At 63.1% G+C, this 115,343-nt stretch carries 55 protein-coding genes and 1 pseudogene (2 of these 56 cut by a window edge); 32 read left to right on the top strand and 24 right to left on the bottom strand.

Going from position 1 to position 115,343, the window contains the following annotated elements; genetic code table 11:
• The 5 genes from ACMTA2_RS31560 to ACMTA2_RS19995 all read left to right on the top strand — a co-directional run.
• Positions 1 to 5,559, top strand: the 3' end of a protein-coding gene (locus ACMTA2_RS31560; RefSeq protein WP_490166889.1) for an amino acid adenylation domain-containing protein. It extends 12,363 nt beyond the left edge of the window; only the last 5,559 of its 17,922 coding nucleotides appear in the window; its start codon lies beyond the left edge, outside the window; it ends in the stop codon at positions 5,557 to 5,559.
• Positions 5,556 to 18,647 carry an amino acid adenylation domain-containing protein gene (locus tag ACMTA2_RS20025; RefSeq protein WP_413791425.1) on the top strand — a complete coding sequence of 4,364 codons (13,092 nt, stop codon included), beginning with the start codon at positions 5,556 to 5,558 and terminating at the stop codon, positions 18,645 to 18,647. Before ACMTA2_RS31560 ends, ACMTA2_RS20025 begins: the two co-directional genes overlap by 4 nt.
• A 314-nt stretch (positions 18,648 to 18,961) precedes the next feature.
• Entirely contained in the window at positions 18,962 to 49,858 is a 30,897-nt protein-coding gene (locus ACMTA2_RS31555; RefSeq protein ID WP_490166885.1) for a non-ribosomal peptide synthase/polyketide synthase, read from the top strand.
• Positions 49,859 to 49,936: 78 nt separating this feature from the next.
• Positions 49,937 to 51,088, top strand: coding sequence for a macrolide transporter subunit MacA (gene macA / locus ACMTA2_RS20000; protein ID WP_413791424.1), 1,152 nt, complete (start codon positions 49,937 to 49,939; stop codon positions 51,086 to 51,088).
• Positions 51,089 to 51,090: 2 nt separating this feature from the next.
• Complete coding sequence (locus ACMTA2_RS19995) at positions 51,091 to 53,052, top strand: MacB family efflux pump subunit (protein ID WP_413791423.1); 1,962 nt, start codon at positions 51,091 to 51,093, stop codon at positions 53,050 to 53,052.
• A 76-nt stretch (positions 53,053 to 53,128) separates the two neighbouring features.
• Here the strand turns inward: ACMTA2_RS19995 and ACMTA2_RS19990 are convergent, their stop codons facing one another.
• On the bottom strand, positions 53,129 to 54,469 hold the full coding sequence (locus ACMTA2_RS19990) for a diaminobutyrate--2-oxoglutarate transaminase family protein (protein WP_413791422.1): 1,341 nt from the start codon (positions 54,467 to 54,469) through the stop codon (positions 53,129 to 53,131).
• 293 nt (positions 54,470 to 54,762) lie between these two features.
• Here ACMTA2_RS19990 and ACMTA2_RS19985 point away from each other — a divergent pair, with 293 nt between their 5' ends.
• From ACMTA2_RS19985 to ACMTA2_RS19975, 3 genes are read left to right on the top strand one after another with little or no spacing between them, the layout of a single operon-like run.
• A complete protein-coding gene (locus ACMTA2_RS19985; protein ID WP_413791421.1) occupies positions 54,763 to 56,193 on the top strand; it encodes an efflux transporter outer membrane subunit in 1,431 nt (476 codons plus the stop codon).
• Positions 56,190 to 57,293 carry an efflux RND transporter periplasmic adaptor subunit gene (locus ACMTA2_RS19980; protein WP_413791420.1) on the top strand — a complete coding sequence of 368 codons (1,104 nt, stop codon included), beginning with the start codon at positions 56,190 to 56,192 and terminating at the stop codon, positions 57,291 to 57,293. Before ACMTA2_RS19985 ends, ACMTA2_RS19980 begins: the two co-directional genes overlap by 4 nt.
• A complete protein-coding gene (locus ACMTA2_RS19975; protein WP_413791419.1) occupies positions 57,290 to 60,364 on the top strand; it encodes an efflux RND transporter permease subunit in 3,075 nt (1,024 codons plus the stop codon). The genes ACMTA2_RS19980 and ACMTA2_RS19975 overlap by 4 nt, the downstream gene beginning before the upstream one ends.
• A gap of 66 nt (positions 60,365 to 60,430) precedes the next feature.
• On the opposite strand, the gene ACMTA2_RS19970 is transcribed toward ACMTA2_RS19975, so the two are convergent.
• Together ACMTA2_RS19970 and ACMTA2_RS19965 are read right to left on the bottom strand one after the other, a co-directional pair.
• On the bottom strand, positions 60,431 to 61,297 hold the full coding sequence (locus ACMTA2_RS19970; protein ID WP_413791418.1) for a helix-turn-helix domain-containing protein: 867 nt from the start codon (positions 61,295 to 61,297) through the stop codon (positions 60,431 to 60,433).
• A 29-nt stretch (positions 61,298 to 61,326) separates the two neighbouring features.
• A complete protein-coding gene (locus tag ACMTA2_RS19965) occupies positions 61,327 to 62,100 on the bottom strand; it encodes an acyl-homoserine-lactone synthase (RefSeq protein WP_413791417.1) in 774 nt (257 codons plus the stop codon).
• 638 nt (positions 62,101 to 62,738) lie between these two features.
• On the opposite strand from ACMTA2_RS19965, the gene ACMTA2_RS19960 reads away from it, so the two are divergent.
• A complete protein-coding gene (locus ACMTA2_RS19960) occupies positions 62,739 to 63,338 on the top strand; it encodes a LysE family translocator (protein ID WP_413791416.1) in 600 nt (199 codons plus the stop codon).
• Between the two features lie 97 nt (positions 63,339 to 63,435).
• On the opposite strand, the gene ACMTA2_RS19955 is transcribed toward ACMTA2_RS19960, so the two are convergent.
• Both ACMTA2_RS19955 and ACMTA2_RS19950 read right to left on the bottom strand, forming a co-directional pair.
• On the bottom strand, positions 63,436 to 64,164 hold the full coding sequence (locus ACMTA2_RS19955; RefSeq protein WP_413791415.1) for a helix-turn-helix transcriptional regulator: 729 nt from the start codon (positions 64,162 to 64,164) through the stop codon (positions 63,436 to 63,438).
• 382 nt (positions 64,165 to 64,546) lie between these two features.
• Complete coding sequence (locus ACMTA2_RS19950) at positions 64,547 to 67,204, bottom strand: excinuclease ABC subunit UvrA (protein ID WP_413791414.1); 2,658 nt, start codon at positions 67,202 to 67,204, stop codon at positions 64,547 to 64,549.
• A 450-nt stretch (positions 67,205 to 67,654) separates the two neighbouring features.
• Between ACMTA2_RS19950 and nosP the strand changes: the two genes are divergently transcribed.
• Together nosP and nahK are read left to right on the top strand one after the other, a co-directional pair.
• Positions 67,655 to 68,818, top strand: a complete 1,164-nt coding sequence (nosP, locus tag ACMTA2_RS19945) for a nitric oxide-sensing protein NosP (RefSeq protein WP_413791413.1) — start codon at positions 67,655 to 67,657, stop codon at positions 68,816 to 68,818.
• A complete protein-coding gene (gene nahK / locus ACMTA2_RS19940; RefSeq protein ID WP_413791412.1) occupies positions 68,748 to 71,390 on the top strand; it encodes a hybrid sensor histidine kinase/response regulator NahK/ErcS' in 2,643 nt (880 codons plus the stop codon). The genes nosP and nahK overlap by 71 nt, the downstream gene beginning before the upstream one ends.
• A 176-nt stretch (positions 71,391 to 71,566) precedes the next feature.
• Here the strand turns inward: nahK and ACMTA2_RS19935 are convergent, their stop codons facing one another.
• From ACMTA2_RS19935 to ACMTA2_RS19910, 6 genes are all read right to left on the bottom strand, one after another.
• Positions 71,567 to 72,232 carry a response regulator gene (locus ACMTA2_RS19935; protein WP_413791411.1) on the bottom strand — a complete coding sequence of 222 codons (666 nt, stop codon included), beginning with the start codon at positions 72,230 to 72,232 and terminating at the stop codon, positions 71,567 to 71,569.
• Positions 72,233 to 72,291: 59 nt separating this feature from the next.
• On the bottom strand, positions 72,292 to 72,825 hold the full coding sequence (locus tag ACMTA2_RS19930) for a PQQ-dependent catabolism-associated CXXCW motif protein (protein ID WP_413791410.1): 534 nt from the start codon (positions 72,823 to 72,825) through the stop codon (positions 72,292 to 72,294).
• 266 nt (positions 72,826 to 73,091) lie between these two features.
• Complete coding sequence (locus ACMTA2_RS19925) at positions 73,092 to 73,883, bottom strand: ABC transporter permease (protein WP_413791409.1); 792 nt, start codon at positions 73,881 to 73,883, stop codon at positions 73,092 to 73,094.
• Positions 73,880 to 74,611: an ABC transporter ATP-binding protein gene (locus ACMTA2_RS19920; protein ID WP_413791408.1), complete on the bottom strand. Its 732-nt coding sequence runs from the start codon at positions 74,609 to 74,611 to the stop codon at positions 73,880 to 73,882. Before ACMTA2_RS19920 ends, ACMTA2_RS19925 begins: the two co-directional genes overlap by 4 nt.
• On the bottom strand, positions 74,608 to 75,597 hold the full coding sequence (locus ACMTA2_RS19915; protein ID WP_413791407.1) for a YVTN family beta-propeller repeat protein: 990 nt from the start codon (positions 75,595 to 75,597) through the stop codon (positions 74,608 to 74,610). The genes ACMTA2_RS19920 and ACMTA2_RS19915 overlap by 4 nt, the downstream gene beginning before the upstream one ends.
• Positions 75,598 to 75,624: 27 nt before the next feature.
• A complete protein-coding gene (locus ACMTA2_RS19910; RefSeq protein ID WP_413791406.1) occupies positions 75,625 to 76,791 on the bottom strand; it encodes an ABC transporter substrate-binding protein in 1,167 nt (388 codons plus the stop codon).
• A gap of 377 nt (positions 76,792 to 77,168) precedes the next feature.
• On the opposite strand from ACMTA2_RS19910, the gene ACMTA2_RS19905 reads away from it, so the two are divergent.
• On the top strand, positions 77,169 to 78,425 hold the full coding sequence (locus ACMTA2_RS19905) for a HAMP domain-containing sensor histidine kinase (protein ID WP_413791405.1): 1,257 nt from the start codon (positions 77,169 to 77,171) through the stop codon (positions 78,423 to 78,425).
• Positions 78,422 to 79,060 carry a response regulator gene (locus tag ACMTA2_RS19900; protein WP_413791404.1) on the top strand — a complete coding sequence of 213 codons (639 nt, stop codon included), beginning with the start codon at positions 78,422 to 78,424 and terminating at the stop codon, positions 79,058 to 79,060. The genes ACMTA2_RS19905 and ACMTA2_RS19900 overlap by 4 nt, the downstream gene beginning before the upstream one ends.
• Positions 79,061 to 79,239: 179 nt before the next feature.
• Here ACMTA2_RS19900 and ACMTA2_RS19895 read toward each other — a convergent pair whose 3' ends face one another.
• Positions 79,240 to 79,884: a pentapeptide repeat-containing protein gene (locus ACMTA2_RS19895; protein ID WP_413791403.1), complete on the bottom strand. Its 645-nt coding sequence runs from the start codon at positions 79,882 to 79,884 to the stop codon at positions 79,240 to 79,242.
• A 147-nt stretch (positions 79,885 to 80,031) separates the two neighbouring features.
• Positions 80,032 to 81,897, bottom strand: a complete 1,866-nt coding sequence (gene exaA / locus ACMTA2_RS19890; RefSeq protein ID WP_413791402.1) for a quinoprotein ethanol dehydrogenase — start codon at positions 81,895 to 81,897, stop codon at positions 80,032 to 80,034.
• A 253-nt stretch (positions 81,898 to 82,150) separates the two neighbouring features.
• On the opposite strand from exaA, the gene pedF reads away from it, so the two are divergent.
• The 10 genes and pseudogenes from pedF (at position 82,151) to mqo (ending at position 94,141) form a co-directional block, all read left to right on the top strand.
• Positions 82,151 to 82,612 carry a cytochrome c-550 PedF gene (gene pedF, locus ACMTA2_RS19885; protein WP_413791401.1) on the top strand — a complete coding sequence of 154 codons (462 nt, stop codon included), beginning with the start codon at positions 82,151 to 82,153 and terminating at the stop codon, positions 82,610 to 82,612.
• Between the two features lie 5 nt (positions 82,613 to 82,617).
• Positions 82,618 to 83,493, top strand: coding sequence for a substrate-binding periplasmic protein (locus tag ACMTA2_RS19880; RefSeq protein WP_413791400.1), 876 nt, complete (start codon positions 82,618 to 82,620; stop codon positions 83,491 to 83,493).
• Positions 83,494 to 83,503: 10 nt separating this feature from the next.
• Positions 83,504 to 84,262 (top strand): quinoprotein dehydrogenase-associated SoxYZ-like carrier, encoded by a 759-nt coding sequence (locus tag ACMTA2_RS19875; RefSeq protein ID WP_413791399.1) that lies wholly within the window; start codon positions 83,504 to 83,506, stop codon positions 84,260 to 84,262.
• Positions 84,263 to 84,278: 16 nt separating this feature from the next.
• A complete protein-coding gene (locus ACMTA2_RS19870; protein WP_413791398.1) occupies positions 84,279 to 85,217 on the top strand; it encodes a quinoprotein relay system zinc metallohydrolase 1 in 939 nt (312 codons plus the stop codon).
• A gap of 304 nt (positions 85,218 to 85,521) precedes the next feature.
• Positions 85,522 to 87,297: a PQQ-dependent methanol/ethanol family dehydrogenase gene (locus tag ACMTA2_RS19865; protein WP_413791397.1), complete on the top strand. Its 1,776-nt coding sequence runs from the start codon at positions 85,522 to 85,524 to the stop codon at positions 87,295 to 87,297.
• 286 nt (positions 87,298 to 87,583) lie between these two features.
• Positions 87,584 to 89,104, top strand: coding sequence for an acetaldehyde dehydrogenase ExaC (exaC, locus tag ACMTA2_RS19860; protein WP_413791396.1), 1,521 nt, complete (start codon positions 87,584 to 87,586; stop codon positions 89,102 to 89,104).
• Between the two features lie 250 nt (positions 89,105 to 89,354).
• Entirely contained in the window at positions 89,355 to 89,426 is a 72-nt protein-coding gene (gene pqqA, locus ACMTA2_RS19855; RefSeq protein ID WP_003243383.1) for a pyrroloquinoline quinone precursor peptide PqqA, read from the top strand.
• A gap of 132 nt (positions 89,427 to 89,558) precedes the next feature.
• Complete coding sequence (gene ercA, locus ACMTA2_RS19850) at positions 89,559 to 90,716, top strand: alcohol dehydrogenase-like regulatory protein ErcA (protein ID WP_413795693.1); 1,158 nt, start codon at positions 89,559 to 89,561, stop codon at positions 90,714 to 90,716.
• A complete protein-coding gene (locus ACMTA2_RS19845; RefSeq protein ID WP_413791395.1) occupies positions 90,700 to 92,070 on the top strand; it encodes a NahK/ErcS family hybrid sensor histidine kinase/response regulator in 1,371 nt (456 codons plus the stop codon). The genes ercA and ACMTA2_RS19845 overlap by 17 nt, the downstream gene beginning before the upstream one ends.
• Positions 92,071 to 92,496: 426 nt before the next feature.
• Positions 92,497 to 94,141: pseudogene (gene mqo, locus ACMTA2_RS19840) on the top strand (malate dehydrogenase (quinone)).
• Between the two features lie 198 nt (positions 94,142 to 94,339).
• Here mqo and ACMTA2_RS19835 read toward each other — a convergent pair.
• From ACMTA2_RS19835 to ACMTA2_RS19825, 3 genes are read right to left on the bottom strand one after another with little or no spacing between them, the layout of a single operon-like run.
• Entirely contained in the window at positions 94,340 to 95,647 is a 1,308-nt protein-coding gene (locus tag ACMTA2_RS19835; protein WP_413791394.1) for a CitMHS family transporter, read from the bottom strand.
• 50 nt (positions 95,648 to 95,697) lie between these two features.
• The gene (locus ACMTA2_RS19830; protein ID WP_413791393.1) at positions 95,698 to 96,021 is read right to left on the bottom strand and encodes an AtuA-related protein; all 324 of its coding nucleotides are present in this window, start codon (positions 96,019 to 96,021) and stop codon (positions 95,698 to 95,700) included.
• Positions 96,021 to 97,370: an acyclic terpene utilization AtuA family protein gene (locus ACMTA2_RS19825; RefSeq protein WP_413791392.1), complete on the bottom strand. Its 1,350-nt coding sequence runs from the start codon at positions 97,368 to 97,370 to the stop codon at positions 96,021 to 96,023. Before ACMTA2_RS19825 ends, ACMTA2_RS19830 begins: the two co-directional genes overlap by 1 nt.
• A gap of 101 nt (positions 97,371 to 97,471) precedes the next feature.
• Here ACMTA2_RS19825 and ACMTA2_RS19820 point away from each other — a divergent pair, with 101 nt between their 5' ends.
• A complete protein-coding gene (locus ACMTA2_RS19820) occupies positions 97,472 to 98,368 on the top strand; it encodes a LysR family transcriptional regulator (RefSeq protein ID WP_413791391.1) in 897 nt (298 codons plus the stop codon).
• Between the two features lie 61 nt (positions 98,369 to 98,429).
• On the opposite strand, the gene ACMTA2_RS19815 is transcribed toward ACMTA2_RS19820, so the two are convergent.
• The 3 genes from ACMTA2_RS19815 to ACMTA2_RS19805 form a co-directional block, all read right to left on the bottom strand.
• Entirely contained in the window at positions 98,430 to 99,281 is an 852-nt protein-coding gene (locus ACMTA2_RS19815; RefSeq protein ID WP_413791390.1) for a CAP domain-containing protein, read from the bottom strand.
• 278 nt (positions 99,282 to 99,559) lie between these two features.
• Positions 99,560 to 100,870, bottom strand: a complete 1,311-nt coding sequence (locus ACMTA2_RS19810; protein WP_413791389.1) for an ATP-binding protein — start codon at positions 100,868 to 100,870, stop codon at positions 99,560 to 99,562.
• Positions 100,867 to 101,607 carry a response regulator gene (locus tag ACMTA2_RS19805; protein WP_003202589.1) on the bottom strand — a complete coding sequence of 247 codons (741 nt, stop codon included), beginning with the start codon at positions 101,605 to 101,607 and terminating at the stop codon, positions 100,867 to 100,869. Before ACMTA2_RS19805 ends, ACMTA2_RS19810 begins: the two co-directional genes overlap by 4 nt.
• A gap of 224 nt (positions 101,608 to 101,831) precedes the next feature.
• On the opposite strand from ACMTA2_RS19805, the gene ACMTA2_RS19800 reads away from it, so the two are divergent.
• The 3 genes from ACMTA2_RS19800 (at position 101,832) to ACMTA2_RS19790 (ending at position 104,024) form a co-directional block, all read left to right on the top strand.
• Complete coding sequence (locus tag ACMTA2_RS19800) at positions 101,832 to 102,095, top strand: DUF2790 domain-containing protein (protein WP_413791388.1); 264 nt, start codon at positions 101,832 to 101,834, stop codon at positions 102,093 to 102,095.
• Between the two features lie 109 nt (positions 102,096 to 102,204).
• Positions 102,205 to 103,416 carry a cytochrome c biogenesis protein DipZ gene (locus ACMTA2_RS19795; RefSeq protein ID WP_413791387.1) on the top strand — a complete coding sequence of 404 codons (1,212 nt, stop codon included), beginning with the start codon at positions 102,205 to 102,207 and terminating at the stop codon, positions 103,414 to 103,416.
• Positions 103,417 to 103,694: 278 nt separating this feature from the next.
• The gene (locus ACMTA2_RS19790) at positions 103,695 to 104,024 is read left to right on the top strand and encodes a hypothetical protein (protein ID WP_413791386.1); all 330 of its coding nucleotides are present in this window, start codon (positions 103,695 to 103,697) and stop codon (positions 104,022 to 104,024) included.
• Between the two features lie 4 nt (positions 104,025 to 104,028).
• Here ACMTA2_RS19790 and ACMTA2_RS19785 read toward each other — a convergent pair whose 3' ends face one another.
• Positions 104,029 to 105,894, bottom strand: a complete 1,866-nt coding sequence (locus tag ACMTA2_RS19785) for a sigma-54-dependent Fis family transcriptional regulator (protein WP_413791385.1) — start codon at positions 105,892 to 105,894, stop codon at positions 104,029 to 104,031.
• A gap of 357 nt (positions 105,895 to 106,251) precedes the next feature.
• Between ACMTA2_RS19785 and ACMTA2_RS19780 the strand changes: the two genes are divergently transcribed.
• From ACMTA2_RS19780 to ACMTA2_RS19760, 5 genes are all read left to right on the top strand, one after another.
• Complete coding sequence (locus tag ACMTA2_RS19780) at positions 106,252 to 107,325, top strand: ATP-NAD kinase family protein (protein ID WP_413791384.1); 1,074 nt, start codon at positions 106,252 to 106,254, stop codon at positions 107,323 to 107,325.
• A gap of 2 nt (positions 107,326 to 107,327) precedes the next feature.
• Entirely contained in the window at positions 107,328 to 108,305 is a 978-nt protein-coding gene (locus ACMTA2_RS19775) for a thiamine pyrophosphate-dependent dehydrogenase E1 component subunit alpha (protein ID WP_063320801.1), read from the top strand.
• 36 nt (positions 108,306 to 108,341) lie between these two features.
• Positions 108,342 to 109,358 (top strand): alpha-ketoacid dehydrogenase subunit beta, encoded by a 1,017-nt coding sequence (locus ACMTA2_RS19770; protein ID WP_413791383.1) that lies wholly within the window; start codon positions 108,342 to 108,344, stop codon positions 109,356 to 109,358.
• Positions 109,358 to 110,470 (top strand): acetoin dehydrogenase dihydrolipoyllysine-residue acetyltransferase subunit, encoded by a 1,113-nt coding sequence (locus ACMTA2_RS19765; RefSeq protein ID WP_413791382.1) that lies wholly within the window; start codon positions 109,358 to 109,360, stop codon positions 110,468 to 110,470. The genes ACMTA2_RS19770 and ACMTA2_RS19765 overlap by 1 nt, the downstream gene beginning before the upstream one ends.
• 83 nt (positions 110,471 to 110,553) lie before the next feature.
• Entirely contained in the window at positions 110,554 to 111,618 is a 1,065-nt protein-coding gene (locus ACMTA2_RS19760; protein ID WP_413795692.1) for a 2,3-butanediol dehydrogenase, read from the top strand.
• Positions 111,619 to 111,689: 71 nt separating this feature from the next.
• Here ACMTA2_RS19760 and ACMTA2_RS19755 read toward each other — a convergent pair whose 3' ends face one another.
• From ACMTA2_RS19755 to ACMTA2_RS19740, 4 genes are all read right to left on the bottom strand, one after another.
• A complete protein-coding gene (locus ACMTA2_RS19755; protein WP_413791381.1) occupies positions 111,690 to 112,244 on the bottom strand; it encodes a DinB family protein in 555 nt (184 codons plus the stop codon).
• Between the two features lie 290 nt (positions 112,245 to 112,534).
• Positions 112,535 to 113,452: a dihydrodipicolinate synthase family protein gene (locus ACMTA2_RS19750; RefSeq protein ID WP_003202565.1), complete on the bottom strand. Its 918-nt coding sequence runs from the start codon at positions 113,450 to 113,452 to the stop codon at positions 112,535 to 112,537.
• A 183-nt stretch (positions 113,453 to 113,635) separates the two neighbouring features.
• The gene (locus tag ACMTA2_RS19745; RefSeq protein ID WP_413791380.1) at positions 113,636 to 114,664 is read right to left on the bottom strand and encodes a trans-3-hydroxy-L-proline dehydratase; all 1,029 of its coding nucleotides are present in this window, start codon (positions 114,662 to 114,664) and stop codon (positions 113,636 to 113,638) included.
• A gap of 107 nt (positions 114,665 to 114,771) precedes the next feature.
• On the bottom strand, positions 114,772 to 115,343 hold the 3' portion of the coding sequence (locus tag ACMTA2_RS19740; protein WP_413791379.1) for an amino acid ABC transporter ATP-binding protein. It continues 151 nt past the right edge of the window; the window shows 572 of its 723 coding nt (coding positions 152-723); the start codon falls outside the window, past its right edge — the gene reads right to left on this strand; it ends in the stop codon at positions 114,772 to 114,774.

Here is a 115,343-nt window from a genome sequence, read left to right as displayed (position 1 = left end):
ATGCAGGGTGGCGACGGCGCTGATCGGGCGCTGGGGATGTTCATCAACACCTTGCCGATATGCGTTTCGGTGGGCGAGCAAAGTGTGCGTGATGCAGTGAAGATGACCCACGCACGGCTGACCGCAATGCTGGCCCATGAGCATGCCTCCCTGGCCCTGGCCCAACGCTGCAGCAGCGTGGCGTCGCCGACACCACTGTTCAGTGCGTTGCTCAATTACCGGCACAGCTCGATCGAGATGACAGATGCGTTGTTGTCGGCCTGGAACGGCATGCAAATGCTGTCCAGCGAAGAACGTACCAACTACCCGCTGACAATGAACGTCGATGACCTCGGCGACGGTTTCAGCCTGACGGCACTGGTCGAAGCGCGGATCGGGGCGCAACGCATCTGTGACTACATGCACATGGCGCTGCGCAGTCTCTTCGATGCACTGGAACATGCACCGCACCAGCCGGTGCAAAGCCTGGCGGTGTTACCGCCGACGGAGCGTTGCCAGTTGCTGGAAACCTGGAATGCCTCGCCGCAGACGTACGCCCATGACACGCTGATCCACGGGCAATTCGAAGCCCGCGCCGTGGCTCAGCCCGACGCAGTGGCGGTGGTATTTGAGGACCGCGCACTGTCCTACGGTGAACTCAACGCCCGGGCCAACCAGCTTGCTCATCGCCTGTTGTCACTGGGCATTCGCCCGGATGACCGGGTGGCGATCTGTGTCGAGCGCGGCCTGGACATGATTGTCGGTCTGTTGGGTATTCTCAAGGCCGGTGCCGGTTATGTACCGCTGGACCCGGCCTATCCCCTGGAGCGTCTGGCCTTCATGATCGAGGACAGCGCCCCGGTGGCAATCGTCGTGCACACCGCGACCCAAACGCTGCTGGTCGACGAATCGGTGCGGCTGATTGACCTCGACCATTGCGGATTGGCCAGTCAATCCGTGGAGAATCCGACGGTGTCGGGATTGACGTCGCAGCACTTGGCGTACGTGATCTACACCTCCGGCTCCACCGGTTTGCCCAAGGGTGTAATGGTCGAGCACCGCAACGTGGCCCGGCTGTTCTCGGCCACCCAGCCGTGGTTCGATTTCGGCCCGCAGGACGTCTGGGCGCTGTTCCATTCCTTCGCCTTCGACTTCTCGGTCTGGGAAATCTGGGGCGCGCTGACCCATGGCGGCCGCTTGTTGGTGGTGCCGCAGTTGGTCAGCCGTTCGCCGCAGGACTGCTACGCACTGCTGTGCAAGGCGGGCGTCACGGTGCTGAACCAGACCCCAAGCGCATTCCGCCAGTTGATCGCGGCCCAGGGCGAAAGCGACCTGGGCCACAGCCTGCGCCAGGTGATCTTCGGCGGCGAAGCGCTGGAAACCGGCATTCTCAAGCCGTGGTACGCCCGTGAGATCAATGCCCAGACGCAGTTGGTCAACATGTACGGCATCACCGAAACCACCGTGCACGTGACCTACCGTGCACTGTGTGCGACGGACGCCCAACTGACCGGTGTCAGCCCCATCGGCAAACGCATCCCCGACTTGCAGTTGTATGTGCTTGACGCACAACACGAACCCGTACCGGTCGGTGTGGTCGGTGAAATGTACGTCGGTGGTGCAGGTGTGAGTCGCGGTTACCTGAACCGCGCCGAGCTGACCGCCGAGCGTTTCCTGGATAACCCGTTCAGCCATGAGCCGAACGCCCGCATGTACAAGACCGGCGACCTGGGTCGCTGGCTGGCGGACGGCAGCATCGAATACCTGGGGCGTAACGACGACCAGGTGAAGATCCGTGGTTTCCGTATCGAACTGGGCGAGATCGAGGCCGCGCTGGCGGCTTGCGAAGGGGTCAGAGAGGCGGTGGTCATCGCCCGTGAGGACGCGCCGGGCGACAAGCGCCTGGTGGCTTATGTCATTGCCAGGGAAGACGCGCAGCCAGCGGCTGCCGAGCTGCGCACGCAGTTGCTGGGCTCGCTGGCGGACTACATGGTGCCGAGTGCCTTCGTGGTGCTCGAAGCCTTCCCGCTGACCACCAATGGCAAGCTGGATCGCAAGGCGTTGCCGGCACCGGATCAATCGGCGGTCGCAACGCGTGAATATGAGGCGCCACAAGGCGAGATCGAAGCCATCCTCGCCACGCTCTGGCGAGATTTGTTGGACCTTGAGCAGGTCGGACGCCACGACCACTTCTTCGAGCTGGGCGGTCATTCGCTGCTGGCGGTCAAGTTGATCGAGCGCATGCGCAACGCCGGGCTGAGTGCCGATGTGCGGGTGCTGTTCGGCCAACCGACCCTGGCGGCCCTGGCGGCGGCAGTGGGGGACGATTTGGAAGTCGTGGTGCCGGCCAATGGTATTGCGGACGGTTGCGCGCGCATTACCCCGGACATGCTGCCCCTGGTCGACCTGGACCAGGACGCCATCGACCATATCGTGGCAACAGTGCCGGGCGGTGTGGCCAATGTGCAGGACATCTACCCGTTGGCGCCATTGCAGGAGGGGATCGTTTACCACCACCTCGCCGCAGAGCAGGGTGACCCCTACCTTCAATACATGATGTTCGCGTTCGACAGCGCCACGCGCCTGGACGGGTTTGTCCAGGCGTTCCAGGCGGTCATTGCCCGGCATGACATCCTGCGTACGGGTGTGCTCTGGGAAGGTCTGGCCGAGCCTGTCCAGGTGGTCTGGCGTGAGGCACGGCTGGATGTGGAGTCGGTGCAGCTGGACCCGGCAGCCGGGGATATTGCCGGACAATTGCATCAACGTTTCGACCCGCGGCACTACCGCCTGGACATTCGCCAGGCACCGCTGATGCGGCTGGCCTATGCGCGGGATCCGGACAATCAGCGCTGGGTCGGTATCCTGCTGTTCCATCACTTGGTGGACGATGCCACGTCCCTGGCGGTACTGGCGGCCGAAATCGAGGCGTACATGCTCGGCCAGGCGCAGCGCCTGCCCGCGTCGGTGCCGTACCGCAACTACGTGGCGCAAGCCCGGTTGGGTGTCAATCGCGAAGCCCACGAAGGGTTCTTCCGCGAGATGCTCGGCGATGTCGACGAGCCAACGCTGCCCTTCGGCTTGCTGGATGTGCAAGGTGACGGCAGTGCAATCGAGGAAGTGCGCCAGGACGTCGCGCTCGACCTGAGCCGCCGCGTGCGTAGCCAGGCCCGTCAGCTCGGGGTGAGCGCGGCGAGCTTGTATCACCTGGCCTGGGCGCAGGTGCTGGGCGTGGTGTCGGGCAAGGAGGACGTGGTATTCGGCACGGTGCTGGTGGGCCGGATGCAGGGCGGCGAGGGTGCCGACCGGGCGTTGGGCATGTTCATCAATACCCTGCCGTTGCGGGTCCGACTGGGGCAGACCAGCGTTCGTGACGGCGTGAAGGCGACCCATGGAAGCCTGACGGCCTTGCTGGCCCACGAGCATGCCGCGCTTGCGCTGGCGCAACGTTGCAGCGGCGTGGAAGCGCCAATGCCGCTGTTCAGTGCCTTGCTCAACTACCGTCACACCGCGACGACCGCTTCGGCGCAGACATTGGCAGCCTGGGACGGTATCGAGCTGCTGGGCGGCGAGGAACGGACCAACTACCCGCTGACCTTGTCGGTGGACGACCAGGGCGATGCCTTCAGCTTCAGCATCATGACTGCGGCGCGGATCGGCGCGCAGCGCCTGTGCGGTTATGTCCACCAGGCGTTGCATCACCTGGTGGGGATGCTCGAACAGACACCCGAGGCACTCCTGCACCAGTTGTCGATCCTGCCAGCAAGCGAGCATGAGCAGTTGCTCGAAGGGTTCAACGCCACGCAGGTCGACTATCCGCTGGAGCAGACCATTCACAGCCTGTTCGAAGCCCAGGCGTGGCGTACGCCGGATGCGCTGGCCGTGCTGCACGGCGAGCAGGGCCTGAGCTACCGTGAATTGAACGAGCGGGCCAACCGGTTGGCGCATTATCTGCGCGGACGGGGTGTGACGCCGGATTCGCGGGTGGCGATCTGTGTCGAGCGGAGCCTGGACATGGTGGTGGGGCTGCTGGCGATACTCAAGGCGGGCGGTGCCTATGTGCCGCTGGATCCCGCCTATCCGCTGGACCGCATTGCCTACATGCTCGAAGACAGCGCACCGCTGGCAATCATCGCGCAGACCGGTACGTGCGGGTTGCTGGCTGGCTCTTCGGTGCCGGTCATCGATCTGGACAGCGACGCCTGGCGGCACCTGTCCAGCGCCAACCCACCTGCGCAAGGCCTGACGTCGGCACATCTGGCCTACGTCCTCTACACCTCGGGGTCGACCGGAAAGCCCAAAGGTGTGATGGTCGAGCACCGCAGTGTGGTCAACCTGTTGTGTGCCATGGGCGATACCCTGGGCATGACGTCGTCCGATCGGATGCTGGCGCTGACGACTCTGGGTTTCGACATTGCCGGCCTGGAGTTGTACCTGCCGCTGCTGCGTGGCGCGAGCATGGTTGTGGCCACTCGCGACCAAGGGCGCGACGGTCAATCACTGGCGCACTTGATCGCGGCCAGTGGTGTCACCGTTGCCCAGGCCACCCCGGCGAGCTGGCGCATGCTGCTTGAATCCGGCTGGCAGGGCGCGTCGGGGCTGACCGCGTTGTGCGGGGGCGAAGCGCTGCCCGCCGACCTTGCGGCGCGCGTGGCGGCCCGGGTCAAGACGCTGTTCAACGTCTATGGGCCGACCGAAACGACGATCTGGTCCTCGTCGACGCGGGTCAGTGGCCAGGAAGCGAGCGACAGTTCGGTCAGTATCGGCCGGCCGATCGCCAACACCCGGTTCTACCTGCTCGACAGCCATCGCCATCCCGTTCCGGTCGGGGTGGCCGGGGAACTCTACATTGGCGGTACCGGTGTGGCTCGGGGCTACCTGAATCGCGATGACCTGACGGCCGAACGCTTCCTCAGTGATCCGTTCAATGCTGCGCCCGACGCCCGGATGTACAAGACCGGAGACCTGGGCCGCTACCTCCCGGACGGCAACATCGAATATCTGGGGCGCAATGACGATCAGGTGAAGCTGCGTGGCTTCCGGATCGAATTGGGCGAGATCGAAGCCAGGCTCGCCCAGCACGCGGCCGTGAAGGAAGCCGTGGCGCTGGTGCGCGAAGACGCACCGGGGGAAAAACGCCTGGTCGCCTATTTCACTGGTTATTGGCCAGATGAAACGGTCGACATCGAGGACCTGCGGATACACCTGCAAACCCTGCTGCCGGCCTACATGGTGCCTACGGCCTATGTGTATCTCGACGCCTTGCCGCTGACCCCTAACGGCAAGCTCGACCGCAAGGTCCTGCCGGTGCCGGATCTGGCCTGCGTCATTACCCGTGGTTACGAAGCGCCCGTGGGCGAGACCGAAATCACCCTGGCGCAACTGTGGGCCGAGGTGCTGAACGTGGAGCGCGTCGGTCGTCACGATCACTTCTTTGAACTGGGCGGGCATTCCCTGCTGGCCGTCAGCCTGATGGAGCGGATGCGCCAGGAAGGTATGGAAGCGGATGTGCGCGCGCTGTTCGAGCAACCCACGCTCGCGGCGTACGCGGCAATGACAGAAAAAATGGAGATTGTCCTGTGAGTGTGATCGAACTGTTGGCGACCCTGAAAGAAAAAGACGTTCAGCTTTCCATCAAGGGCGATCAGCTCGTGGTCCGAGGCCGCAAGCAGTCATTGAGCGAGCCTGCGGTCCTGGCGTTGTTGCGCGAGCACAAAGCCACATTGATCGATCTGATCAAGACCGGGCAGTACGATGCGGCCAATGCCGGCGAGCCGGAGGTACCCGCCAACCTTATCCCCGAGGGTTGCGCATGCATCACACCGCAGATGTTGCCGTTGGTGACGCTGGACCAGCCGGCCATTGATCGTATCGTCGCCACCGTGCCGGGCGGGGCGGCCAACGTCCAGGATATTTACCCCTTGGCACCGTTGCAGGAAGGCATCCTGTATCACCACCTGAGCGCCGCCCAAGGCGACACCTATGTCCTGCAGGCGCGATTCGCCTTTAGCCATCGTGAGCGCCTGACGGATTTTATCGATGCCCTGCAGAGCGTGATCGATCGGCACGATATCCTGCGCACGGCCATCGTCCTCGAAGGCCTGGCGGAGCCGGTCCAGGTGGTCTGGCGGCGGGCCCGGCTGGGTGTGGAGGATGTCAGTGCCGAGCTCGCCGTGGGCGACGTCATGACGCAACTGCAGGCGCGATTCGATCCCAGGCACCATCGACTGGACATCAGCCAGGCGCCGCTATTGCTGATGGTCTGCGCCCACGACCCGGTCAATCAGCGCTGGGTCGCCATGCTGCTGTTCCATCACATGGTCCTGGACCATGCGGGACTGGCAGTGGTGCAGCACGAAATGCAGGCCTGGCTGACAGGGCAGGGCGATCAGTTGGGCCCCGCCGGCCGTTACCGCAACTATGTAGCACGCACACGACAGGCCAGTCAGCGTCAGGCCGATGAGGCGTTTTTCAGCAAGATGCTGGGCGATGTCGACGAACCGACCTTGCCTTTCGGGCAGCAGGATGTGCTGGGCGACGGCAGTGACGTCGAAGAGCATCACCTGGCGGTGATGCCGGCGCTCGGCCTTCGCCTGCGTGGACAAGCCCGTCAGTTGGGCGTCGGCGCGGCGAGCATCATCCACCTTGCCTGGGCCCAGGTACTGGGCGCCGTATCCGGTCGTGAAGACGTGGTATTCGGTACTGTGATGCTGGGGCGCATGCAGGCTGGTGAAAGCATGAGCCGCTCCCTGGGCATGTTCATCAATACCTTGCCGCTGCGGGTGGATGTGGGCGCCCAGGACGTTCTCGACGGGGTGAAAAACACCCACCGCTGGCTGAGCGCGTTGCTCGGTCACGAATACGCGTCCTTGGCCCTGGCGCAGCGTTGCAGCGGCGTGGCCGCACCGGCGCCGCTTTTCAGCGCATTGCTCAATTACCGCCACAGCGCTGGCGCGGCGACCCAGGTGCTGCCGGCGCAAGCCCTTCTCGCCTGGGAGGGGATCGAGAACTTGAGTGCGCAAGAGCGCACCAATTATCCGCTGGTGCTGTCGGTGGATGATTTTTCCGACGCGTTTGCCCTGACAGTGCAAGCCACCCCCGGAATCGATGCGCAACGTATCTGCGAGTACATGCACGCCGCCATCGAGGGCTTGGTCACGGCATTGGAGAATGCCCCCCAAACGCGGATCAACAGTCTGTCGATCTTGCCGCCGACCGAGCGCCAACGCGTGTTGCAAGCGTTCAACGACACAGACCGCGACTATCCGCGGGAACAGTTGATCCATGCCTTGTTCGAGGCCCGGGTCGAGGCCAGCCCGGATGCACTGGCGGCGGTGCAACCAGGGCAGACCCTGACGTATCGGGAGCTGAACACAAAGGCCGACGCCCTGGCGGGGCATCTGCTCGGCCTTGGCGTCCAGCCGGGGGACACCGTGGCGATCCTGCTGCCACGCTCCCTTGACCTGCTGATCAGCCAGTTGGCGATTCTCAAGTGCGCGGCGCTCTACCTGCCGCTGGACATCAACGCCCCTGCCGAGCGTCAGCAGTACATGCTCCAGGACAGCGGCGCGGTGTGGGTGTTGACCCACGCCGCCGAAGCCCTGGACGCAGGCGTGCGGCGGGTGGACCTGGACACCCTCGACCTGCCTGGACAGCCAGCCTTTGACAGGCCGCCGGCGTTCTCGAGCGAAGCCGTGGCCTACATCATGTACACCTCAGGCTCCACCGGCACGCCAAAGGGGGTGCTGGTGCCGCACCGGGCCATCAGCCGGCTGGTGCTCAACAACGGCTATGCCAATTTCAACGGGCAGGACCGCGTGGCCTTCGCCTCGAACCCGGCATTCGATGCCAGCACCCTCGAAGTCTGGGCACCATTGCTCAATGGCGGTTGCGTGGTGGTGGTCGAACAGGATGTCCTGCTGTCCCAGGCACGACTTGCCGGATGGTTGGCTGAACAATCGGTGAGCGTGTTGTGGCTCACCGCGGGCCTGTTCCATCAGTACGCGGCGGGCCTGATGCCGGTATTCAGGCAACTGCGCTACCTGATTGTCGGCGGCGACGTGCTCGATCCGGCCGTTATCGCTCGGGTCTTGAAGGAAGGCGCGCCGCAACACCTGCTCAACGGCTACGGCCCGACGGAGGCGACAACCTTTTCCACCACGTACCGGATCGAGGCCGCCGGCGAGGGTAGCATTCCCATTGGTCGCCCCTTGGGCAATACGCGGGTCTACCTGCTGGATTCGCAGCGTCGACCCGTGCCCCATGGCGTGGCCGGTGAGCTGTACATCGGCGGCACCGGGGTCGCCAAAGGTTATCTGAACCGACCGGACCTGACCGCGGAAAAATTCCTGCCCGATCCGTTCAGCCAGCAGTCACAGGCCCTGATGTACCGCACCGGTGACCTGGGGCGGTTCCTGCCGGACGGCAATATCGAATACCTGGGGCGCAACGATGGCCAGGTGAAGATCCGTGGTTTCCGCATCGAGCCGGGAGAGATCGAGGCCTGGTTGACCCAACAGGGTACCGTGAAAGAAGCGGCGGTGCTGGTTCGCGAAGAGATGCCGGGAGAAAAGCGTCTGGTTGCCTATTTCACCCTGCACCGGCCCGATGACACAGTGGATATCAAGACACTGCGCGCTCACCTGCAAAGCCACCTGCCGGACTACATGGTGCCCGCCGCCTATGTACGGCTGGATACCTTGCCGTTGACGCCCAACGGCAAGCTCGACCGCAAGGCAATGCCGGTACCGGACCAGGCGTCGTTCCTGGCACGCGGTTATGAGGCACCCGTGGGTGAGACCGAAATCGTCCTCGCCAGGTTATGGACCCAGGTGCTCAATGTCGAACGCGTCGGGCGTCATGATCATTTCTTTGAGCTGGGCGGTCACTCGCTGCTGGCTGTCAAGCTGATCGAGCAGATGCGCCAGGTTGGCCTGAGCGCCGACGTGCGTGTGCTGTTTGGCCAACCGACCCTGGCGGCTCTGGCCGCGGCGGTGGGCGGCGGCAAGGAAATCCGTGTGCCGGCTAACGCCATCACCGCCGGCTGCGAGCGGATCACCCCGGACCTGCTGCCGCTGGCCACGCTGGACCAGGCGGCCATCGACCGCATTGTCGCCACGGTGCCGGGCGGCGTGACCAACGTGCAGGACATCTACCCGCTGGCGCCGCTGCAGGAGGGTATTCTCTACCACCACATCTCGGCGCAGCAGGGTGACCCCTACGTGCTCCAGGCGCTGTTCGCCTTCCACAGCAAGGCGCGTCTCGAGGCGTTCGCACAAGCCTTGCAGGGGGTCGTCGATCGCCACGATATCCTGCGCACCGCGGTGTTGTGGGAAGGGCTGGAGCAGCCGATGCAGGTGGTCTGGCGCCAGGCGCCGCTGAGCGTCGAAGCGCTGACCCTGGAAGACGCCACCGATGACGCGGTGACCCGGCTGCACACACGTTTCGATTCCCGCCATCACCGTCTCGATATCCGCCAGGCCCCGCTGATGTGCCTGCGGTTCGCCCATGAGCCGGCCAATCAACGCTGGGTAGCGATGCTGCTGTTCCATCACATTGCCCTGGACCATACGGCGCTGGAAGTGGTGCAGCAGGAAATGCAGATGCACCTGCTCGGCCAACAGGACCAACTGGCCGCGGCCATGCCGTACCGCAACTATGTGGCGCAGGCACGCCTGGGTGTCAGCCAGGAAGAGCACGAAGCATTCTTCCGCGAAATGCTTGGCGATGTCGACGAACCGACGTTACCGCTGGGTTTGCAACAGGTCCAGGGTGACGGCAGTGGTATCGAAGAAGCCAGGCTCGATCTTGACGCCGACCTGAGTCGACGCTTGCGGGCCCACGCGCGTCAGCTGGGCGTAAGTGCCGCCAGCCTGCATCACTTGGCGTGGGCGCAGGTGCTCGGGCGGTTGTCAGGGCGCGAGGACGTGGTCTTCGGCACCGTGCTGATGGGCCGGATGCAGGGCGGCGAGGGCTCCGACCGCGCCCTGGGGATGTTCATCAATACCTTGCCGTTGCGAGTGAAACTCGATGAGCAAAGCGTGCAGGCCGGGATCACCGCTACCCATGAGCGACTGAGTGCGTTGCTCGTCCACGAACATGCCTCGCTGGCCCTGGCGCAACGTTGCAGCCGGGTGACGGCCCCGGCCCCGTTGTTCAGTGCGCTGCTGAACTACCGGCACAGCGCCAGTGCTGGCGTCTCGGCCGAGGCCACGACGGCCTGGCAGGGTATCCAGACCCTGAGCAGTGAAGAGCGTTCGAACTATCCGCTGACCCTGTCGGTGGACGACCTGGGGGAGGGTTTCACACTTAGCGTCCTGGTGTTGCAAGGCGTGGGGGCGGCACGCATCTGCGGGTACATGCACACCGCGCTCGAAAGCCTGGTGCAGGCACTGGAGCAGTCCGCGCATACGCCGCTCAGCCGCGTGGAGGTCCTGCCACAGAGCGAACGCCAGCGGTTGTTGGTCGATTTCAACGCCACCCGACGCGCCTACCCCGAGGAGCAAACCGTGCTGGCGCTGTTCGAAGCCCGGGTCACCCAAGCCCCGGACGCGATTGCTGTCGCCCACGGGGCCCGGCAAATCAGCTACCAGACACTGAACGAGCAGGCGAACCGCCTGGCCCATTATCTGATCGAACTCGGCGTGCAGCCGGACGACTGTGTCGCGATCCTGCTGCCGCGCTCGATCGACTTGCTGGTCAGTCAGTTGGCAATCCTCAAGTGCGCGGCGGCCTATGTGCCACTGGACCGCAATGCGTCCCAGGAGCGCCAGCGCTTCATGCTCCAGGATTGCCGTGCGTCTTGCCTGCTGACCCTCAGCAGCGAGCCGGTGCCTGCGGGCGCGTGTCGCGTCGACCTGGACCGGCTGCAGGCACAGGGACCGGTTCACAACCCGGGGTTTGCGCAGTCCAGCGAGGCGATTGCCTACATCATGTACACCTCGGGCTCGACAGGGCAGCCCAAGGGCGTGCTGGTACCGCACCGGGCAATCAACCGGCTGGTCATCAACAACGGTTATGCCGATTTCAACGAGCACGACCGGATCGCCTTCGCCTCCAATCCGGCGTTCGATGCCAGCACCATGGACGTGTGGGGTGCGCTGCTCAACGGCGGGCAGGTGGTGGTGATCGACCATGAAACCCTGCTTGAGCCTGCATGTTTTGCCCAGGTATTGAAAACCTCGGGGGCCACCGTGCTGTTCGTGACCACGGCGATCTTCAACCAGTACGTGCAACTGATTCCGGAGGCCATCGGCGGTCTGCGCATCCTGTTGTGCGGTGGCGAACGCGCCGATGTGGCGTCTTTCCAGCGTTTGTTGCAGTTGGCGCCGACGCTGCGGCTGGTGCACTGCTATGGTCCGACCGAGACCACCACCTATGCCACGACCCTGGAGGTCAAGGCCGTGGCCGAGGATGCGCAGAGCGTGCCCATCGGCGGACCGATCTCCAACACCCAGGTGTACGTGCTCGATGCCCATCGACGACTGGTGCCCCAGGGGGTGGCCGGTGAAATCCATATCGGTGGCAAGGGCGTGGCGAAGGGATACCTGAACCGCCCGGAGCTGACCGCGGAAAAATTCATCGTCGATCCGTTCAGCCAGGAGCCCGGCGCGCTGCTGTACCGCACCGGCGACTTGGGTCGCTGGTTGCCGGAGGGCAGCCTGGAATGCCTGGGTCGCAATGATGACCAGGTGAAGATCCGCGGTTTCCGCATCGAACTGGGCGAGATCGAGGCGAAACTGGTCACCTGCGACGGTGTGCAGGATGCGGTGGTCATGGTGCGGGCCGATGAACCGGGCGAGAAGCGCCTGGTGGCCTACGTCGTAGCGCAGCCGCAGGTTACGCTGAGCGTGGCCGGGTTGCGCGAGCAACTGTCCGCGACCCTGGCCGAATACATGATCCCTGGGGCCTTTGTGATACTGCCGGCCTTGCCCCTGACGCTCAACGGCAAGGTAGACCGTAAGGCATTGCCCGCGCCGCAGGCCGAAGCCTACGCGAGCCAAGCCTATGAGGCGCCGCAGGGAGAAGTCGAGCGGACCCTGGCGGACCTGTGGGCCGAGTTGCTGAAGGTGGAGCGGGTCGGTCGCCACGATCATTTCTTCGAACTGGGCGGTCACTCGCTGCTGGCGATGAGGCTGATCGAGCGGATGCGTCAGGTCGGTCTGGCGGTGGATGTGCGGGTCTTGTTCGCCCAGCCGACGTTGCAGGCATTGGCCGCCGCGGTGGGCGGGCATCATGACGTCGTGGTGCCGGCCAATCTGATCGGCGACAGTTGCCAGCGGATCACGCCGGACCTGTTGCCCCTGGTTGTCCTGGATCAGGACGCCATCGACCGGATCGTGGCGAGCGTGCCGGGGGGCGCTGCCAATGTCCAGGACATCTACCCGCTGGCGCCCTTGCAGCAGGGCATTCTTTATCACCATCTAGCGGCCGAAGAGGGTGACCCGTACCTGCTCCAGTCGCAATTTTCCTTTGATCGTCGCGACCGTCTCGATGCATTCGCACAGGCGCTGCAGCAGGTCATTGACCGTCACGACATCCTGCGCACTTCAATCGCGTGGGAGGGGCTCGACGAGCCCGTGCAAATTGTCTGGCGCCAGGCACCTCTGGTGCTGGAGACGATCGAAGCGGATCCGCTGGCAGGGGATGTCGCCGGGCAACTGCATGAGCGCTTCGACGCCCGGCATTACCGGCTGGACCTGCACCATGCGCCCATGCTGCGCCTGGTTTGCGCCGAGGATGCGGTGAACCGGCGCTGGGTGGCCACGCTGCTGTTCCACCACACGATCCTGGACCACACCGCGCTGGAGACGCTGGTACACGAGATGCAGGCCTTCCTGCTGGACCGTGGCGGCGAGTTGGGCGGCGCGATGCAGTACCGCAACTACGTGGCGCTGGCCCGTCTGGGCATCAGCCAGCAAGCCCATGAGGCTTTCTTCCGTGACATGCTCGGCGACATCCTGGAGCCGACGCTGCCGTTCGGGCGACAGGATGTGCAGGGCGACGGCAACGGCGTGGAAGAGGTGAAGCGGGTGCTGGCGCCGGAGTTCTGCCGTCGCCTTCGAGGGCAGGCACGCCAATCGGGTGTGAGCGCGGCGAGTCTGATGCATCTGGCATGGGCGCAGGTACTGGGCCGCATCAGCGGTCGCGACGATGTGGTCTTCGGTACCGTTCTGTTGGGACGGATGCAAGGCGCGGAAGGGGCCGACCGTGCCTTGGGCATGTTCATCAATACGCTGCCCTTGCGAATAAGCCTGGGCGGGCAAACTGCACGCGAGGGCGTCAAGGCCGCGCACAAGCAGCTCACCGGGCTGCTGGGGCATGAGCACGCTCCGTTGGCGTTGGCCCAGCGCTGCAGCGGTGTGGCGCCCCCCACGCCGCTGTTCAGTGCCTTGCTCAACTATCGCCATAACGCCGTGACGGCAGCGGCCGGCGCAGAGTTGGCGTGGCAGGGCATCGATACCCTTGGTGGCGAGGAGCGTACCAATTACCCGCTCTCGCTGGCCGTGGACGACGAGGGTGAAGGTTTCAACCTGGTGGTGCAAGCGGCTTGCGGGATCGACGCGCAACGCGTCGTTGAGTACATGCACGTCTCGATCGAAAGCCTGGTCGACGCCCTGGAGCAGGCCGCGGATACACCGCTGTCCGCGCTGCCGGGCCTGCCTGCCGCCGAGCTTCGGCAGTTGCTGGAAACCTGGAATGACACCCGCGTGGCCTACCCGCTGGAACAGACCATTCATCAACTGTTCCAGGCCCGGGTCCAGGCCTTCCCCGACGCCGTGGCCGTGGTTTCCGGCGACCGGCAACTGAGTTACGTCGAACTGAACGGGCAGGCCAATCGGCTGGCTCATCACCTGCGGGTGCTGGGCGTTCGCCCGGATGATCGGGTGGCGATCTGTATGGAGCGCGGTCCGGACCTGCTGGTGGGGCTGCTAGGCATCCTGAAGGCAGGAGCGGCGTATGTGCCGTTGGACCCGGCTTATCCGAGCGATCGCCTGGCCTACATGCTGCAAGACAGCAAGCCGCTGGCGTTGCTGGTGCACACCGCGACCCGTGACCTGTTGACCCATGACGGGTTGACGACCCTTGACCTCGACGGTACTGCCTGGCGTGACCAGCCGACCTTCGATCTGACCGTTCCGGGGCTGACCTCGGCGCACCTGGCCTATGTGATCTACACCTCGGGATCGACCGGCAAGCCGAAGGGGGTCATGGTCGAGCACCACAGCGTGATCAACCTGCTGTGCGCGATGCGCGACACGCTGGGCATGACCGCTGCCGACCGGATGTTGGCGCTGACGACTTTGGGGTTCGACATCGCCGGCCTTGAGCTGTACCTGCCGCTCATCTGTGGTGCCCGGGTGGTATTGGCTTCCCGTGACCAAGGGCGCGACGGTCAGGCGCTTGCCGGGATGATTGCCTCCAATGGCATCACCTTCGCTCAGGCCACGCCGGCCAGTTGGCGCATGTTGCTCGAGTCGGGCTGGCAGGGGGCCCAGGGGCTGATCGCGCTGTGTGGTGGCGAAGCCTTGCCCGCTGAGCTTGCCCAGCGTGTGGCGCAGCGGGTCAAAACGTTGTTCAACGTTTACGGACCGACCGAAACCACGATCTGGTCATCGTTCATCCAGGTCGAGGCACGCGCGACGGATGGCAGCCAGGTCAGTATCGGCCGTCCTATTGCCAACACCCGGTTCTACCTGCTCGACGCTCATGGCAGGCCCGTGCCCGTCGGCGTCGCGGGTGAGATTCACATCGCGGGCGCCGGCGTCGCCCGGGGCTACATGAACCGCGACGACCTCACCTGCGAGCGTTTCCTGGCGGATCCATTCCGCCTCGAGGCCAATGCACGGATGTATCGCACCGGCGATATCGGCCGTTACTTGCCGGACGGTCGGATCGACTATCTGGGCCGCAACGACGGGCAGGTCAAGATCCGTGGCCTGCGCATCGAACTGGGCGAGATCGAAGCGGTGCTGGGTGCTTGCCCACAGGTGAGCGAGGCGGTGGTGATCGTGCGCGAAGACTCACCCGGCGAGAAGCGTCTGGTGGCGTACTACAGGGCCCAGGCCGATCAGGGTATAACGGCCGAAGCGCTGCGGGCCCTTATGCTGGAACAATTGCCTGACTACATGGTGCCCGTGGCGTACGTCCCGCTGGAGACAATGCCGCAGACCCCCAATGGCAAGCTGGATCGCAAGGCCCTGCCTGCGCCTGGCTCGGCTGCGATGGCGGTGAATCGCTATGAAGCACCGCGAGGGGATATCGAACCGGTGCTGGCGCAGATATGGCAGGCACTATTGGGTCTGGATCGGGTGGGTCGTCATGATCGGTTCTTTGAATTGGGTGGGCATTCGCTGCTGGCGATGCGGCTGATCGCCCAGGTACGTCAACGTTTGGGCGTGGAGTTGGCACTGGGCGAACTCTTTGATCATGGGCAATTGAGCGAGCTGGCGCAGGCCGTGGCCGGTTCGGGGCGCAGCACGCTGCAGCCCGTTGTGCCGGTGTCCCGCGATGAGCCGTTGCCGCTGTCCTTCGCACAGCAGCGCTTGCTGTTCCTGACACGGGTCGAGGGAGCCAGTTCGGCCTACCACCTTCCTGTGGGGCTGCGCCTGACGGGGGATCTGGACCGCAATGCGCTGCAGCGTGCGCTGGACCGGATCGTGGCGCGTCACGAAGCGTTGCGCACCACCTTCGTATTGCAAGCGGAACAACCGGCCCGGCAATGTATCGCGGCCGCGGACAGTGGCTTTGCCTTGCGCACCGTGGATCTGTCCGCCCACGCCGAGGCGCAGGCGCAATTGCATGCGCTGGTCGAGCAGGAGGGCGGCGAGCCTTTCGATCTCGAACACGGTCCGTTGATCCGTGGGCAACTGATTCGCCTGGCGGAGCGCGAGCATGTATTGCTGGTGACGATGCATCACATTGTCTCGGATGGCTGGTCGATGGGCGTCCTGACCCGGGAACTGGTCACCCTCTATGAAGCGTTCCGCCAGGGCCAGGACGACCCGCTGCCGGACCTGCCGGTGCAGTATGCGGACTATGCCGTCTGGCAACGCCGCTGGCTCAGTGGCGAGGTGCTCAAGCAGCAGGGCGCCTGGTGGCAAGCCGCGTTGGCCGATGCGCCGGCGCTGTTGACGCTGCCGGCCGACCGTCCTCGTCCGGCGCAGCAGAGTTATGCCGGTGCGAGCCTTCCGGTCGTCTTCGATGAAGCGCTGACAGCCGATCTCAAGGCGCTGAGCCAGCGCCACGGTACGACCTTGTACATGACGGTGCTGGCCGGTTGGGCGGCAGTGCTTGGCCGCCTCTCGGGGCAGGATACGATCGTCATCGGCTCGCCGACGGCCAACCGTCGGCGCGTGGAGGTCGAGGAACTGATCGGGTTCTTCGTCAACACCCTGGCCGTGCCCATCGATGTGTCGGGCCGACCGAGCGTGGAGACGTTGCTGCAACGGGTAAAAGCCCAGGCGTTGGGGGCCCAGGCCCATCAGGACCTGCCATTCGAACAGGTGGTCGAGCTGGTCAAGCCGGTGCGTAGCCTGTCCCATAGCGCGGTGTTCCAGGCCATGTTGTCCTGGCAGAACACCGAGAGCGTCGAACTGACACTGCGTGACCTGGTACTGGAAGGCCTGGCTTCCAGGAGACGCACGGCGAAATTCGATGTGTCCCTCGACCTTGGGGAGGCCGATGGGCGTATCCAGGGGGCATTGGAATATGCCACGGCGCTGTTCGACCAGACGACCATGGAGCGTTACCTCGGTTATCTGGAACGCATGTTGCGGGCGATGGTGGTGGATGCCCGCGTCGCCATCAGCGACATCGTGCTGCCGGACGATGCCGAACGTCGTCAGTTGGAATGCTTCAATGCCACTGACGCCGAGTATCCGTTGGAACAGACCATTCACGGGCTGTTCGAGGTCCAGGTGCAGCGCACGCCGGATGCGCTGGCGGTGCTGCATGGTGTTCAGCGCCTGAGCTATCGCGAGCTCAATGAACAAGCCAACCGATTGGCCCATTACCTGCATGGGCAAGGTGTGCGGCCGGATTCGCGGGTGGCGATCTGCGTCGAGCGTGGCCTCGACATGGTCGTGGGCTTGCTGGCGATCCTCAAGGCGGGCGGTGGTTACGTGCCGCTGGATCCGGCGTATCCGGCGGATCGGATTGCCTACATGCTGGAGGACAGTGCGCCGGCGGTGGTGCTGGCTCAGACGGCGACCCTTGGGTTGTTGGCCGATGCAATGATGCCGGTGATCGACCTCGGTAGCGGGCTCTGGCAGGACGAGTCCGTCTCGAATCCGCAGGTTGCCGAGCTAACCTCGTCGCACCTGGCCTACGTGATCTACACCTCCGGTTCCACCGGTTTGCCCAAGGGCGTGATGATCGAACACCGCAACACGGTGAATTTCCTGACCTGGGCCCATCGTTCGTTCGATGCCCAGACCCTGTCGAAAACCTTGTTCTCGACGTCGCTGAACTTCGACCTGGCCGTGTATGAATGCTTTGCGCCGTTGACGTCGGGCGGCAGCATCGAGGTGGTCACTAATGTGCTGGAACTGCAGCAGGGCGAGCACGACATCACCCTGATCAACACCGTGCCGTCGGCGCTCAAGGCGCTATTGGAATCCGGTGGTTTGAGCGATGGCGTCGATACTGTCAACGTGGCCGGTGAAGCCCTCAAGCGCAGCCTGGTGGAGGCGCTGTTCGAACAGACTTCGGTCAAGCGCCTGTGCAACCTCTATGGGCCTTCGGAAACCACGACCTATTCCAGTTGGGTGTCGATGGCTCGTGAAGACGGGTTTAGCGCCCACATCGGCAAGCCGGTCGCGAATACCCAGTTCTATCTGCTGGATGAACACAAGCAACCGATACCGCTGGGCGTGCCGGGTGAAATCTACATCGGCGGCGCAGGTGTCGCCCGTGGTTATCTCAATCGTGATGACCTGACGGCTGAACGTTTCCTCAAGGATCCGTTCAGCAGCGCCGCAAACGCCCGGATGTACAAGACCGGCGACCTCGGCCGTTATCTCCCGGATGGCAACATCGAATACCTGGGCCGTAACGACGACCAGGTGAAGATCCGTGGTTTCCGCATCGAACTGGGCGAGATCGAAGCCCGGCTTGCCCGACATGAATCGGTAAAAGAAGCCGTGGTGCTGGCCCGTGAAGACGTGCCTGGCGACAAGCGTCTGGTCGCGTATTTCACCCTGCATTCGCCAGGCCAGTCAGTGGGCGTAGGCCATCTGCGTGGGCATCTGCAAGCGCAGTTGCCGGAGTATATGGTGCCGGCGGCCTATGTGCGCCTCGACACCTTGCCGTTGACCCCCAACGGCAAGCTCGATCGCAACGCCTTGCCACTTCCCGACAGCGAGGCGTTCGCCGCTCATCTTTACGAAGCCCCCGTGGGTGACGTGGAAACGAAGCTTGCTTCGTTGTGGGCCGAGCTGCTGAAGGTCGAGCGCGTCGGCCGCCACGACCATTTCTTTGAACTGGGCGGGCACTCGTTGTTGGCTGTGGCGTTGATCGAACGCATGCGCAAGGAAGGCATGGAAGCCGATGTCCGTGTGCTATTCGGTCAACCGACGCTGGCGTCGGTGGCCGCGGCGGTGGGGCAGGTACAACGCATCGAAGTGCCCGAGACAAAGATACCGGCGCTCACGCGTCAACGACGCATCTGAGTCCGATGGGAGAGCGCCTGTCTGCCGGCATGACGCCATCGCGGGCAGGCTCGCTCCCACAGGATTGGCATCCGCCCGCTCGTTGCCGGGACTTGTCCCTGCTTCCCATGACAGACATGCCCTACCGAATGCTCTAATTTTTTTTGGCCTGTAAGGAGACGGATCTCCTTCGGTTGAACATGACGATATTCATTGCATTGGCCCGCACGCGGTGATCGGCCCGTCCACCGCCAATCCTCGCGTCCAGGCGACACGCCGTATTTGAAAACCACATTGATCGTCAACCACTCCGAACCAGAAAAGCAGGTCCTTCGATGCAATTCAGCGAACTGATGGCAGCGCTTTCCAAGCACCCGATTCGTCTCCAGCAGGATGGCGAAAACCTTGTGATCGAGGGCGATGACGAAGGGCTGGAGAGCACGGTTTGGGACAGTCTGGCCGTCCATAAGCATGAACTGCTGGCCCTGGTGGAGAGAAACGGTGGCGACTGGTTGAGCCCGGCGTTTCGCATCACACCGGACATGTTGCCGCTGGCGAGCCTGACTCAGGAGCAGATCGACCGGATCGTCGACGGCGTGCCCGGTGGTGCCGGCAATGTCCAGGACATCTATCCGCTGGCGCCATTGCAGGAAGGTATTTTCTACCATCACCTTGCCGCAGAACAGGGTGATCCCTATGTGTTGCAGACCTTGTTCGGAGCAGGCCAGCGGGCTCGCCTGGACGATTTTCTCCAGGCCTTGCAAGGCGTGATCGATCGCCATGACATCTTGCGCACCTCGGTGGTGTGGGAAGGGTTGGAGGAACCGATGCAAGTGGTCTGGCGCGAGGCCACTCTGGCGCTGGAAGAGCTGGTGCTTGATCCGGCCGAGGGCGATATCGAGTGGCAACTGCATCAGCGTTTCGATACCCGACACCACCGTCTGGACGTGGGTCGAGCGCCGTTGATGCGCCTGGTCTGTGCTGAAGACCGGGCTAACAACCGCTGGGTGGCGATTCTGTTGTTCCACCACATGGCGCTGGACCATGCAGCCCTGGAGCTGGTGCAGCACGAGATGCAGGCATTCCTGCTCGGCCGGGCCGATGACTTGCCTGAGCCGGTACCTTTTCGCAACTACGTGGCACAGGTGCGCCTGGGCATCAGCGCTGAAGCCCATGAAGGGTTCTTCCGCGATATGCTGGGCGATGTCGATGAGCCGACCCTGCCATTCGGCCTGCAAGAGGTGCAGGGCGCAGGGCCGGGCATCGAGGAAGCCACACTGACACTTGCCAGCAGCCTGAGTCTGGGCTTGAGGACCCAGGCGCGTCTGCTCGGCGTGAGTGCAGCGAGTCTGGTTCACCTGGCCTGGGCGCAGGTGCTGGGCCGTGTGTCGGGCCGGGACGATGTGGTGTTTGGCACCGTGCTGATGGGGCGGATGCAGGGCGGCGAAGGCGGCGACCGCGCCTTGGGCATGTTCATCAACACCTTGCCGCTGCGGGTGAGCATTGGCGGGCAGGATGTACGCGCCGGGGTCAAGGCGACCCATGCACGGTTGACCGCATTGCTCGGCCACGAGCATGCCTCCTTGGCCTTGGCCCAGCGTTGCAGCGGCGTGGCTGCACCCGCGCCGCTGTTCAGCGCCTTGCTCAACTACCGCCACACCGGCACCGCGACGTCGACCGAAGCGGTGTCTGCCTGGAACGGTATCCAGGTGCTCGGTGGCGAAGAGCGGACCAACTACCCGCTGATGCTCTCGGTGGACGATCTGGGCGAAGGCTTCAGCCTGACCGTCCAGGCGGTGAGCGGGATCGACGCGTCGCGGATCTGTGCCTATATGGAAACGGCGCTAGCAACTTTGGCCCAGGCGCTGGAGTGTGCGCCTGCGTCGTTGTTGGCCGATTTGCCGATTCTGCCCGCAGCGGAGCGCGAGCAACTGCTGGTGACGTTCAATGCCACTGACGCCGAGTGTCCGCTGGAACAGACCATTCACGGGCTGTTCGAGGAACAGGTGCAGCGCACGCCTGAGGCTGCTGCGGTGCTGCATGGCGGGCAGCGCCTGACTTATGCTGAATTGAACGAGCAGGCCAACCGTCTGGCGCATTACCTGCGTGGGCAGGGCGTGCGGCCGGATTCGCGGGTGGCGATCTGCGTCGAGCGTGGCCTCGACATGGTGATCGGCCTGCTGGCGATCCTCAAGGCGGGTGGCGGTTACGTGCCGCTGGATCCGGCGTATCCGGCGGATCGGATTGGCTACATGCTGGAGGACAGTGCGCCGGCGGTGGTGCTGGCTCAGACGGCGACCCTTGGGCTGTTGGCCGATGCAACGATGCCGGTAATCGATCTCGGTAGCGGGCTCTGGCAGGACGAGTCCGTCTCGAATCCGCAGGTGCCTGAGCTGACCTCGTCCCATCTGGCCTACGTGATCTACACCTCCGGTTCCACCGGTTTGCCCAAAGGCGTGATGATCGAACACCGCAACACAGTGAATTTCCTGACCTGGGCCCATCGTGCGTTCGATGCCCAGACCCTGTCGAAAACCTTGTTCTCGACCTCGCTGAACTTTGACCTGGCCGTGTACGAGTGCTTTGCACCGTTGACCAGCGGCGGCAGCATCGAGGTGGTCACTAATGTGCTGGAACTGCAGCAGGGCGAGCACGACATCACCCTGGTCAACACCGTGCCGTCGGCGCTCAAGGCGTTGCTGGAATCCGGTGGGCTGAGCGACGGCGTCGATACGGTCAATGTGGCCGGTGAAGCGCTCAAGCGCAGTCTCGTGGAAACACTGTTCGAACAGACTTCGGTCAAGCGCCTGTGCAACCTCTATGGTCCTTCGGAAACCACGACCTATTCCAGTTGGGTGTCCATGGCTCGTGAAGACGGATTTGCCGCGCACATCGGCAAGCCTGTGGCGAACACCCAGTTCTATCTGCTCGATGAGCACAAGCAACCGGTGCCGCTGGGCGTGCCGGGTGAAATCTACATCGGCGGTGCCGGGGTCGCTCGCGGTTATCTCAATCGTGATGATCTGACGGCTGAACGCTTCCTGGAAGATCCATTCAGGGCTGTTCCAAATGCCCGGATGTACAAAACCGGCGACCTGGGCCGCTACCTGCCCGATGGCAACATCGAATACCTGGGGCGCAACGACGACCAGGTGAAGATTCGTGGTTTCCGCATCGAACTGGGGGAAATCGAAGCCCGGCTTGCCCGGCATGAATCGGTAAAAGAAGCCGTGGTGCTGGCCCGCGAAGACGTACCCGGCGACAAGCGTCTGGTCGCCTATTTCACCCAGTCAGAAGCGGTGGACCTCGAAACCCTGCGCCGCCACCTGCAAGGGCAATTGCCGGAATACATGGTGCCCGTGGCCTACGTTCGCCTTGATGCCATGCCGTTGACCCCCAACGGCAAGCTCGACCGCAAGGCCCTGCCGGCCCCCGACCTGGATTCGGTCATCTCCCGCGGCTACGAAGCCCCCCGAGGTGAAGTTGAAACCACCCTGGCGCAGATCTGGCAGGACCTGCTCAAGGTCGAGCGCGTCGGCCGTCACGATCACTTCTTCGAACTCGGTGGCCACTCGCTGCTGGCCGTCAGCCTGATCGGGCGGATGCGCCAGGTCGGTCTGAACGCCGACGTGCGCGTGCTGTTCGGCCAGCCGACCTTGATGGCGCTGGCGGCAGCGGTGGGTAGCGGCAGCGAAATCCAGGTACCGGACAACGGCATCCTGCCGGGCTGCACGCGGATCACGCCGCCGATGCTGCCCCTGGTCCAGCTGGATCAGCAAACCATCGACCGCATCGTGGACACGGTGCCGGGCGGCGCGGGCAACGTGCAGGATATCTATCCGCTGGCGCCGCTGCAGGAAGGCATCTTCTTCCATCATCTTTCGGCCGAACAGGGCGATCTGTATGTCTTGCAGTCGCAGTTTGCCTTCGATCACCGCGAGCGGCTCGATGCGTTCGTCGAGGCGTTGCAGGGGGTGATCGATCGTCACGACATCCTGCGGACCAGTGTGGTCTGGGAAGGCTTGGAGTCGCCGGTGCAAGTGGTCTGGCGCGAGGCGAAGCTGCACGTTCAAGCGGTCGACCTCGATCCGGCCGCCGGGGATGCCGTGGCACAGTTGCAGCAGCGCTTCGACCCGCGACACCATCGCCTGGATGTCAGCCAGGCCCCCCTGATGCGCTTGGCCTATGGACAGGATGCCGCCAATCATCGATGGGTTGCGACGTTGTTGTTCCATCACATGGTACTCGACCACACGGCGCTGGAAGTGGTGCAGCACGAGATGCAGGCGCATCTGATGGGCGACGTCGGGCAACTGGCTGACGCGGTGCCCTATCGCAATTATGTGGCCCAGGCACGCCTGGGCATGAGTCGTGAAGAACATGAGGTGTTTTTCCGCGAGATGCTCGGCGATATCGACGAACCGACATTGCCGTTCGGCTTGCAGGATGTGCAGGGCAATGGCCATGGCATCGAAGAAGCCCAGCAATCGGTGGAGGCTTCCCTGGACTTGCGTTTGCGGGCCCAGGCCCGTCAGTTGGGGGTAAGCGTCGCCAGCCTGGCGCACCTGGCCTGGGCCCAGGTGCTGGGCAAGGTATCCGGCAAGCAGGATGTGGTATTCGGTACGGTGCTGATGGGTCGGATGCAGGGCGGTGCCGACACCGATCGTGCCCTGGGGATGTTCATCAACACCTTGCCGTTGCGGATTCAGGTCGGACACCAGGGCGTGCGTGCGGGCGTCAAGGCCACCCATGCCCGGTTGACTTCGCTGTTGGGCCACGAACATGCCTCCCTGGCACTGGCCCAGCGCTGCAGCGGCGTGGCGGCGCCGTTGCCGCTGTTCAGCGCCTTGCTCAACTACCGACACAGCGCCGCGGGTGCGGCTTCGGCCCAGGCGACGAATGCTTGGCAAGGTATCCATGCCCTGGATGGCGCAGAACGCACCAACTATCCGCTGACCTTGAACGTCGACGACCTGGGCAGCGGTTTGCGCTTGACGGTACTGGCAGCAGCGCAGGTTGGCGCGCAGCGGGTCTGCGGCTACATGCATACGTCCCTGGAAAAACTTGTGGAGGCGCTGGAGCAGACGCCGCAGGCTGCGTTGTATCGCCTGCCGGTTCTGCCGGAAACGGAGCGCGAGCAATTGCTGGTGGCGTTCAACGCCACCGATGCCGAGTATCCGCTGGAGCAGACGATTCACGGGCTGTTCGAGGAGCAGGTGCAGCGTACGCCGGATGCACTGGCGGTGCTGCATGGCGGGCAGCGCCTGAGCTATCGCGAGCTTAATGAACAAACCAACCGATTGGCGCATTACCTGCGTGGGCAGGGCGTGCGGCCGGATTCGCGGGTGGCGATCTGCGTCGAGCGTGGCCTCGACATGGTGATCGGCCTGCTGGCGATCCTCAAGGCGGGTGGCGGTTATGTGCCGCTGGATCCGGCGTATCCGGCGGATCGGATTGCCTACATGCTGGAGGACAGTGCGCCGGCGGTGGTGCTGGTGCAGGCGGCGACAGTGGGGTTGTTGGCCGGTGCTTCGATGCCGGTGATTGATTTGGGCAGTGGTCTCTGGCAGGACGAGTCCGTCTCGAATCCGCAGGTGCCTGAGCTGACCTCGTCCCATCTGGCCTATGTGATCTACACCTCGGGTTCCACCGGTTTGCCCAAAGGCGTGATGATCGAACACCGCAACACGGTGAATTTCCTGACCTGGGCCCATCGTTCGTTCGATGCCCAGACCCTGTCGAAAACCTTGTTCTCGACCTCGCTGAACTTCGACCTGGCCGTGTACGAGTGCTTTGCACCGTTGACGTCGGGCGGCAGCATTGAGGTGGTCACTAATGTGCTGGAACTGCAGCAGGGCGAGCACGACATCACCCTGATCAACACCGTGCCGTCGGCGCTCAAGGCGTTGCTGGAATCCGGTGGGCTGGGTGAGGGCGTGGACACGGTGAACGTGGCCGGTGAAGCCCTCAAGCGCAGCCTGGTGGAGGCGCTGTTCGAACAGACTTCGGTCAAGCGCCTGTGCAACCTCTATGGTCCTTCGGAAACCACGACCTATTCCAGTTGGGTGTCCATGGCTCGTGAAGACGGGTTTAGCGCCCACATCGGCAAGCCGGTCGCGAATACCCAGTTCTATCTGCTGGATGAACACAAGCAACCGGTACCGCTGGGCGTTCCGGGTGAAATCTATATCGGTGGCGCGGGTGTGGCTCGGGGTTATCTGAACCGCGATGACCTCACCGAAGAACGCTTCCTCAAGGATCCGTTCAGCAGTGCCTTAAACGCCCGGATGTACAAGACCGGCGACCTGGGCCGCTACCTGCCGGACGGCAACATCGAATACCTGGGTCGCAACGACGACCAGGTGAAGATCCGTGGTTTCCGTATCGAACTGGGCGAAATCGAAGCCAAGCTCGCCCGGCACGATGCTGTGAAAGAATCGGTGGTGCTGGCCCGCGAAGACGTGCCGGGCGATAAGCGTCTGGTCGCCTATTTCACCCAGTCAGAAACGGTGGACATCGAAACCCTGCGCCGCCACCTGCAAGCGCAACTGCCGGCTTATATGGTCCCGGTGGCCTACGTGCAGCTTGACGCACTGCCCCTGACCCCCAATGGCAAGCTCGACCGCAAGGCCTTGCCAGCGCCGGAACACGATGCACTCATCACTCGCGGCTACGAAGCTCCACAAGGTGAGACCGAAATCGCCCTGGCGCAGATCTGGCAAGACCTGTTGGGCCTGCAACAAGTGGGTCGTCACGACCACTTCTTCGAGCTGGGCGGCCATTCGCTGCTGGCTGTCAGCCTGATCGGGCGCATGCGCCAGCTCGGCTGGTCGGCGGACATCCGTGTGCTGTTTGGTCAGCCGACCTTGATGGCGCTGGCCGCGGCGGTCGGTAGCGGTCGCGATGTCGAGGTGCCGGACAACGGGATTCTGCTGGGGAGCACTCGAATCACGCCGTCGATGCTGCCGCTGGTCGCTCTGGACCAGCGGGCCATCGACCGCATCGTCGCGACGGTGCCGGGTGGTGCGCGCAATGTGCAAGACATCTACCCCCTGGCACCGTTGCAGGAAGGCATTCTCTACCACCACATTGCAGCGGCCACCGGTGACCCCTATGTGTTGCAGGCGACGTTCACCGTCACCGACCATGGGCGCCTGGACGCATTTGCCCATGCGCTGCAGGCGGTGATCGATCGCCATGACATCCTGCGTACGTCGGTGGTCTGGGAAGGCCTGGACGAGCCGGTGCAAGTGGTCTGGCGCAAAGCGCAGCTGGCGGTCGAGGAGGTGGTACTGGCCGCCGAGGCGGGGGATATCGCCAGACAGCTGCGCGAGCGTTTCGACACACTGCATTACCGTCTCGACATGCAACAGGCACCGCTGATGCGCATTGCCTTTGCCCATGACCCGGCCAACCAGCGCTGGGTTGCGCTGTTGCTGTTCCATCACATGGCACTGGATCACACGGCACTGGAAGTGGTGCGCCATGAAATGCAGGCGCATCTGCTGGGCCAGGGCGATCAATTGGGTGAAGCGGCACCTTTCCGTAACTACGTGGCCCAGGCTCGCCTGGGTGTCAGCCGCGAGGAACATGAAGCATTCTTCCGCGACATGCTCGGCGACATCGACGAACCGACGCTGCCCTTCGGTGTGCAGGATGTGCGCGGCGACGGCAGCGATATCGAGGAGGCCGGGTTGCACCTTTGCGCAGACCTGAGTCGCCGTCTGCAGGCTCAGGCCCGGACGTTGGGCGTGAGTGCGGCGAGCCTGCATCACCTGGCCTGGGCGCGGGTATTGAGCCAGGTGTCCGGCAAACAGGACGTAGTATTCGGCACTGTATTGATGGGCCGGATGCAGGGGGGGGACGGTGCCGAACATGCATTGGGCATGTTCATCAACACCTTGCCGCTTCGGCTGGACGTGGGCGACCAGGATGTGCGCGGCAGTACCAAGGCCGCACATGCCCGGTTGACCGGCCTGCTGGGTCATGAGCATGCGTCCCTGGCCCTGGCCCAGCGTTGCAGCGGCGTGGTCGCGCCGATGCCGCTGTTCAGTGCCTTGCTCAACTATCGGCACAGCAGCGCGGATGTGACTTCGGCCGATGCATTGGCGGCCTGGAACGGCATCGAGATCCTGAGCAACGAAGAGCGCACCAACTACCCGCTGACCCTGTCGGTGGACGACCTGGGCGAAGATTTCCACCTGACCGCGCTGGCGCTGCCGCAGATCGGCGCGCAGCGGATCTGCGCTTACATGAATGTGGTGCTGGAGAACCTGGTGTCTGCGTTGGAGCAGGCGCCACAGACGCCATTGAACAGCGTATCGGTCCTGCCGTCGGCCGAGCGCCGCCAACTGCTGGTGGAATTCAATGCCACGACCCGCAGCTATCCGCAGGACAGGACCGTCCATGGTCTGTTCGAGGCACGGGTACAGGCCAATCCCGAGGCGCTGGCGGTAGTGCATGACGAGCACAGCCTGACCTACGCCGAACTGAATGAGCGGGCCAATCGCCTGGCCCGTCATCTGGTCGGCCTGGGCGTACAGGCGGGGGAGCGCGTGGCGATTTTGCTGGAGCGCTCTCTTGAACTGTTGGTCAGCCAACTGGCAGTGCTCAAATGTGCCGCCGCCTTTGTGCCGCTGGATATCCACGCGCCCCTGGATCGCCAGCAGTTCATGATCGAAGACAGCGGGGCGCGGGTACTGCTGACCCTGAGTGCTACGACCGCGACGCGAGGTCCTGTGCGTGTCGACCTGGATTGCGTGGCGCTGGAGGACGCGTGCACGAACCTTGACCTGACCCAGAGCGCCGAAGCGGTTGCCTACATCATGTACACCTCGGGCTCTACCGGCACACCGAAGGGCGTGCTGGTGCCGCATCGGGCGATCAACCGCTTGGTGATCAACAACGGTTATGCGGATTTCAACGCCCGGGATCGGGTGGCGTTTGCCTCCAACCCGGCCTTCGATGCCAGCACCCTGGACGTCTGGGCGCCACTGCTCAACGGCGGTTGCGTGGTGGTGGTCGATCAGGACGTGCTGCTGTCCCGGGAACATTTTGCCGCGCTGTTGACCGAGCAGTCGGTCAGTGTGCTGTGGATGACTGCCGGGCTGTTCCACCAGTACGCCGACGGCATGCTGCCGGTGTTCAAACAACTGCGCTACCTGATCGTGGGGGGCGACGTGCTGGATCCGGCGGTGATCGCTCGGGTCTTGAAAGACGGTGCGCCGCAGCATCTGCTCAACGGCTATGGCCCGACCGAAGCCACGACATTCACGACCACCTATGAAATTCAAACCGTGGGCGAGGGCGGAATCCCGATTGGTCATCCGATTGGCAACACCCGCGTCTACGTGCTGGATGCGAATCAGCAACCCGTGCCGGTGGGTGTGGCGGGCGAGTTGTACATCGGTGGTGACGGTGTAGCCCTTGGTTACCTGAACCGCCCCGAGCTGACCGCCGAGAAGTTCGTCGCCGACCCGTTCAGCGCCGATCCGGCGGCCTTGCTCTACCGCACCGGCGACCTGGCGCGCTGGCGTGCCGACGGCGCCGTGGATTACCTGGGGCGTAACGACGACCAGGTGAAGATCCGTGGTTTCCGCATCGAACTGGGCGAGATCGAAGCCCGGTTGGGCCAATGTGCCGGGGTGAAAGACGCCGTGGTACTGGCGCGCCAGGACGACAACGGACCCAAACGCCTGGTGGGTTATGTGATCTCTGAAGAGGGGGCCACGTTGTCGGTGCACGACCTGCGCAGCCAACTGGCGAGCACGCTGGCCGAGTACATGGTCCCCAGCGCCTTCGTCGTGTTGCCATCCTTCCCATTGACCGCCAACGGCAAGCTGGACCGCCGTGCCTTGCCGGCGCCGGACGCGGACGCCTACGCCAGCCGCGAATACGAAGCCCCGCAGGGCGAAGTGGAACAGACCCTGGCCCGGCTCTGGGCCGAGGTGCTCAAGGTCGAACAGGTGGGTCGTCACGACCACTTCTTCGAACTGGGCGGCCACTCGCTGCTGGCGGTGACCCTGATCGAGCGCATGCGCCAGGTTGGTTTGAGCGCCGACGTGCGGGTGCTGTTCAGCCAGCCGACCCTGGCGGCGCTGGCGGCCGCCATCGGCAGCGGCAAGGAAATCAGCGTGCCGGAAAACCGCATCCCGGCCGAGTGCGAGCACATCACGCCCGAGCTGCTGCCGCTGGTCGATCTGACCCAGGACACGATCGATCGCTTGGTGTCGACGGTGCCGGGCGGTGCGCGCAACGTACAGGACATCTACCCGCTGGCGCCGTTGCAGGAAGGCATTCTCTATCACCACCTGGCCGCCGAACAGGGCGACCCCTACGTGCTCCAGTCGCAGTTCGCCTTCGACAGCCTCGAACGCTTCGAGGCATTCGTCGGGGCGTTGCAGGTGGTGATCGACCGTCACGACATCCTGCGCACCAGCGTGGCCTGGGAAGGCCTGGACGAACCGCTGCAGTTGGTCTGGCGCCACGCGAAGCTGGAGCCGCAGTGCTTCGAAGCCGACGCCACGGCCGGTGACGTCGCCACGCAACTGGCGAGCCGCTTCGATGCGCGCCACTACCGCCTGGACCTGCGCCGTGCACCGATGTTGCAACTGGTCTACAGCCGCGACGAAGCCCAGGACCGCTGGGTGGCGATCCTGCTGTTCCACCACATGGCGCTGGACCATACCGCGCTGGATGTGATGCAGCATGAAATGCAGCTGCACCTGTTGGGGCAAGGCGAGCGATTGGGCGAAGCGATGCCTTATCGCAACTATGTGGCCCAGGCACGACTGGGGGCGAGCGAGGCGGAACACGAGGCGTTCTTCCGCGACATGCTCGGCGATATCGACGAGCCAACACTGCCCTTCGGCTTGCAGGATGTGCAGGGGGACGGCCATGGCATCGATGAGATCCGCGAGCCGGTGGATCTCATGCTGTCCAGGCGTCTGCGGGCCCAGGCCAGGCAATTGGGCGTCAGTGCCGCCAGCCTGGTGCACCTGGCCTGGGCACAAGTGCTGGGCAAAGTGTCCGGCAAACCGGATGTGGTGTTCGGCACGGTATTGCTGGGCCGGATGCAGGGCGGTGAAGGGGCCGACCGGGCGCTGGGGATGTTCATCAACACCTTGCCGTTGCGCGTGGACGTGGGCACCCAGGATGTTCGTACCGGGGTCAAGGCGACCCACGCCCGACTGACAGACCTGCTGGGCCATGAACATGCTTCCCTGGCGCTGGCCCAGCGTTGCAGTGGCGTGGCGGCACCGACGCCGCTGTTCAGCGCCTTGCTCAACTACCGCCATAGCGCCGCCGAGGTGACCCAGGATGGCCTCTCGGCCTGGAACGGGATCGAGGCACTCAGTGGTGACGAGCGCACCAACTACCCGCTGACCCTCAACGTCGACGACCTGGGGGAAGGTTTCTCCCTCACGGCCCTGGTCGAAACCTCGATCGGTGCCGCACGCATCTGTGGCTACATGCAGATGGCGCTGGACAGCCTGGTCACCGCCCTGGAGCAAGCGCCACACACTGCGCTGCACGCCTTGACGGTCCTGCCGCCAGCCGAACGCCGGCAGTTGCTGGAAACCTGGAACACCCAGGATGCCGAATATGCCGCAGACGCCCTGATCCATCGTCAGTTCGAAGCCTGGGCAATGGCCCAGCCGGACGCCATGGCGGTGGTCCATGAAGAACAGACGCTGACTTATGGCCAGCTCAATGCCCGCGCCAACCAGTTGGCCCATAGCCTGTTGGCCGTGGGTATTCGTCCGGATGACCGGGTGGCGATCTGTGTCGAGCGCGGCCTGGACATGATTGTCGGCCTGTTGGGCATCCTCAAGGCGGGGGCGGGCTACGTGCCGCTGGACCCGGCCTATCCGGCCGAACGCATTGCCTACATGCTGCACGACAGCAGCCCGGTAGCGCTGGTGACCCAACGGGAATGGCGTGAAACCCTGCCGCCATTGAGCGTGCCGACCGTACTGCTCGATCCGCTCGAAGACTGCGAAATGGAGCAGCAGCCACGGCATAACCCGGATGTGCCGGGCCTTGGGGCCAGTCACCTGGCCTATGTGATCTATACCTCCGGTTCCACTGGCTTGCCCAAGGGCGTGATGGTCGAGCACCGTAACGTCGCGCGGTTGTTCTCGGCCACCCAGCCATGGTTCGACTTCGGCCCGCAGGACGTCTGGGCGCTCTTCCATTCCTTCGCCTTCGATTTCTCGGTCTGGGAGATCTGGGGCGCGCTGACCCAGGGCGGCCGCCTGCTGGTGGTGCCGCAATTGGTCAGCCGCTCCCCGCAATACTGCTATGCGCTGCTGTGCGAAGCCGGGGTGACCATCCTCAACCAGACGCCGAGCGCGTTCCGCCAGTTGATCGCGGCCCAGGGCGAGAGCGACCTGGACCACAGCCTGCGGCAAGTGATCTTCGGCGGCGAAGCGCTGGAAACCGGGATCCTCAAGCCTTGGTACGCTCGTCAAGCCAACGCCCGCACGCAACTGGTGAACATGTACGGCATCACCGAAACCACCGTGCACGTGACCTACCGTGCACTGTGTGCGGCCGACGCCCAACTGACCGGTGTCAGCCCCATCGGCAAACGCATCCCAGACTTGCAGTTGTACGTGCTCGACGCACAACACGAACCCGTACCGGTCGGTGTGGTCGGCGAAATGTACGTCGGCGGCGCGGGTGTGAGCCGCGGTTATCTGAATCGCGATGAACTGACGGCCGAGCGCTTCCTTGACAACCCGTTCAGCAAAGAACCGAACGCCCGCCTGTACAAGACCGGCGACCTGGGTCGCTGGCTGGCGGACGGCAGTATCGAATACCTGGGGCGTAACGATGACCAGGTGAAGATCCGCGGCTTCCGTATCGAACTGGGTGAGATCGAGGCCAAGCTGGCCGCCTGCAACGGCGTGCGTGAAGCCGTGGTCCTGGCGCGCCAGGACACCCCGGGTGACCAGCGCCTGGTGGCCTATGTGATTGCCGAAGAGGGCGAGCCACCGTCGGCCGCCGAACTGCGCGCCGAGCTGTTGGGTTCCCTGGCGGAATACATGGTGCCCAGCGCGTTCGTGATGTTGACGGTATTCCCGCTGACCACCAACGGCAAGCTGGACCGCAAGGCGTTGCCGGTGCCCGACCAGTCCTCGGTGGTGACCCGTGAATACGAGGCGCCCCAAGGCGAGGTCGAGACAGCGATTGCGCGGATCTGGCAAGACCTGCTGCAGGTGGAGCAGGTCGGCCGTCATGACCATTTCTTTGAAATGGGCGGCCATTCGCTGCTGGCAGTGAAGCTGGTCGAGCGCATGCGCCAGATCGACCTGGCTGCCGATGTCCGCGTGCTGTTCGGCCAGCCAACGCTGGCGGCATTGGCGGCGGCCGTAGGCGGCGTGCGCGAAATCGTGGTGCCGGCCAACCTCATTCCCGCCGACTGCACACGGATCACACCGGACATGTTGCCCCTGGTCGACCTGGACCAGGACGGTATCGACCGCGTCGTCGCGTCGGTGCCGGGCGGTGTACGCAACGTGCAGGATATCTATGCCCTTGCTCCATTGCAGGAGGGGATCCTGTATCACCACCTTGCGGCAGCCCAGGGCGACCCCTATCTGCAATATGTACAGTTCACCTACGACAGCCGCGCCCGCTTGGACGACTTCGCCAGGGCGTTGCAAGACGTGGTGTCTCGCCACGATATCCTGCGCACGGGCGTGGTCTGGGAAGGGCTGGACGAACCTGTGCAAGTGGTCTGGCGCGAGGCCCGACTGGGGCTCGATGAGATCGTGCTGGACCCGGCGGCGGGAGATATCGCGCAACAACTGCGTGAGCACCTGCACCCTCGCCATCATCGCCTGGACATCCGTCAGGCGCCGATGATGCGCATCGGCTATGCCGAAGACGTGGCGAACAATCGCTGGGTCGGCATGCTGCTGTTCCACCACATGGTCGACGACGCGACGTCCCTGGCCATGCTCACGGCGGAAATCGAAGCCCATGTGATGGGGCGCGAGCATCTGCTGGCAGCCTCGGTGCCGTATCGCAACTATGTCGCCCAGGCCCGTCTGGGCATCAGTCGAGAAGAACACGAAGGGTTCTTCCGCGAGATGCTGGGCGATGTGACCGAGCCGACGTTGCCGTTCGGCCTGCTGGATGTGCAGGGCGACGGACGTGGGATCGAAGAAGTCCGCCAGCCGGTCGATGGCGCGCTCAGCCAGCGCTTGCGGGCGCAGGCCCGTCAACTCGGGGTGAGCGCGGCGAGCTTGTATCACTTGGCCTGGGCGCAGGTGCTGGGCTGTGTCTCGGGCAAGGACGACGTCGTGTTCGGCACCGTGTTGCTGGGCCGGATGCAGGGCGGCGAGGGCGCCGACCGGGCACTGGGGATGTTCATCAACACCTTGCCGTTGCGGGTGGAGCTGGGCACGCAGGGCGTACGTGCCGGGGTCAAGGCGACCCATGCACGCTTGACCGCTTTGCTCGGCCATGAGCATGCCTCTTTGGTGCTGGCCCAGCGTTGCAGTGGCGTGACCGCGCCGGCACCGTTGTTCAGCGCGCTGCTGAACTATCGTCACCTCGGTGCGCAGACGGCTTCCAGCGAAGCCATCGCGGCCTGGGAAGGTATCCAGGTACTGGGCGGCGAAGAGCGGACCAACTATCCGCTGACGTTGTCGGTGGATGACCTGGGCGAAGGCTTCAACCTGACCGTCATGGCTGAAGCGTCGATCGGCGCCGGGCGTGTCTGCGGCTATGTGCAATGCGTGCTGGAGCATCTGCTGGAGGCGCTGGAGCAGTCGCCCCTGGCGCCATTGAACGAGTTGCAGATCCTGCCGCCGGCCGAGCGCCGGCAACTGCTGGAGACCTGGAATGCTTCGGATGTGGCCTACGCCGACAATGCGCTGGTCCATGGGCAGTTCGAGGCACGCGCGGCGACACAACCTGATGCCGTGGCCGTGGTGTTCGAGAGCCGGACGCTGACCTACGGTGAACTCAATGCCCGGGCCAACCGGCTCGCGCATCATTTGCTGGTCCTGGGCATTCGCCCGGATGACCGTGTGGCGATCTGTGTCGAGCGTGGCCTGGACATGATCGTCGGCCTGTTGGGCATCCTCAAGGCGGGCGCCGGTTATGTGCCGCTGGATCCGGCCTATCCGGCCGAACGCCTCGCCTACCTGTTGCAGGACAGTGCGCCTGTGGCCGTGTTGGCACAGACCGCGACACGTCGCTTGTTGGCCGACAGTCCGGTCGCTGTGGTCGATCTCGATGGTCGCGACTGGCAGGACCAATCCGTCCGCAATCCGCAGGTGGCGGGGTTGAATTCCAGTCATCTGGCTTATGTGATCTACACCTCCGGCTCCACCGGTTTGCCCAAGGGCGTAATGGTCGAGCACCGCAACGTGGCCCGGCTGTTCTCGGCCACCCAGCCGTGGTTCGATTTCGGCCCGCAGGACGTCTGGGCGCTGTTCCATTCCTTCGCCTTCGACTTCTCGGTCTGGGAAATCTGGGGCGCGCTGACCCATGGCGGCCGCCTGTTGGTGGTGCCGCAACTGGTCAGCCGTTCGCCGCAGGACTGCTACGCGCTGTTGTGCAAGGCGGGCGTCACGGTGCTGAACCAGACCCCAAGCGCATTCCGCCAGTTGATCGCGGCCCAGGGCGAAAGCGACCTGGGCCACAGCCTGCGCCAGGTGATCTTCGGCGGCGAAGCGTTGGAAACCGGCATTCTCAAGCCGTGGTACGCCCGTGAGATCAATGCCCAGACGCAGTTGGTCAACATGTACGGCATCACCGAAACCACCGTGCACGTGACCTATCGTGCGCTGTATGCGGCGGATGCGCAGTTGGTCGGCGTCAGCCCGATTGGCGGGCGCATTCCCGACCTGCAACTGTACGTGCTCGACGCCCGGCGCGAGCCGGTGCCGGTGGGCGTGGTGGGTGAGATGTACGTCGGTGGCGCAGGTGTGAGTCGCGGTTATCTGAATCGCGCCGAGCTGACCGCCGAGCGTTTCCTGGATAACCCGTTCAGCCATGAGCCGAACGCCCGCATGTACAAGACCGGCGACCTGGGTCGCTGGCTGGCGGACGGCAGCATCGAATACCTGGGGCGTAACGACGACCAGGTGAAGATCCGTGGTTTCCGTATCGAACTGGGCGAGATCGAGGCCGCGCTGGCGGCTTGCGAAGGGGTCAGAGAGGCGGTGGTCATCGCCCGTGAGGACGCGCCGGGCGACAAGCGCCTGGTGGCTTATGTCATCGCCAAGGAAGACGCGCAGCCAGCGGCTGCCGAGCTGCGCACGCAGTTGCTGGGCTCGCTGGCGGACTACATGGTGCCGAGTGCCTTCGTGGTGCTCGAAGCCTTCCCGCTGACCACCAATGGCAAGCTGGATCGCAAGGCGTTGCCGGCACCGGATCAATCGGCGGTGATCAGCCGCGAATACGAAGCTCCCCAAGGGGAAGTGGAAAGCGCCATTGCCCGGATCTGGCAGGATTTGCTCAAGCTCGAACGAGTAGGTCGCCACGACAATTTCTTCGAACTGGGCGGTCATTCGCTGCTGGCGGTGAAGCTGATCGAGCGCATGCGCCAGGTGGATCTGAGCGCCGACGTGCGGGTGCTGTTCGGCCAGCCGACATTGGCTGCGCTGGCTGCTGCGGTCGGCGGACACGCAGACGTCGTGGTGCCGGCCAACCTCATTCCCGCTGGTTGTACGCGAATCACCCCGGACATGTTGCCCCTGGCCGATCTGGACCAGGAGGCCATCGACCGGATCGTGGCCGCCGTGCCTGGCGGCGTCGCCAACGTGCAGGACATCTATGCCCTGGCGCCGTTGCAGGAAGGCATTCTCTACCATCACCTGGCCGCGGAGCAGGGCGACCCCTATGTGTTGCAGGTGATGTTCGGCTTTGACAGTCGCGAGCGCCTGCAAGCCTTTGCCCAGGCCTTGCAGAGCGTGGTGTCGCGTAACGATATCCTGCGCACCAGCATGGCCTGGCAGGGCGTGGAGTCACCGGTGCAGGTGGTCTGGCGTCACGCGACGCTGGCTCTTGAAGAAGTCGGGCTGGATCCGGCGGCGGGCGATGCAGTGCAGCAGTTGCACGAACGCTTCGACCCGCGTCACTACCGCCTCGACATTGCCCAGGCACCGTTGATGCGGCTGGCCTACGCCCAGGATCTGGCGAACCAGCGTTGGGTCGGCATGCTGCTGTTCCATCACGTGGCGCTGGACCACACCGCCCTTGAGGTGGTGGTGCATGAAATGCAGGCCAGCCTGCTGGACCAGGCAGAGCTGCTCGCACCGGCTGTGCCGTACCGCAATCATGTCGCCCAGGCCCGGTTGGGCGTGAGTCGCGAACAGCACGAAGCGTTCTTCCGCGACATGCTGGGTGACATCGACGAACCGACGTTGCCGTTCGGTCTGCTGAATGTGCAGGGCGACGGCAGCGGCATCGAAGAAGTGCAACAAGGCGTGGATGGGGCATTGGCCCAGCGCTTGCGGGCGCAGGCCCGTCAGCTGGGGGTGAGTGCGGCGAGCCTGGTCCACCTGGCCTGGGGCCAGGTGGTCGGGCGCGTCTCAGGGCGTGAAGAAGTGGTGTTCGGCACCGTACTGATGGGCCGGATGCAGGGCGGCGAGGGTGCCGACCGGGCGCTGGGGATGTTCATCAATACCTTGCCGCTGCGGGTGAGTGTGGGGCATACCGACGTCCGTACAGGCGTGAAGGCCACCCACGCCCGGTTGAGCGGATTGTTGGGGCATGAACATGCTTCCCTGGCGTTGGCCCAGCGCTGCAGCGGCGTACCGGCCTCGCTTCCATTGTTCAGCACCCTGTTGAACTATCGACACAGCGCCGGTGAAGCCGCGTCCGAGCAGGCCATCTCGGCCTGGCACGGGATTCACACCCTGGGCATGGAAGAGCGGACCAACTACCCGTTGTGCCTGAACGTCGACGACCTCGGCGAAGGTTTCCTGCTGACGGCCCAGGCGGTGGTCGAAGTGGGTGCGCGACGTGTCTGCGGCTACATGCATAGGGCGCTGGAGAGCCTGGTGCAGGCGCTGGAGCATGCACCTGACGCCCCGTTGCGCGAGTTGACGATTGTACCGGCCGACGACCGCGAGCAATTGCTGGTGGCGTTCAACGCCACTGACGCCGAGTATCCACTGGAACAGACCATTCACGGCTTGTTCGAGGACCAGGTGCGGCGCACGCCGGATGCGCTGGCGGTGCGCCATGGCCGGCACCAGCTCAACTATCGCGAGCTCAATGGGCTCGCCAACCGCTTGGCCCATTACCTGCGCAAACAGGGTGTGCAGCCCGACTCGCGGGTGGCGATCTGTGTCGAGCGTGGCCTCGACATGGTCGTGGGCTTGCTGGCGATCCTCAAGGCGGGTGGCGGTTATGTGCCGCTGGATCCGGCGTATCCGGCGGATCGGATTGCCTACATGCTCGAGGACAGCGCCCCGGCGGCGATCCTGGTGCAGACGGCCACACGTGGCTTGCTGGGCGAGACGGTGGTCCCGTTGATCGATCTCGACAAAGGCATCTGGCAGGACGAGGCAGCGCCCAATCCGCAGGTCGACGGCCTGACGTCGGCGCATCTGGCCTACGTGATCTACACCTCCGGTTCCACTGGTTTGCCCAAAGGCGTGATGATCGAGCACCGCAATACGGTGAACTTCCTGACCTGGGCCCATCGTTCGTTCGATGCCCAAACCCTGTCGAAAACCTTGTTCTCGACCTCGCTGAACTTTGACCTGGCCGTGTACGAGTGCTTTGCACCGTTGACGTCGGGCGGCAGCATCGAGGTGGTCACTAATGTGCTGGAACTGCAACAGGGCGAGCACGACATCACCCTGGTCAACACCGTGCCGTCGGCGCTCAAGGCGTTGCTGGAATCCGGTGGTTTGAGTGAAGGTGTCGATACAGTCAACGTGGCCGGCGAAGCCCTCAAGCGCAGCCTCGTGGAAACACTGTTTGAACAGACTTCGGTCAAGCGTCTGTGCAACCTCTACGGCCCTTCGGAAACCACGACCTATTCGAGTTGGGTCTCGATGGCTCGTGAAGACGGGTTTGCCGCGCACATCGGCAAGCCTGTGGCGAACACCCAGTTCTATCTGCTCGATGAGCACAAGCAACCGGTGCCGCTGGGCGTGCCGGGAGAGATCTACATCGGCGGTGCCGGGGTCGCTCGCGGATATCTCAATCGTGACGATCTGACGGCTGAACGCTTCCTGAAAGATCCATTCAGCGCGGTTCCAAACGCCCGGATGTACAAGACCGGCGACCTCGGCCGCTACCTGCCGGATGGCAACATCGAATACCTGGGCCGCAACGACGACCAGGTGAAGATCCGTGGTTTCCGTATCGAACTGGGTGAAATCGAAGCCAAGCTCGCCCGGCACGATGCCGTGACGGAAGCCGTGGTGCTGGCCCGTGAAGACGTGCCCGGCGATAAGCGTCTGGTCGCCTATTTCACCCAGTCAGAAACGGTGGACATCGAAACCCTGCGTCGCCACCTGCAAGGGCAATTGCCGGAATACATGGTGCCCGTGGCCTACGTTCGCCTCGATGCCATGCCGTTGACCCCCAACGGCAAGCTCGACCGCAAGGCCCTGCCGGCCCCCGACCTGGATTCGGTCATCACCCGCGACTACGAAGCCCCCCGAGGCGAAGTCGAAACCGCCCTGGCGCAGATCTGGCAGGACCTGCTGGGCCTGCAACAGGTCGGCCGTCACGACCAATTCTTCGAATTGGGCGGCCATTCATTGCTGGCGATGCAACTGATCTCCCAGGTCCGTTTGCGCCTGGGCGTGGAGCTGAGCCTCACCGCTCTATTTGCTCATCCCGGACTCATGGAACTGGCACAGGCCGTGTCCCAGGCCGGGCGCAGCACATTGCCGGAGATCGTCAGGGCCTCCCGCGACGAACCCCTGCCGCTATCGTTCGCCCAACAGCGCCTGTGGTTCCTGGCGCAGATGGAAGGGGCCAGCTCGGCCTACCACATGCCGGCCGGCCTGCGTCTGTGCGGCACGCTGGACTGCGTCGCCCTGCAACGGGCACTGGATCGCATCGTTGCCCGTCATGAGGCGTTGCGGACGACTTTCGTCCAGGCCCAGGGCGAGGAGCCCCGGCAGTGTATCGCCGCGGCCGATAGCGGTTTTGCCTTGCTGCAGCATGACTTTTCCGAGCGGATCGATGCCGAAACCGAAGTACACGCCTTGGCGGTGCGGGAAGCCGTCGACGCCTTCGACCTGGAGCACGGCCCGCTGATCCGCGGTCGGTTGATCCGCCTGGGTGACGAGGAGCATGTGCTGCTGGTGACCATGCACCACATCGTTTCGGATGCCTGGTCCATGGGTGTGTTGGTCAAGGAACTGGCAGCGCTCTACGAAGCGTTCCGGCATGACCTGGACGATCCGCTGCCGGCGCTGGCCGTGCAATACGGCGACTACGCCCTGTGGCAACGCCGCTGGCTGAGCGGCGACGTGTTGCAGGCCCAGAGTCGCTACTGGCGGCAAACCCTGGCCGATGCGCCAGCGTTGTTGATGCTGCCGACGGACCGGGCGCGCCCGGCGCAGCAGGACTACAGCGGGGCGGCGCTGCCCCTGGCGTTCGACGCCGAGCTGACGGCCAATCTCAAAACCTTGAGCCAGCGTCACGGCGTCACCCTGTACATGACGTTGATGGCGGCTTGGGCGGCGTTGTTGAGTCGCCTTTGCGGGCAGGACGACGTGGTGATCGGTTCGCCGGTAGCCAACCGCACACGGTCGGAAGTCGAAGGGCTGATCGGCTTCTTCGTCAACACCCTGGCCGTGCGTATCGATGTTTCGGGCGCACCGACGGTCGAGGCTTTGCTGGCGCGGGTCAGGCACCAGACCCTTGGCGCCCAGGCGCATCAGGACTTGCCGTTCGAGCAGGTGGTGGAGGTGCTCAATCCGGTACGCAGCCTGTCCCACAGCCCGCTGTTCCAGGCCATGTTGTCCTGGCAGACCCTGGATAACCGCGAGCTGGTGTTGGGCGACCTGAAGCTCGAAAGCCTTGGTGTGGCGAGCAATATCGCCAAGTTCGACCTGTCCCTGGAACTCGGCGAGGCTCAGGGGCAGATCTTCGGCGCCCTGGAATACGCCACGGCCTTGTTCGACGAGGCCACGGTGCAGCGTTACCTCGGTTATTTCGAGCGGGTGGTGCGTGCCATGGTGGCAAGTGACCAGACGCTGATCGAGCAGATCGCGCTGGTGGACGACGCCGAACGCCAGCGTCTGCTGGTCGGGCTCAACGCGAACCAGGCACCGTACCCCCGTGAACGGACAATCCATCAACTCTTCGAGGCCCAGGTCGCGACTCGGCCGCAGGCCATTGCCGTGGTATTTGAAGGCGAGCGCCTGAGCTACGCCGAACTGAATCGCCAGGCCAACCAATTGGCCCATCACCTGATCGGGCTGGGCATCCGTCCCGACGACCGCGTGGCGATCTGTGTCGAGCGCAGCGCAGAAATGCTGGTGGGCCTGTTGGCGGTACTCAAGGCCGGTGGCGGTTACGTGCCGCTGGACCCGGCGTACCCCGCCGAACGATTGGCCTATATGATCGCCGACAGCGCTCCGGTAGCGCTGTTGACCCAGCGCGCAGTGCAAGACTGCCTGCCGCCACTGGCCGCGCCGGTGGTGCTGCTCGACTACGTCGAGCGGGTACGCAGCGGCATTGCCGCGGGCCGCGAAGACAACCCGGTGGTGGCGACCCTCGGCGTGCGCCATCTGGCCTACGTGATCTACACCTCGGGTTCGACCGGCGCGCCCAAGGGCGTGATGATCGAACACCGGGGCCTGGTCAACTACTGCGTAGATGCCGCGCGCCTGTTCGAACTGACGCCGGCCGATACGGTGCTGCAGCAGAACACGTTGAACTTCGACCTGTCGGTGGAAGAGATTTTCCCGGCGCTGGTCACCGGGGCCACCCTGGCGCCGACCCGCGCGCTGTTCGGCAGCATCGAGCTGCAGCAGGACGCCGGGCTCCGGCCAACCTTCGTGCATTTGACCGCTGCGCATTGGCATTCCCTGGCCGCTGAATGGCACGGCACGCCGGCGCAGGCCCGCGATCATCTGTGCGACGTGCGCCTGGTCAACGTCACCGGTGACGCTCTGTCGATGCAAAAACTGCAGATGTGGGACGCGGTGCGCCCGACCCATACCCGGCTGATCAACACCTATGGCCCGACCGAGGCGACCGTATCGTGCACCGCCGCCTACATGCACTACGACGCCGACGGCGCGGCCGGCAACGCCACCATCGGCACGCCGATGGCCAACACCCGTATCTACCTGCTCGACGGCCACCGCCAGCCGGTGCCGTTCGGAGTGGCGGGAGAGATCTACATCGGTGGCGACGGCGTGGCCCGGGGTTACCTGAACCTCGATGCGATCAATGCCGAACGCTTCCTCGTCGATCCATTCAGTGACCAGCCCGACGCCCGTATGTACAAGACCGGCGACCTGGCCCGCTATCGTCCGGACGGACGCATCGAGTACCTGGGGCGCAATGACTTCCAGGTCAAGGTGCGGGGATTCCGTATCGAGCTGGGTGAAATCGAAACCAGGCTCAGCCACTGCGCCGGGGTCAAGGAAGCGGCGGTGATCGTGCGCGAGGACACGCCGGGGGACAAGCGCCTGGTGGCCTATGTCGTGCCGCACGGCGGTATCACCCTGAGCGCAGCTGCCTTGCGCTCGGAGTTGTCGACCCTGCTGGCCGAGTACATGGTGCCGAGTGCGTTCGTCAGCCTGGCTGCGCTGCCGCTGACGCCGAACCGCAAGCTTGACCGGCAGGCACTGCCGGCGCCGGATGCCGAGGCCTTCGCCAGTCGTACGCATGTGGCGCCGCAAGGTGCCATGGAAGTCGCCCTGGCGCAGATCTGGCAGGGCATGCTCAGCGTCGAAGCGGTGGGGCGTCACGACCACTTCTTCGAGCTGGGTGGGCATTCGTTGCTGGTGATGCGCTTGATTGCCCAGGTGCGCGAGCAGTTGGGGGTGGAACTGAGCCTGAACGAGGTTTTTGCCCAACCCGAGCTGAGTGCGTTGGCCCAGGTCCTGGCCCGAGCGGCACGCAGCACCCGGCCGGACATCCTGCCGGTGTCCCGCGAGCAGGCATTGCCGTTGTCGTTTGCCCAGCAACGCCTGTGGTTCCTCGCGCAGCTGGACAACGCCAGCGCGGCGTATCACATCCCCACCGGCTTGCGTCTGCGCGGTGCGCTGGACACCGCCGCCCTGGGCCATGCCCTGGATCGCATCGTCGCCCGTCACGAAGCCTTGCGCACGACCTTTGTCCAGGGCCAGGACGTGGAGCAACGCATTGCGCCGGCCGATATCGGCTTCGCCTTGCAACGGCATGACCTGTCCGCTCACCCGGATGCCGAGGCCGAGCTGTCGCGCATGGCCGGGGAGGAAGCACGGCAGGCGTTTGACCTGAGCCGTGGCCCACTGGCCCGTGGTCGCCTGGTGCGCATGGGCGAGGCTGACCATGTGTTGCTGGTGACCTTGCACCACATCGTCTCGGACGGCTGGTCCGCCGATGTCCTGACCCGTGAGCTGGGCGTGCTGTACGCGGCATTCAGCCAAGGCCAGGACGACCCGCTGCCGGCCTTGCCGGTGCAATACGCCGACTACGCCGTCTGGCAGCGGCGCTGGCTCACCGGCGAGGTGTTGAGCCGCCAGGAACGCTACTGGCAGGACACCCTGGCCGGTGCACCGGCATTGCTGACCTTGCCGACGGACCGACCACGGCCGGCCCAGCAGGATCATTCCGGTCATGCGGTAGGGATCGCCTTCGATGAAGCGCTGACCGAAGGCCTCAAGGCCTTGAGCCAGCGCCATGGCGCCACGTTGTTCATGACGGTGATGGCCGCTTGGGCCGCGTTGCTGAGCCGGATGTCCGGGCAGGATGATGTTGTCATCGGCACACCGACGGCGAACCGCATGCAGGCGCAGGTCGAAGACTTGATCGGCTTGTTCGTCAACACCCTGGCGGTGCGCGTCGAGGTTTCGCCCGAGCTGACCGTCGAGACCTTGCTGCAACGGGTCAAGGCCCAGACCCTGGGCGCCCAGGCGCATCAGGATCTGCCGTTCGAACAGGTGGTGGAAGTGGTCCGGCCATTGCGCAGCCTGTCCCACAGCCCAGTGTTCCAGGCCATGCTGTCGTGGCAGAACAGCGAAGCCGGCGGGATGGAACTGTCCGACCTGTCCTTGCAAGGGCTGGGGGTGACCAGCCGTACCGCCAAGTTCGATGTGTTGCTGGACATGGCCCTGATCGATGGTCGCCTGTTCGGTTCGCTGGAGTACGCCACGGCACTGTTCGACCAGGCCACGATGGAGCGCTACCTCGGTTACCTCGAATGTATCTTGCGCGCCATGGTTGCCGATGAGCAGGCTTTGGTGGCGCAGATCCCGCTGTTGGAGGACGCAGAGCGCCAGCATCTGCTGGAAGCGTTCAATGCTACGACCGTCGACTATCCGCAAGGCCTGACCCTGCATGGCCTGTTCGAGGCACAGGTGGCAGCGTCCGCGGAGGCCGTCGCCGTGGTGTTCGAAGAGCAGCAACTGAGCTACGCCCAACTGAATGGCCGCGCCAACCAGATCGCTCACCGGTTGCTTGCCCTGGGCATTCGTCCGGATGACCGCGTGGCGATCTGCGTGGACCGCAGCACGGACATGGTCGCGGCGCTGCTGGGCATTCTCAAGTCCGGCGCCGCCTACGTGCCGCTCGATCCGGATTACCCGGCTGACCGACTGGCCTACATGCTGGAGAACAGCGCACCGACGGTGGTGCTCACCCAGCGTGCCTTGCAGGCGAGCCTGCCCGCGACCGCCGCCAGGGTGATGGTGCTCGAAGAGGAAGCCTTCGCCACGCAGCCAACCGGGAATCCGCGGCTCTCGGGCTTGCATGCCAACCATTTGGCCTACGTCATCTACACCTCGGGTTCGACCGGCCTGCCCAAGGGCGTGATGAACGAGCATGGCGCGGTGGTCAATCGCCTGCTGTGGATGCAGGACGCCTACCCGCTGAGCGCCGCGGACGCGGTGCTGCAGAAGACCCCGTTCAGCTTCGACGTGTCGGTGTGGGAGTTCTTCTGGCCGCTGTTCACCGGTGCCCGGCTGGTGATGGCGCGTCCGGGTGGGCATCGCGACCCGACGTACCTGCGTGAAGCCATCCAGCGGCACGGCATCACCACGATGCACTTCGTGCCGTCGATGCTGGACGTGTTCCTGGCCCATGGCGAAGCTGGCGAGTGCGAGGGGTTGCGCCAGGTGATGTGCAGCGGCGAAGCGTTGCCGGGGCATCTGGTGCGGCGCTTCAAGGGGCAACTGCCACGGACTGCCTTGCACAACCTGTACGGCCCTACCGAAGCCGCCGTGGACGTCACCGCATGGGACTGTTCCGGTGCCGACACGCCAGACAGCACACCGATCGGCAAGCCGATCGCCAATACCCGGATCTACTTGCTCGACGCCCATGGTCAACCGGTGCCCATGGGCGTGGCCGGGGAGATCTACATTGGTGGCGTCCAGGTGGCGCGGGGTTATCTGCACCGTCCGGAACTGACGGCCGAGCGTTTCCTCGATGACCCGTTCAGTCCCCGGCCGAATGCACGAATGTACCGCACCGGCGACCTGGGTCGTTACCTGGCGGACGGCAACATCGATTACCTGGGGCGTAACGACGATCAGGTGAAGATCCGTGGGTTCCGTATCGAGCTCGGCGAGATCGAAGCCAAGCTTGCCCGGCACGAGGCGATCAAGGAAAGCGTGGTGCTGGCTCGCGAAGACGTGCCGGGGTCCAAGCGGTTGGTGGCGTATTTCACCGTGCACGGTGACGAGCACCGCGTCGAGATCGAAACCCTGCGTGCTCAGTTGCTAGCGCAACTGCCGGAATACATGGTGCCGGCAGCCTACGTGCAGCTTGAGGCATTGCCGTTGACCCCCAACGGCAAGCTGGATCGCAAGGCATTGCCGGCGCCGGACCTGGCGTCGGTGATTACCCGTGAGTACGAAGCGCCGCAGGGCGCTGTGGAAACGACACTGGCACAACTGTGGGCCGAGCTGCTCAAGGTCGAAAAGGTGGGGCGTCATGACCACTTCTTCGAATTGGGTGGGCACTCGTTGTTGGCGGTCACGTTGATCGAGCGCATGCGCCAGGCCGGCTTGAGCGCCGATGTGCGCGTGCTGTTCGGCCAGCCGACCCTGGCCGCGTTGGCGGCAGCCGTGGGCGGCGCGACGGAAATCGTGGTGCCGGACAACGGCATCGTGCCGGGTTGTGAGCGGATCACCCCGCAGATGTTGCCGCTTGCCGACCTGACCCAGCAGGAAGTCGACGCCATCGTCGCCTGGGTGCCCGGTGGCGTGAGCAATGTCCAGGACATCTACGCCCTGGCGCCATTGCAGGAAGGGATTCTGTATCACCACATGGTTTCGCCGCAGGGCGATCTCTATGTGCAGCAGGCCATGTTCAACGTAGAGGACCGTGCCCGGTTGGATGCGTTCGTGAGCGCGCTGCAAGGCGTGATCGACCGCCACGATATCCTGCGCACGGCTGTGCTTTGGGAGGGCTTGCGCGAGCCGGTACAGGTGGTGCTGCGAGAAGCGCCACTGGCGGTGCAGACTTGCACGGTCGAGCCGGGCGAGGACGTGGTGACGCAGCTTCGTGAGCGTTTCGACCCTCGGCACTCTCGGCTCGATGTGCGCCAGGCGCCCATGATGCGGCTTGCCTGTGCCTATGACGACGAGCACCAGCGCTGGGTCGCGCTGCTGCTGTTTCATCACATTGCACTCGATCACACCGCGCTGGAGGTGATCCAGCACGATATGCAAGCGTACTTGCTCGGGCAGCAGGCACAGTTGGGCAATGCCGTGCCGTATCGCAACTACGTGGCCCAGGCGCGGCTTGGCGTGACGCAAAGCGCCCACGAGGCATTCTTCAGGGACATGCTCCAGGATATCCAGGAGCCGACCCTGCCATTCGGTCTGCAGGACGTGCAGGGCGACAGCCATGTCATCGAACAGGCCCGGTTGGGCGTGGACGACAGTTTGAATCGTCGTCTGCGGACACAATCGCGACTGCTTGGCGTCAGTGCAGCGAGCCTGCATCACCTGGCCTGGGCGCGGGTGGTGGGCGCTGTGTCCGGGCGCGAAGACGTGGTGTTCGGTACCGTACTGATGGGCCGGATGCAGGGCGGTGAGGGGGCCGATCGGGCGCTAGGGTTGTTCATCAACACCTTGCCGCTGCGGGTTGACGTCGGCGTCGACGGGGCCCGGGCAGGCGTCAAGGCAACGCATGCGCGTCTCACCGCGCTGCTGGGACACGAACATGCGTCGCTGGCATTGGCACAGCGTTGCAGCGGTGTCGCTACGTCGACGCCGTTGTTCAGTGCACTGCTGAACTACCGGCACACTGCAACGCAGGTCACCGAGGAGGCCCAGTCGGCCTGGAACGGGATCGAGGGGCTCGGCGGTGAGGAGTGGAGCAACTATCCACTGTCGCTGAACATCGACGACCTCGGCGAGGCCTTCGTGTTGACCGCCCTGGCGGAGTCGCGCATCGGGGCAGAACGCATCTGCGGCTACATGCACACGGCGCTGGAAAGCCTGGTCGATGCGCTTGAACGCACGCCCGAAGTACCTTTGCGTGAGCTGGCGATATTGCCGGCGGCGGAACGCCGGCAACTGCTGGTCGACTTCAATGCGACCGACACGGTCTATCCCCGCGAAGAGACGGTCCACGGCCTGTTCGAAGCCCAGGTCAGGGCCCGGCCTGACGGGATTGCACTCCAGCATGGGGCGCAGCAACTCACCTACCGGGAGCTGCACGAGCGAGCCAATCACCTGGCGCATTGTTTGCTTGAACGGGGCGTCCAGCCAGGGTCGCGGGTCGCGATCATGCTGAACCGTTCGTTCGAGCTCATCATCAGCGAACTGGCGATCCTCAAGTGCGCCGCCGTCTATGTACCGCTGGACCACCATGCGCCCGAGGAGCGGCAGCGGTTCATGTTGCAAGACAGTGCCGCGGTGCTGGTGTTGACGACCCGTGACAGGGCCTTGCCGGAAGACATGCCGCGATTGGACCTGGACACACTGCAATTGATCCAGGCTGCACGGCCGGCGGTATTCCCCGGTCAAACCAGCGATACACCGGCGTACATCATGTACACCTCGGGCTCCACAGGCCACCCGAAAGGGGTGATCGTGCCGCACCTGGCCATAGGCCGATTGGCGATCAATAACGGCTACGCGGATTTCGGTGTACAGGATCGCGTGGCGTTCGCCTCGAACCCGGCGTTCGACGCCAGCACGATGGAAGTGTGGGGGGCATTGCTCAACGGCGGGCGCGTTGTGATCATTGATCACGAAACGTTGCTCAGCCCGACGCAATTCGCCCAGGCGCTGACAGAGGCCGAGGTGTCGGTGCTGTTCGTCACCACCGCCATGTTCAATCAATACCTGGTCTTGATCCCGGATGCCCTGGCAGGCTTGCGGATCCTGCTGTGCGGAGGCGAGCGCGGTGATCCGGCTTCCTTCCGGCGGCTGTTGGCCCATGCTCCTTCGCTGCGGCTGGTGCATTGCTATGGTCCCACCGAGACCACCACCTTTGCGACGACCCATGTGGTCTCTGCCGTGCCACACGGCGCAACGAGTGTTCCGATCGGCCGTCCTATTGCCAACACCCGGGTGTATATCCTCGATGCCGCGCGCCAACCGGTACCTGTGGGTGTCGCGGGGGAGATCCATATCGGGGGTGTCGGGGTGGCCCTCGGTTACCTGAACCGGCCGGACCTGACCGAGGAACGCTTCATTGCCGATCCGTTCAGCGATTCGGGCAGCGCGCGCCTGTACCGCAGTGGCGATCTTGGCCGCTGGCTGCCCGACGGCACCATCGAATACCTGGATCGCAATGACGGTCAGGTCAAAATACGTGGCTTCCGTATTGAGCTCGGTGAGATCGAGGCCCGTTTGCACGAGTGCCATGGGGTGCGCGAGGCCCTGGTGGTCGCGCGTGAAGACAGTCCGGGCGACAAGTGCCTGATCGCGTATTACACCGAGCATGAGAACGGTGGGGGGCTCGATGCGGACGTCCTGCGTGCCCAACTGCGCTCCGTGCTGCCGGAATACATGATCCCGGCGGCCTATGTGAGATTGACGTCGTTGCCGCTGACACTGAACGGCAAGGTCAACACCGGAGCGTTGCCGGTACCGGAAATGCACGCTTATGGGAGCCAGGGCTACGAGGCGCCGCAAGGCGACCTGGAAGTCACGCTGGCAGGCTTGTGGGCTGACGTCCTGAAGCTGGAGCAGATCGGTCGTCACGACAACTTCTTTGAGCTGGGCGGTCATTCATTGCTGGCGATCCGGCTGGTCGGATTGTTGGCACAGGCCAACCTGACCGTCTCGCTGGCCGAGCTGTTCCAGCACGAAAGCGTCGCGTCGATGGCATCAATGCTGCAGGCCCGCACCGAGGATGCCCAGGTCAAGGAGGCCATCGTACCGGTGCGCACCACCGGCCAGCAGAATCCGCTGTTCCTGGTGCACGAGTTCAGCGGCCTGGACCTGTACTTTCCGATGCTGGGCAAGCACATCGATCCGGATATCCCGGTGTATGGCCTGCCTGCCGTCGAATGGGGTGAGCCGCAGTTGCAAACGATGGAGTGCATGGCCTCGCGGCTGGTGGGGATCATTCGTTCGGTACAACCCAAAGGGCCTTATCGCCTGGCCGGCTGGTCGTTCGGTGGCGTGCTGGCCTACGAGACTGCGATCCAGTTGATCGGCCTGGACGAGGAGGTCGAGTTCGTCGGTCTCATCGACAGCTATCTGCCTCGGCTGGTGGATCAGGGCCGGTCGCGCTGGGCATTGGACGAGGCCCACAAGCTGCATCTGCTGGACCGCTGCGATGTTTTCTGGAGGGCTGCGTTGCCTGGGGAAGACGTACTTGCAGCGATCCTGGAGAAACTGGCCGATCTGCAAGGGCAATTGGATCGATTCGATTTCACAGGCCTGGTGCAGCATTGCCGCGACGAGGCGGTGCTGCCTGCCGAGCTGGCCGTCTACAGCGCGGAGCAGCTCTGGCAGTACCTCGATCGCGAAGTGGCCCACGGTCATGCGTTGGCCCATTACACGGTGTATCCGATTTCCGTGCCGGTGCATCTGCTGGTGGCCGAAGAACGCAAGGACGACGCGCCCGAGCACTCCGGCTACCTGGGCTGGGACGCTGTCCTGCCCACGTCCAAGTTGCATTGTGTCAAGGTTCCGGGTAACCACCAGAGCATGATGCAGGCGCCCCATGTCAAGGCATTGGGCCAGGCCATCACTGCTGCACTCCACACCGCCGCGTCGCGTCCGGCCCCCTCACCGAAGAGCGGCTACCAGCCGCTGTTGACGATCCAGGGCGGGCGCGCCGACCGGGCACCGATCTTCTGCGTGCCAGGTGCCGGCGACAGCGTCACCGGTTTTATCGGGATGACCGATGCCTTCGGTCCGGAATGGCCTATCCATGGGCTGCAACACCGAGGGCTGGACGGCAGCACAGAGCCTTTCAGCCTCGTGGAGACCGCCGCCCAGGCGTACCTCGACGCGATCGACAAGGTGCAGCCGGAAGGGCCGGTGCATCTGCTCGGTCATTCCTTCGGCGGCTGGATCGTGTTCGAGATGGCGGCCCGCCTGCATGCCCGCGGTCGCAAGGTGGCCTCGTTGACGCTGATCGACAGTGAGTCGCCGGGCGGCAACGGGGTGGTGGGCAAGCCCTATACCGCGACGGGGGTACTGAATCGATTGATCGAGGCGATGCAGCTGGCCTCCGGCAAGTCCCTGGGGATCGATGCAACGGTCTTCGGCGCCCAGGACGATACCGCGCAGATGCGCTTGCTGCATGCCGGTATGGTCCGCGCTGGCATGTTGCCGCAGCGTTCGGCGGTGGATTCGATGCGGGGTCCGGCGCGCGCCTTCGGTACGGCCCTGCGCACGGTTTATCAACCGCAACATCGCTACACCGGACCGGTGCGGTTGGTGTTGGCCAATGATCCGACCCTGGACACGGCCGGCAACAAACGCGAACAGGCACAAATGATCGAAGGATGGCGCAAGCATATCCCTGACCTCAGCGTCTGGTACGGTCCGGGCAATCACTTCACGATCCTCAAGGCCCCTCACGTACACAACCTGGCAGCCTGGTGGCAGGACGGCCTTCCCATGCTCGACGAGGAGGCTGCCAGTGATTACGTATGACGGTGCTTCCTTGACACGCATCCATGGAACCCGGCGCCACGTTGGCCGGGTCTGAAATCAACGCACTCATGGTTATTTATGGAAAAGTCGAAGTTTCGCAAAATCGCTATCGTGCTCGTACTGGTCGTGGTGGCCGGTCTGATTTTCTACAGCGCGCAATCGCCGGGCAAACCGCCGGAGTACCTGACTGCCATGGTCGAGCGCACGGACATCGAGAACGCGGTGCTGGCGTCCGGTACGCTCCAGGGTGTCAAACAGGTCGACGTCGGTGCCCAGGTGTCGGGCCAGTTGAAATCGCTCAAGGTCAAATTGGGCGACAAGGTCAAGAAGGGCCAGTGGCTCGCGGAAATCGACCCGATGCTGGCGCAGAACTCCTTGCGCCAGGCCCTGGTCAACGAGGAGAACCTGGTGGCCAAGCGGCAGGCCACGGCGGCGCAACTCAAGGACGCCAAGGCCACCTATGATCGCTACAGAAAACTGCAACCGGACGACGCGATCTCCAAACAGGAGTATGAAACCGCCGAGTCCAACTACAGGGTGGAGGAGGCGAACCTGCTCTCCCTCAATGCACAGATCAAGGACGCCCGCATCCAAGTGGAAACCGCGCGGGTGAACCTGGCCTACACCCACATCGTCGCGCCGATCGACGGCTATGTGGTGGGGATCGTCACGCAGGAAGGCCAGACCGTGATCGCCGAGCAACTGGCGCCGGTCCTGCTCAAGCTCGCCGACCTCGATACCATGACGGTCAAGGCGCAGGTCTCGGAAGCCGACGTGATTCACATCGTGCCTGGCCAGGAGGTGTATTTCACCATCCTGGGCGAGTCGGAAAAGCGTTACTACGCCACGCTGCGCGGCACTGAACCGGCGCCACAGAACTTCCTTGAAACCCAGAGCGCCGGGACGCCGAAGCAAAACACCGCGGTGTTCTACAACAGCCTTTTCGACGTACCGAATCCCGACCATCGCTTGCGCATTTCCATGACGGCCCAGGTCCGTATTGTCCTGGACAAGGCCAAGGACGTGTTGACCGTTCCCGTCGCTGCCCTGGGTGCGAAAAACCAGGATGGCAGCTACGTGGTCCGGGTGCTGGATGCCGAAGGCAAGGCCCAGCCGCGTAACGTGCGCATGGGCATCAACAACAACGTCAGGGCCGAGATCAAGGATGGCCTGGCCGAAGGTGACAAGGTTGTCATCGGCGAGCCGACCCCGGCCGTGGCGGGAGCCTGACCATGACCCGACCATTGCTGGAACTCAAGGGCATTACCCGCAGCTTCATGGCTGGCGAAAAGGCCTTCATCGCCCTCAAGGACATCAACCTCACGATCAATGCCGGTGAGGTGGTCGCGATCACCGGGGCGTCCGGCTCCGGCAAGTCGACCTTGATGAACGTGCTCGGCTGCCTGGACCATCCGAGCGCCGGAAGCTACAAGGTGGACGGGTGCGAAACCGGTTCGATGAACGATCAGGAACTGGCGGTCCTGCGTCGTGACCACTTCGGTTTCATTTTCCAGCGCTACCATTTGCTGCCGCACCTGAGCGCTTTGCACAACGTCGAAATGCCGGCGATTTATGCCGGCGCCGCCGAGTCCCAACGGCACAGTCGTGCCGGGGAGTTGTTGAAGCGTCTGGGATTGGTGGGGCACTTGAGCAATCGACCCAGCCAACTCTCGGGTGGTCAGCAACAACGGGTGAGTATCGCCAGGGCCCTCATGAACGGCGGCGACATCATTCTGGCGGACGAACCCACCGGGGCGTTGGACACCACCAGCGGCAAGGAAGTGATGAAGATCCTGCTGGAGCTCAACCGGGCGGGGCACACGGTTATCATCGTGACCCACGATGAGAAAGTGGCGGCCCACGCCCAGCGCATCATCGAGATCCGTGACGGCGAGATCGTCAGCGATCGGCCCAATCCGCAGCAACCGCTGGAGGATCAGGCGCCGCAGGGCACACGTCCGGCCAAGGTCAAGCCGGCCAATGGCCTGCTCGCCAGCTTTGGCCTGTTCAGCGAAGCGTTCAACATGGCCTGGGTGGCGCTGGTGTCCCATCGCATGCGCACCCTGCTGACCATGTTGGGCATCATTATCGGCATCACCTCGGTGGTCTCGATCGTGGCCATCGGCGAAGGGGTCAAGGAGTATGTCCTGAAGGACATCCAGGCGATTGGCAGCAATACGATCGAGATCATGCCCGGGGCCGACTGGGGGGACAGTCGCTCGACGGCGATCGAAACCCTGGTGTTGTCCGACGTGACGGCCCTGAGCGATCAGTATTACATCGACAGCGCGACCCCCAACGTAGGCCGCAATCTGCTATTGCGCTTTGAAAACATCGACGTCAACGCGACCGTCAACGGTGTCAGCGAGAGCTATTTCCAGGTTCGCGGGATCAAGATCGGCTCCGGCGTCGCGTTCAGCAAGGACGACGCCCGGCGGCAGTCACAAGTGGTGGTGATCGACCACAATACCCGCCAACGGCTGTTCGGCCCGAACACCGACCCGTTGGGCAAGGTGATCCTCATCGACAACCTGCCGTGCACGGTCATTGGCGTCACTGAAGACCGCAAGAGCGTGTTCAATACCAACAAGAACCTGAACGTCTGGATGCCCTATGAGACGGCGGCAGGCCGACTGCTGGGCCAGCGATTCCTGGACAGCATCACGGTGCGGATAAAGGACGGGCAACCGAGCAAGGTCGTGGAAGACAACGTCGTCAAGCTCCTGACCCAACGCCATGGCATCAAGGACTTCTTCACCTACAACCTCGACAGCGTGCTGCAGACGGTGCAGAAAACCAGCCAGTCCCTGGCGCTGTTGCTCTCGTTGATTGCGATCATCTCGCTGGTGGTGGGTGGCATCGGTGTGATGAACATCATGCTCGTTTCGGTGACCGAACGTACCCGTGAGATCGGTATTCGCATGGCCGTCGGTGCTCGCCAGTCGGATATCCGCCAGCAGTTCCTGGTGGAAGCGGTGATGGTGTGCCTGATGGGTGGCACGATTGGCATCGCCTTGTCGTTTGGTATCGGCTACGTCTTTTCGATCTTCGTCAAAGAGTGGCAGATGGTGTTCTCGATGGGATCGATCATCACGGCTGTCGTCTGTTCGACCCTGATCGGGATCGTGTTCGGCTTCGTGCCCGCGCGCAATGCCGCGCGGCTCGATCCGATCAATGCATTGGCACGCGACTGACCAAGGCTGCCAACACAGGACCCTGTGGCGAGGGAGCAAGCTCAAGCTCCCCGCCACATGAGGGTGCCTGGCCGTTCTATACCGCTTCGCGTGCGGCAAGCGGGCGCGTCTCGCCGACCTTCCCGAGCGCCTGTTCGAAGCGGTCCAGCACCATGCCGACTTCGGTCTCGGTGATGGTCAGGGGCGGCAGGAACCTGAGCACCGCGCCATGGCGCCCGCCGGTTTCCATCATCAAGCCATTGTCGAAGCAGTTGAGCTTGATGGCGTGTGCACGGGCGCCGTCAGCCTGGCCGGCGCGCTGGTTGTCGGCCGGCTTGGTGATTTCCACACCGATCATCAATCCGCGACCGCGGATGTCGCCAATGAATGGAAAACGCTGCGCAATCTCCTGCAGGCCGCTGTGCAGTCGCTCACCCATCCGCGCGGCATGGGCGACGAGCTGGTCTTTCCTGATTTGCTGCATGGTGGCCGCGCCGGCAACCATCGCGACCTGATTGCCGCGGAAGGTCCCCGCATGCATGCCAGGCCCCCAGGTATCCAGATGTTCGGCGTACACGATCACCGCCAGTGGGTAGCCACCGCCGATGGCTTTGGACAGCACCAGGATGTCGGGGACGATGCCGGCATGCTCGATGGCGAATGTGCTACCAGTGCGGCCCAGGCCGGTCTGGACTTCGTCGACGATCAGCAGGATGTCCTGCTCCAGGGTGATTTCCCGCAGGGCCCGCAGCCAGTTGGCCGAGGCCGGGATGCAGCCGCCTTCGCCTTGCACCACCTCGACGATGACCGCCGCCGGTTTGGCGACGCCGCCCTCGGGGTCCGAGAGGACGGTACGGATGTAGTCGATGGACAATTGATCGGTGTGCTCGCCATTCGTGCCGAACGGGCATCGAAATCGATAGGGGAAGGGAAGAAAGTGCGTGCCTTGGGCAATCAAGCCATCGCCGGTCTTGGGCGACAGTTTGCCCATCGCCGACAGTGCGCCGGCCGTCATCCCGTGGTAACCGCCGTGGAACGCCATCAATGGCGAGCGTTTGGTGTAGTGGCGGGCCAACTTGATGGCGGCCTCGACGGCATCCGACCCGCTGGGCCCGCAGAAGAGAATCTTGCTGGTGTCCCGCATTTTCGCCGGCAGCAGCGAGAACAGCTCCTGCACGAACGCATGCTTGGCCGGCGTGGCCAGGTCCAGTGCCTGCTGCAGGTGATCGCTGTCGAGGAAGCGCATCACCGCATCCCTGACTTCGGGCGGGTTATGCCCGAGGGCCAGTGTCCCGGCGTTCGACAGGCAATCGAGGAACTCCTGGCCGCTGGCGTCCTTGATACGCATGCCCTTGCCGCTGACGAACAGGCGCTGGAAAGTCTGCGCATAGGTACGTGCGTTCGACTCGATGTTCTCGAGGTAAGTGAGTGCTTCCATATTCGATCATCCATTGGCGAAGGAGCGTGAACCGAGTGGGGCCATTCATGCTCGTCAGCACGTGCAGCCATTACTGGGCAGGTCGAGCTCATTTCAACAGGCCCCCGTCGTTATCGCGAGTTTTCCAGCCGGCAGCTGTCCCCAATTTCCACGCCAGACATCGGAACGGGTGCGGGGTTAAATAACTGCCACACGAGCCTCGTCGAGCCATCGTTAATAATCTGCCACCTCCCTGAGCTGTGCCGGTGCCGGGTGCCTTGCTGTCTCCACCTTTGACACCCTTAGAGAACGCTATGCATGTCTTCAAGCCTCCAGAGAGCCTATTGCTGGTGACACTGTGTGCGGTGGCCTTGAGTGGCTGCGTATTGGGTCCTGACTATCGGGTGCCGGACGTTCCGATCGCCGCCAAATGGCAGGCACCACTGCCCCATGGTGCGTCGGTGGCGGCGTTGGCCGACTGGTGGCGGCAATTCGATGACCCGGCGCTGGCCGAGCTTTTGCGCCTGGCCGAAGCCGATAGCCCGTCCATGGACCAGGCCTGGGCCAATATCTCGCTGGCCCGTGCGACCGCCAACAGTGACGCCGCCGATGCCTTGCCCACGTTCGACGGCAGGCTGTCAGGTGGCCGAGGCGGGCAGCAGACCGGTTCTGAACGCCTGGGGGGCTCAGGTTCTTCGGCGACGATGGATGCCGCCTGGGAGCTGGATCTGTTTGGCAAGTTGAGTCGCAACAATGAAGCGGCCAGCGCTCGCGTCGAGGCGCGGGTGGATGACTGGCATGACGCGAGGGTGTCGCTGGCGGCCCAGGTCGGTGATGACTACGTGCAATACCGGGGATGCCAGAAGTTGGTACTGGCCTACCGCGACCAGGCCCAGTCACAACAAGATACCGCGCGCATCACGCGTCAGTCGTACGGGGCGGGTTTCACGTCCTCCGCCGACGCCGCGCTGGCCGATGCCAGTGCCGCCAGCAGCGCCGCAACCCTCGTCCAGCAGCAGAGTGAGTGCCAGGTGCTGCTCAAGAGCCTGGTGGCGCTGACAGGCAGTGATGAAGGGCGACTGCTGGAGGTGCTCGGTCACACGCCGGCGCAACTGCCGCAGCCGGCCGAACTCGATGTGCAACAGATTCCGGCCGACTTGCTGCGCCAGCGCCCGGATGTCGCCTCCCGCGAGCGCGAGCTGGCGGCGGCGAATGCCGAGATCGGCGTGGCCCAGGCCGATCGCCTGCCGAGCCTGAGTCTTTCCGGAACGATTTCCGTGGGCTCCATGGTGGGCCAGCGCAACCGCTCCTGGTCCCTGGGCCCGGTGCTGTCGATTCCATTGTTCGACGGTGGCAAGCGACGCGCGGCGGCGGAGAGCGCCAAGGCCTCCTATGACGCGACCCTGGCGGTCTATCGCCAAACGTTGCGCACCAGTGTGATGGAAGTGGAACAGGCCCTGGTGCGTCTCGATGCGGCACGGCGCCGGGAGTCGGATGTGGAGCGGTCCACCGCCGGGTTCCGGGAATCCTTCGAGGCCATCAATCGCAGTTGGCAGGCCGGCAACGTCAGCCTGCTCGACCGCGAAACCGCACGCCGCCAGGCGCTGACAGCCGAGATCGAATTGATCACCTTGCAACAGAATCAAGTGCGCTACTGGATCGCCCTGTACAAGGCATTGGGAGGGGGTTGGCAGGCCGGTCAACCCCTGGCGCAGAGTCGGGCATTGGGCGGAGACGGCGCGTGAGGTCCAGACCAGGCAACGTCGCGTTGACAATCATGGTGTGCGCGATCGTGGTGGCGTTGATCTATTTTCGCCGAGGCGCTGAACCGGTCGAGGCCGCCCCCCGGGTCAGCAGCTTGAGCGTGGAAGTCGTTCAGGCGCAACGCCAGATCTGGCCGCAATTGCTGTTTGCCAATGGCGCGCTCGCACCCTGGCAGGAGGCAGTCATCAATGCCGAGACCAGCAACTTGCGCATCGCCAGCATCGAAGCCGATGTGGGCAGCCGCGTGAAGAAGGGCCAATTACTCGCCACGCTGGCCAGCGAAACGGTGATTGCCGAGGAAAACAAGCAGAAGGCGCTCCTCGCCCAGGCCAACGCCAACCTGGAACAGGCCCGCTCCAATGACCGGCGGGCCCGGGTCGTGGGACAGGGCGGGGCGTTGTCGGAGCAACAGCGCGAAGACTATCGGATCAAGGTCGCGCTCGCCGAAGCGGACCTCGCCAGCGCCCGCGCCGAATTGCAGAGTACGCGCATCAGGCTCGGACAGACCCGTATCGTCGCTGTGGACGATGGCATTATTTCGGCCCGCACCGCATTGCTCGGCAAGGTGCTGACCGCCGGCGACGAGCTGTTTCGCATGGTGCGCGACGGCCGCATCGAATGGCAGGCCGAGTTGGATGCCCGCCAACTGGCCCAAGTGCGGGCTGGCCAGGTCGCCCGCATGACATTACCCGATGGCCAGCGCCTGGAAGGCCGTGTACGGCTGGTATCGCCCACGTTGAATACCAAGACCAGCCGGGCACTGGTCTACGTTTCCCTGCCGACCGACAGCGCCGCCCAGGCCGGCATGTATGCCAGTGGCCAAATCGAACTGGCACCGCGCGAGGCTGTCACGGTACCGGATACGGCCGTCATCCTGCGGGACGGGCGTTCCTATGTGTTCACGCTCAATGACGACATGCGTGTGGTCCAGCGGCCGGTGGTGGTCGGCCGGCGCATGCATCAGGCCGTGGAGATCCTCAGCGGCCTCGACGAGCCCGCGCGCATCGTGCGGGCCGGCGGTGCGTTCCTCAACGATGGCGCGAGCGTGACCCTCGTTCAATCCCAGGTCGCCCAGCCATGAACATTTCCGCCTTGTCGATCCGCCATCCGGTCCCGGCCGTCATGCTGTTCATCTTGCTGACGCTCTTTGGCCTGTCGGGTTTCGAGAAGCTCGCCATCCAGGATTTCCCCGACATGGACCTGCCAGTGGTGGTGATCAGCGCCTCGCTGGAAGGCGCGGCTCCGGAGCAACTGGAAACGGAAGTGGCACGCAAGATCGAGGACAAGCTGACGTCCCTGCGCCTGCTCAAGCACGTGACGACGAGCATCACCGACGGCGCCGTCAACATCAACGTCAGCTTTGACATCGACAAGGATGGCAACGAGGCGCTCAACGAGGTGCGCAACGCGGTCGACAGTGCCATGGCACAACTGCCGGCGAGCCTTGATACACCCTCGGTCTCCCGGCTGACCACCAGTGCCTCGGCGTTGCTCACCTATGTCATCGACTCCGACAACCTGGATGAAGAAGCCTTGTCCTGGTTCGTCGACAATGAGTTGAGCAAACAGTTGCTGGCGGTGCCTGGGGTGGCCATGATCGGGCGCATGGGCGGGGTCGACCGGGAAGTCCAGGTCAATCTCGACCCGGCACTGATGGCAGGCCTGGGCATTCGTGTCTCGGACGTTGCCAACCAGTTGCGGGCCATGCAGAAGGACAACTCCGGCGGCCAGGGCAACCTGGGCAGCGGCCAGCAAGCCATGCGTACCTTGGGTGCGATTGACGATCCGGCAGCCCTCGGCGCTATCGACATTCCCAGCGGCGACGGGCGCCTGCTCGCCCTGGGGCAGTTGGCCGACATTCGTGACACCCACGCCGAACGCAGCACCCGGGCGTTTCGCGACGGCAGGCCGGTGATCGGTTTCCAGATCACCCGTTCCCTGGGGTTCTCCGATGTCGGCGTCGCCAATGATGTGCGCAAGGCCATGGCCGCGTTTGAGAAACAGCATCCCAACGTGCAGATCGCTGAGGTCAGCGACACGGTTGGCGCTGTGCTCGCCAATTATCACGACTCGATGAATTTGCTGTACGAAGGCATGCTGTTGGCGGTGCTGGTGGTCTGGTGGTTCCTGCGGGACTGGCGCGCCACGCTTATCGTCGCCACGGCACTGCCGTTGTCGATTATCCCTACCTTTGGGGTGATGTACCTGGCCGGGTTTACCCTCAACTCCGTTTCCCTGCTGGCCCTGGCCCTGGTCATCGGTGTGCTGGTGGACGATGCCATCGTCGAGATCGAGAACATTGCGCGGCACTTGCGCATGGGCAAGACCCCGCGTCAGGCCGCCATCGAGGCTGCGGATGAAATCGGCCTGGCGGTGCTCGCCACGACGGTCACCCTGGTCGCGGTGTTCCTGCCCACGGCGTTCATGGGGGGGATCGCCGGGAAACTGTTCCGCCAGTTCGGCGTGACGGCGTCGGTTGCGCTGTTGTTTTCATTGCTGGTGGCGCGGCTGCTGACGCCGATGATGGCAGCTTATTTCCTCAAGGCAAGGAACGAAACCGACCGGGACAGCCCGTTGATGACCCGCTACCTGGGCTGGATCCACGCCAGCCTGACTCGGCGCAAGACGACGATATGCCTGGCAGGCCTGTGCTTCGTCGCCGCCCTGGCATTGGTCCCCTTGTTACCCACCAGCTTTCTGCCAGCGCAGGACACCGGTCGCAGCAAAATCACCTTGGAGTTGCCGCCGGGAACGACGTTGGAACACACCACCGCGATGGTGTTGCAGGCCAGCGAGCGGCTGCTCGAGCTGCCCGATGTCGTGCATGTGTTCAGCTCGGTGGGAACCGTCAGCCATTCGGGCGCAGGGCCCGCCGACATCACCGGCGCCGGCGATGCAGTCCTGACGGTGGAGTTGGCGTCCCGGGAGACGCGCGATCGCAAGCAGGTGGAGGTCGAAGCGCAGATGCGCCAGCTATTGCACACCCTCCCGGGTGTACGCATCAACGTTGGCGGCGATGGCAGCGGAGAGAAGCTCGATATTGTGCTTGCCAGCGATGACGGCGATCTGCTGGAGCGTACGGCAAGCGCCCTTGAGCCCCAACTGCGTGAGCTGCGCGGGATCGGCAATGTCTCGTCCAGCAGCGCCTTGCAACGGCCGGAAATCCAGATGCGACCGGATTTTGCCCGGGCCGCGGAGCTGGGGATCACCAGCCAGGACATCGCCGATACCTTGCGCATGGCGACTTACGGCGAATATTCCTCGCAACTGGGCAAGATCAATTTATCCCAGCGTCAAGTGGACGTGCGGGTGCGCATGGACTCGCTGTTGCGCGACGATTTGCAGGCGATCAGCCAACTGCGGGTGACCGGTCGAGACGGCCAGGTTGCCCTGGCCTCGTTGGGGGAGATCGGCATGGGCAGCGGGCCGGCGCAAATCAGCCGGCTGGATCGCCTGCGTAATGTCACCCTGTCGGTCGAACTCAATGGTCGCAATCTGGGCGAGGTCATGGCCGAGGCTCGCCAACTGCCGGTAATGCGCAACTTGCCAGCCGAAGTGAAACGGGTGGAGCAGGGCGAGTTGCAACTGATGACGGAGCTGTTCGCCAGCTTCAGCCTGGCCATGGCCATCGGCGTGTTTTGTATCTATTCGGTCCTGGTGTTGCTGTTTCACGATTTCTTGCAACCGGCCACGATTCTTTCGGCGCTGCCGCTCTCGCTGGGTGGCGCGTTGTTGGCCTTGCTGGTGTGCAATTTCAGTTTTTCCCTGCCATCGGTCATCGGCTTGTTGATGCTGATGGGCATCGTGACCAAGAACTCCATCCTGTTGGTGGAGTACGCCATCATGGCCCGCCGCGATTATGGCCTGGGTCGATACGAGGCATTGATGGATGCTTGCCACAAGCGTGCCCGTCCGATCCTGATGACCACCATTGCGATGGGCGCAGGCATGTTGCCGACAGCAATGGGCATGGGCGAGGACCCGAGTTTCAGGCAACCGATGGCCGTGGTGGTGATGGGAGGATTGTTGACGTCAACGCTGTTGAGTCTATTGGTGGTACCGGTGATTTTTACTTACGTGGACGATGCGTTGCAATGGCTGAAGCGTCGTACTCAAGCACCGATGGAAGAAAGGGCGGTGGAAAAGGCATGAGGGGAGTCCATATTCCCCCAACAGATACTCATTCGGTCAACGAACGAGCAATCGTTGGGGGTAGGTTCATACGGCCTGTTGAATCGCGTTATTGCCATTCCATTCCAAGTGAGCCGGAGTGGCATCCATTGAATGCATCCAGCGGATCAGCGAACGACGCCCGCCAATACCCATCTTTATGGCTGCGCGCTTCAGGTAACTTTCGACGGTGTTGACTTTCAGGTTCAGTTGTTCGGCAAGTTCGGGAGCGGTGCGTCCGGCCAACAGACCCACGCACACTTCCGTTTCGCGAGAAGACAAACTCAAACCCGATAAAAGCAGCCGATCGGCGAACCGTTGGCGCAGGGCTTCCATGCCGCCGTTTTCCGAGGCGTCCAAGGCCAGGAAGGGGTCCTGACGAGTGGACTCCGGTGGAACAAGGGCAGCCACATGCTCTTCGACCATGGGCAATAGCAGGCAAGAGAAATCTTTTAGCAACGCATGTTCCTGCGCAGAAAATCCCTTTGAAAGTGGCGAGCGGTATATGGACAGTACATAACGACGACCATTCTTTCTGGTCGCCAGGTGTAACTGTGTAGTGGTGTTATAGCCAGGCATTTTTTCCGAGCGCTCGCTTTTTAGCAGGCATCGGGAAAAGTTGGGCATTTTTTGCGGAGGTGCGTCTTCAAAGAGAATATCGTCGGCGAGGAAAAAAGGCTTGGTACTATGAGCGTCCATGAGCGCGTCGACGCAGGCGCTGTCCATGCCGACGCAGCCCAGGCTGGAAGTGCTGGGTTCAGACATGTTACTGGTGCCGATTCGTTGTTCGGTAATATGCGTGGCGTCCACGGGTATTTCCGTGAGTATCAGGTCATGCAACAGGCGAGGGAAGTTGCGGCTACCTGTGCTGGCAATCACTTTGCCAACGTGCGGGAATAATCGTTGTAGGTTCATCCTTTCTCCAAAATCATCCAAGTGTTTGATTATAACTGCAGCTCAGTGTGCACGAGTCTCGTTGCTGGAATGTTTCGACCTGGGAGTGCGTGGGCAATGACCAGGGAGGTAGGGAGTGTATCTGACGAGCGGTATTTCATGGCGTCTTTATTAAAGATGATGGCTTTGTTGATCGCGTTCTTGCTGAGAACTTCTTCATACGCGTTGAGGGTGCAAGGCAATGTGCCGTAGATGATGCTTTCTCCTTTCGAGCCTAATGCCGTATTGAGTCTTTCAACTGCCCATCCTGAACGTTTCAGGATTTTTTCCATCAGGGTGTCTACAACAATTTCATACGTGTGAATTTTTTGTTGTTGGGCGAACTTAATCATTGACAGGAAAAGTGCCGCTGTGCGAATGTCTACACTAGCTCGAGTGAGTTTTCCTGTAACGAAATTGTCGTCCGAAAGTGCAAATCTTGTGGCTTCCCAACATTTGTCCAGGCACGGTCTGGTTTCTTCGGCCGGAAGGATAAAACTCAAGGGGCCGCTCATCAGTGTGGGTTTGCTGGAAGGGCGTAGTCGAACACAGCCGGTGACTCGGTCGTTTTGATGGGCGTAGATATAGATGGCGTCGGAGTCGTCGTATTCATCCCACTCATAGTCACTGCCTTGATAGCTTTCAATATCCCACTTCTTTCGGTCAATAAAAGCAAGTTTGCGAATGGACAGAATTTGTTCGAGGATTTTGAGTGGGACTTTTGAGTAGCTTGCGATGCTGGTGGTTACGCCGGAAAAATCATAGGTGCATGAGGAGTAGTTCATGAATGCGACTTCTTGGCTGCAGGTGGAGCTACTGTTAACTTTGCACTAAGGTATTTCAACTGTCCTAAAGTACAGTCTTTGATTTGTAGAGTGCACAGCCTAATTAGTGGGTCTGCTTCTGTCGCAGGATTATAATTGTGAGGAGACTCGTTAGTTGTGGAGTTTTGTATCGCTGCGAATCCAAAAAAGTACAGATTTTGCATGGTGGCGAGCTGGTATTATTTGAGTAAATTGAAATGGCGTTTGTTGTGCTTTTTTTTGACGTTTCGAAAGCTGCGAACATAACTGATTGATATTTTTCGATTCAAAAAATTGACGCATTAAGAGGTAGCTTGAAGCCCTTTCTCAAGCGGTCGTTGAGTGCGGGTTGTCTAGTCTCTCCTTCCTCGGCTGATGGGGTTCTCGTGAGTCCGAGAAATATCCATTGGCGGGGCGGAAATTAGTGTGTGGCACATTGATGTTGGTCTAGTGTTTCTGCTCTATTAAGTTGGTTGTATGACTTCGTATGACTTGGAGAGGTGATCCCCTGTGATTCGAATTTGACTTCACTTGGCTCGTGCTTGAAGTCATGTGGAAAGATGATGGAACGATCGGGCCCTGAAAGTTGGCCTGCAGGCTTCTGAATATGGATGGATGCTATGAATTATATTGCGCTTTCGTTGTTGACCGTACTGTTGGTGCCGGGGCCGACGAACTCATTGTTGCTGCAAATCGGTATAACCAGAGGCCTCAACACGCTCTCGATGCGCTTTGTCGCAGCGGAATGGTCGGCTTATGTGATACAGATGACGCTGTGGGGGGTATTCATTGACTTGCTGATGGCCGATCACTCGTGGGTGGTGATCGCGACCAAGGTGTTTGCCGTGTGCTTTTTGTTTTATATTTCCTTGAAGCTTTGGTTCTCGGTAAAAGATCATGCACCTGGCGCAACGATGGGTATTAGCGTTGCGGATCTGTTTGTCGCAACGCTGACAAATCCCAAGGGGCTGTTCTTTGTTTCCTTCGTTGCACCAACGGGCACATTCTTGTCGTTGGATAACTGGCTGTCATTCATGTTGTTATTTTCAGCCATTATTTTCCCGGTAGGGCTGGTGTGGATCGCAGGGGGGGCTTTTTGTGGTCGAAAGTTTCACGCGATTGTATCGGGACGATTGTTGAATCGAGCCATTTCCCTGGTCATTGGGTTGTTCGCGTGTGGCATGCTTTTCAATATCGCATCGCAGGTGACCTTTACGTGACGGCGCTTGCATGTTTGACGCCGAAGGGCGTCGGACTCGAGCAACAGGATCAACACCAGAACAGGGCAGGTAAGTAAGGTCTAACGGAGATCGTTATTTAGATGAGACTTAATTGCGCTGCTTTGAACATGGCTTGCTTGACGTTGGTGCATTCCATTTTTTCAGTCATCTGCCTGGCATGAAATTTTACCGTGCGTTCAGTGATGTTCATGATCAGGCCGATTTCCTTATAGTTTTTTCCCAGTGCAAGCCAACGCAAGAATTCAGTTTCCCGGGGTGATAGCTTGAGCGTGCTCTCTACGCCGGTCTCAACCGGGCGGTGCTGGTTGGCGATGATACTGAGTGTTTGGATGATGACCATGTTCTCCCGAACAATGATTGGGAAGTCGGGATCGTTTTCTTCCGATGACAGATGAATAGAGCCGAACGATCTGCCGGGTTCGTGGATCGGAATGGTGAACCCTTGCTTGATGCCATAAGAGGCGGACTGATCGAATATTTCCGGATTGTTGTCTATTTCCTGTGGGATTTCATCCCAGAAGAAAGGCGTGGCGGTAATGGCTGTGTTGGCCATGACGGGATCTGATTTGTGAAGAGAGTTCTTACGGTAGGTGTCTACCCATTCGGCGGGATAATTGCTGTGGATGGATACTTTTGAATTATCGAAGGGCATTGAATCCAGATGAACATAAGCAAATTTTTCAAGCCCTAGTTTCGAGAACATCCAACCCAATATCTCGGTGTACTCGTCGTGGCTCTTTCCTTGGATGTTATTTTCCACCTCTTGAATTAAATTGAACAGGTGGCTTGAAATGGGCTTGAGCATAATGGTTGCGCTCGAAAATATTAATGTGAATACCTTTGTGCAGTCAGGTACGTCACCTTGATATTCGCCAAGCGGAGGAGGAAAGTTTTACAACGCCCGCATCAACTTCACGCCGTTTTGTGGTCGCTAGCGGGGCTGTAAGGGGGAGTGGAATATAAGGTGGAATTGTCCAGTTCATCGGGGTTCGCTTCAAATCACGATAATAACCCCTCATCCCACGATGTAATGCCTGCTCTCTCAACTGGGGTGATGTCATTTTACGTCCTTGCCTGTGCAACCTCAGCCATTGCCCTGAGGCCGTAGTTAATTTCGACTACTGAAACGATTAACTGGGGGACAGTATAGACAGCTTTTTTGCAAGAGTGAGAAACATTAAAAAACCTTATTCTTCAAGCTGCAATGCCCTCTTCAGAAACCCGGCTGTTCGACTCTCCCGGCATTTCGCCACGGTCTGCGGAGTCCCGCAAGCCACTACGTTTCCGCCCTCGGCTCCAGCCCCCGGGCCGATATCGATGACCCAGTCACTCTGCGCCACCACGCGCATGTCATGCTCCACCACAACCACCGTATGACCTTCTTCCACCAGGCGATTCAACTGCACCAGCAAACGATCCACATCCTGGGGATGCAGCCCATTGGTCGGCTCGTCCAGTACGTACAAGGTCGCCCCCCGGGCCTTGCGTTGCAGTTCAGTCGCCAGCTTGATCCGCTGGGCTTCGCCGCCGGACAGCTCGGTGGCTGGTTGGCCCAGTCGCAGGTAGCCCAGTCCGATATCTTGCAGCACTTGTAACGAGCGCCTGGCCGCCGCCTGCTCGGCAAACACCTCGAGTGCCTGGTTCACGGTCAGTTGCAACACCTGGGAAATGTCCAGGCCCTGCCAGCGTACCTCCAGGGTCTGCGGGTTGTAGCGCGCGCCGTGACAGGTGGGGCAGGGGGCGTACACGCTGGGCATGAACAACAACTCCACGCTGACGAAGCCTTCACCTTCACAGGTCTCGCAGCGACCCTTGGCAACGTTGAAGGAAAACCGCCCGGCATCGAATCCCATTGCCTGCGCCTGTTCTGTCGCGGCGAACAATTTGCGCACGTGATCGAACAAGCCGGTGTAAGTGGCCAGGTTTGAGCGCGGGGTGCGGCCGATGGGTTTTTGGTCCACCTGGACCAGTCGCTTGACCGCGTCGAGCCCGGCGGTAACCCGCCCGGCGCTGGTTTGCAGGGGTTCGTCTTCCAGGCTTTGCTCATCGGGTTCGGCGTTGGGGCTGGCCTGGCCCAGGTGGGCGCCGACCAGATCCAGCAGAGCCTGGCTGACGAGGCTGGATTTGCCTGAGCCTGAGATACCGGTCACGGCGGTGAAGCAGCCCAAGGGGAAGGCCGCGCTCAAATTGTCGAGGTTGTTGCGGGTGATGCCTTCCAGGCACAGCCAGGCCTTGGGCGTTCGGGGACTATGAGCAGCGGCTTTTTCTTCGCCAAACAGGTAGGCGCGGGTGCGTGATTCCGGCACCTGGCCAAGGCCTGCCGGCGGACCGCTGTAGAGGACTTTGCCGCCTTGTTCGCCGGCGTCCGGGCCGACGTCGATGAGCCAGTCGGCGCGGCGCATGGTATCGAGGTCATGTTCGACCACAAACACCGAGTTGCCCGCTGCCTTGAGGCGTTGCAGGGCGCCAAACAGCGCTTCGCTATCGGCCGGATGCAGGCCGGCGGAAGGTTCGTCCAGCACGTAGATCACCCCGAATAACTGGGAGTTGAGCTGGGTCGCCAGGCGCAGGCGTTGCAACTCGCCGGAGGACAGTGTCGGTGTGCTGCGCTCCAGGGCGAGATAGCCCAGACCCAGGTCGATCAGGGTGGTGATCCGTTCCAGCAGTTCGGCGGCGATGCGCTGGGCGGTCAGGCGTTTCTCCAGGGATAGGTTGGGTGTATGGCGGGCGTCGGGGCCGCCTGCATGGGGGTTGTCGCCCCTGGCAGCACGTTGCTCACGGGCCTCTCGTGTTTGCCGGTGGCTGAGGACGTCCCCCGTCTCTTCGGCGTGTGCAAGGTAGTCGGGTGCCAGGACCCGCTTGAGTACCTCGGCCAGTTCGAGCAGCGGCAGGTGTGACAGCTCGGCGATGTCCAGGCCGGCAAAGGTCACGGTCAGCGCCTGGCGTTTGAGGCGCTTGCCTTCGCACAGGGGGCAGGGGCTGGCGCGCATGTATTGCGCCACGCGTTTGCGCATCTGGGCGCTTTGGGAATGCATGAAAGTGTGCAGCAGGTAGCGCCGGGCGCCGCTGAACGTGCCCTGGTAACTGGGTTCGAGTTTGCGCTTGAGGGCGGCGCGGGTCTGGGCCGGCGTCAGTCCTGCGTACACCGGAACGGTCGGGGTTTCTTCGGTGAAAAGGATCCAGTCCCTTTGCTTTTTCGGCAGGTCGCGCCAGGGGATGTCGACGTCATAACCCAGGGTCACGAGGATGTCCCGCAGGTTCTGGCCTTGCCAGGCCATGGGCCAGGCGGCCACGGCACGCTCGCGGATGGTCAGCGACGGGTCTGGCACCATGGAGGCTTCAGTCACTTCGTAGACCCGACCCAGGCCGTGGCATTCCTGGCAGGCGCCCTGTGGCGTGTTGGGCGAGAAGTCCTCGGCGTAGAGCATCGGTTGGTCGGCCGGGTAGCTGCCGGCGCGGGAGTAGAGCATGCGAATCAGGCTCGACAAGGTGGTGACGCTGCCCACCGACGAGCGTGCGCTGGGGCTGCCCCGTTGTTGCTGCAAGGCGACTGCCGGGGGCAGGCCCTCGATGCTGTCCACGTCCGGCACACCCACCTGGTCGATCAGGCGTCGCGCGTAGGGTGCGACGGACTCGAAGTAGCGACGTTGGGCTTCGGCATAGAGCGTGGAGAAGGCCAGCGACGACTTGCCGGAGCCCGACACACCGGTGAATACCACCAGGGCATCGCGGGGGATGTCCACGTCGACGTTCTTGAGGTTGTGTTCGCGGGCGCCACGTACCCGGACGAAGCCGGTGGCTTGCGGCAATGAAGAGGCGCTGGCGGGGCCGGAGCTTGCGGGCATGGAACGTTCCTTGTGGGCGTCTGCTTGACGCGTTGGGGCGATCAGGTGAAGCGGCATCACGGGAATAATGGAACCTGGGTCACCGTGTTGACAATTATGCATGCGACCGGGTTCGTCCATTCTCGTGCGATAAAAATCGACTCCGGACAAAAGAGCTGAGAACAGCTTCGCAGTTTTTCCCGGGGATACGGACCTCCCCATGCCTCGTTCAGAACTGCGCTCTCTGGATTATGGGGCAGCTCTGCTGGCCGGTGCGGCGCTGTGTGGTGGGTGTTTTGGCACCGATGGGCACTGGTTGCCTGTGCACCGAACCGTTCCTTTTGTGGCGAGGGAGCTTGTGGGGGCAATCTCATCCCATGGAAGCGCCCACCCGCTACCCAAGTAGCATTCGTCGAGCCGGCGCGGCTTCGTACACTCAGGGCTCCTATCACGCACCCGTCGGAGGCGAAGATGCAGCAGGCCCAGAGCGAAGGTGTGGTGAGCGCCATGTCCCAGGCGACGGACGTCCAGCAGGTGGCCCAAGAGTTGGCGCGGCAGTTGTTGCACCCGCACCTGGGGTTCGTGCTGTTTTTCTGTTCCGCCGAATACGACTTGCCGGCCCTGGGCCAGGCGCTGTCCCAGAGTTTCGGCGGGATTCGCCTGGTGGGCTGCACCAGCGCCGGTGAAATCACCGCGCAAGGTTATGGTCGCAACTGCGTGACGGCGGTGGGTTTCGATCACCGGCACTTTTCCATCGCCGCCGAACTGATCGGCGAAATGGAACGCTTCAGCCTGATCGATGCCCAGCAAATGGTCGAGCGCCTGGCCAGCGGCTGTCGCAGCAACGCCTTGGCGCCGATCAAGGGCCACAGTTTCGCCTTGACCCTGCTCGATGGCCTGTCCAGTCGCGAGGAAATGGTGCTGGCGGCCTTGAGCGCCGCCCTGGGGGACATCCCGCATTTCGGCGGGTCGGCCGGCGATGACAACTACCTGACCCACACCCACGTTTATTTCGAAGGCCAGTTTCACAGTGGCGCGGCGGTGGTGGTGCTGATCAACACCTGGCTGGAATTCGAAGTCTTCACCACCCATCACATCCTGCCCCGGGAGGAGAAATTGGTGGTGACCGGCGCCGACAGCGCCTCGCGACGGGTCTACGAGCTCAACGCCGAACCCGCCGCCGAAGAATACGCCCGGCACATCGGCGTGCCGGTGAGCGCCCTCGACTACCGGGTCTTCGCCGCCCATCCACTGGCGGTGCGCATCAACGACCAGTACTACGTGCGCGCCATCCAGCAGGTGCATCCGGACCTGAGCCTGAGTTTCTACTGTGCGGTGGAGAACGGCATCGTTCTCACCGCCATGACTCCCGGGCCCTTGCTGCACAACCTGCAAGCGCTGTTCGACGGTTTGCAGGCGCGCCTCGGTGACCTGTTGCTGACCATCGGCTGCGATTGCTTCCTCCGGCGCCTGGAATTGGAAGATCGCGGCGGCCTGGAGCAGATCGGCCAGTTCCTGCGGGAACAACGGGTGATGGGGTTCAACACCTATGGAGAACAGTTCAATGGCATGCACATCAACCAGACGTTCACCGGAGTTGCCATTGCCCGACATCGCGTCCCCGGCCATCGCTGACCTGCAGGCCCAGCTCGCCAGCCTGCAACACGAAAACCGCAAGTTGCGGCGCATCAACGAGGCGCTGATCGAGCGGGTGGAGTCTGGTGTCACGCGGGGCAACGACCCCTACGCGGCGTTCCAGCACTCGGTGGTGCTGGCCGAACAGGTGCGTGAGCGCACCGATGCCCTGAACCAGGCCATGGCCGAACTCAAGGCCGGCAATCACTTGCTGGGTGAGGCGCGGCTGCGGGCGGAAACCGCCCACCGGCACTTGATCGATGCCATCGAAAGCATCTCCGACGCATTTGTGCTGTTCGACGAGCAGCAACGCATTGTCCTGTTCAACAGCCGCTTCAAGGCCTTCTGGGCCAACAGCCGGGTGCGCATCATCGCCGGCATGCGCCTTTCCGAGGTCAAGCGCTTGATGACTGCCAACGGGCTATTCAACGAAGAGCCCCGGGGCCAGGCCGACGAGCATGTGCTGTATCGCTTGCAGAACGGGCGTTGGCTGCAAGTCAGCGAGCGGCCGACCCAGGAAGGCGGGCGGGTGATCCTGTTTACCGACATCACCGACGTCAAGCTCAGTGAAACCGTGCGCCGGGAGCAGGCCATCGCGCAGAAGTCCCACCTGTTGCAGCGGGCGGTGGACAACCTGTCCCAGGGTGTGGCGATGGTCAATGCCCAAGGCGTGCTGGAGCTGTGGAACCGGCGCTTCCTTGAGCTCAGCGGCCTGGCACCGGTGGCGGCGCACCGGCCGTTCAATGAAGTGATTGCCGACAGTGAGTTGCAACTGCTGACCCCGGCCAGCCGCGACAGCAACGGCCGGCTGATCCACGAGTCCGAGCAGCGCCTGTCCGATGGCCGGGTCCTGGAGATCCGTACGCATCCCTTACCCACTGGCGGCTACGTCAACACCTTCACCGACATCACCGAACGCTACCAGCACGCCGAGGCGCTGAGCGAAAGCGAACGCTGGATTCGCCTGATTACCGACCATGTGCCGGCGCTGATCGCCTACCTCAACGCCGACCTGGTCTACGAATTCACCAACAAGGTCTACGAGCAATGGTATTGCTGGCCCCGGGGCGTGATGCTCGGCCAGAGCCTGCGCGAAGCCCACAGCGAGCAGCATTACCAGCGCCTGGAGGCCTACGTGGCGCGGGCGTTGGCGGGTGAGAGCGTGACGTTTGAGTTCGCCGAGACCAACATCAACAACCAGGAACGCTACATGCTGCGCTCCTACGTGCCCAACCGCCTGGCCAACGGCGAAGTGGTGGGGATTTTCGTGCTGATCCGCGACATCACCGAACGCCGCCGCACGGCCGAGGCCTTGCACCAGGCTTACCAGAACCTGGAGCAGCGGGTCCAGGAGCGCACCGCCGAACTGACCACCCTCAACGACCAGTTGCTGCGCGAAATCGACGAGCGCAGCCGGGTGGAGTTGCGCCTGCGGGAGGCCAAGCGCGAGGCCGAGCAGGCCAATCTGTCGAAGACCAAGTTTCTCGCGGCGGTCAGTCATGACCTGCTGCAACCGCTCAACGCCGCCCGGTTGTTCACCAGTGCCTTGCTCGAGCGTCGCGAGCCGGTCGCCAATGCGCAACTGGTGCGCAACGTCAGCAATTCGCTGCAGGACGTGGAGAACCTGTTGGGCACCCTGGTGGACATCTCCAAGCTGGACGCCGGGGTGATCAAGGCCGATGTCGCGCCGTTCGGCCTCAGCGAGTTGCTGGACAACCTGGCCGCCGAATACGCCCAGATCGCCCGCAGCGAAGGGCTGGAACTGCACTTTGTCGGTTGTTCGGTGTTGGTGCGCAGCGACATGCAATTACTTGCGCGGATCCTGCGCAACCTGCTGAGCAATGCCATTCGCTACACCCCCAGCGGGCGGGTGGTACTGGGCTGCCGACGGCATCGCCAGCGCGTGACCATCCAGGTCTGGGACAGCGGCATCGGCATTGCCGAAAACCGTCTGGAGGAAATATTCCAGGAGTTCAAGCGTGGCGATGTGCAGCGCCCGAACCAGGACCGTGGGTTGGGCCTGGGCCTGGCGATTGTCGAGAAAATCGCCGGGATTCTCGGGCACCGGATCCAGGTGCGCTCCTGGCCGGGCAAGGGCTCGATGTTCGCCATCGACGTGCCGCTGAGTGCCACGGCGCCCAAGCCGCTGCCGTGCCTGGACATGAGCGAGCCGATGCTCGAGCGACTGCGTGGGGCTCGGGTCTGGGTGCTGGATAACGATGCGGCGATCTGTGCCGGCATGCGCACCTTGCTGGAAGGCTGGGGGTGCCGGGTGGTGACGGCCCTGTCGGAACAGGACCTGGCCTGCCAGGTGGACAACTACCACGCCGAAGCCGACCTGTTGATCGCCGATTATCACCTGGACCACGATCAGAACGGCGTGGACGCCGTGGCCCGGATCAACGCCCGGCGCACTTCACCGATCCCGGCCATGATGATCACCGCCAACTACAGCAATGAGCTCAAGCAGCAGATTCGCGAGCGCGGCCACACGCTGATGCACAAGCCGGTGCGGCCGATGAAGCTCAAGATTGCGATGAGTCATTTGTTGGGCCAACCCCAGGGCCATTAAGCCGAACGCTGTTGTGGCGAGGGGATTTATCCCCGCTGGGCTGCGAAGCAGCCCCAGGGTCTGTCAGACGTACTAAGTTGCCGGGTTTTAGGGCCGCTTCGCGCCCCAACGGGGATAAATCCCCTCGCCACAGGAACGTGTCAACCATGTCCCCCGGTCCAAACAGGGGGACCGGTTCAACGCCGCAGGTAAGCCCCGAAATCGATATCCCCGGCACTGAGGATCGCCTGCACCCGGTTGTGCACATTGAGTTTGCGCAGGATCGCCGAGACGTGGGCCTTGACGGTGGTTTCGGCGATATCCAGGGTGTAGGCGATCTGCTTGTTCGACTCGCCCTTGGTCATGCGTTCGAGTACCAGCAGTTGCTTGCGGGTCAAGGCCTGGAGCAGTTCCGGCGGGAACGCCGGGGTTTCGTTCAGGCGGCGGCCCATCGGGCTTTTTTGCGTGCGAATGATGTCGGGCGGCAGGTACACGTTGCCGTTGAGGATCTGCTCGATGGCGTCGGTCATCTGCGAGCGGGGCGAGGATTTGGTGATAAAGCCCACCGCGCCGTAGGTGATGGCTTGCAACACCACTTGCTTGTCCTGCTCGGCGGAGACGATCACCACGGGAATGGTCGGTGCCTCGTTGCGCAGGTTGATCAGACCATTGAGCCCGTGCATGCCAGGCATGTTCAGGTCCAGCAGGATCAGGTCCAGGTCGTCGTGCTCGGTGGTCAATGCCAGGGCACTGTCCAGGTCGGCGGTCTCCATGACCTCGCTGCCAGGAAAGCCGTCGCTGATGACGTTGTGGATGGCTTCGCGAAACAGTGGGTGATCGTCGGCTATCAGGATTTTATACATGGCCATTCACCTCGTTATTGTCGTGTGGGGCAGGGCAGTTGCAGGCATTTCTTGCACGTTCAGGGAAAGGGTTCGGGCCGGGCCGCTTGCAGGGGCAGGTTCGCCGCCTCCCAGGCGTCCAGGCCGTCTCGGTACCAATACAAATGCTTATAGCCCATGGCAGCGGCGCGTTTTACCGCGTTCCAGCTCAACCAGCAATCCGAACGGCAATAAAAGACCAGCGGTAGATCCAGCCTCCCGCCGGTGGCCGTGCGCAGGTGATGGCTGAAGTAATCCTGCCAGCTCTGATCGAGATCACCGTCACCGGTATTGGCCAGCCACAGGCTGCCGGGGAGGTTGGCATGGGGTTCGTTGTCGATGAAGCGTCCCTGGACCCACGGACGACGGTAAACGTCGATCAGCAGCGGAGGCTGGGCTTGGTCGAGCAAGCGTTGCAGGGTCTGGGTGTCGAGGGTCTGGGCGCCGTCGGCGGTGGCGGGCGTGGGGCTGCGGTATTGGGCGATGCGGTAGCCCTGGGCTGAAAACAGCGCGGTATCGGCCTGGGCGACATTCAACGCCAGGCCCAGCAGGAGTATCGCCAGCAAACGGGGCATAGGATTTATCCTTTTTGTTATGCGCCCATTACATGCCAGGGTTGAGGTCTTGTGAATGCGACCATAGACAGGAAAACCGGTACTAAAGTAGTAATTTTGGCCAAGGCCCTGCACAGAACTCTTGTGGAGAACCTTGTGGGAGCGAGCTTGCTCGCGATAGCGGCGGATCATTCAGCAATGATGTTGACTGACACACCGCTATCGCGAGCAAGCTCGCTCCCACAGGTCTCTACCCACAGGGTTCCACTCACCGGATATGGGCATGATCAATTGGCCTTGCGCAACGCCGCATGCTGCGGGTTGAACGTCCACACCGCCAACAGCGCGAACACCAGGGTCAACCCCACGCATACCGCCATCGCCAGCAGATTGAACTGCTCATACAGCGCAAAGCGCACCAATTCCACGCCGTGGGTGAACGGGCTGAGCGCGCAGAGCCAGTACAGCCAGGGGCTGGCTTCCTGCATTTTCCACAGCGGGTACAGTGCCGAAGACAGGAAGAACATCGGGAAAATCACGAAATTCATCACCCCGGCGAAATTCTCCAGTTGCCGGATGGCATTGGACAGCAACAGGCCCAGGGCGCTGAGCATCAGGGCCACCAGCAGCAAGGCCGGCAAGGCCAGCAGCAGGCCCAGGGGTGGGGGCTGGATGCCGTACAGCCAGGCGATGGCGAGAAAGGCATAGACCTGCAGCAGCGAGATCAGCGACGTCGCCAGCAACTTGCTCGCCAGCAGGAACGCCCGGGGCAGGGGGCTGGTGAGCAACACGCGCATGCTGCCCATTTCTCGGTCGTAGACCATCGACAGCGAGCCCTGCATGCCGTTGAACAACAGGATCATGCAGGCCAGCCCCGGCACGATGTACACCTCGTAGGGAATGTAGGTGTCATAGGGCGCGATGATGGCGATGCCCAGTGCCGCGCGAAAGCCGGCGGCGAACACCAGCAGCCACAGCAGCGGCCGGACCAGGGCGCTGAGCAGCCGGGTGCGTTGCAACACGAAACGCAGCCACTCGCGCACTACGATCCCACTGAAACAATGCCAATACGCGTTCATGGCTGGACTCCCAGGGCGGTCAAACGGGTGAAGGCCGAGCCGAGGGTGCCGCCATGTTCCTGGCTCACCGCAGCGGCCTGCCCGCTGGCGACCAGGCGGCCCTGGTGCACGATCAACAGGTCGTCGCTGGGCTGCACTTCGTCCAGCAGGTGAGTGGTCCAGAGCACGCTGATGCCTTGTTCGCTGCACAGTTGTCGAATGTGCAGGCCGAGGGCGAGGCGGCTGGCCGGATCGAGGCCGACGCTGGGTTCGTCGAGCAGCAACAGGTGCGGTTCGTGGAGCAGGGCGCGGGCAATCTCAACCCGGCGTCGATGGCCACCGTTGAGGTCGCGTACCCGCTCGTGGCGGCGCTCCGTCAGGTGCTGGCGGATCAGTTCGGCGTCGATGCGGGCGCTGCCCTGGCGCCGCGAAAAACCGTGCAGCGCCAGGTGATAGCGCAAGTTCTGTTCAATGCTCAGGTCTAGGTCCAGGGTGCTTTGTTGGAACACCACGCCCAACTGGCGCAGGGCTGGTCTTGGTGATTTCCGCAGGGAATGACCGCCGATGTGGATCTCGCCACGTTGCAGGTCGTACAGGCGTGTGAGCAGGGCGATCAGCGTCGACTTACCGGCCCCGTTGGGACCCAGCAGCGCGGCGAAACGTCCGGCGGACAGGCTGAAGTTCATCTGCTTGAGGGCTTCGCGCGCGCCATAGGCAAAGCTCAGGTCGCTGACCTCCAGGGCGTTCATGGCGTGACCACCACGCCCCAAGGGTAGCGCCCGACTTTCACCGACTTCAGGACTTTGCGGCTCTCTACATCGATCACCGAGACATCGCCACTGACGCCATTGGTCGCCAGCAGTTGCTTCTGGTCCGGGGTGAACGCCAGTTGCCAGACCCGTCGGCCCACCAGCAGGTAATCCAGCACTTCGAAGGTCTTGGCGTCGATCACCGCCACATGGTTGGCCGGGCCCAGGGCGACGAACGCCAGCGTGCCGTCGGCGCTGAGCTTGATGCCCACCGGCTGCACTTTATCCGGGTGCACGCCCTTGATCTGGAAGGTCAGGGTCTTGAGCACCTGGCGCGAGGCGACGTCGAGAATGGTCAAGGTGCCGCCGATCTCCGCCGAGGCCCAGAGCTGCGTACCGTCGCGATTGAACTCGACGAAACGTGGCCGCTGGTCCACCAGGGTGTTGTCGGCCAGGGTCTGCGTGCTGGTGTCGATCCAGTGCAGCATGTTCGTGGTTTCACTGGTGTTGACCGCCCACTTGCCGTCGGGGCTGACCGCCATGCCTTCGGGCTCGACCCCTACGCCGATCTGGCCCAGCACTTCGGACGTTTGGGTGTCGATCACCGTGACCAGGGCGTCGTCTTCGTTGGAGACATACAGCCAGCGGTCGTTGGGGTGCAGGGCGAACTGCTCCGGGTCCTTGCCGGAAGGCAGTTCCTTGATGATCTTGCGGGTAGCGACGTCCATCACCTGGACCCGGTCCGAGTCGCTGGCGCAGATGTACAGCAGGCGATTGTCATGGGACAGCAGCAGGCCCCGGGGGCGCTGGCCCACCGGCAGGGTCTCGATGACTTCCAGGCGCTGCATGTCGATCAGGCTCAGGCTGTTGTCTTTTTCGTTGGAGACCCAGGCGATGCTGGCGGCGGCAGGGCCGGCGGCGAGCAACGCAGCGGCCAGGGCGAGGGCATTACGTAACAGGGCCGGGTGAATCAGGGAGCGACGCATGGCGGTTTTCCTTATTGTTGTTATCGATCAGGGGTAACGGCAGCTCACTTCGGGCTGGTCGTAGCCCAGGCTGTCCATTTCATTGGAGGGGTGCAGGAAACCGTCCTGGGGCGAGGTGCTGACCAGTGCCCGGGGTTGGACCAGGGGAATCGGTTGGCGCAGTTGACCGTTCCACGGTCGGTAGCTGAGCTTGCGGCCCTTGAAACCGTCCAGGGGCAACTGGTCGCTGAGGGCCAGTTGGCGGATGGCGAACGGGTCGTCCTGGCGCAGTTTGCCCACGGCGGCGGCGATGCTGCGCACGGCGATCCAGGCTGCGAAGTCGCGGTCGTCCATCCAGCGTCCGGCCAGGGCTTCGAAGCGTTTTTGCAACTGCGCCGCGCCATAGGTTTCCACGGTCTTGTGCCAACCCGTGGGCGTCAGCCCCTGGGTGCCGGCCACCGGGCGTGGGTACCAGGTCTGGTAGGGCAAGTATTCGCCGAAGTCGCCGCGCTCGTCGGCCACCAGCACCACGTCGTACTCGGCGGTCTGGGTGAACAGCGGCATGTCGGCCTGGGCGCTGCGGCGCTGGTCGTTGTCGAACTGCCAGGCCTTCTCGGCGACGGTCTTCATGCCAAAGCGTTTCATGGCCCGGCGCAATGCGGCGGCGTAGGCCTGGTCCTCGGGTGTCTGGCCGACGATCAGCAAGGCCCGCTGCCATTTGCGCACCACGCTGAACTGCACCAGGGCGTCGGCGAGCATGGCGCGGTCGGGCAGGCTGTGCAGCACGTTGCCCAGGCAGTCGGTGGTGCGCAGGCTGTCGTCGGGGCTACCGGCATTGAACAGCAGGCTGTCGGGCAGGGCGGCGCTGAGATCGCGCAGGCTGGCGGCCGGTGCGTTGACCACGAACAGTCGCAGGCCTTCGGCGTGTTGGGTGCGGGCGGCTTGGAGCAGGGCTTCGGGTGTGTCGACGCTGGCGCTTTCCAGGCGGTAGTCGTGCTTGAGAAAACGCCCGGTGCTGTTGCTGTCGACGATCGCCAGTTCCGCGCCGCGCAACCCGGCATCGGCCGGTTCGGCAATGACGTTGGACAGCAACGGGCCCGGATCGGGACGGTAACCCAGGTAGCCGATGCGCACTTGCAGCGGCGTGGCATCGCCCGCGTGAGCGGTTGCCGCTGCCAGCAGAGTAACCAGGGCGTAACTGACGAGCCGGCGCATGACATCCTCCATTGCGGGTAGCGCCAGCATAGGAAGGCCACGGCCATGGGGAAATATGCAGAAAGTACCGCCGGGGCAGTACCAAGGTAGTAACTCACCTTGGATGCAGGGGTTTTAGGATGCGAGGCATCGTCATTGACCAGGAGGGGACAGACCATGCGGGTTCTCAAAGCGCTGCTGTTGCCGTTTCTGCTGATCCTGAGTTTGATCGGGGTTGATCGTCCCAAGGCCTGGAACTCTCCAACCCCTCCGGTGGGAGCGAGCTTGCTCGCGATGGCGGTGGTTCAGTCGGCCTCAGTATCGGTTGTGCCGCCGTCATCGCGAGCAAGCTCGCTCCCACAGGGTGGGGGTATCAATTCAGGGTTGGAGCACTAGCCATGTCAGCCCTCTGGCGCATCAACCTCTGGGTGTCAGCTTTCTTCGCCCTGGTCACCCTGGCCTGTGCCGGTCTGCTGCTGCACCAGGCCATGGCCGATGTGAAACGAGAATTGCAATCGGCGGAATCGGTGGTGCACTACCTGCGTGAAACCGCCGAGCGCGACCCGGCCAGCCTCCAGCCGCGGTTGACCGGCAGCCTGCGTCATGTGCGGGTCCGTTGGCTGGCCCCCGGAGAACGGTTCCCGGCGGACGAAGACGGGATCAAGGCCTGGCTCGGTCGCCGGTTACTGGACGATGGCCCGGCGGCTCAGGTGATGGATTTGCCTGACGGTCGGCGGGCCTGGATTGCCGTCGATCCACGGGACGAAATCGACGAGATTCTCGATTCGCTGGTGCAACTGTTGTACGTCTGCGCGTTGGCCCTGGCGCTCAGCCTGTTGGTGATCCGCTGGGCGGTACGCCGTGGCATGGGTCTGCTCGATGAGTTGCTGCATGCCTTGCGCCAGGTGTCGGCCGGCAATCTGCAGGTGCGCCTGAACACTGAAGGTGTGCCGGAGGCGCAGCAACTGGCGGGTCATTTCAACCGCATGACCGCCGCCCTGGCGGAGTCCCAGGCTGACAACGCCCGGCTCACCCAGGCCCTGCTGGCCGTGCAGGAGCAGGAGCGCACCCGGCTGGCCCAGACCCTGCACGACGACCTGGGCCAATACGTGGCCGGCATCCGCGCCCGCGCCTGCCTGCTGCGGTTGCTGATGGATCAGCCGCCGGCGCTGGAGCAGACCGTCAGCCAGCTCGAAGACCATTGCGAGCATTTGCAGGCGGGTTTCCGGGCTCTGGTGCATGACTTGTACCCGGTGGTGTTGCAGCACCTGCCATTGTGCGAGGCCATCGGGTTGTTGGCCGGGCAATGGCAGGCCAGCCAGGGCATCGCCTGTCAATTGCAGATCGACGACGCCTTGCCCCCGCTGTCTGGAGCGGACAAGACCCACCTGTATCGCTTGTTGCAGGAAGCACTCACCAACGTCGCCCGGCATGCCGGTGCCACGCAGGTGCGGATTCGCTTGCAACACCGCGCCGGGCGCCTGCGGTTGCTGGTGCGCGACAACGGCCGCGGGGCGCTGCAACCGCCGCGCGCCGGTGTGGGCCTGCATTCGATGTCCGAACGGGCGCGCAGCCTCGGTGGGGAGTTGCGCATCATCAGCCAGCCTGGCGCCGGTTGGGCGCTGGCCTTGAATATTGCCCTGGAGGCGCGATGAACATTCTGTTGGTGGATGACCATGCAGTGGTGCGGCAGGGCTATGCCAGCCTGTTGCGCGTGCTGATGCCGGACCTGCAGGTTCGCGAAGCAGCCACCGGTGAAGAAGCGTTGAGCCAGGTGCAGGAGCAGGTGCCGCACCTGGTGATCATGGACTTTGGCCTGCCCGGCATCAGTGGCTTGGAAACCACCCGCCGGCTACGCCAGCGCCTGCCGCAATTGCGGGTGTTGTTCTTCAGCATGCACGACGAACTGCCGCTGGTGCGCCAGGCATTGGAGGCCGGCGCCGCGGGCTACCTGACCAAGAACTCAGCGCCCCAGGTGCTGGTGGACGCGGTACGCCGGGTGCTGGCCGGCCATGTCTACATCGAACAGTCCCTGGCCACGCAACTGGCCTGCGCCAGCTCGCGACAGGATGTCGACCCGCGCCTGCAATGCATGACCCAGCGGGAGTTGGAGATCTTCGTCATGCTCGCCAAAGGCACCCCCGCCCGTACCATCGCCGAACAGTTGTGCATCAGCGCCAAGACCGTGTCCAACCACCTGACGTTGCTCAAGAGCAAGTTGCAGGTCAGCTCCCATGCCGAGCTGGTGCACTTGGGGATTGATATGGGGGTGGTGCGGGTGGCGGGGTGAATCCCAGGGTTCCACTGCGATGGTCAACTGTGGTGAGGGGATTTATCCCCGCTGGGCTGCGAAGCAGCCCCAAAACCTGATAACTCGGTGTGTCAGATTCACTGAGTGAGCTGCTCCAAGGGGCTGCTTCGCAGCCCAACGGGGATAAATCCCCTCGCCACCGGGTTTGGTGGCAATCCTTACTTATCCCAGGATGTCGGGCAGCCGGTGCAGCCTTCCATGTTCGCATCCTGGAAATTTCCATAGTGCTGGCGGGAGCCGCTCAGGTTGGCCTGTTCCAGGTTGCTTTCGCCGAGCTTGGCTTCCTGCAGGTTGGCGTCGCGCAGGTCGGCGCCCTTGAGGTCGGCCTTGCTCAGCCAGGCCATTTCCAGGTCTGCGGCCTGGAGATTGGTCTCGTGCAGGCGGGCCCCGGACAAGCGAGCGAACTGCAGGTAGGCCGCCGTCAAGTCGGCACGCTGGAATTGCGCGCCTTGGGCAAACAGGCCCCAACCCTGGATTGCCTTGAGCGTGGCGCCGCTGAAGTCCGCCAGGCGCAGGTTGCTTTGTTGCAGGCTGGCACGGGTCAGGTTGGCGCCTTGTAGCTGGGCTTTCTCAAGGTTGGCCAGGTCCAGCCGCGCGTGCCGCAGGTCGGCGTCGCGCAGATCGGCACCGCTGAGGTTCATTTTGCGCAAGTCCTGGTTTGCCAGTTTTGCGCCCCGCAGGTTGGCGCCGGGGCATTGGCTGGATTCGGCGATGGTGCAGCCGTTGATCGTCAGAGGGGTGTCTGAGTCGTCGGCATGGACAAAGGCACCGATGAGCAGAAGCAGCAATGGCAAGAATTTCATGGCACGAACTCGGGCAATTGTGGGAGCGAGCTTGCTCGCGATGGCGGTGGTTCAGCCGGCATTCATGTTGACTGACACTGCGCTATCGCGAGCAAGCTCGCTCCCACAGAGGGTTGTGGTGTGGGTCGGGACCCGGTTGGGCTCAGGTTATTTTTGCGCCGTGGCCTTATCCCAGGCTGGAATCTTGAACACCCAGAACGACCCACCCTGGGCCACGGGCTTGGTCAGTTCGGCCATATCGCCGCCCCACAACGGCACGGCACCGCCGTAGCCGACGGTCACGCCGATGTACTGCTCGCCGTCCTGCTCCCAGGTGATGGGCGGGGAGACGATGCCGCTGCCGGTCTGGAATTTCCACAGCTCCTTGCCGGTCTTCGCATCGAAGGCCTTGAAGAAGCCGTCGCCGGTGCCGGTGAACACCAGGTTGCCCTTGGTCGCCAGCACGCCGGCCCACAGCGGCAGCGACTCCTTGTGCTCCCACACCACCTTGCCCGTGGTGGGGTTCATTGCCCGCAGGCTGCCGACGTGATCGTCGTACATGCGCTTGATGCGGAACCCCATGCCCAGGTAGGCCGAGCCTTTTTTGTAGTTCACCTCTTCGGTCCAGTATTCCTCTTTCCACTGGTTGCCGGGCACGTAGAAAAGACCGGTGTCCTGGCTGTAGGCCATGGGGTTCCAGTTCTTGCCACCGAGGAAGGGTGGCGAGACTTCCACCGGCTTGCCCTTGGTTTCTCCCGGCAATGGCTTGGCCGGACGCTGGCCGGGGTTTTCCACGGGACGGCCGGTCTTCAGGTCGATGTGGCTGGCCCAGGTGATGTTGTCGACGAAGGGGAAGGCGTTCTGCAACTTGCCGTTGTTGCGGTCCACCACGTAGAAGAAACCGTTGCGGTCGGCGTGGGCGGTGGCCTTGACCACCTTGCCGTCCTTGTCCTTGTAGTCGAACAGCACCAGCTCGTTGTTGCCGGAGAAATCCCAGGCGTCGTTGGGCGTGTGCTGATAGAACCACTTCACCTCACCGGTGCTCGGGTCGACTCCGACCTGGCCTGAGGTGTAGAGGCTGTCGTAGTCGTGGGGGTTGCCGTCCTTGGCCGTGCGCGCCCAGGTGTTCCAGGGGCCGGGGTTGCCCGCGCCGACGATGATGGTGTTGGTCTCGGCGTCGAAACTGGCGCTCTGCCAAGGTGCGCCGCCGCCATGGCTCCAGGCTTCGACCTTGCCGGTCTCGGTGGTCTTGTCGTCGGGCCAGGAGGGCGCCTTGACGTCGCCGGTCGGGGTGCTGTCCTTGCCGTTGAGGCGGCCCATGTGGCCTTCGACGAACGGGCGCATCCAGACTTCTTCGCCGGTGTCCGGGTCGCGGGCGAACAACTGCCCGACCACACCGAATTCGTCGCCGGAACTGCCGTGGATCAGCAGGACCTTGCCACTGGTCTTGTCCTTGATCAGCACCGGCGCGCCGGTCATGGTGTAGCCGGCGGAGTGGTCGCCGAACTTCTTGTTCCACACCACCTTGCCGGTGTTTTTATCCAGGGCGACCACTCGCGCATCCAGGGTGCCGAAGTAGATCTTGTCGCCATAGATGGCTGCGCCGCGGTTGACCACGTCGCAGCATGGGCGAATGTTGTCCGGCAGCCGGTGGTTGTAGGTCCACAGGCGCTTGCCGGTCTTGGCGTCGAGGGCGAATACCCGCGAGTACGAGCCGGTGACGTACACCACACCGTCGCTGACGATGGCCTGGGATTCCTGGCCGCGCTGCTTCTCGTCTCCGAATGAGTAGGACCAGGCCGGGGTCAGCTTGAACACGTTCTTGTCGTTGACCTGGGCCAGTGGGCTCCAGCGCTGGGCATTGGTGCCCATGCCGTATTGCAGCACGTCCTTGGTGGTCAGGTGGTCGTTGGCAATGTCTTCCCAACTGACCCCCGGCGTCGCGGCACTGGCCAATGGGCTCAGCGACAGACTGCCGGCCAGCAGCAAGGCAACCGTCAGGGAGGAGAGGGCGGGTAGCGTTTTTATTCTCATGGTGGCAGTTCCCAGTGAAAGGTTTTGGCCTGACTAGGTTGGGTTGCACAAGGGCCCGCCGATACGGAAAAAGTCCCGCCTTTGCCGGGAAGACTTCCCGAACCGCCTGTCTTTGCGACTTGCGTCGGATGGCCTGCTACCAAGGAACTAGACCCCGACCACCAAAGCAGCATTCGGCTGGTGCCGCAGGGTTCCTAAGATGACGGCACGGCCTCTGCCAAGAGGTCTTGCGTGCAATCCAGAGGGCATAACAATGACAACAAAACGCAACGCCATCATCGCTACCGCATTACTGATAGGGCTGACCGGCGCAGGCTCCGTATGGGCCCATGGCAACGTAGTGCCCCAAGCAGTGGAAACCAAGGGACTGACCCCGATCAAGGACACCCAATTGCCCTTGGACGCCGATGGGTGGGCTGCCCAGAACCCGTATCGCAATTCCCCCGAGCGTGAAAAGGCCGTGGAAATCGGTGCCTCGGCCTACAACCAGAACTGCGCCGCCTGCCATGGCCTGGAAGCCAAGTCGGGCGGCATCGCCCCGGACCTGCGCATGCTCGACGCCGCCGAGGCCGGCGATGAGTGGTTTGTCGAGCGTGTGCGCCACGGTGCGGTGCGCGACGGCCGGGTCTACATGCCGAAAATGGCCGACTACCTGAGCCAGGAAGCCTTGTGGGCGGTGCGCACCTATCTCGACAGCGTGCACGTCGAGGAGTGAGTGCCATGCGCCTGTTCGCGTGGGTGATGTGCAGCCTGCTGCTGTGTGGCCAGGGGGTGCAGGCGCAGGTGCGCAGCTACGATCAGATGATCGCCGCCGGGGAATTGAAGGTGGCGGTCTACAAGGATTTCGCTCCCTACAGTTTTGAAGACCAGGGCCAGCCCCGGGGTGTCGACGTTGAATTGGCGCAGGCCCTGGCCAAGGCCATGGGTGTGCGGCTGAAACTGATGTGGGCACCGCCCGGCGAGAAGCTCGATGACGATCTGCGTGACTACATCTGGCGCAGCAGCCCGCTGCACGATCGGCAACTGGCCGACTTGATGATGCGGGTGCCGTACGATCACGACTACGTGCAAAGGCGCAACGACATCGGTGAGCTGGAAAATGCCCAGGTGGTGATGTTCGGGCCCTATCAGCAGGAGTGCTGGCAGGTGGCGTATGACCGCCGCCGCCTGGATTCGGTGGGCAGCGTCGCGGTGTTCCAGCAACACCCGATCGGGGTGGAAGTCGACAGCGTGCCGTCGTTCTACCTGACCTCGGTGTTCAACGGCATGCTCAGCGGCAAGACCCGCCATTACCCCGGTGTCGGCCAGGCTTTCAAGGCCATGCAGGCTGGCGAGGTCGACGCGGTCATGGCCATGCGCGGGGAGGTCGACTGGCAAGTGCACGAGGCGGCTGATCCGCAACTGGCGCTGGCGGAAAACGCCTACCCGAACATGGGCAAGCAACGTTGGGAAATCGGCATGGCGGTGCATGAAAGCAACCGTCAGTTGGCCTATGCGGTTGAGGAGGCGCTGGAAGGCTTGATCCGCGACGGCAGCGTCAAGACCGTCTATGCCCATTACGGCCTGCGTTACGAAGTGCCGGAGATGTATCAATAGGAGCGCAGGGATGAAATGGGCCATGTGGTGCCTGCTGTGGTGCGGCCTGCCAACGATTGTGCTGGCGGCGGTCGAACCGGGGAAGGACCCGGTGCCGTCGGTGATGTGGGCCTTTTATCACAAGCAATTGCTGGGGGATGCGCCGTTCGTGTTCGATGACCGGGTGCGCCTGCTGGCGCCACCCTTTGCCGAAGACGCGCGCCAGGTACCCCTGGAAATCGATGCCCGGGCCTTTGCTGGCGATGTCGTACGGGTGTTGGCCTGGGCCGAGCTGAACCCGTTGCCGAAAATCGTCGACTTTCAACCCGCAGAGAGGGTGCTGCCCTGGCTGTCGATCCGCATTCGCATCGAGCAAGCCACGCCGTTGCGCGCCGCCGTGCAGACCCGCGATGGCCTGTGGCACGTCGGCTCGACCCTGATCGACGCGGCCGGTGGTGGTTGCACCGCACCCAGCGTGGTGCGCACCCAGCCGGGTTGGGAGGAGCACCTGGGCGAGGTGTTGGGCGCCCGCTATCCCCGGGGCGACTCGAGCCGCCTGCGCCTGCAGGTGGCTCATCCCATGGATAACGGCCTGGTGAGCGGTATCCCGGAGTTTTTCCTCAACCAGGCGCAACTGCTGGACGCCGACGGCCAGGTATTGGCACGCCTGGAATTGTTCCCGGCGGTCAGTGAGAACCCCAACCTGGGCTTCGACATCCAAGGCCCGGGACAGACCCGCCTGGTGCTGCGCGACAACAGCGGCAACGTGTTCGAGGCGGCCATTCCCTGACCAGAAGGAACGCACCATGCGCTGGCTGTTACTGATCTGTCTTGGCCTGTGCCCGCCGGCATGGTCCGCCACCGATTATGCCCTCGTGCCCCGGCAGATCGCCGAAGGCACCTGGTTGCTGGAAGGCAGCACCGAGAACTTTGCCAAGGCCAACGGCGGCAACATCGTCAATACGGCGTTCATCGTCACCGATGCCGGCGTGGTGGTGATCGACACCGGGCCGTCGAAACGCTACGGCGAGGCGCTGCGCCAGGCCATCGCCGCGACCACCGATAAGCCGGTCATCCAGGTGTTGCTGACTCACCATCATCCCGATCATGTCTTGGGCAACCAGGCTTTCAGCGACGTGCCGATCGGTGCCTTGGCGGGGACCACGGACTTGCTGCGTCAGCAGGGCGATGCCATGGCGGAGAACATGTACCGGCTGGTGGGCGACTGGATGCGTGGCACCGAGGTGGTGCTGCCCACGCAGGTGCTGGAGCCCGGCGTGTCGAAGGTGGGCAATCATGCCTTGCGATTGCTGCAACTGGCTGGCCACACCGGCGCCGACCTGGCGATTCTCGACGAAACCACGGGCGTACTGTTCGCCGGCGACCTGGTGTTCTACGAACGGGCGCTGACCACCCCCAACAGCCCCGGTCTGGAGGTCTGGCTCAAAGACCTGGACACCTTGCAGGCCTTGCCCTGGAAACACATCGTGCCCGGCCACGGCCCGGTGGCGACCGACGCCCGGCCATTTGCGCAGATGCGCGACTACCTGGGCTGGCTCGACCAACTGATGCGCGACGGCGCGGCCCGGGGCGACGACATGGCCGAGATGATCCGCAGCCCTATTCCCGAGCGCTTTGCCGGGATCAGTTTGAGTCGGTATGAGTTGATCCGTAGCGTCAGTCATCTCTATCCACGCTACGAGCGAGCGGGGATGAAGCGGGTGGATGCCCACGATCCTGACTGAACGCATGCCCCTGTGGCGAGGGGATTTATCCCCGATGGGGCGCGAAGCGGCCCTCTATCTTCTGCTGACTATCAGGGTGACTGGACTGGTTCATGGGGCTGCTGAGCAACCCAGCGGGGATAAATCCCCTCGCCACAAATGGGCTCGTCGCAGGCGTTGTGGACACAGGCAACGGCCCCACATGTACCAAGGAACTAGAAAACTCAACACAGCGGGCAATTGTTGGCAGGGGCTGCGGGCCCAAGAATCTGTGGCAGACCGGGAAAATTTCCCGGGTATAACAATAACCGCAGAGGTAGCCGTCATGACTCAACCCGCACGTCGCCAACCCTTCGCCGTGAGCCTGCTGCTCAGTGCCATGCTGCTGTCTGGTTCGGCCTTGGCCGCCGTGACCGATCAGGAAATTCTCCAGGACCCGAAAAACCCGCAGCAGGTCGTGACCAACGGCCTGGGCGTCCAGGGCCAGCGCTACAGCCCGCTCGATAGCCTCAATGTCAATAACATCAAGGACCTGCGGCCGGTCTGGGCGTTCTCCTTCGGCGGCGAAAAGCAGCGCGGTCAGCAGGCCCAGCCGATGATCAAGGACGGGGTGATGTACCTCACCGGTTCCTATTCGCGGGTGTTCGCCGTGGATGCGCGTACCGGCAAGAAACTGTGGCAGTACGATGCGCGCCTGCCCGATGACATCCGTCCTTGCTGCGACGTGATCAACCGCGGCGTGGCGTTGTATGGTGACCTGGTGTTCTTCGGCACCCTCGACGCCAAGCTGGTGGCCCTGAACAAGGACACCGGCAAAGTGGTGTGGAGCAAGAAGGTGGCCGACCACAAGGAAGGTTATTCCATCAGCGCCGCCCCCATGGTAGTGAACGGCAAGCTCATTACCGGGGTGGCCGGGGGCGAGTTCGGCGTGGTCGGCCAGATCAGCGCCTACGACCCGAAAAATGGCGAACTGCTGTGGACCCGCCCGACGGTGGAAGGCCACATGGGCTACGTCTACAAGGATGGCAAGGCGGTCGAGAACGGTATTTCCGGCGGTGAGGCCGGCAAGACCTGGCCGGGCGATCTCTGGAAAACCGGCGGTGCCGCGCCTTGGCTGGGCGGCTACTACGACCCGGAAACCAACCTGCTGCTGTTCGGCACGGGCAACCCGGCGCCATGGAACTCCCACCTGCGTCCTGGCGACAACCTTTATTCGTCGTCGCGCCTGGCCCTGAACCCGGACGATGGCAGCATCAAGTGGCATTTCCAGAGCACGCCCCACGACGGTTGGGATTATGACGGCGTCAACGAACTGATCTCGTTCAACTACAAGGAAGGCGGCAAGGACATCAAGGCGGCGGCGACTGCCGACCGCAACGGCTTTTTCTACGTGCTCGACCGCACCAACGGCAAGTTCATCCGCGGCTTCCCGTTTGTCGACAAGATCACCTGGGCCACTGGCCTGGACAAGGACGGGCGGCCGATCTACAACGAGGCCAGCCGTCCGGGGGCGCCGGGCAGCGAAGCGAAGGGCAGTTCGGTGTTCGTGGCACCGGCCTTCCTCGGCGCGAAAAACTGGATGCCCATGGCCTACAACCAGGACACTGGCCTGTTCTACGTGCCGTCCAACGAATGGGGCATGGACATCTGGAACGAAGGCATCGCCTACAAGAAAGGCGCGGCATTCCTCGGGGCGGGTTTCACCATCAAGCCGCTGAACGAGGATTACATTGGCGTGCTGCGGGCCATCGACCCCAAGACCGGCAAGGAAGTCTGGCGGCACAAGAACTTCGCGCCGCTGTGGGGCGGGGTCCTGACCACCAAGGGCAACCTGGTGTTCACCGGCACGCCTGAAGGGTTCCTGCAGGCGTTCAACGCCAAGACCGGGGAAAAAGTCTGGGAATTCCAGACCGGTTCCGGCGTGCTCGGTTCGCCCATCACTTGGGAAATGGAAGGCGAGCAATACGTCTCCGTGGTGTCCGGTTGGGGCGGCGCGGTGCCGCTGTGGGGCGGCGAGGTGGCCAAGCGCGTGAAGGACTTCAACCAGGGCGGCATGCTCTGGACCTTCAAGTTGCCGAAGGACTTGGTGGCCAAGCACTGAGCCAACTCTGGCAAGTGCAGAACCTGTGGAAAATGTAGAACCTGTGGGAGCGAGCTTGCTCGCGATTGGGCCAGAACATCTTGCATTGATGTTGACTGATCCGCCGCCATCGCGAGCAAGCTCGCTCCCACAAAAAAGCCCGGGTCATCCTCAGATCGCGGCAAAACCTACGACCAAATAACGAGAGTCCCCCCTGCCAACGACGCATTCGTCCGGCAGGCGGGGCTCTCTACCATCGGCCTATCGCCTGTCCCGTGACAGGCATCGACCAGGCAGAGGCCCCATCATGATCTACGCACAACCCGGAACCCCAGGCGCCGTCGTTTCCTTCAAGCCGCGCTATGGCAATTTCATCGGCGGCGAATTCGTCGCGCCCGCCCACGGCGAATATTTCACCAACACCTCGCCGGTCAATGGCGAGATCATCGCCGAATTCCCACGCTCCAGTGCCGCCGACATCGACAAGGCCCTGGATGCCGCCCACGCTGCAGCCGACGCCTGGGGCAAGACCTCGGTGCAGGACCGTTCCCTGGTGCTGCTGAAAATTGCCGACCGTATCGAGCAGCACCTGGAAGTCCTCGCCGTCAGCGAGACCTGGGACAACGGCAAAGCCGTACGCGAAACCCTCAATGCCGATGTGCCGCTGTCGGCCGACCATTTCCGTTACTTCGCTGGCTGCATTCGCGCCCAAGAGGGTGGGGCCGCCGAAATCAACGAGCTGACCACGGCCTATCATTTCCATGAGCCGCTGGGCGTGGTCGGGCAGATCATTCCGTGGAATTTCCCGCTGCTGATGGCTGCCTGGAAACTCGCGCCGGCCTTGGCCGCCGGTAATTGCATCGTGCTCAAGCCAGCGGAGCAGACGCCGCTGTCGATCACGGTCTTTATCGAACTGATCGCCGACCTGCTGCCACCTGGCGTGTTGAACATCGTCCATGGTTTTGGCCGCGAAGCCGGTGAAGCCCTCGCCACCAGCAAGCGCATCGCCAAGATCGCGTTCACCGGTTCCACCCCGGTCGGCTCGCACATCATGAAGTGCGCCGCCGAGAACATCATCCCGTCCACTGTGGAACTGGGCGGCAAATCGCCGAACATCTTCTTCGAAGACATCATGCAAGCCGAGCCGGCCTTCATCGAAAAGGCCGCCGAAGGGTTGGTGCTGGCGTTCTTCAACCAGGGCGAAGTCTGCACCTGCCCATCTCGCGCCTTGGTGCAAGAGTCGATCTACGCGCCGTTCATGGCCGAGGTGATGAAGAAAATCGCCAAGATCAAACGGGGCAATCCGTTGGATACCGAGACCATGGTCGGTGCCCAGGCTTCGCAGCAGCAATACGACAAGATCCTCTCCTACCTGGAAATCGCCCGGGAAGAGGGCGCTGAACTGCTGACTGGTGGTGCGGCCGAGCGCCTGGAGGGTGATTTGTCGAGCGGCTACTACATTCAACCGACCCTGCTCAAGGGCCACAACAAAATGCGCGTGTTCCAGGAGGAAATCTTCGGCCCGGTAGTGGGTGTGACCACCTTCAAGGACGAAGCCGAAGCCCTGGCGATCGCCAACGACACCGAGTTCGGCCTCGGCGCCGGCCTGTGGACCCGCGACATCAACCGCGCCTACCGCATGGGTCGGGCGATCAAGGCCGGTCGCGTGTGGACCAACTGCTACCACCTGTACCCGGCGCACGCCGCGTTCGGTGGCTACAAGAAGTCCGGCGTGGGGCGTGAAACCCACAAGATGATGCTCGACCACTATCAGCAGACCAAGAACCTGCTGGTGAGCTACGACGTCAATCCGCTGGGGTTCTTCTGATCCGATAACACAGCACGATACCCTGTGGGAGCGAGCTTGCTCGCGATGAGGTCAGGGCATTCAACATTGATGTTGACTGATCGGCCGCTATCGCGAGCAAGCTCGCTCCCGCATGGGTTATGCAATTGCACGCCATCCACCCGATACCAACGCACCCCACCCACCGCTTCGAAAGTAGCATTCGAGCCCCAGGCGTGGCGTGCATTAATGACCTTGCCGGAATCGCCCGGTACAAGAAGAGGAAAGACCCATGTGGACTAAACCCGCGTACACCGACCTGCGTATTGGCTTTGAAGTGACGATGTACTTCGCCAACCGATGAGTGCCGGCCCGGCCTGACGCGTTCAGGCCGGGCTACCCATTGGTCTGATTGCAATCACGGTGGGATGCTTTAGGCTCAAGGTATCCCAAGACAATAACAACAGGCTTACCGATGAGCCACGTACCTGAAAAGATGAGCCTCAGCCCGCTGCGCAAGTTCGTTTCCCCTGAAATCATGTTCGGTGCCGGTTGTCGGCACAATGTCGGCAATTACGCCAAGACCTTCGGTGCACGCAAGGTGCTGATCGTCACCGATCCCGGGGTCATCGCCGCCGGTTGGGTGGCTGACGTCGAAGCCAGTCTCCAGGCCCAAGGCATCGATTACTGCGTCTACAGCTCAGTCTCGCCCAATCCGCGGGTCGAGGAAGTGATGCTCGGTGCCGACCTGTACCGGGAAAACCATTGCGATGTCATCGTCGCGGTGGGCGGTGGCAGCCCCATGGATTGCGGCAAAGGCATCGGCATTGTCGTCGCCCACGGCCGCAACATCCTCGAATTCGAAGGCGTCGATACCCTGCACGTGCCCAGCCCGCCACTGATCCTGATTCCCACCACGGCGGGGACCTCGGCGGACGTGTCGCAGTTCGTGATCATCTCCAACCAGCAAGAACGCATGAAGTTCTCCATCGTCAGCAAGGCGGCGGTGCCGGACGTATCGTTGATCGACCCGGAAACCACCCTGAGCATGGACCCGTTCTTGTCCGCCTGTACCGGCATCGACGCCCTGGTGCATGCCATCGAGGCGTTCGTGTCCACCGGCCACGGTCCGTTGACCGACCCCCATGCGCTGGAAGCCATGCGCCTGATCAACAGCAACCTGGTGCAGATGATCGCCAACCCGGCAGACGTCGCCCTGCGGGAAAAAATCATGCTGGGCAGCATGCAGGCCGGGCTGGCGTTCTCCAATGCGATCCTCGGGGCGGTGCATGCGATGTCCCACAGCCTGGGCGGTTTCCTCGATTTGCCCCATGGCTTGTGCAACGCGGTCCTGGTGGAGCATGTGGTGGCGTTCAACTACAACTCGGCACCGGAGCGTTTCAAGGTGATTGCCGAGACCCTGGGTATCGATTGCCGGGGGCTGAACCACCGGCAGATCCGCGCCCGGCTGGTGGAGCACCTGATTGCCCTCAAGCGCACCATCGGTTTCCATGAGACCTTGGGGCTGCACGGCGTCAGCACCTCGGACATTCCGTTCCTGTCGCAACACGCGATGCACGATCCGTGCATCCTCACCAATCCTCGGGAGTCGAGCCAGCGGGATGTCGAGGTCGTCTATGGCGAAGCCCTCTGACGAGCAGCAAAAGGCCCTGGCCGGGCTGCTGGGGCTGGGCAATCACTCGACGCGCAAGAGTCACTACCCGGAACTGGCGGCGCGCCTCGATGAGCTGGAGCAGGCCCGGCAACACCTGCAACAGCTCAATGACCAACTGGAGCAGCGGGTGGCCGAGCGCACCGATGCGTTGTTGGAGGCCAACCATAACCTGCAGCAGCAGATTGCCCAGCGCGAGCAGGTCGAACAGCAATTGCGCGACGCCCGGGATGTCGCCCAGGCTGCCAACCGCAGCAAGGACAAATACCTGGCCGCCGCCAGCCATGATCTGTTGCAGCCCCTCAACGCGGCCCGCCTGCTGATCGCCACGTTGCGAGAGCGTCAACTGCCCGCCGCCGAACATGTGCTGGTCGAACGCACCCATCAGGCGCTCGAAGGGGCCGAGGACCTGCTCACCGACCTGCTGGACATTTCCCGGCTCGATCAGGCCGCCGTCAGGCCTGACGTGGCGCCGTATCGGCTGGATGAGTTGCTGGGACCGCTGGTTTCAGAGTTTCAATCGGTGGCCGGTGCCGCCGGGTTGGAGTTGCGGGTGCGGTTTGGCGACGAAGCGGTGCTGACCGACCTGCGATTGATCAGCCGCATCCTGCGCAACCTGCTGAGCAATGCCTGCCGCTACACCGACCAGGGCGGCATTCTCCTGGCGGCCCGACGCCGGGGAGGGCGCTTGAGCCTGGAGGTCTGGGACACGGGGCGAGGGATCGCCGCCGATTGCCTGGAGTCGATTTTTCTCGAATTCAACCAACTGGATGTCGGCCGGGCGGCGGATCGCAAGGGCGTGGGGCTGGGGTTGGCAATTGTCGAACGCATCGCCCATATCCTCGGCTACCGGGTGCAGGTGCGTTCGCGGCCGGGGCGGGGCTCGGTGTTCAGTATCGATGTGCCGCTGTCCAGTGAAAAACCACTGCCCGTGTCGCTGGCCCCGGTACAGGCCGTCGCCGGCAACCCGTTGCCGGGGCGACGCTTGTTGGTGATCGACAATGAACTGAGCATCCTGCAAAGCATGGCCGCGCTGTTGGGGCAATGGGGGTGCGACGTGTTGACCGCCACCGACGAGGCGGGCGCCCTTGACGTGCTGCAAGGCCGCGCGCCGGAGTTGATCCTGGCGGATTTCCACCTGGATCATGGGGTCGTGGGCTGCGAAGTGGTCAAGCACCTGCGCGAGCATTTCCACCAGGCGATCCCGGCCGTGATCATCACCGCCGACCGCACCGACCAGTGCCGCCGCGCCCTGCGCAAGCTGGATGCACCGCTGCTCAACAAACCGGTCAAGCCCGGCAAGTTGCGAGCGGTGTTGAGTCAGATGCTGGGATAACATTCAGCGCAAGACCTGTGGGAGCGGTGCCCTGGGAGCGCCGCCTGCAGCCCGGGCAGCGCCTGCCGGGCGGGCGGACAGCGCCATCAAAACGCCGTCATTTGGTCGGCGTTTTGGCCAGGAATGTAAAAATGCGCTTCGGTCTGTTTATTTCCTTATGTAAACTCCTCCCGCTGCGACAATCGGGCACGGCCATGTCAGGCCCGATGAACACCGTTGCAGCGTCCCTCACCCCAGCTGAAGCCAAGACCTACAAGAAGTCAGCGCCGGAGAGACATAAACGAGAGGCCGACGTATTGCTCGGCCCTGTAGGTCCATCCTCCAGTCCTTCTCGATAGCCGCCCTGCTGGCGTTGCCGGCCATGGACGTGGGCTATCCTTGATCAGGACCGGTGGACGGAATGGCGTTCATCCTAGGGATACACACATGTTGAAGAAAACACACACGGCGCTACTGGGCCTGGCGATGGCGATGGGTCTTGCGACCACGCACGCCGCCGAGCCAAAAAAAGTGGATGTCTTGCTCATTGGTGGGGGCATCATGAGTTCGACACTCGGCGTATGGCTCAATGAGCTGGAGCCGGGCTGGACCATGGAAATGGTCGAGCGCCTGGACGGTGTTGCCGAAGAGAGCTCCAACGGCTGGAACAATGCCGGTACCGGTCACTCTGCGCTGGCCGAGCTGAACTACACGCCGGAAGACAAGAACGGCAAGGTCGAGATCGTCAAGGCTATCGAGATCAACGAAGCTTTCCAGATTTCCCGTCAGTTCTGGTCCTGGCAGGTCAAGAACGGTGTGCTGAAGAACCCGCGCTCGTTCATCAATTCCACGCCGCACATGAGCTTCGTGTGGGGTGATGACAACATCGCATTCCTGAAGAAGCGCTACGAAGCCCTCCAGGCCAGCCCGTTGTTCGCCGGCATGGAGTATTCCGAAGATCGCGAGCAGATCAGCAAGTGGGTTCCGCTGATGATGCAAGGGCGTGACCCGAGCCAGAAAATCGCAGCCACCTGGAGTCCTTTGGGGACTGACGTGAACTTCGGCGAAATCACCCGTCAATTCGCGGCTTACTTGCAAACTAAACCGAACTTCTCCCTCAAGCTGTCCAGCGAAGTGGAAGAGATCACCCGCAACGAAGACGGCACCTGGCGCGTTTCGTACAAAAACCTGAAAGACGGTACCGAAACCGAGACCGACGCCAAGTTCGTGTTCATCGGCGCCGGCGGTGGTGCGTTGCACCTGCTGCAGAAGTCCGACATCCCGGAAGCGCGTGAATACGCAGGTTTCCCGGTGGGTGGTTCCTTCCTCGTCACCGAAAACCCGACCGTCGCCCAGTTGCACCTGGCGAAGGCCTATGGCAAGGCTTCGGTTGGCGCGCCACCGATGTCGGTGCCGCACCTGGACACCCGTGTGCTCGATGGCAAGCGCGTGATCCTGTTTGGCCCGTTCGCAACGTTCTCCACCAAGTTCCTGAAGAACGGTTCGTACTTCGACCTGCTGACCAGCACCACCACTCATAACGTGTGGCCGATGACCAAGGTCGGTATCGAACAGTACCCGCTGGTCGAATACCTGGCCGGCCAGTTGATGCTGTCGGATGAAGATCGCTTCAATGCCCTGAAAGAGTACTTCCCGGACGCCAAGCAAGAAAGATTGGCGCCTGTGGCAGGCCGGCCAGCGCGTGCAGATCATCAAGCGTGACGAAGAGAAGGGCGGCGTCCTGAAACTCGGCACCGAGGTGGTGTCCTCCCAGGACGGCAGCATCGCCGGCCTGCTGGGTGCTTCGCCAGGTGCCTCGACCGCTGCACCGATCATGCTGACCGTGCTTGAGAAGGTCTTCAAGGACAAGGTCGCCAGCCCGGCCTGGCAGGAAAAACTGCGCCAGATCGTGCCGAGCTACGGCACCAAGCTCAACGAGAGCCCTGAGCGCGTAGCCCAGGAATGGGCGTACACCAGCGAGGTCCTGCAACTGGCCCCGCCACCGGCAATCGGCAAGCCAGCCGGCACCGCGGCACCGGCAACGCCGGCCGCAGCCCCAGAAGCCAACCCAGCGGCTGACATGGCGCTGTAAGCTGGACACTGTTCTGGTGAGGTACAAAAGCGCCGCTCATTGAGCGGCGTTTTTGTGTTCGGTCAACCCTGTGGGAGCGAGCCTGCTCGCGATGGCGGTGCGCCTGCCGACATCAATGCCCGACCTGGCCCATCTGCGAAAGGTCAGTCCCGCCCTCTGCGCAAACTCCGATGTGACATACCCCCTGTTCCTTGAGCGTTACACCTGTACCGCGCCGGTCGCCACGGCGAAGGCGAGCATCACCAGGCTGACGCCCCAGGCCCAGAAGAACGTATAGGCCATGTGCTTGCGCAGCTCTACGCCGGACAATGCCAGCGCCAGGTACACGCTGGGCACCACCGGGCTGATGGAAAAACCGGTGTTCTCCCCGATCAGCATGGCCCGCGCCACGGCCTCGAGGGGAACACCCGCTGCGGCGGCCACGTCCTTGATCACCGGCAGCAGGGCGAAATAGTAGGCGTCCGGTGAAAAGATCATGCCCAGGGGAACGCCGAAGAAGCCAACGATCACGTGCAGGTATTGGGCAGAACCCGCGGGCAGGTGATCGATCAGGGCCAAGGCCATGCCGTCGGACATCTTCGCGCCGGAGAGCACGCCCAGCAGGACGGCGGCGGCCATCATCACCAGGACCATTTGCAGCGCGTCGGCCGCATGGGCCTTGAGGCGTTCGGCCTGGGCGTCCAGGGATGGGAAGTTCAAGGGCAGGGCGATGCCCAGTCCCACCATGAAACAGGCATACAAGGGGAAAATGCCAGTGAACAGACACACGAGGATTCCACCGGTCAGTGCCACGTTCAACCAGTAGCGCGGCTCTCGGGGCGAGAGGCTGAATTCGCGGTCTTGGGCTTGCAGGCCGTCCAGGTCGCAGGTGGCGGCCGCCCCCAGGGACATCGGCTGGCGACGCTGGGCGCGCAGGCCCAATACGGTCGCGACAAGCAGCATGCACGCCAGGCCCACCATCTGCACCGGCAGCAGGCCTAGCCACAGCTCGGTGGCATCGAGCCCGGACACCGCGGCGGCACGGGCGGTCGTACCACCCCAGGGAACCATATTGATTACGCCGGCCGTGGTGCCGACCAGGCACAACAGCATCGCCGGGTTCATGTTCAAGCGTTTATACAAGGGCAGCAAGGCCGGAATGGTCAGCAAGAACGTGGCGGCGCCGACGCCGTCGAGATGGACCACCGACGTCACCAAGACCGTCACCAACGCCACGGCCAGCGGCTTGCCGCCCGTGCTGCGGATCAGCAGGTTGACCAACGGATCGAACAGGCCCCGGTCACGCATGATGCCGAAGAACAGGATGGCGAACAGGAACAGTGCCGCGGTCGGGGCTACCGTAATCAGGCCAGCCTTGATGAACTCGCCGATCTGCCCGGGATTGAAGCCGGCCAGCAGGCAAGCGATCACGGGCAGGGTGGTGAACGCGACCACGGGACTGATCCTGCGCAGCAATATCAATCCGATGATGGCGAGCATCATCAGGAAACCCAGGGTTGTAATCATGTTGCAGCCTCTCTTTTTTATTGTTGTCGAAGGTTCGGGCGGTGGATCGGTCAGCCTTGCGGTCCGGGCAAGCGCAAGGCCAGGAGCAGATAACTCAGGCTCTTGCCATGGCGATCAAGACCGCAACTGCGGTTCACCCCCCCCTCCAGGGCGTCCTCGAGTACGAAATTCAGGGCATTCAGGTTCGCCAGCTCATAGCGATGCACCTTGGAGGGCTGTCGCGTGGCGAATTGCTCGGCTACTCGGGCGCAGGTCAGTTCCCGTAGCAGCCATGAATAGTGCGCGGGATCATGGGGGAACAGGGCGATGCTGAGAATATTGCCCTTGTCGCCGGCACGGGCATGGGCATAGTCGGCGAGGGTGACCAGGTTCATCAGTACCACTCCAGGGTTGTATGGATTTCATCTCGCGGCAGCAGGAAGCTGCGGGTGGTAACGGTCTCGGTGAGGTGCCGGCGCACGCCACCGCCGCCTGCCGGTCCGTTGGTGTAGAGCGATTCAACCTCCGCCAGCAGCGCTTCCACCAGCGGCCGGTCGGTGTGGCTCAGGCCGATACGCATGCGCACATCCTCGAGGGAGGGCGCCTGGGCCAGTTGTTTTTGCAGGTAACGACCGCCTTGGTCGTTGAAGAGGCTGGCGACCCCGGACAGGTCGATCCAGGGCTGAATGCCCGGCGCCAACTGGTCAAAACGTTGCAGCAGGATCTCCCGCGCCAGTGCGGCACGCGCCACGGCACCGGGGCCTGCATAAGATATTTCCGCCTCCCCGAACCACAGGCCGCGCACACCTGCCAGGCCCTTGAGCGTGTCGGGACGCGGATGACCCAGCAGGCCACTGATCTCGACACGGTCCCCACCCAGGTCCTGGACGCGGGCCTGGCCCAGGTCCAGGACCACATCCGGCGTCAGATAGCGTCGAGGGTCGTGCACTTCGTAAAGAAGTTGTTCCTTGACGGTCTGTTCGCTGACCCGACCACCGCTGTGGCGGGTCTTGCCGATGATCAGGTGACCGTCCTCGTGGACCTCGGCAATGGGACAGCCGAGGTTGGCCGGGTCCGGAATATCCTTCATGCCGGGATGGGCAAAATAGCCGCCAGTGACCTGGGTGCAACATTCCAGCAGATGCCCGGCCGTGGTGGCGACGGCCATTTTCTGCCAGTCGTCGGCCGGCCAACCCAGCCCATGGCGGATCGCCCCCACTGCCAGCGATGGATCCGCGACCCGGCCACACAATACGATACCGGCGCCCTCGGCCAACGCTTGGGCAATACCGTCGGCCCCGGTGTAGACGTTCACCGAGACGGGGTGCTCCAAGGGATCCGACGACAACCATCGTTCGTAACGAGGGGGCGTTTCTTCCAACAAGTCGTCGCCCAGCACGCAGGCGATTTTCAGTTTGGGGAAGCGGCCCGCCAGCCCATGGCGCAGCCGTTGCGCGGCCGCCCGGGGATTGGCAGCGCCGCCGTTGGTGATGATCGGGATGCCGGCCTCGATGCACAGGTCCAGCATGGGTTCGAGGAAGTCGAACAGGCGGGCGGAGTATCCGGTTTGTGGATTCAGGCGCTTGCGCAGTTGCGCTTCGGCCAGGGTCCGCTCAGCCAGCAGCTCCAGCATGATGTAGCGCCGGCCGCTGCGTTGCGCCAGATCCTGGGCCAGGCGCAGGGCGGCGTCGGGTCGATCATTGGCGAAACCTGCACCACACCCGACGAGAATTGTTTTTGTCATGTCCGTGTTCCACTGAAGGGTGGCCCCATAGTGGAGAGACTGAATTATTCTGTGAATTTTAAAGATAGAATCAATTGATTCATTAATTTTATGAGCGGGCCATGAACGTTTCTTTTCGCCAGCTTCGTGCCTTCATTTTGATCGCCGAGACTTCGAGCTTCACCCGCACGGCAGAACAGTTGCACCTGTCCCAGCCGGCGCTGAGCTATAGCATTCGCAAACTGGAAGAGAGCATGGGGCTGCAGTTGCTGGCGCGTAACACCCGTAGCGTCGAACTGACGCCCGCCGGTGAGCACTTCCTGCCCCAGGCCCGGCGCATGCTGCGAGACATGGACGATGCCGTGCGCGACGCTCGCGACACTGTGAACCTCAGCCGTGGCACCCTCCGACTGGCGGCCTTGCCCACCGCTGCCGCGTCGTTCCTGCCGATCGCCATCGCTGCTTTCCAGCGTGAAAACCCTGGTGTGACGGTGAGCGTGCTGGACGGCCGCGCCGGGGAAATCATGGGCTGGGTGCAGCGAGGCGAGGTAGATGCCGGCATCAGTTCGTTGCCCGACGATTTGTCCGGGCTGAGTTTCGAGCGTCTGGTGGATGACAACCTGGTGTTGCTGAGCCATCAGGAACATCCGGGTGAAGGCCTTGAGGACTGGAAGCGCCAGCCCTACATCGCCCTTACGCCAGACACCAGCATCCGGCCCCTGGCTGACGCTGCGTTGCGCTATCTGAACGTCGACCCTGTCCCTGCCTGGGAGGTGGCGCACATGAGCACGGCCACGGCCCTGGTGCGCGAAGGATTGGGTTTTTCCCTATTGCCGGCCAGTTGCACGGCGGTGTTCAACATTGGCGAGCAGTGCACTGTCACGGTCATCGACCAGCCGGCGAAACGCTCGATCGGTCTGTTGCAGCGCAAGCCGGTGGCCCAATCACCTTCGTTGAGCCAGTTCATGGGGCATGTGCGGCAGGTACTGCGCCAGTACGAGGTCAGCCACGGGCGCTGAGGTTGATCGCGTAACGGCTATCGCGCCCAAGCTCGCCATGGCAGCAGCCGGCCGGCTTGTACTACTGGGTGCCGAACATCGCCGTCCAATAGATCCCCGCATCGCTTTTCGGATCGGTCGCGTACCCGGCGCCCAATTCGCGAAACTGCGGGTTCATCAGGTTGGCACAGTGTCCCGGGCTGGCCAGCCAGCCGTCCACCACCTTGAGCGCGGTGTCTTGCCCGGCGGCGATGTTCTCGCCGATCAACTGGCCCAGATAGCCGGCCAGTTCGGCGCGGTCGCCTGGCATGCGGTTGTCGCGGTCCTTGTGGTCGAAGAAATTGTTGTTGGCCATGGCACGGGTGTGGGTGACGGCGGCCAGGGCCAAGGTGGCGTTCCAGGCCAGCGGTGTGGTGGCGGCGAACGCTTCGGTGCCGCAGCGACGCGGCTGGGCGCGGGCGGTGTTGATCAGCTTCAGCAGCTTCTGGCTTTCAGCCTGCCAATCGCCCAGGCGCGCCGACAACAACGGGCGCGCCAGCACGATGCGCCATTCGCGATCCAGGCGGCTGACGCCGATGTCGACGAACTGCGGGTCGAGCACCACCTGGCAGAAGCTTTCCTGCACGGCTTTCATGGCCGATTGCGCATCGCGCGGCCCGGACAGGCTGATGGCTTGCACGTTGACCATGGGATAGGCCGCCCGCGCCAACGCCTGTTGCAGGTCGCCGATGCCATTGGCCGACAGGATCAGCCGGGAGTCCATTGCCAGCGGCGGCAATTCCAGCGAGGCCTGGCCGGCACAGCTTTGGGATTGGCTGCGGTAAAGGTTGATGGACTCGACCAGTCGCGTCTCTTCGGTGGCCGTGGCGCTGGTGGTAAACACCAGGCCCAGCGACAGCACGACAAGACCCATGATGGATGAAATGGCACGCATGTAAATCTCCCTTGAGCGGACGGCGCCTATGATGCGCAATTTTTGCCCCGCTGGGGCAACGGTATTCACGCTCTCTTGAAATCCCTTTGAACGGCACCGTTGGGTGCCGTTCGGGACAATCCTCACGTAGTGGGATCAATTTTCAAGCGAATAAGTCCATTTCCGTCGTTTCAAGGCCATAAAAACATAGATTACTCGCTCATCCAGCGGCCGCCATCGACGTTGTAGCCCCCAATTCTGTGGGAGCTGCCCCGAGCAGGCTCGCACACAGTGCTGTGTCAGCTCGTGAATGCCAGGCGCAACTCGGCGCACAGGCCGCCGCCGTCGCGGTTGCTCAGGGTCAGTGAGCCGCCCATGGCGATTGCCAATTGCTGGGCGATGGCCAAGCCCAGGCCGGTACCGCCGGTTTCCCGGTTGCGCGAACTTTCCACCCGGTAGAACGGCTTGAGCACGTCGGCCAGTTCCTGCTCGTTGATCCCGGGCCCACGGTCCAGTACCTGGATCGCCAGTTGCCCGTTGCCGGCCGGCTGCACGTGGATCTGCGCCGCGCCGCCGAATTTCAAGGCGTTGTCCACCAGGTTGACCAGCACCCGCCGCAGGGCATGGGGCCGGGTGTCGAGAACGGCGGCGTTTTTTCCGGACAGTTGCACATCCTTGCCAGTGTCCTGGTAGTCGAACACCAGGCTGTCGAGAAATGCATCCAGGCTGATCCGGCAGCTGGCCTCGGTGGCGCCATGGATGCTGCGGGCATAGGCCACGCCTTCACGCACCAGGTGCTCCATTTCGCTCAAGTCGCTCCACAATTTGTCCCTCTCGACCCCTTCGTCCATGAACTCGGCGCGCAGCTTCATGCGCGTGATGGGCGTCTGCAAGTCGTGGGAAATCGCCGCCAGCAACTGCATGCGTTCCTTGAGGTAGGCGGCGATGCGGTCCTGCATGGCATTGAACGCCTTGGCCGCATGCAGCACTTCGGTCGGACCTTTTTCATCCAGGCGCACGCTGTGGGCGTTCGGGTCGAGGGTTTCCACCGCCTGGGCGAGCCGGGTGAGGGGACCGACGGCAATACGCACGGCCAGCCAGGTGCAGCCGATCAACAGCGCCAACTGCCCGAGCAACACCATCGGCAGCCAGGGGGAAAGGGGCGTCATTGCTGGACGTACGTCGATGGTCAGCGGGCTGCCGTCCCCCAGGCGCAGGTGCGCCTGATAGTGCATTGTCGGCCCGGGAATCCGTTTGAAGGTCAGGGCATAGGCCTGTCCGATGGCTTCCTGGATCGAACTGACCGAGATCGGCGCGTCGGCAAGGTCCATCGGTTGGCCGGGCTGGCCTTCGTCGAGCAGATAGCCATAATTGCGCCGGGCGAGTTTCGGCAGCCAGGCCGGGCGTTCGGCGGCTGGCAGGCGGTCGAGAATGGCGACGGAGGTCGAGACGTCGGTTTCCAGGTTGCCGAGCATGGTCGACTTGGCGCTCTGGTAGCGCTCGTAGTACTGGGCGCCGAAGGACAGGCCCTGGGCCAGGATCAGGCCGATCAGGAAGATCAGCGACAACCTCGAGGCCAGCGTCCGCGGCCAACGCAGTGGCAGTCTCATACCGACGCCTCGAGGATCTCCACCGGCAGCGAAAACACGTAGCCTTCGCTGCGCACGGTCTTGATGTAGGCCGGTTCCCGGGCGTCATCCAGCAGGCGCTGGCGCAAGCGGCTGACCAGCAAATCGATGGAGCGATCGAACAGGTCGGCGTCCCGGCCCTGGGTCAGGTTGAGCAACTGGTCGCGGTTGAGCACCCGTTGCGGGTGGTCGAGGAATACCCGCAACAAACGATACTCGGCGCCGCTCAAGGCAACCATGGTGCCGTCGGTGTCCAGCAGGTGGCGGGCGGTGGTGTCCAGGCGCCAGCGGCCGAACGCCAGCAGGCGACCGCTTTCGGTGACCACCAGGTTGGGCGGCAGCATGCGGGTGCGGCGCAGCACGGCGTTGATTCGCGCCAGCAGTTCACGGGCGGCGAAAGGTTTGACCAGATAATCATCGGCACCCATTTCCAGGCCGATGATGCGGTCGGTTTCGTCGTTGCGCGCGGTGAGCATCAGCACCGGCGTGGCCTTGTGCTTGCCGGCACGCAACTCCCGGCACAGCACCAGGCCGTCGTCGCCGGGCATCATGATGTCGAGCACGATCAGGTCCACCGGGGTGGTTTCCAGGAAAGCGCGCATCTGCCGGCCATCGGCGACGACGGTGGTGCGCAAGCCATTCTTTTTCAGGTAGTTGCCCACCAGCTCTCTGATCTCGCGATCGTCATCGACTATCAACACGTGATCGACATGATCCATGGCGTCCAGCTCCTCTGCGTTTCGTTGTGGGCAGTCTACAGGCCCCGCCCGGCAAGGCTTGCGGCGGTTTGTATTGCAGTGTATCTGGCGCGCGACGGATACACAGCGATGCAAAAAGCCACTTGGCTCGATACAGACGCGATACCTGCGCGGCATTCAATGGCATCCATCGAGGCAACACGACAGGCCTCGGCAGATAACCCCCATTGAATCGAGGAATCGCCATGAACACCAAAGCCCTCTACGCCGCCTGCCTTTTCGCTGCACTGAACATCTGCACCCTGTCGGCCCGGGCCGAAAGCACCGTGCAGGCCCACAGCTACACCTACGGCACCCACCTGGACATCCAGAAGGTGCTGTCCCTCACCGAAGACGCCGAGCCGACCTGCGGCGTGGTCAATGCCCACATGACCTACCTGGATTCGGCAGGCCACACGCAGGCGTTGGACTATCGCAAGTTTTCCGACAACTGCAGCAACCAGAACTGAGATCAACACCCTGGTTATGGCTGCCAGGTCACTGTGGCGAGGGGATAAATCCCCTCGCCACAAAGGTTTTGGCTCTTATTCTTGTTTCAGCCCATTTTGAGGTGTTGTCATGCTTCTGATCGCTTTTCTCGGCGGGGTCCTGACGATCCTCAGCCCCTGTATTCTTCCGGTGGTGCCGTTTTTGTTCGCCCGGGCCGATCGCTCCCGTGGCTCGGTGCTGCTGACCCTTGGCGGCATGGTCCTGACGTTTGCCCTGGTCTCCAGCCTGGCGGTGGTCAGCAGCGAGTGGGTGCTGCGTGCCAGCAGCGTCGGCCGGCAAGTCGCCTTGGTGGTGATGGTGGTGTTTGCCTTGTCGCTGATCTTCAGTCGGGTCGGCACCTGGCTGGCGCGGCCGCTGGTCAGCCTGGGCAATCGTCTGGATGCCGGGGCGGGGCGGATGGCCGGGCCTGTGGCTTCGGTGTTGATCGGGGTCGCCACCGGGTTGCTCTGGGCGCCGTGCGCCGGGCCGATACTCGGGGTGATCCTGACCGGCGCCATGCTGCAAGGCGCCAGCGCACAAACCAGCCTGCTGCTGCTCGCCTACGGCCTGGGCAGTGCCTTATCCCTGGGCACGCTGATCCTGGCCGGGCGCGGACTGGTCGGACGCCTGAAACTCTCGCTGCCGATCACCAGCTGGCTGCGTCGGGGAACGGGCGCGGTGGTGTTGCTGGCGGCCGTGGCGATTGGCACCGGGGCGGATGACCGCTTATTGGCGGCGACTTCCTCCCAACAATCGGCCACCTTGGAAAAAAGCCTGCTGGAGAACGTGCCCAAGGCCATCGACTACGTGGTGAGCAAGGCTGGCGCAAGTTCCATGCCGGCCCTCGAAGCCCAGGGCGCCATGCCTGCGCTGGACGGTGCGGTGCAATGGCTGAACTCACCTCCGCTGAGCAGCGAATCACTCAAGGGCAAGGTGGTGCTGGTGGACTTCTGGACCTACGACTGCATCAACTGCCAGCACACCTTGCCCTATGTGAACGGTTGGGCGAAGCAGTATGAAAAGGACGGGCTGGTGGTGATCGGTGTCCACACCCCGGAATACGGCTACGAGAAGATCATCGACAACGTCCGAGAGCAGGTACGCAAGCTGGACATCCATTATCCGGTGGCGATCGACAATCAGTATGCGATCTGGCGCGCCTTCAACAATCAGTACTGGCCGGCCCATTACTTCATCGATGCCAAGGGACAGGTGCGCTACAGCCACTTTGGCGAAGGGCGTTATGGCGAGCAGGAGCAAGTGATCCAGCAGTTGCTACAGGAAGCGAAGGCGGGTCAATGACCTTGGCAAGCCAATGACCGTGGCGAGGGAACTCCCTCCCTTACCACGGACTGTACGTCAGTTTGTTTTGTTAAATTCGTTTAATTTCAATTATTTAAATTATTAATCTGTAAGAGTTTCTAGAATATTCGCCGCTTAGGAAGACGGCGCAGCGGGCGAAGGCAAACCTCCATGGAATTTGCAGGCAAACAGGCTCCACATTCTGTGCAAATGCTGGCCCCTTGCTCATTTACATAGGGTCAAACTTCTTTCCTTTCAGAAAGTTGGGCGACAAACCTATGCGTATTTCTATGTGGATCGTAGGGACGTTTCTCCTGGTTGCGGTCTCGCTCGAGGCCCAGGCCAGGGCGCTGACGCAGAACCAACAGTCCGTGTGCCGCTGGGGTTCGGACATCGCGGCGGGGGCGCAGGCGTCGAAGTTGTCTGGCGTCAGCCTGTACGGCGCGCGCAAGAAACTGCAGGTGCGCAAGTTTCCCCGCCCCTGGATGCGCATGACTGCCCTGGGCATTACCGAGCAGACCTACAACAGCGCTTCGCGTCTCAAGCCGGCCGCCGTCAAGCAGACCTACTACGAACAATGTGTGCGCCATGAGCTGGCGCGCCGATAGGCCCTCAGGCCGGGCTCCGGCCAGGCATCTCGATACCGTGCTGATGCACCCGTCGGTACAGGGTCGCCCGGGAAATGCCCAGGGCCCGGGCCGCGGCGGTGGGTTTCCAGCGATGGCGCACCAGGGCATCGAGCAGCGCCTGGCGTTCCGGACTGGCGCTCGGCTCTGGTCCCTGATCGACGGCATTCGTGCCGTGCAATGACTCCGGCAGGTGGCTGAGCTGGATCACACTGGCTTCGCACACCGCGCAGGCATAGCGCAGCACATGGCGCAACTGGCGGACATTGCCCGGCCAGTGATAACCGAGCAGGCTTTCCAGGGCCGCGCCGCTCAATTGCACTGTTGCCCCGCACAGCGCCGACTCCTCGGCAAGAATTCGATTGATCAACGCCAGCCGGTCGCTGCGCTCGCGCAACGGTGGCAGCTGGAAGCGCGCGCCACCCAGGCGGAAATACAAATCCTCGCGAAACTCGCCGGCGGCCACCAGGGTTTCCAGGTCGCGGTGGGTGGCGCAGATCACCTGGATGTCCACGGCCTTGCGGCGGGATGCCCCCAGCGGCGCGACTTCACCCTCGGCCAGTACTCGCAGCAGGCGGGTCTGCAAGGCCAGCGGCATGTCACCGATTTCATCCAGGAACAAGGTGCCGCCATCGGCCTGTTGCAACAGGCCCTGCATGCCTTTGGCCGAGGCGCCGGTGAACGCCCCGGCGACGTAGCCGAACAGTTCGCTCTCGATCAGGCTTTCGGGAATGGCGGCACAGTTCAACGCCACGAAGGGGCGATCACGGCGCTGGCTGGCCTGGTGCAACTGACGGGCGAACACTTCCTTGCCGGAACCGGTTTCGCCCTGGATCAGCACCGGCAGGTTGCGATCCTTGACCCGCACCGCCAGGCGCAGGCTGTCGGCCAGGCGCGGGTCGACCTCGGCAGGCGTCATCGCCATCCGTGGACGCGGATTGGCCCGCTGGCGAGGCGCGCTCAAGCGGCCATGCAAAGTGTGATCGAGCGGGCAGAGGCTTTCGTCCCGGGCGCGATGCAGCCGTTGCGCGTCGAACACCTGGCCGATGTGTTGCGGCAACTGTCCGTAATGCTGCAGCAGGTATTGGCGGGCGGCCGGGTTCAGGGCTTGCAGGCAACCGTCGTCGTCCCAGGCGAACAGGAAGTCCGGCTGGCTGTCGACGTAGCCGGCGTTGCGATGGGCCCGCAGCACCCAGTAACCCTGGGCGCTGCTCATGAAAAACGCCTGTTCGATCTCCCGGGCACTCTGCACCACCATTTGCCGGATCAGGTGCTGCGAGCGCCGATCATCCGGCGAGCGCACCGCCGAGACATCGAGCACTCCGAGCAACTCTCCCTGGGGGTCGAAGACCGGCGCGGCGGAGCAGGTCAGGCCAATGAACGCTGCGCGGAAATGGTCGCGCTTGTGCACCGTCACCGGGGCCTTGGCCGTGAGCACTGCCGCCACGCCGCAGGTGCCTTCCTCGCCCTCCGACCAACAGGTGCCCAGGTACAGCCCGGCCTTGCGGCAGTCATTGCGAATTGTGGTTTCCACCCGGTAGTCGATGGTCTGGCCCTGGGCATCGGTCAGTAGCACGCAGTAGTCGGCATCGCGGACCCGACCATGGAGGCGGGCCACTTCTTCGCTGGCGATATTGAGGAACAGCTCGGAGCGCTCACGGCATTGCTTGAGCACGTCCTGGGAAAGGATGCGCGGGCCCTGCAGCGAACCGGGGTCCAGGTGATGTTGCTCCATGGAACGGCGCCAGGAGTCGAGGATCAGGTCAGGGACGGGCAGTTGTGGCAATTGGTTCGCGTTTTTCACCACGCGGCTGACGCAATCCACGTGCGCCCGGGAGTGAGCGGAAAGCATAGGGGCCTCCGATTCAGCTTCTTGTCGTTGTGCGCACATTAAGCGCCGTTCGCCGGGTGCAGACAAGCTCGACGGGTTCTTCGGTCGGTGTGAGACGCCACGTCTCAGCGTCTCGCCGCCACCTCGTGCAGGCTGACATGGCGCGTCTCAGCGGGGCTCGTTGCGCCTCGTCGACAATCATGGCTGGACCGCTCTGGTCCGGCCGTTTCCTGGGTTTTACCCGTAGCTGGCACCGCCCTTGCTCTATCCCTGGAGCCCGCCTGACGGAGCAGCCAATAATAACAACGAGGTGTCTATGTTTTCCTGTCTAGGGTTCTCCTGCCCAGGCCGTTCGCCTGTCGTTTCCACGGTGGCGCCATGAGCCGCCGGCCACTGACCGTGGGCATCATCGCCAACCCCGCATCGGGCCGTGACGTGCGACGCCTGACCGCCAATGCCGGGCTGTTTTCCAGCACCGACAAGGTCTCGGTGATCCAGCGCTTGCTAGCCGCTTTCGGCGCCACCGGCGTCGAACAGGTGTTGATGCCCACCGACATGATTGGCATGGCCGCCGCCGTGCTGAAGAACAGCCACAGCCGCCAGGCCCGCAGCAGCCACTGGCCGGCCCTGGAGTTCCTCGACCTGACCCTGCGCCAGACCGTCGAAGACACCCGCCGCGCCGCGCGCCTGATGGCCGAGCGCGAGGTGGCGCTGATCGCCGTGCTTGGCGGCGACGGCACCCACAAGGCGGTGGCCGCCGAAGTGGGGGACATTCCGTTGCTGACCCTGTCCACCGGCACCAACAACGCCTTTCCCGAACTGCGCGAGGCCACCAGTGCCGGCTTGGCCGGAGGGTTGTACGCCAGTGGCCGAATCCCGGACGCGATCGGCTTGCGCCGCAACAAGCGACTGCTGGTCTGTGATGCCGGACGTGGCTTGCGCGAAGTCGCCCTGGTGGACGTCGCCGTGTCGCCGCTGCGGTTTGTCGGCGCCCGGGCCATCAGTCGGGCACAGGACCTGGCCGAAGTCTTCGTGACTTTCGCCGAACCGCAATCCATTGGCCTGTCGGCCCTGTGTGGCCTGTGGTTTCCGGTGTCACGCCAGGCACCCGGTGGCGCCTGGATGCGCCTGGACCCGCAATCCCCCGAAGCGCTGCTGGTGCCGCTGGCGCCGGGCCTGTTGCAGGGGTGTGGCGTGCTCGCCGCCGGTCCTTTGGAAGCCGGCGTCGCCCATGGCCTGTCGCTCACCAGCGGCACCCTGGCCTTGGACGGCGAACGGGAAATCGAATTCAACGCCCATGACCGACCCACGGTCACCCTCGATGCCGGCGGCCCGCTGAGCATCGACGTCAACGCGGTGCTGGCCTACGCCGCGCAGCAGCGTTTGCTGGCCATCGGCCGTGAACACCCACAACACCCGCTGAATCTTCAAGAAGACACCCCAGGAGAATAAAAATGTCGACACCGCTCACCCACGATCAACTGCTGCACGCCTACCAGGTGATGCGCACCATCCGCGCCTTTGAAGAGCGCCTGCACGTGGAGTTCGCCACGGGCGAAATTCCCGGGTTCGTCCACCTGTATGCCGGCGAAGAAGCCTCGGCCGCCGGCGTCATGGCCCACCTGGGCGATGACGATTGCATTGCGTCCAACCACCGTGGTCACGGCCATTGCATCGCCAAGGGCGTGGATGTCTACGGGATGATGGCCGAGATCTATGGCAAGAAAACCGGCGTCTGCCAAGGCAAGGGCGGGTCGATGCACATCGCCGATTTCGAGAAGGGCATGCTCGGCGCCAATGGCATCGTCGGTGCCGGCGCACCGCTGGTGGTCGGCGCCGCGCTGGCGGCCCGGCTCAAGGGCACCGACAGCGTCGCCGTGGTGTTTTTCGGCGACGGCGGCTCGAACGAGGGCGCGGTGTTCGAAGCCATGAACATGGCCTCGGTGTGGAACCTGCCGTGCCTGTTCATCGCCGAAAACAATGGCTACGCCGAAGCCACCGCCTCCAATTGGTCGGTGGCCTGCGATCACATCGCCGACCGCGCCGCCGGGTTCGGCATGCCTGGGGTGACGGTGGACGGTTTTGACTTCTTTGCCGTGCATGAAGCCGCCGGGGCCGCTGTCGAGCGCGCGCGGGCCGGGGAAGGGCCGTCGCTGATCGAGGTCAAGCTGACCCGCTACTACGGCCACTTCGAGGGCGATGCCCAGACTTACCGGGCGCCCGATGAGGTCAAGCATTTTCGCGAGAACCAGGACTGCCTGATGCAGTTCCGCGAGCGCACCACTCGGGCCGGCTTGCTCACCGTCGAGCAGTTGGACCAGATCGACAAGGAGGTGGACATGCTGATTGAAAACGCCGTGTACAAAGCCAAATCCGATCCCAAGCCCTCCGCGGCGGACCTGCTGACCGACGTCTACGTCAGCTATCCCTGAACGCCCCCCTGAATAACAACAATAGAGAATCCCATCATGGCGAGAAAAATCAGCTATCAGCAGGCAATCAACGAGGCCCTGGCCCAGGAAATGCGCCGCGACTCCAGCGTCTTCATCATGGGTGAGGACGTGGCCGGTGGTGCCGGCGCACCCGGTGAAAACGACGCCTGGGGCGGCGTGCTGGGGGTCACCAAAGGTCTCTATGAGCAGTTCCCCGGGCGCGTGCTGGACACGCCACTGTCGGAAATCGGTTACGTCGGCGCGGCGGTCGGGGCCGCCACCTGCGGCGTGCGCCCGGTGTGCGAACTGATGTTCGTCGACTTTGCCGGGTGCTGCCTGGACCAGATCCTCAACCAGGCGGCGAAGTTTCGCTACATGTTCGGCGGCAAGGCCTCCACGCCCCTGGTGATCCGTACCATGGTCGGCGCCGGTCTGCGCGCCGCCGCCCAGCATTCGCAGATGCTCACGTCCTTGTGGACGCACATTCCGGGGCTGAAAGTGGTCTGCCCGTCATCGCCTTACGACGCCAAGGGCCTGCTGATCCAGGCGATCCGCGACAACGACCCGGTGATCTTCTGCGAGCACAAGTTGCTCTACAGCCTGCAGGGCGAGGTGCCGGAAGAGCTCTACACCATTCCCTTTGGCGAGGCCAATTTCCTGCGCGACGGCAAGGACGTGACCCTGGTGTCGTACGGACGCATAGTCAACACGGCGATGGACGCGGCGCGGAGCCTGGCCGGGCGTGGTATCGACTGCGAAGTCATCGACCTGCGCACCACCAGCCCCATGGACGAGGACAGCATCCTCGAAAGTGTCGAGAAAACCGGGCGCCTGGTGGTGATCGACGAGGCCAACCCACGCTGCTCCATGGCCACCGATATTTCGGCGCTGGTGGCGCAGAAAGCCTTTGGCGCGCTCAAGGCGCCGATTGAAATGGTCACCGCGCCGCACACCCCGGTGCCGTTCTCCGATTCGCTGGAAGACCTGTACATCCCTGACGCGGCGAAGATCGAGCAAGCCGTGCTCAATGTGATCGAGTGGAGCAAGCGCTGATGAGCCAGATTCATACCTTGACCATGCCCAAGTGGGGCCTGTCGATGACCGAGGGCCGGGTCGATACCTGGCTCAAGGAGGAGGGCCAGGCCATCACCAAGGGCGAGGAAGTGATGGACGTCGAGACGGACAAGATCTCCAGCAGTGTCGAGGCGCCGTTTTCCGGCATCCTGCGCCGCCAGGTTGCCCGCCAGGACGAAACCCTGGCGGTCGGCGCCTTGCTCGGCATCGTGGTCGACGGCGAAGCCAGCGATGCCGAGATCGATGCAGTCATCGAACAGTTCCAATCGACCTTTGTGCCCGGCGATGCGGCCGACGAAGACAGTGGGCTGAAACCACAGAAAGTCGAGTTGGACGGCCGGGTGATCCGCTATTTCGAGCGCGGCGAGGACGGTACGCCGTTGTTGCTGGTGCATGGTTTCGGCGGCGACCTGAACAACTGGTTGTTCAACCATGAGGCGTTGGCGGCCGGGCGTCGGGTCATTGCCCTGGATCTGCCGGGCCATGGCGAATCTTCGAAAACCCTGCAACGTGGCGACCTGGACGAGCTGAGCGGCGTGGTGCTGGCTTTGCTCGATCATCTGGACATCCAGGTGGTGCATCTGGCGGGCCACTCCATGGGCGGGGCGGTGTCGCTGAACGCCGCGCGCCTGATGCCCCAGCGGATACGGTCCCTGACGTTGATTGGCAGTGCCGGTCTGGGCGCGCAGATCAACGGCAGCTACCTGCAAGGGTTTGTCGAAGCGGCCAACCGCAACGCCCTCAAGCCGCAACTGGTGCAACTGTTTTCCAATGCCGAACTGGTCAACCGCCAGATGCTCGACGACATGCTCAAGTACAAGCGCCTGGAGGGCGTGGACGTGGCGCTGCAGCGACTGTCAGCGACGTTGTTCGCCGACGGCCGCCAACAGGTGGATTTGCGCGACGTGGTGCAGGCCGGCCACGTACCGACCCTGGTGATCTGGGGCAGCGACGACGCGATCATCCCGGCGGCCCACAGCGAAGGGCTGGGCGCCCAGGTCGAAGTGCTCTCCGGCCAGGGTCACATGGTGCAGATGGAAGCGGCCGAGCAGGTCAACCGATTGATGCTCGAGTTCCTCGCACAGCACTGATCAAGCGGGCGGCGATTGAATCGTCGCCCTATGAAAACTCTGGAGGCAACGTTATGAACGTTTCAATCAAACCGACCCGCAGCATGCGCGCCGCCGTCTGGCATGGCCGCAACGACATCCGTGTCGAAGACGTGCCACTGCCGGTTTCGCCCCCCGCCGGTTGGGTGCAGATCCGCGTGCAATGGTGCGGCATCTGCGGCTCCGACCTGCATGAATACGTGGCCGGGCCGGTGTTCATTCCGGTGGACGCGCCACACCCGCTGACCGGGATCAAGGGCCAGTGCATCCTCGGCCATGAGTTCTGCGGCGAGATCGTCGAACTGGGCGCCGGTGTCGAAGGCTTCAGTGTCGGCGAACCGGTGGCGGCGGACGCCTGCCAGCATTGCGGCACCTGCTATTACTGCACCCACGGGCTCTACAACATTTGCGAGAACCTGGCCTTCACCGGGCTGATGAACAACGGGGCGTTCGCGGAACGGGTCAACGTGCCAGCCAACCTGCTCTACAAACTGCCCGCCGATTTCCCTGCCGAGGCCGGTGCGCTGATCGAGCCGTTGGCGGTGGGCATGCATGCGGTGAAAAAAGCCGGGAGCCTGCTGGGCCAGAACGTGGTGGTGGTCGGCGCCGGGACCATCGGCCTGTGCACCATCATGTGCGCCAAGGCTGCCGGGGCGGCCCAGGTGATCGCCCTGGAAATGTCCGGTGCGCGCAAGGCCAAGGCCCTGGAAGTCGGGGCCAGTCATGTGATCGATCCGAACGAATGCGACGCCCTGGCCGAAGTCCGCCGCCTGACCGCTGGCCTGGGGGCCGACGTGAGTTTCGAATGCATCGGCAACAAGCACACCGCCAAACTGGCCATCGACCTGATCCGCAAGGCCGGCAAGTGCGTGCTGGTGGGGATCTTCGAGGAGCCGAGCGAGTTCAACTTCTTTGAACTGGTCTCCACCGAGAAGCAAGTGCTTGGCGCGCTGGCTTACAACGGTGAGTTCGCCGATGTGATCGCCTTCATCGCCGATGGGCGCCTCGATATTTCGCCCCTGGTGACTGGTCGCATCCAGCTGGAGCAGATTGTCGGCCAGGGCTTCGAGGAGTTGGTCAATAACAAGGAGCACAACGTGAAAATCATCGTGTCTCCCGCACGGATCTGAGAGCGCCTGACGTGGGCGATTTGGCGATGGCCGGCGGCGGCCATCGCATTTTTTTCCGCTAGGGGAGACTTTCAGTCCAGCCGATAGTCTTGCCAGACGGTCCTTTCGTTGAGTTGCAGTTGCTGCTCTTCTTCTTGCCGAAACGTACGGTCGCAATCAAGGAAGAATTCATCGAGCTGCGGTGGCTTGATGCCGGTACCGCTGAGCATCGAATGCACCTGGCCGCGGTGATGGATCTGATGTTCAAACAGGTGCAACAGCAGCCGATCGATGCGCTCGCGCACCACACCGTCGACACGCACCAGCTCCACGGAGCGGGCGAGGTCTTTCTCCTGCAGGGTTTCGCAGAACGCCACCAGCCGCTGGTCGGTTTGGGTTTGGCTTTGCTTGAGTTGGGCAAAGGCCAGGGTTTCAGAAAAGTCTTTTATCTGGCCGTCCCGGTCGCCTTCCAGGGCAGTGAGGTAATAGCGGTCCACTTCCAGGATGTGGCAAAGCGTGGCTTGCATGGACGGGAAGAACCCTGTGCGTGGCGCTTCGTATTCGGCGTTGCTCAACTGCGCGCAGGCGCCGAGCAGCCTGTGGTTGGCCCATCGGTTGTTCAGGGCCTGGGCCAGGAAATAGTTCATGGGCGGTCTCCCTGTTGTGTCCGCCACAGACATTGTGGGAGCGAGCTTGCTCGCGATGAAGGCGGCACATTCAGCATAGTCGCTTCAGGCAGACCGCTATCGCGAGCAAGCTCGCTCCCACAGTTTGAGTCCCATGGGCTCACTATCGCGTATTCACCATTCACCACAAATCCTGTGGGAGCGAGCTTGCTCGCGAAGACGGCGGCACATACAGCATAGTCCTGCCAGACAGACCGCTTTGGCGAGCAAGCCCGCTCCCACACAGGCCTTCATATTTCTTGGAGGAGGTCCTAAAGCCCCACATCCGGCAACACCGGCCGATTGGCCAGGGCCTTGGCCATGATCTGCTCCACATACACCCGGTCCGCTTCCGGCAGGGCCAGGCGCGGTGGGCGGGTGAGGGCGCTGCCGCGACCGGCGATGGCTTCGCACAGCTTGATGCATTGCACCAGGTCGGCGCGGGCATCCAGATGCAGGATCGGCATCAGCCATTCGTAGATGGGCATCGCCTCGGCGAAGCGTCCGGCGCGGGCCAGGCGGAAAATGGTCTCGCCTTCCTGCGGGAACACGTTGGACATGCCCGAGACCCAACCTTCGGCGCCTACGGCAAGGCTTTCCAGCACCACGTCATCGAGACCTGCAAACAGCACGAAGCGATCGCCGACTTCATTGCGCACGTCGATGAAGCGCCGGGTGTCGCCGGAGGAGTCCTTGAAACACACCACGTTGTCGCAATCGGCCAGGGAAATCAGGATGTCCGGCGTCACGTCGTTCTTGTAGATCGGCGGGTTGTTGTAGACCATCAGCGGCACGTCGGCGTGGCGGGCCACGTAGCGGAAATGCTCGGCGGTCTCGAAGGGCTTGGAGCCATAGACGAGCGCCGGCATCAGCATCACCCCGTCGACACCGACCTTGCGCACCGCATTGGCGACCTTGGCGGCCTGCACGCTGGTGAACTCGGCCACGCCGCAGATCACTGGCACGCGGCCACGGGAGGCGTCTACCGCCACTTCGGTCACGGCGATTTTTTCCTCGGCGCTCAAGGACGTGTTTTCCCCCACCGACCCGCAGACCACCAGGCCGGAAACGCCATCACGGATGACGTTGGAAATCACTTGGTGGGTTTTTTCCAGGTTGATGGAAAAGTCGTCGTTGAATTGGGTGGTGACGGCAGGGAACACGCCGCTCCAGTTGATGCGTTTGCTCATGGGTTGTCTCCGGTGGTTAATGGGGTGTGGCGAGGGGATTTAGCGAAACGTCGCACCGCCCCGTTGGAGCGCGAAGCGGTCCTGAAATCTGGCGACTCGGTGTATCAGTAGAAACCAGGGGGCTGCTTCGCAGCCCAGCGGGGATAAATCCCCTCGCCACAGGGGTGTGTGCAAGTTGAAAGATCATGCGCCCGGCCAGGTATCTGAAAGCCGATAGCCCTGGGGCCACGGATCGGCCGGGTCGAGCAACAGCTGATGGGTTCCGGTGATCCACGCCCGCCCGGCAATGCACGGGTAAATCGCCGGGCGTCCGGCTACGTCGGTCAGTGAGTCGATGCGGCAATGGAATTCGGAACCGATGATCGAGCGGCCGATAAAACGCTCGCCCACCTGCATCAAGCCCTTGGCGTGCAGCACCGCCATGCGCGCCGAACAGCCGGTGCCGGTGGGGGAGCGGTCGATCTTGCCGGGCTGGATCACAACGGCATTGGCGCCGGTGGCGATGCCGTTTTCCTGGACGATGGGCGCGGCGATCTGGCAGAACGAGATGTGCGACCAATCGGGGTTCAGCGGGTGCACGAAGCCCAGTTGCTCATTGGCGGCGCGGGTGATTTTCAAGCCCACGCTCACCAGCTCGGCCGCCTCGCAGGGGCGAATGGCAAAGCCCAGGCGCTGGGCGTCGACGATGACAAAGCTGTCGCCGCCGTAGGCAGTGTCCACCTGCAACGAGCCCAGGCCTTCGACTTCGATCCAGGCATCGAGGCGGTCGGCGAAGGAGGGCACGTTCTTGATCTCGACCCGTTGCACCTTGCCGTCGCAGCAGTCGGCCACCGCTTCGATCAGGCCGCCCGGCGCTTCCAGCACCAGGCGGGTCTGGGGTTCGGTCATCGGCAGGATGCCGCTGTCCAGCAGCACGGTGGCGACGCACAGCGAGTTGGAGCCGGACATCGGCGGCGTGTCGGCCGGTTCCATGATGATCCAGGCCATTTGCGCCCGCGGGTCCTTGGCCGGGACGAGCAGATTGACGTGGCGGAACACGCCGCCACGGGGCTCGTTGAGGACGAAGTTGCGCAGGGTCTGGTCCTGGGCGATCCAGCGTGACTGTTCCCACACCGTGGCGCCAGGTGGAGGGGCGACCCCCCCGACGATCACATCGCCGACTTCGCCTTCGGCGTGGCAGCTGACTACATGAATGATTTTTGATGAGCGCATGGATCAAATCCTAAGTTGTCTGGTCGGGCCTCATCGCGAGCAAGCTCGCTCCCACATTGAAAGGCGTTCCCCTGTGGGAGCGAGCTTGCTCGCGATAGGGCCATCCGCTACTTCACCGACTTGAGAAACGCCGCCGTCTGCGGCTGCATCGGGTTACCGATCACCTGGTCCGGCGGTCCGATCTCATGGACCCGGCCATTGCAGAAGAACGCCACGCGGTCGGACACGTCTCGGGCGAAGCGGATCTCGTGGGTCACCAGCACCATGGTCATGCCGTCTTCGGCGAGCATGCGCATGGTGTCCAGCACTTCGCCCACCAGTTGCGGGTCCAGGGCCGAGGTGGCTTCGTCGAAGAGCATGTAGTCTGGCGACATCGCCAGCGCCCGGGCGATGGCCATGCGTTGCTGCTGACCGCCGGAAAGCTTGCCGGGGAAGGCCTTGAGCTTGTCCCCAAGGCCCACATGCTCAAGCTGTTGCACCGCCAGTGCTTCGGCGTCCTGCCGGCTTTTGCCCAGCACCTTGCGTGGCGCCAGCATCACGTTTTCCAGCACGGTCAGGTGGGGAAAGGCGTTCCATTGCTGGAACACGATGCCGATTTTCTGCCGCAGGCGATTGAGGTCGGTGGCGCGGTCATGGACCTCAATGCCGTCCACGCGGATGCTGCCTTGCTGGATCGGCT

The sequence above is a fragment of the Pseudomonas medicaginis genome (genome assembly GCF_965119365.1).
Taxonomy (GTDB): domain Bacteria; phylum Pseudomonadota; class Gammaproteobacteria; order Pseudomonadales; family Pseudomonadaceae; genus Aquipseudomonas.
Note: the sequence above shows the minus strand (reverse complement) of the source record. Positions and strands in the feature narration are given on the sequence as shown.

Bases quoted from the DNA above. Each gene is read 5' to 3' on its own strand.
- ACMTA2_RS31555 (WP_490166885.1), top strand. From the start codon at position 18,962: ATGCAATTCAGCGAACTGATGGCAGCGCTTTCCAAGCACCCGATTCGT.
- macA (WP_413791424.1), top strand. From the start codon at position 49,937: ATGGAAAAGTCGAAGTTTCGCAAAATCGCTATCGTGCTCGTACTGGTC.
- ACMTA2_RS19995 (WP_413791423.1), top strand. From the start codon at position 51,091: ATGACCCGACCATTGCTGGAACTCAAGGGCATTACCCGCAGCTTCATG.
- ACMTA2_RS19990 (WP_413791422.1), bottom strand. From the start codon at position 54,469: ATGGAAGCACTCACTTACCTCGAGAACATCGAGTCGAACGCACGTACC.
- ACMTA2_RS19985 (WP_413791421.1), top strand. From the start codon at position 54,763: ATGCATGTCTTCAAGCCTCCAGAGAGCCTATTGCTGGTGACACTGTGT.
- ACMTA2_RS19975 (WP_413791419.1), top strand. From the start codon at position 57,290: ATGAACATTTCCGCCTTGTCGATCCGCCATCCGGTCCCGGCCGTCATG.
- ACMTA2_RS19970 (WP_413791418.1), bottom strand. From the start codon at position 61,297: ATGAACCTACAACGATTATTCCCGCACGTTGGCAAAGTGATTGCCAGC.
- ACMTA2_RS19965 (WP_413791417.1), bottom strand. From the start codon at position 62,100: ATGAACTACTCCTCATGCACCTATGATTTTTCCGGCGTAACCACCAGC.
- ACMTA2_RS19960 (WP_413791416.1), top strand. From the start codon at position 62,739: ATGAATTATATTGCGCTTTCGTTGTTGACCGTACTGTTGGTGCCGGGG.
- ACMTA2_RS19955 (WP_413791415.1), bottom strand. From the start codon at position 64,164: ATGCTCAAGCCCATTTCAAGCCACCTGTTCAATTTAATTCAAGAGGTG.
- ACMTA2_RS19950 (WP_413791414.1), bottom strand. From the start codon at position 67,204: ATGCCCGCAAGCTCCGGCCCCGCCAGCGCCTCTTCATTGCCGCAAGCC.
- nosP (WP_413791413.1), top strand. From the start codon at position 67,655: ATGCAGCAGGCCCAGAGCGAAGGTGTGGTGAGCGCCATGTCCCAGGCG.
- nahK (WP_413791412.1), top strand. From the start codon at position 68,748: ATGGCATGCACATCAACCAGACGTTCACCGGAGTTGCCATTGCCCGAC.
- ACMTA2_RS19935 (WP_413791411.1), bottom strand. From the start codon at position 72,232: ATGTATAAAATCCTGATAGCCGACGATCACCCACTGTTTCGCGAAGCC.
- ACMTA2_RS19930 (WP_413791410.1), bottom strand. From the start codon at position 72,825: ATGCCCCGTTTGCTGGCGATACTCCTGCTGGGCCTGGCGTTGAATGTC.
- ACMTA2_RS19925 (WP_413791409.1), bottom strand. From the start codon at position 73,883: ATGAACGCGTATTGGCATTGTTTCAGTGGGATCGTAGTGCGCGAGTGG.
- ACMTA2_RS19920 (WP_413791408.1), bottom strand. From the start codon at position 74,611: ATGAACGCCCTGGAGGTCAGCGACCTGAGCTTTGCCTATGGCGCGCGC.
- ACMTA2_RS19915 (WP_413791407.1), bottom strand. From the start codon at position 75,597: ATGCGTCGCTCCCTGATTCACCCGGCCCTGTTACGTAATGCCCTCGCC.
- ACMTA2_RS19910 (WP_413791406.1), bottom strand. From the start codon at position 76,791: ATGCGCCGGCTCGTCAGTTACGCCCTGGTTACTCTGCTGGCAGCGGCA.
- ACMTA2_RS19905 (WP_413791405.1), top strand. From the start codon at position 77,169: ATGTCAGCCCTCTGGCGCATCAACCTCTGGGTGTCAGCTTTCTTCGCC.
- ACMTA2_RS19900 (WP_413791404.1), top strand. From the start codon at position 78,422: ATGAACATTCTGTTGGTGGATGACCATGCAGTGGTGCGGCAGGGCTAT.
- ACMTA2_RS19895 (WP_413791403.1), bottom strand. From the start codon at position 79,884: ATGAAATTCTTGCCATTGCTGCTTCTGCTCATCGGTGCCTTTGTCCAT.
- exaA (WP_413791402.1), bottom strand. From the start codon at position 81,897: ATGAGAATAAAAACGCTACCCGCCCTCTCCTCCCTGACGGTTGCCTTG.
- pedF (WP_413791401.1), top strand. From the start codon at position 82,151: ATGACAACAAAACGCAACGCCATCATCGCTACCGCATTACTGATAGGG.
- ACMTA2_RS19880 (WP_413791400.1), top strand. From the start codon at position 82,618: ATGCGCCTGTTCGCGTGGGTGATGTGCAGCCTGCTGCTGTGTGGCCAG.
- ACMTA2_RS19875 (WP_413791399.1), top strand. From the start codon at position 83,504: ATGAAATGGGCCATGTGGTGCCTGCTGTGGTGCGGCCTGCCAACGATT.
- ACMTA2_RS19870 (WP_413791398.1), top strand. From the start codon at position 84,279: ATGCGCTGGCTGTTACTGATCTGTCTTGGCCTGTGCCCGCCGGCATGG.
- ACMTA2_RS19865 (WP_413791397.1), top strand. From the start codon at position 85,522: ATGACTCAACCCGCACGTCGCCAACCCTTCGCCGTGAGCCTGCTGCTC.
- exaC (WP_413791396.1), top strand. From the start codon at position 87,584: ATGATCTACGCACAACCCGGAACCCCAGGCGCCGTCGTTTCCTTCAAG.
- ercA (WP_413795693.1), top strand. From the start codon at position 89,559: ATGAGCCTCAGCCCGCTGCGCAAGTTCGTTTCCCCTGAAATCATGTTC.
- ACMTA2_RS19845 (WP_413791395.1), top strand. From the start codon at position 90,700: ATGGCGAAGCCCTCTGACGAGCAGCAAAAGGCCCTGGCCGGGCTGCTG.
- ACMTA2_RS19835 (WP_413791394.1), bottom strand. From the start codon at position 95,647: ATGATTACAACCCTGGGTTTCCTGATGATGCTCGCCATCATCGGATTG.
- ACMTA2_RS19830 (WP_413791393.1), bottom strand. From the start codon at position 96,021: ATGAACCTGGTCACCCTCGCCGACTATGCCCATGCCCGTGCCGGCGAC.
- ACMTA2_RS19825 (WP_413791392.1), bottom strand. From the start codon at position 97,370: ATGACAAAAACAATTCTCGTCGGGTGTGGTGCAGGTTTCGCCAATGAT.
- ACMTA2_RS19820 (WP_413791391.1), top strand. From the start codon at position 97,472: ATGAACGTTTCTTTTCGCCAGCTTCGTGCCTTCATTTTGATCGCCGAG.
- ACMTA2_RS19815 (WP_413791390.1), bottom strand. From the start codon at position 99,281: ATGCGTGCCATTTCATCCATCATGGGTCTTGTCGTGCTGTCGCTGGGC.
- ACMTA2_RS19810 (WP_413791389.1), bottom strand. From the start codon at position 100,870: ATGAGACTGCCACTGCGTTGGCCGCGGACGCTGGCCTCGAGGTTGTCG.
- ACMTA2_RS19805 (WP_003202589.1), bottom strand. From the start codon at position 101,607: ATGGATCATGTCGATCACGTGTTGATAGTCGATGACGATCGCGAGATC.
- ACMTA2_RS19800 (WP_413791388.1), top strand. From the start codon at position 101,832: ATGAACACCAAAGCCCTCTACGCCGCCTGCCTTTTCGCTGCACTGAAC.
- ACMTA2_RS19795 (WP_413791387.1), top strand. From the start codon at position 102,205: ATGCTTCTGATCGCTTTTCTCGGCGGGGTCCTGACGATCCTCAGCCCC.
- ACMTA2_RS19790 (WP_413791386.1), top strand. From the start codon at position 103,695: ATGCGTATTTCTATGTGGATCGTAGGGACGTTTCTCCTGGTTGCGGTC.
- ACMTA2_RS19785 (WP_413791385.1), bottom strand. From the start codon at position 105,894: ATGCTTTCCGCTCACTCCCGGGCGCACGTGGATTGCGTCAGCCGCGTG.
- ACMTA2_RS19780 (WP_413791384.1), top strand. From the start codon at position 106,252: ATGAGCCGCCGGCCACTGACCGTGGGCATCATCGCCAACCCCGCATCG.
- ACMTA2_RS19775 (WP_063320801.1), top strand. From the start codon at position 107,328: ATGTCGACACCGCTCACCCACGATCAACTGCTGCACGCCTACCAGGTG.
- ACMTA2_RS19770 (WP_413791383.1), top strand. From the start codon at position 108,342: ATGGCGAGAAAAATCAGCTATCAGCAGGCAATCAACGAGGCCCTGGCC.
- ACMTA2_RS19765 (WP_413791382.1), top strand. From the start codon at position 109,358: ATGAGCCAGATTCATACCTTGACCATGCCCAAGTGGGGCCTGTCGATG.
- ACMTA2_RS19760 (WP_413795692.1), top strand. From the start codon at position 110,554: ATGCGCGCCGCCGTCTGGCATGGCCGCAACGACATCCGTGTCGAAGAC.
- ACMTA2_RS19755 (WP_413791381.1), bottom strand. From the start codon at position 112,244: ATGAACTATTTCCTGGCCCAGGCCCTGAACAACCGATGGGCCAACCAC.
- ACMTA2_RS19750 (WP_003202565.1), bottom strand. From the start codon at position 113,452: ATGAGCAAACGCATCAACTGGAGCGGCGTGTTCCCTGCCGTCACCACC.
- ACMTA2_RS19745 (WP_413791380.1), bottom strand. From the start codon at position 114,664: ATGCGCTCATCAAAAATCATTCATGTAGTCAGCTGCCACGCCGAAGGC.